Source organism: Rhizobium sp. R634 (genome assembly GCF_002211305.1).
Lineage (GTDB): Bacteria > Pseudomonadota > Alphaproteobacteria > Rhizobiales > Rhizobiaceae > Rhizobium.
Genome location: NZ_LOKW01000003.1, coordinates 1 through 111,484 on the forward strand (window position 1 = coordinate 1; position 111,484 = coordinate 111,484).

General features: G+C 61.7%; 113 protein-coding genes and 1 tRNA gene (1 of these 114 cut by a window edge). 70 read left to right on the forward strand and 44 right to left on the reverse strand.

From position 1 onward, the window contains the following. Positions 1-352: 352 nt before the first annotated feature. The 3 genes from ATY77_RS05645 to ATY77_RS05655 are packed head-to-tail and all read left to right on the forward strand — an operon-like array spanning position 353 to position 4,018. On the forward strand, positions 353-1,816 hold the full coding sequence (locus ATY77_RS05645) for a di-heme oxidoredictase family protein (protein ID WP_245314301.1): 1,464 nt from the start codon (positions 353-355) through the stop codon (positions 1,814-1,816). Then, positions 1,816-2,916, forward strand: a complete 1,101-nt coding sequence (locus ATY77_RS05650; RefSeq protein WP_088686487.1) for an imelysin family protein — start codon at positions 1,816-1,818, stop codon at positions 2,914-2,916. The genes ATY77_RS05645 and ATY77_RS05650 overlap by 1 nt, the downstream gene beginning before the upstream one ends. Before the next feature lie 4 nt (positions 2,917-2,920). After that, a complete protein-coding gene (locus ATY77_RS05655; RefSeq protein ID WP_088686488.1) occupies positions 2,921-4,018 on the forward strand; it encodes a DUF1513 domain-containing protein in 1,098 nt (365 codons plus the stop codon). Here the strand turns inward: ATY77_RS05655 and ATY77_RS05660 are convergent. Further along, positions 4,000-5,076, reverse strand: coding sequence for a DUF2252 family protein (locus ATY77_RS05660; RefSeq protein ID WP_088686489.1), 1,077 nt, complete (start codon positions 5,074-5,076; stop codon positions 4,000-4,002). The genes ATY77_RS05655 and ATY77_RS05660 overlap by 19 nt on opposite strands. A 241-nt stretch (positions 5,077-5,317) precedes the next feature. On the opposite strand from ATY77_RS05660, the gene ATY77_RS05665 reads away from it, so the two are divergent. From ATY77_RS05665 to guaA, 3 genes are all read left to right on the forward strand, one after another. Then, on the forward strand, positions 5,318-5,767 hold the full coding sequence (locus ATY77_RS05665) for a PaaI family thioesterase (protein WP_088676547.1): 450 nt from the start codon (positions 5,318-5,320) through the stop codon (positions 5,765-5,767). Further along, positions 5,764-6,402, forward strand: a complete 639-nt coding sequence (locus ATY77_RS05670) for a 5'-methylthioadenosine/S-adenosylhomocysteine nucleosidase (RefSeq protein WP_088686490.1) — start codon at positions 5,764-5,766, stop codon at positions 6,400-6,402. Before ATY77_RS05665 ends, ATY77_RS05670 begins: the two co-directional genes overlap by 4 nt. 112 nt (positions 6,403-6,514) lie before the next feature. Next, complete coding sequence (gene guaA, locus ATY77_RS05675) at positions 6,515-8,077, forward strand: glutamine-hydrolyzing GMP synthase (protein WP_088686491.1); 1,563 nt, start codon at positions 6,515-6,517, stop codon at positions 8,075-8,077. Between the two features lie 80 nt (positions 8,078-8,157). Here the strand turns inward: guaA and ATY77_RS05680 are convergent, their stop codons facing one another. Further along, entirely contained in the window at positions 8,158-9,105 is a 948-nt protein-coding gene (locus ATY77_RS05680; protein ID WP_088686492.1) for a LysR family transcriptional regulator, read from the reverse strand. A 77-nt stretch (positions 9,106-9,182) separates the two neighbouring features. Between ATY77_RS05680 and ATY77_RS05685 the strand changes: the two genes are divergently transcribed. Continuing rightward, a complete protein-coding gene (locus ATY77_RS05685) occupies positions 9,183-9,725 on the forward strand; it encodes a hypothetical protein (protein WP_088686493.1) in 543 nt (180 codons plus the stop codon). A gap of 32 nt (positions 9,726-9,757) precedes the next feature. Here ATY77_RS05685 and ATY77_RS05690 read toward each other — a convergent pair whose 3' ends face one another. Next, entirely contained in the window at positions 9,758-10,657 is a 900-nt protein-coding gene (locus ATY77_RS05690) for a LysR family transcriptional regulator (protein WP_088686494.1), read from the reverse strand. Between the two features lie 126 nt (positions 10,658-10,783). Here ATY77_RS05690 and ATY77_RS05695 point away from each other — a divergent pair, with 126 nt between their 5' ends. Both ATY77_RS05695 and ATY77_RS05700 read left to right on the forward strand, forming a co-directional pair. After that, a complete protein-coding gene (locus ATY77_RS05695; RefSeq protein ID WP_088686495.1) occupies positions 10,784-11,188 on the forward strand; it encodes an Atu4866 domain-containing protein in 405 nt (134 codons plus the stop codon). Positions 11,189-11,244: 56 nt separating this feature from the next. Further along, entirely contained in the window at positions 11,245-11,979 is a 735-nt protein-coding gene (locus ATY77_RS05700) for an SDR family oxidoreductase (RefSeq protein ID WP_088686496.1), read from the forward strand. Between the two features lie 32 nt (positions 11,980-12,011). Here ATY77_RS05700 and ATY77_RS05705 read toward each other — a convergent pair whose 3' ends face one another. Beyond that, positions 12,012-12,575 (reverse strand): methylated-DNA--[protein]-cysteine S-methyltransferase, encoded by a 564-nt coding sequence (locus ATY77_RS05705; RefSeq protein WP_088686686.1) that lies wholly within the window; start codon positions 12,573-12,575, stop codon positions 12,012-12,014. 167 nt (positions 12,576-12,742) lie between these two features. Between ATY77_RS05705 and ATY77_RS05710 the strand changes: the two genes are divergently transcribed. The 4 genes from ATY77_RS05710 (at position 12,743) to ybaK (ending at position 15,428) form a co-directional block, all read left to right on the forward strand. After that, positions 12,743-13,351 carry a 2'-5' RNA ligase family protein gene (locus ATY77_RS05710; RefSeq protein WP_088686497.1) on the forward strand — a complete coding sequence of 203 codons (609 nt, stop codon included), beginning with the start codon at positions 12,743-12,745 and terminating at the stop codon, positions 13,349-13,351. Positions 13,352-13,441: 90 nt separating this feature from the next. After that, the gene (locus ATY77_RS05715) at positions 13,442-14,500 is read left to right on the forward strand and encodes a succinylglutamate desuccinylase/aspartoacylase family protein (RefSeq protein ID WP_088686498.1); all 1,059 of its coding nucleotides are present in this window, start codon (positions 13,442-13,444) and stop codon (positions 14,498-14,500) included. Positions 14,501-14,600: 100 nt separating this feature from the next. After that, entirely contained in the window at positions 14,601-14,951 is a 351-nt protein-coding gene (locus ATY77_RS05720) for an ArsC family reductase (RefSeq protein WP_088686499.1), read from the forward strand. Between the two features lie 3 nt (positions 14,952-14,954). After that, positions 14,955-15,428 carry a Cys-tRNA(Pro) deacylase gene (gene ybaK / locus ATY77_RS05725; protein ID WP_088686500.1) on the forward strand — a complete coding sequence of 158 codons (474 nt, stop codon included), beginning with the start codon at positions 14,955-14,957 and terminating at the stop codon, positions 15,426-15,428. A gap of 45 nt (positions 15,429-15,473) precedes the next feature. Here the strand turns inward: ybaK and ATY77_RS05730 are convergent, their stop codons facing one another. Then, on the reverse strand, positions 15,474-15,917 hold the full coding sequence (locus ATY77_RS05730; protein WP_088686687.1) for a helix-turn-helix domain-containing protein: 444 nt from the start codon (positions 15,915-15,917) through the stop codon (positions 15,474-15,476). Positions 15,918-16,021: 104 nt separating this feature from the next. Here ATY77_RS05730 and ATY77_RS05735 point away from each other — a divergent pair, with 104 nt between their 5' ends. Both ATY77_RS05735 and ATY77_RS05740 read left to right on the forward strand, forming a co-directional pair. Next, positions 16,022-16,705 carry a glutathione S-transferase family protein gene (locus tag ATY77_RS05735; RefSeq protein ID WP_088686501.1) on the forward strand — a complete coding sequence of 228 codons (684 nt, stop codon included), beginning with the start codon at positions 16,022-16,024 and terminating at the stop codon, positions 16,703-16,705. Between the two features lie 121 nt (positions 16,706-16,826). Next, the gene (locus ATY77_RS05740; protein WP_088686502.1) at positions 16,827-18,080 is read left to right on the forward strand and encodes an aminopeptidase; all 1,254 of its coding nucleotides are present in this window, start codon (positions 16,827-16,829) and stop codon (positions 18,078-18,080) included. On the opposite strand, the gene ATY77_RS05745 is transcribed toward ATY77_RS05740, so the two are convergent. Further along, a complete protein-coding gene (locus tag ATY77_RS05745) occupies positions 18,028-18,939 on the reverse strand; it encodes an EamA family transporter (protein WP_088686503.1) in 912 nt (303 codons plus the stop codon). The two genes, ATY77_RS05740 and ATY77_RS05745, sit on opposite strands and share 53 nt — an antisense overlap. An 81-nt stretch (positions 18,940-19,020) precedes the next feature. On the opposite strand from ATY77_RS05745, the gene ATY77_RS05750 reads away from it, so the two are divergent. Further along, positions 19,021-19,518, forward strand: coding sequence for a MarR family transcriptional regulator (locus ATY77_RS05750; protein ID WP_088686504.1), 498 nt, complete (start codon positions 19,021-19,023; stop codon positions 19,516-19,518). Here ATY77_RS05750 and ATY77_RS05755 read toward each other — a convergent pair whose 3' ends face one another. Beyond that, positions 19,519-20,109: an NAD(P)H-dependent oxidoreductase gene (locus ATY77_RS05755; protein ID WP_088686505.1), complete on the reverse strand. Its 591-nt coding sequence runs from the start codon at positions 20,107-20,109 to the stop codon at positions 19,519-19,521. It lies immediately after the preceding gene. Positions 20,110-20,111: 2 nt separating this feature from the next. Next, positions 20,112-21,692 (reverse strand): exodeoxyribonuclease VII large subunit, encoded by a 1,581-nt coding sequence (gene xseA, locus ATY77_RS05760; RefSeq protein ID WP_088686506.1) that lies wholly within the window; start codon positions 21,690-21,692, stop codon positions 20,112-20,114. 309 nt (positions 21,693-22,001) lie between these two features. Here xseA and ATY77_RS05765 point away from each other — a divergent pair, with 309 nt between their 5' ends. Then, complete coding sequence (locus tag ATY77_RS05765; RefSeq protein WP_088686507.1) at positions 22,002-22,244, forward strand: hypothetical protein; 243 nt, start codon at positions 22,002-22,004, stop codon at positions 22,242-22,244. A 15-nt stretch (positions 22,245-22,259) separates the two neighbouring features. Here the strand turns inward: ATY77_RS05765 and ATY77_RS05770 are convergent, their stop codons facing one another. After that, the gene (locus ATY77_RS05770; protein ID WP_088686508.1) at positions 22,260-24,107 is read right to left on the reverse strand and encodes a hypothetical protein; all 1,848 of its coding nucleotides are present in this window, start codon (positions 24,105-24,107) and stop codon (positions 22,260-22,262) included. Between the two features lie 158 nt (positions 24,108-24,265). On the opposite strand from ATY77_RS05770, the gene ATY77_RS05775 reads away from it, so the two are divergent. Further along, entirely contained in the window at positions 24,266-25,273 is a 1,008-nt protein-coding gene (locus ATY77_RS05775; protein WP_088686509.1) for a glycosyltransferase, read from the forward strand. Continuing rightward, entirely contained in the window at positions 25,270-25,647 is a 378-nt protein-coding gene (locus ATY77_RS05780; RefSeq protein ID WP_088686510.1) for a GtrA family protein, read from the forward strand. The genes ATY77_RS05775 and ATY77_RS05780 overlap by 4 nt, the downstream gene beginning before the upstream one ends. Here the strand turns inward: ATY77_RS05780 and ATY77_RS05785 are convergent, their stop codons facing one another. Continuing rightward, the gene (locus tag ATY77_RS05785) at positions 25,648-26,631 is read right to left on the reverse strand and encodes a Gfo/Idh/MocA family oxidoreductase (protein ID WP_088686511.1); all 984 of its coding nucleotides are present in this window, start codon (positions 26,629-26,631) and stop codon (positions 25,648-25,650) included. It abuts the gene before it with no gap. 237 nt (positions 26,632-26,868) lie between these two features. On the opposite strand from ATY77_RS05785, the gene ATY77_RS05790 reads away from it, so the two are divergent. Together ATY77_RS05790 and ATY77_RS05795 are read left to right on the forward strand one after the other, a co-directional pair. Further along, the gene (locus ATY77_RS05790) at positions 26,869-27,816 is read left to right on the forward strand and encodes an aldo/keto reductase (protein WP_088686512.1); all 948 of its coding nucleotides are present in this window, start codon (positions 26,869-26,871) and stop codon (positions 27,814-27,816) included. Between the two features lie 13 nt (positions 27,817-27,829). After that, positions 27,830-28,273: a GNAT family N-acetyltransferase gene (locus ATY77_RS05795; RefSeq protein WP_088686513.1), complete on the forward strand. Its 444-nt coding sequence runs from the start codon at positions 27,830-27,832 to the stop codon at positions 28,271-28,273. On the opposite strand, the gene ATY77_RS05800 is transcribed toward ATY77_RS05795, so the two are convergent. Continuing rightward, on the reverse strand, positions 28,263-28,880 hold the full coding sequence (locus ATY77_RS05800) for a hypothetical protein (protein ID WP_088686514.1): 618 nt from the start codon (positions 28,878-28,880) through the stop codon (positions 28,263-28,265). The genes ATY77_RS05795 and ATY77_RS05800 overlap by 11 nt on opposite strands. A gap of 147 nt (positions 28,881-29,027) precedes the next feature. Here ATY77_RS05800 and ATY77_RS05805 point away from each other — a divergent pair, with 147 nt between their 5' ends. Next, complete coding sequence (locus tag ATY77_RS05805) at positions 29,028-29,525, forward strand: ferritin-like domain-containing protein (RefSeq protein ID WP_088676521.1); 498 nt, start codon at positions 29,028-29,030, stop codon at positions 29,523-29,525. A 31-nt stretch (positions 29,526-29,556) separates the two neighbouring features. Here ATY77_RS05805 and ATY77_RS05810 read toward each other — a convergent pair whose 3' ends face one another. Continuing rightward, positions 29,557-30,465, reverse strand: coding sequence for a LysR family transcriptional regulator (locus tag ATY77_RS05810; RefSeq protein WP_088686515.1), 909 nt, complete (start codon positions 30,463-30,465; stop codon positions 29,557-29,559). A 127-nt stretch (positions 30,466-30,592) separates the two neighbouring features. Here ATY77_RS05810 and ATY77_RS05815 point away from each other — a divergent pair, with 127 nt between their 5' ends. Together ATY77_RS05815 and ATY77_RS05820 are read left to right on the forward strand one after the other, a co-directional pair. Then, positions 30,593-31,588, forward strand: coding sequence for an aldo/keto reductase (locus ATY77_RS05815; protein ID WP_088686516.1), 996 nt, complete (start codon positions 30,593-30,595; stop codon positions 31,586-31,588). A 90-nt stretch (positions 31,589-31,678) separates the two neighbouring features. Continuing rightward, positions 31,679-32,038: a nuclear transport factor 2 family protein gene (locus ATY77_RS05820; protein ID WP_088676518.1), complete on the forward strand. Its 360-nt coding sequence runs from the start codon at positions 31,679-31,681 to the stop codon at positions 32,036-32,038. Positions 32,039-32,091: 53 nt separating this feature from the next. Here the strand turns inward: ATY77_RS05820 and pheT are convergent, their stop codons facing one another. The 5 genes from pheT to infC all read right to left on the reverse strand — a co-directional run bounded on the left by pheT (position 32,092) and on the right by infC (position 37,258). Next, positions 32,092-34,515, reverse strand: a complete 2,424-nt coding sequence (gene pheT, locus ATY77_RS05825; protein ID WP_088686517.1) for a phenylalanine--tRNA ligase subunit beta — start codon at positions 34,513-34,515, stop codon at positions 32,092-32,094. A 16-nt stretch (positions 34,516-34,531) separates the two neighbouring features. Further along, positions 34,532-35,614: a phenylalanine--tRNA ligase subunit alpha gene (pheS, locus tag ATY77_RS05830; RefSeq protein ID WP_088686518.1), complete on the reverse strand. Its 1,083-nt coding sequence runs from the start codon at positions 35,612-35,614 to the stop codon at positions 34,532-34,534. Positions 35,615-35,763: 149 nt separating this feature from the next. Further along, entirely contained in the window at positions 35,764-36,168 is a 405-nt protein-coding gene (gene rplT / locus ATY77_RS05835) for a 50S ribosomal protein L20 (protein WP_064693455.1), read from the reverse strand. Between the two features lie 39 nt (positions 36,169-36,207). After that, entirely contained in the window at positions 36,208-36,411 is a 204-nt protein-coding gene (gene rpmI, locus ATY77_RS05840; protein ID WP_004108077.1) for a 50S ribosomal protein L35, read from the reverse strand. Between the two features lie 310 nt (positions 36,412-36,721). After that, the gene (gene infC / locus ATY77_RS05845) at positions 36,722-37,258 is read right to left on the reverse strand and encodes a translation initiation factor IF-3 (protein ID WP_082928759.1); all 537 of its coding nucleotides are present in this window, start codon (positions 37,256-37,258) and stop codon (positions 36,722-36,724) included. Positions 37,259-37,434: 176 nt separating this feature from the next. On the opposite strand from infC, the gene ATY77_RS05850 reads away from it, so the two are divergent. After that, positions 37,435-38,259 (forward strand): alpha/beta hydrolase, encoded by an 825-nt coding sequence (locus tag ATY77_RS05850; RefSeq protein ID WP_088686519.1) that lies wholly within the window; start codon positions 37,435-37,437, stop codon positions 38,257-38,259. A gap of 159 nt (positions 38,260-38,418) precedes the next feature. Further along, the gene (locus ATY77_RS05855) at positions 38,419-39,018 is read left to right on the forward strand and encodes a transglutaminase-like cysteine peptidase (protein WP_088686520.1); all 600 of its coding nucleotides are present in this window, start codon (positions 38,419-38,421) and stop codon (positions 39,016-39,018) included. 227 nt (positions 39,019-39,245) lie between these two features. Here ATY77_RS05855 and mbfA read toward each other — a convergent pair whose 3' ends face one another. Further along, a complete protein-coding gene (gene mbfA, locus ATY77_RS05860; protein WP_088676512.1) occupies positions 39,246-40,229 on the reverse strand; it encodes an iron exporter MbfA in 984 nt (327 codons plus the stop codon). A gap of 170 nt (positions 40,230-40,399) precedes the next feature. On the opposite strand from mbfA, the gene ATY77_RS05865 reads away from it, so the two are divergent. Next, positions 40,400-40,867: a truncated hemoglobin gene (locus tag ATY77_RS05865; protein ID WP_088686688.1), complete on the forward strand. Its 468-nt coding sequence runs from the start codon at positions 40,400-40,402 to the stop codon at positions 40,865-40,867. Between the two features lie 4 nt (positions 40,868-40,871). On the opposite strand, the gene ATY77_RS05870 is transcribed toward ATY77_RS05865, so the two are convergent. The 3 genes from ATY77_RS05870 to ATY77_RS05880 all read right to left on the reverse strand — a co-directional run bounded on the left by ATY77_RS05870 (position 40,872) and on the right by ATY77_RS05880 (position 43,445). Then, positions 40,872-41,765 carry an EamA family transporter gene (locus tag ATY77_RS05870; RefSeq protein ID WP_088686521.1) on the reverse strand — a complete coding sequence of 298 codons (894 nt, stop codon included), beginning with the start codon at positions 41,763-41,765 and terminating at the stop codon, positions 40,872-40,874. A gap of 93 nt (positions 41,766-41,858) precedes the next feature. After that, entirely contained in the window at positions 41,859-42,410 is a 552-nt protein-coding gene (gene recX / locus ATY77_RS05875; RefSeq protein ID WP_088686689.1) for a recombination regulator RecX, read from the reverse strand. A 9-nt stretch (positions 42,411-42,419) separates the two neighbouring features. After that, entirely contained in the window at positions 42,420-43,445 is a 1,026-nt protein-coding gene (locus ATY77_RS05880; protein ID WP_088686522.1) for a histone deacetylase family protein, read from the reverse strand. A gap of 133 nt (positions 43,446-43,578) precedes the next feature. Between ATY77_RS05880 and ATY77_RS05885 the strand changes: the two genes are divergently transcribed. Further along, a complete protein-coding gene (locus ATY77_RS05885) occupies positions 43,579-44,190 on the forward strand; it encodes an HAD-IA family hydrolase (RefSeq protein WP_088686523.1) in 612 nt (203 codons plus the stop codon). Between the two features lie 15 nt (positions 44,191-44,205). Here ATY77_RS05885 and ATY77_RS05890 read toward each other — a convergent pair whose 3' ends face one another. Then, positions 44,206-44,724: a GNAT family N-acetyltransferase gene (locus ATY77_RS05890; protein WP_088686524.1), complete on the reverse strand. Its 519-nt coding sequence runs from the start codon at positions 44,722-44,724 to the stop codon at positions 44,206-44,208. A gap of 24 nt (positions 44,725-44,748) precedes the next feature. Continuing rightward, on the reverse strand, positions 44,749-45,318 hold the full coding sequence (locus ATY77_RS05895) for an XRE family transcriptional regulator (protein WP_088686525.1): 570 nt from the start codon (positions 45,316-45,318) through the stop codon (positions 44,749-44,751). 136 nt (positions 45,319-45,454) lie between these two features. Between ATY77_RS05895 and tenA the strand changes: the two genes are divergently transcribed. The 3 genes from tenA to ATY77_RS05920 all read left to right on the forward strand — a co-directional run bounded on the left by tenA (position 45,455) and on the right by ATY77_RS05920 (position 49,300). After that, on the forward strand, positions 45,455-46,153 hold the full coding sequence (gene tenA / locus ATY77_RS05900) for a thiaminase II (RefSeq protein WP_088686526.1): 699 nt from the start codon (positions 45,455-45,457) through the stop codon (positions 46,151-46,153). Positions 46,154-46,229: 76 nt separating this feature from the next. Continuing rightward, positions 46,230-48,062: a translation elongation factor 4 gene (gene lepA, locus ATY77_RS05905; RefSeq protein WP_088686527.1), complete on the forward strand. Its 1,833-nt coding sequence runs from the start codon at positions 46,230-46,232 to the stop codon at positions 48,060-48,062. Between the two features lie 1,007 nt (positions 48,063-49,069). Then, positions 49,070-49,300, forward strand: coding sequence for a type II toxin-antitoxin system CcdA family antitoxin (locus ATY77_RS05920; protein WP_088686530.1), 231 nt, complete (start codon positions 49,070-49,072; stop codon positions 49,298-49,300). A 1-nt stretch (position 49,301) separates the two neighbouring features. Here ATY77_RS05920 and ATY77_RS05925 read toward each other — a convergent pair whose 3' ends face one another. The 3 genes from ATY77_RS05925 to ATY77_RS05935 all read right to left on the reverse strand — a co-directional run bounded on the left by ATY77_RS05925 (position 49,302) and on the right by ATY77_RS05935 (position 51,134). Then, on the reverse strand, positions 49,302-49,754 hold the full coding sequence (locus tag ATY77_RS05925) for a GFA family protein (RefSeq protein ID WP_088686531.1): 453 nt from the start codon (positions 49,752-49,754) through the stop codon (positions 49,302-49,304). Between the two features lie 73 nt (positions 49,755-49,827). Continuing rightward, positions 49,828-50,385, reverse strand: coding sequence for a sugar O-acetyltransferase (locus tag ATY77_RS05930; protein ID WP_088686532.1), 558 nt, complete (start codon positions 50,383-50,385; stop codon positions 49,828-49,830). Positions 50,386-50,396: 11 nt separating this feature from the next. Beyond that, a complete protein-coding gene (locus tag ATY77_RS05935) occupies positions 50,397-51,134 on the reverse strand; it encodes a type 1 glutamine amidotransferase (RefSeq protein WP_088686533.1) in 738 nt (245 codons plus the stop codon). A gap of 129 nt (positions 51,135-51,263) precedes the next feature. On the opposite strand from ATY77_RS05935, the gene ATY77_RS05940 reads away from it, so the two are divergent. Further along, positions 51,264-51,557 (forward strand): SelT/SelW/SelH family protein, encoded by a 294-nt coding sequence (locus ATY77_RS05940; RefSeq protein ID WP_088686534.1) that lies wholly within the window; start codon positions 51,264-51,266, stop codon positions 51,555-51,557. 12 nt (positions 51,558-51,569) lie between these two features. On the opposite strand, the gene ATY77_RS05945 is transcribed toward ATY77_RS05940, so the two are convergent. Next, the gene (locus ATY77_RS05945; protein ID WP_088686535.1) at positions 51,570-51,983 is read right to left on the reverse strand and encodes a BA14K family protein; all 414 of its coding nucleotides are present in this window, start codon (positions 51,981-51,983) and stop codon (positions 51,570-51,572) included. A 168-nt stretch (positions 51,984-52,151) separates the two neighbouring features. Between ATY77_RS05945 and ATY77_RS05950 the strand changes: the two genes are divergently transcribed. The 10 genes from ATY77_RS05950 to ATY77_RS06000 all read left to right on the forward strand — a co-directional run bounded on the left by ATY77_RS05950 (position 52,152) and on the right by ATY77_RS06000 (position 65,422). Continuing rightward, positions 52,152-52,236, forward strand: a tRNA-Leu gene (locus ATY77_RS05950). 98 nt (positions 52,237-52,334) lie between these two features. Continuing rightward, entirely contained in the window at positions 52,335-54,122 is a 1,788-nt protein-coding gene (locus ATY77_RS05955) for a hypothetical protein (RefSeq protein ID WP_088686536.1), read from the forward strand. 177 nt (positions 54,123-54,299) lie between these two features. After that, positions 54,300-55,883 (forward strand): class I SAM-dependent DNA methyltransferase, encoded by a 1,584-nt coding sequence (locus tag ATY77_RS05960; RefSeq protein WP_088686537.1) that lies wholly within the window; start codon positions 54,300-54,302, stop codon positions 55,881-55,883. Next, on the forward strand, positions 55,876-57,069 hold the full coding sequence (locus ATY77_RS05965; RefSeq protein WP_088686538.1) for a restriction endonuclease subunit S: 1,194 nt from the start codon (positions 55,876-55,878) through the stop codon (positions 57,067-57,069). The genes ATY77_RS05960 and ATY77_RS05965 overlap by 8 nt, the downstream gene beginning before the upstream one ends. A gap of 3 nt (positions 57,070-57,072) precedes the next feature. Beyond that, positions 57,073-60,285: a type I restriction endonuclease subunit R gene (locus ATY77_RS05970; protein ID WP_088686539.1), complete on the forward strand. Its 3,213-nt coding sequence runs from the start codon at positions 57,073-57,075 to the stop codon at positions 60,283-60,285. 242 nt (positions 60,286-60,527) lie between these two features. Continuing rightward, positions 60,528-61,028, forward strand: coding sequence for a hypothetical protein (locus ATY77_RS05975; RefSeq protein ID WP_141103911.1), 501 nt, complete (start codon positions 60,528-60,530; stop codon positions 61,026-61,028). A gap of 531 nt (positions 61,029-61,559) precedes the next feature. Next, a complete protein-coding gene (locus ATY77_RS05985; protein ID WP_088686542.1) occupies positions 61,560-62,234 on the forward strand; it encodes a recombinase family protein in 675 nt (224 codons plus the stop codon). A gap of 916 nt (positions 62,235-63,150) precedes the next feature. Continuing rightward, on the forward strand, positions 63,151-63,720 hold the full coding sequence (locus tag ATY77_RS05990) for a hypothetical protein (RefSeq protein ID WP_141103912.1): 570 nt from the start codon (positions 63,151-63,153) through the stop codon (positions 63,718-63,720). After that, positions 63,717-65,018 (forward strand): hypothetical protein, encoded by a 1,302-nt coding sequence (locus ATY77_RS05995; protein WP_088686544.1) that lies wholly within the window; start codon positions 63,717-63,719, stop codon positions 65,016-65,018. The genes ATY77_RS05990 and ATY77_RS05995 overlap by 4 nt, the downstream gene beginning before the upstream one ends. A gap of 134 nt (positions 65,019-65,152) precedes the next feature. Then, positions 65,153-65,422 carry a hypothetical protein gene (locus tag ATY77_RS06000; RefSeq protein ID WP_088686545.1) on the forward strand — a complete coding sequence of 90 codons (270 nt, stop codon included), beginning with the start codon at positions 65,153-65,155 and terminating at the stop codon, positions 65,420-65,422. A 326-nt stretch (positions 65,423-65,748) separates the two neighbouring features. Here the strand turns inward: ATY77_RS06000 and ATY77_RS06005 are convergent, their stop codons facing one another. Next, a complete protein-coding gene (locus ATY77_RS06005) occupies positions 65,749-66,045 on the reverse strand; it encodes a DUF982 domain-containing protein (protein ID WP_088686546.1) in 297 nt (98 codons plus the stop codon). A gap of 346 nt (positions 66,046-66,391) precedes the next feature. Between ATY77_RS06005 and rfbF the strand changes: the two genes are divergently transcribed. The 8 genes from rfbF (at position 66,392) to ATY77_RS06045 (ending at position 73,962) form a co-directional block, all read left to right on the forward strand. Continuing rightward, positions 66,392-67,165: a glucose-1-phosphate cytidylyltransferase gene (rfbF, locus tag ATY77_RS06010; protein ID WP_088686547.1), complete on the forward strand. Its 774-nt coding sequence runs from the start codon at positions 66,392-66,394 to the stop codon at positions 67,163-67,165. Then, positions 67,156-68,220, forward strand: a complete 1,065-nt coding sequence (gene rfbG / locus ATY77_RS06015; RefSeq protein WP_088686548.1) for a CDP-glucose 4,6-dehydratase — start codon at positions 67,156-67,158, stop codon at positions 68,218-68,220. Before rfbF ends, rfbG begins: the two co-directional genes overlap by 10 nt. Beyond that, a complete protein-coding gene (locus ATY77_RS06020) occupies positions 68,217-69,452 on the forward strand; it encodes a class I SAM-dependent methyltransferase (RefSeq protein WP_088686549.1) in 1,236 nt (411 codons plus the stop codon). The genes rfbG and ATY77_RS06020 overlap by 4 nt, the downstream gene beginning before the upstream one ends. Beyond that, entirely contained in the window at positions 69,449-69,991 is a 543-nt protein-coding gene (rfbC, locus tag ATY77_RS06025; protein ID WP_088686550.1) for a dTDP-4-dehydrorhamnose 3,5-epimerase, read from the forward strand. The genes ATY77_RS06020 and rfbC overlap by 4 nt, the downstream gene beginning before the upstream one ends. Then, positions 69,988-71,226, forward strand: coding sequence for a glycosyltransferase family 2 protein (locus ATY77_RS06030; RefSeq protein ID WP_088686551.1), 1,239 nt, complete (start codon positions 69,988-69,990; stop codon positions 71,224-71,226). The genes rfbC and ATY77_RS06030 overlap by 4 nt, the downstream gene beginning before the upstream one ends. A 75-nt stretch (positions 71,227-71,301) precedes the next feature. Further along, positions 71,302-72,450, forward strand: a complete 1,149-nt coding sequence (locus ATY77_RS06035; RefSeq protein ID WP_088686552.1) for a DegT/DnrJ/EryC1/StrS family aminotransferase — start codon at positions 71,302-71,304, stop codon at positions 72,448-72,450. Between the two features lie 32 nt (positions 72,451-72,482). Further along, complete coding sequence (locus ATY77_RS06040; protein ID WP_088686553.1) at positions 72,483-73,241, forward strand: CmcI family methyltransferase; 759 nt, start codon at positions 72,483-72,485, stop codon at positions 73,239-73,241. Positions 73,242-73,266: 25 nt separating this feature from the next. Next, positions 73,267-73,962 carry a GNAT family protein gene (locus ATY77_RS06045; protein ID WP_088686554.1) on the forward strand — a complete coding sequence of 232 codons (696 nt, stop codon included), beginning with the start codon at positions 73,267-73,269 and terminating at the stop codon, positions 73,960-73,962. Here ATY77_RS06045 and ATY77_RS06050 read toward each other — a convergent pair. Both ATY77_RS06050 and ATY77_RS06055 read right to left on the reverse strand, forming a co-directional pair. After that, positions 73,947-74,279: a hypothetical protein gene (locus ATY77_RS06050; RefSeq protein ID WP_088686555.1), complete on the reverse strand. Its 333-nt coding sequence runs from the start codon at positions 74,277-74,279 to the stop codon at positions 73,947-73,949. The genes ATY77_RS06045 and ATY77_RS06050 overlap by 16 nt on opposite strands. Before the next feature lie 61 nt (positions 74,280-74,340). After that, on the reverse strand, positions 74,341-75,948 hold the full coding sequence (locus tag ATY77_RS06055) for a GumC family protein (RefSeq protein ID WP_088686556.1): 1,608 nt from the start codon (positions 75,946-75,948) through the stop codon (positions 74,341-74,343). A 136-nt stretch (positions 75,949-76,084) separates the two neighbouring features. Here ATY77_RS06055 and ATY77_RS06060 point away from each other — a divergent pair, with 136 nt between their 5' ends. The 12 genes from ATY77_RS06060 to ATY77_RS06115 all read left to right on the forward strand — a co-directional run bounded on the left by ATY77_RS06060 (position 76,085) and on the right by ATY77_RS06115 (position 91,509). After that, positions 76,085-77,140 carry a glycoside hydrolase family 5 protein gene (locus tag ATY77_RS06060; RefSeq protein WP_088686690.1) on the forward strand — a complete coding sequence of 352 codons (1,056 nt, stop codon included), beginning with the start codon at positions 76,085-76,087 and terminating at the stop codon, positions 77,138-77,140. A gap of 2 nt (positions 77,141-77,142) precedes the next feature. After that, entirely contained in the window at positions 77,143-78,423 is a 1,281-nt protein-coding gene (locus tag ATY77_RS06065; protein ID WP_088686557.1) for a hypothetical protein, read from the forward strand. 167 nt (positions 78,424-78,590) lie between these two features. Further along, positions 78,591-79,607 (forward strand): acyltransferase, encoded by a 1,017-nt coding sequence (locus ATY77_RS06070; RefSeq protein ID WP_088686558.1) that lies wholly within the window; start codon positions 78,591-78,593, stop codon positions 79,605-79,607. Between the two features lie 218 nt (positions 79,608-79,825). Then, complete coding sequence (purU, locus tag ATY77_RS06075) at positions 79,826-80,710, forward strand: formyltetrahydrofolate deformylase (RefSeq protein ID WP_088676492.1); 885 nt, start codon at positions 79,826-79,828, stop codon at positions 80,708-80,710. Positions 80,711-80,829: 119 nt separating this feature from the next. Continuing rightward, a complete protein-coding gene (locus tag ATY77_RS06080; RefSeq protein WP_088686559.1) occupies positions 80,830-83,757 on the forward strand; it encodes an aminotransferase in 2,928 nt (975 codons plus the stop codon). 519 nt (positions 83,758-84,276) lie between these two features. Next, on the forward strand, positions 84,277-84,471 hold the full coding sequence (locus ATY77_RS06085; protein ID WP_003544544.1) for a hypothetical protein: 195 nt from the start codon (positions 84,277-84,279) through the stop codon (positions 84,469-84,471). A gap of 126 nt (positions 84,472-84,597) precedes the next feature. After that, positions 84,598-85,593, forward strand: coding sequence for a P1 family peptidase (locus tag ATY77_RS06090; RefSeq protein ID WP_088686560.1), 996 nt, complete (start codon positions 84,598-84,600; stop codon positions 85,591-85,593). A gap of 51 nt (positions 85,594-85,644) precedes the next feature. Next, a complete protein-coding gene (locus ATY77_RS06095; protein WP_088686561.1) occupies positions 85,645-86,565 on the forward strand; it encodes a LysR family transcriptional regulator in 921 nt (306 codons plus the stop codon). A gap of 142 nt (positions 86,566-86,707) precedes the next feature. Then, positions 86,708-88,237 (forward strand): ABC transporter substrate-binding protein, encoded by a 1,530-nt coding sequence (locus ATY77_RS06100; RefSeq protein WP_190237590.1) that lies wholly within the window; start codon positions 86,708-86,710, stop codon positions 88,235-88,237. Positions 88,238-88,518: 281 nt separating this feature from the next. Further along, positions 88,519-89,457: an IS110 family transposase gene (locus tag ATY77_RS06105; protein WP_088686562.1), complete on the forward strand. Its 939-nt coding sequence runs from the start codon at positions 88,519-88,521 to the stop codon at positions 89,455-89,457. Positions 89,458-89,694: 237 nt separating this feature from the next. After that, positions 89,695-90,642, forward strand: coding sequence for an ABC transporter permease (locus ATY77_RS06110; RefSeq protein ID WP_088686563.1), 948 nt, complete (start codon positions 89,695-89,697; stop codon positions 90,640-90,642). Between the two features lie 3 nt (positions 90,643-90,645). Further along, positions 90,646-91,509 carry an ABC transporter permease gene (locus tag ATY77_RS06115; protein ID WP_088686564.1) on the forward strand — a complete coding sequence of 288 codons (864 nt, stop codon included), beginning with the start codon at positions 90,646-90,648 and terminating at the stop codon, positions 91,507-91,509. Here the strand turns inward: ATY77_RS06115 and ATY77_RS06120 are convergent, their stop codons facing one another. The 3 genes from ATY77_RS06120 to ATY77_RS06130 all read right to left on the reverse strand — a co-directional run bounded on the left by ATY77_RS06120 (position 91,510) and on the right by ATY77_RS06130 (position 94,337). Then, positions 91,510-92,367, reverse strand: coding sequence for an NlpC/P60 family protein (locus tag ATY77_RS06120; RefSeq protein WP_088686565.1), 858 nt, complete (start codon positions 92,365-92,367; stop codon positions 91,510-91,512). It abuts the gene before it with no gap. 10 nt (positions 92,368-92,377) lie between these two features. Beyond that, positions 92,378-92,728, reverse strand: coding sequence for a MarR family winged helix-turn-helix transcriptional regulator (locus ATY77_RS06125; protein WP_088676486.1), 351 nt, complete (start codon positions 92,726-92,728; stop codon positions 92,378-92,380). Between the two features lie 217 nt (positions 92,729-92,945). Beyond that, entirely contained in the window at positions 92,946-94,337 is a 1,392-nt protein-coding gene (locus ATY77_RS06130) for a M17 family metallopeptidase (RefSeq protein WP_088686566.1), read from the reverse strand. 143 nt (positions 94,338-94,480) lie between these two features. On the opposite strand from ATY77_RS06130, the gene ATY77_RS06135 reads away from it, so the two are divergent. Further along, entirely contained in the window at positions 94,481-95,317 is an 837-nt protein-coding gene (locus ATY77_RS06135; protein WP_088686567.1) for a tetratricopeptide repeat protein, read from the forward strand. 7 nt (positions 95,318-95,324) lie between these two features. Here ATY77_RS06135 and ATY77_RS06140 read toward each other — a convergent pair whose 3' ends face one another. The 10 genes from ATY77_RS06140 to ATY77_RS06185 form a co-directional block, all read right to left on the reverse strand. Beyond that, positions 95,325-95,957, reverse strand: coding sequence for a LysE family translocator (locus ATY77_RS06140; RefSeq protein ID WP_088686568.1), 633 nt, complete (start codon positions 95,955-95,957; stop codon positions 95,325-95,327). A gap of 132 nt (positions 95,958-96,089) precedes the next feature. Continuing rightward, entirely contained in the window at positions 96,090-97,076 is a 987-nt protein-coding gene (locus ATY77_RS06145; RefSeq protein WP_088686569.1) for a type II secretion system F family protein, read from the reverse strand. A gap of 15 nt (positions 97,077-97,091) precedes the next feature. Continuing rightward, positions 97,092-98,099 carry a type II secretion system F family protein gene (locus ATY77_RS06150; RefSeq protein WP_088686570.1) on the reverse strand — a complete coding sequence of 336 codons (1,008 nt, stop codon included), beginning with the start codon at positions 98,097-98,099 and terminating at the stop codon, positions 97,092-97,094. 4 nt (positions 98,100-98,103) lie between these two features. Beyond that, the gene (locus tag ATY77_RS06155; protein ID WP_088676480.1) at positions 98,104-99,579 is read right to left on the reverse strand and encodes a CpaF family protein; all 1,476 of its coding nucleotides are present in this window, start codon (positions 99,577-99,579) and stop codon (positions 98,104-98,106) included. 22 nt (positions 99,580-99,601) lie between these two features. Then, positions 99,602-100,879, reverse strand: a complete 1,278-nt coding sequence (locus ATY77_RS06160) for a CpaE family protein (RefSeq protein ID WP_088686571.1) — start codon at positions 100,877-100,879, stop codon at positions 99,602-99,604. A 14-nt stretch (positions 100,880-100,893) separates the two neighbouring features. After that, positions 100,894-101,652, reverse strand: a complete 759-nt coding sequence (locus tag ATY77_RS06165; RefSeq protein ID WP_088686572.1) for a CpaD family pilus assembly protein — start codon at positions 101,650-101,652, stop codon at positions 100,894-100,896. After that, a complete protein-coding gene (locus ATY77_RS06170) occupies positions 101,649-103,139 on the reverse strand; it encodes a type II and III secretion system protein family protein (protein WP_088686573.1) in 1,491 nt (496 codons plus the stop codon). The genes ATY77_RS06165 and ATY77_RS06170 overlap by 4 nt, the downstream gene beginning before the upstream one ends. A gap of 12 nt (positions 103,140-103,151) precedes the next feature. Then, positions 103,152-103,967 (reverse strand): Flp pilus assembly protein CpaB, encoded by an 816-nt coding sequence (gene cpaB, locus ATY77_RS06175; protein WP_088676476.1) that lies wholly within the window; start codon positions 103,965-103,967, stop codon positions 103,152-103,154. Positions 103,968-104,077: 110 nt separating this feature from the next. Next, positions 104,078-104,590 (reverse strand): prepilin peptidase, encoded by a 513-nt coding sequence (locus ATY77_RS06180; protein ID WP_088676475.1) that lies wholly within the window; start codon positions 104,588-104,590, stop codon positions 104,078-104,080. 124 nt (positions 104,591-104,714) lie between these two features. Continuing rightward, entirely contained in the window at positions 104,715-104,903 is a 189-nt protein-coding gene (locus ATY77_RS06185) for a Flp family type IVb pilin (RefSeq protein WP_088676474.1), read from the reverse strand. Positions 104,904-105,293: 390 nt separating this feature from the next. Here ATY77_RS06185 and ATY77_RS06190 point away from each other — a divergent pair, with 390 nt between their 5' ends. The 7 genes from ATY77_RS06190 to ATY77_RS06220 all read left to right on the forward strand — a co-directional run bounded on the left by ATY77_RS06190 (position 105,294) and on the right by ATY77_RS06220 (position 110,788). Next, complete coding sequence (locus tag ATY77_RS06190; protein ID WP_088686574.1) at positions 105,294-105,701, forward strand: pilus assembly protein N-terminal domain-containing protein; 408 nt, start codon at positions 105,294-105,296, stop codon at positions 105,699-105,701. Between the two features lie 115 nt (positions 105,702-105,816). Then, positions 105,817-106,452, forward strand: a complete 636-nt coding sequence (locus ATY77_RS06195) for a TadE/TadG family type IV pilus assembly protein (protein ID WP_088686575.1) — start codon at positions 105,817-105,819, stop codon at positions 106,450-106,452. Further along, entirely contained in the window at positions 106,452-107,033 is a 582-nt protein-coding gene (locus tag ATY77_RS06200; protein WP_088676471.1) for a TadE/TadG family type IV pilus assembly protein, read from the forward strand. Before ATY77_RS06195 ends, ATY77_RS06200 begins: the two co-directional genes overlap by 1 nt. Positions 107,034-107,146: 113 nt before the next feature. Continuing rightward, positions 107,147-108,367, forward strand: a complete 1,221-nt coding sequence (locus ATY77_RS06205; protein WP_088686576.1) for a phosphopentomutase — start codon at positions 107,147-107,149, stop codon at positions 108,365-108,367. Continuing rightward, entirely contained in the window at positions 108,364-109,332 is a 969-nt protein-coding gene (locus ATY77_RS06210; RefSeq protein ID WP_088686577.1) for an adenosine deaminase, read from the forward strand. The genes ATY77_RS06205 and ATY77_RS06210 overlap by 4 nt, the downstream gene beginning before the upstream one ends. A gap of 130 nt (positions 109,333-109,462) precedes the next feature. Further along, complete coding sequence (gene upp / locus ATY77_RS06215) at positions 109,463-110,092, forward strand: uracil phosphoribosyltransferase (RefSeq protein WP_004674949.1); 630 nt, start codon at positions 109,463-109,465, stop codon at positions 110,090-110,092. A 126-nt stretch (positions 110,093-110,218) separates the two neighbouring features. Beyond that, a complete protein-coding gene (locus tag ATY77_RS06220; protein WP_088686578.1) occupies positions 110,219-110,788 on the forward strand; it encodes a TIGR02281 family clan AA aspartic protease in 570 nt (189 codons plus the stop codon). A gap of 6 nt (positions 110,789-110,794) precedes the next feature. On the opposite strand, the gene deoA is transcribed toward ATY77_RS06220, so the two are convergent. Then, positions 110,795-111,484, reverse strand: partial view of a thymidine phosphorylase gene (gene deoA / locus ATY77_RS06225; RefSeq protein ID WP_088686579.1) — the 3' portion only. 618 nt of this gene lie beyond the right edge of the window; the window shows 690 of its 1,308 coding nt (coding positions 619-1,308); the start codon falls outside the window, past its right edge — the gene reads right to left on this strand; the stop codon is at positions 110,795-110,797.

Sequence of the window (111,484 nt, forward strand, 5' to 3'; positions counted from 1 at the left end):
GCCCAAAATGGTCATCCGCATCGCACTCGCCCGAAAACTCCTGGTCATTCTCAATGCAAAAGCACGAGATGCGCGAAGAGAATTCGAATATGCAACTTGACAACCCAGATAGTCGCTCATTCCTGTGCTCGTCACAGGAATCCAGCCACGGCGCGTCGGCGCCGTGAATGACTCGGTCAAAGGGGAGTCTTCCGCGCCCAAGGACTTGGGCGCACTGGATTCCTGTGACAAGCACAGGAATGAGGGAGCGGAAAGGGAAGCACGCTCCAGCACCGTCGAGTTTGTCGCTCGGAAAAATCGCCTCTACCTCCGCCGCGCCGTCTATGCCGCCCTTGCGGTAGCGCCCGCAACGATTGCCGCCGGTTTCGACCTACCGACGAAACGCATCGACCTCTCCGAGGCCGATCTCAAACGCGTCGCGGATGTCACGCGGCCGACCCAGGATTTTTCCAAGGCCGAACAATACGAAGCGATGCAGGCGGGGGCCGCGACCTCGGTCGATCCCGTCACCGAGGACAGCTTCTCGCATATTTCGGCCAATATCCCCTTCGAGGAAGAGCAGAATTTCAAGCTCGGCAATGCGCTCTTCCGCAAGCTTTGGGTCTCCTCTCCCTCTTCGACGCAGGCCTCCGATGGCCTTGGGCCGCTCTTCAACGCCCGCTCCTGCATGAGCTGCCATGTCAATGACGGCCGCGGCAAACCGCCGGAGGGAAGCGCGAGCGCCACCTCGATGTTCCTGCGGCTTTCGCGCGCGCCAAGGACGCCGGAGGAGGAAGGGGCGATCGCCGATGCTGAGGTCGTCAACTTCCCCGATCCGGTCTACGGCCGACAGCTGCAGGATCTCGCGGTTCCCGGGCTTGCCGCCGAAGGCAAGATGGCGATCCGCTATGACGAAGAGACGGTGACGCTCGGCGACCGCGAGACGGTGTCGCTGCGCCGGCCGCATTATGCGGCGACGAAGCTTGCCTACGGACCGCTCGACGCAGCGACGACCATTTCGGCGCGCGTTGCCCCCGCCATGATCGGCCTCGGCCTGATCGAGGCCATTCCAGAAGCCGATATTCTTGCCCATGCCGACCCCGACGACACAGACGGCGACGGCATCTCGGGCAAGGCGGCGGTCGTGCGCGACCATCGCAGCGGCGCGGTCACGCTCGGCCGCTTCGGCTGGAAGGCGCAGAACGCCACGGTGCGCGACCAGAGCGCCGACGCCTTCGCCAACGATATCGGCATCTCGACGCCCGACGAGCCGGACGCGCATGGCGACTGCACCAAGGCGGAAGAAAAGTGCCTTGATATGCCGACCGGCGTGCAGAAACGGCTGGGCGCGGAAGAGGCGCCGGGTCCGATCCTCGATCTCGTGACCTTCTATTCGGAAAACCTTGCCGTGCCGGCGCGGCGCAAGGCGAGCTTTGCCGAAACGCTGCGGGGCAAGCGGATCTTCTATGAAACCGGCTGCATTTCCTGCCATGTGCCGAAATTCGTCACCCGGCGGGATACGCCTGAGAAGGCGCAGTCCTTCCAGTTGATCTGGCCTTATTCCGATTTTCTCCTGCACGACATGGGCGACGGCCTTGCCGACGGGCAACAGGTCGGCCTTGCAAGCGGACGTGAATGGCGCACGCCGCCGCTATGGGGTATAGGACTGACCCGAACTGTCAGCGGACACAGCTTCTTCCTGCATGACGGCCGTGCGCGGGATCTCACCGAGGCGATCCTCTGGCATGGCGGTGAAGCGGAAAAGGCCCGCAACGCTTTCTCCGCCCTGACCAAAGACGACAGGGCGGCCCTGATTACATTCCTGGAGTCACTTTGATGCGCCTTTGGCACCCCCTGCTCTGCCTCACTCTGATCGGCCTCGCCACATCGGCCGCCGCCCAGACCGCCGCTCCTCCGGCAGGGCTGAACGAGGATGCCGTCCCTGCCGTCATGCAGCGCGCCGTCGACGAGGTGATCCGTCCCGGCTACCGCAACATGCAGCAATCGGCCGCACGGCTGACGACGGCGATGAAGGATCTCTGCGACGGCGGCACGCAGCAGACGCTCGACAAGGCGAAGTCCGCCTTCGACGATACGGTCCGCTACTGGTCGATCATCGAGATCGTCCAGACCGGCCCCGTCATTCAGGACAATCTCTTCGAGCACATCCTGTTCTATCCCGACCGCAAGGGCGTCGGCCTCAAGCAGGTGCAGGCGCTGATCGCCAAGGCCGACCCGAAGGATGCGACGGTCGATGCGATCGCCGGCAAGAGCGTGGCGCTGCAGGGCCTGACGGCGCTGGAGTATGTGCTTTACGGCAACGGCTCCGACGATCTCATCAAGCAGAAGGGCGGCTTCCGCTGCCTTTACGGCGCCGCCGTCGCCGGCAATATCCAGCGCGAGGCCGGTGAAGTCATCGCCGCCTGGGAAAAGCCGGACGGCGTACAGGCGAGCTGGAAACATCCCGGTCCGCAGAGCGACGACTTCATGGACAACAAGGAAGCCGTCACCGCCCTGCTCGGCATTCTCGTCCACGGCGCGGAGAATGTCCGCGATCAGCGGCTGGAGCAGTTCTACAAGGGCAAGGATACTGCACCGCGCCCGCGCATGGCGATCTACTGGCGCTCCAAGAACACCTGGAAGTCGATGGCCGCCAACCTGGAGGGCCTGCGCACGCTCTGGCAGAAGGCCGGCATGGCCGAGCTTCTGCCGGCGGACAAACAGGCGGTCGCCGCCTCGATCGACGAGAATTTCAAATCGTTGCTCGAGACCGTCCCGAAGCTCAATCCCGACATCGAGGCCGCAACCAGCGATGCGGAGAAAGCCAAGCTCGATGCGCTGCTGGCCGACAGCCGCAATTTGATCACCAAGATCAGCGACGAGTACGGCGCGGCCATCGGACTTTCGGCCGGCTTTTCCTTTTCCGACGGAGATTGATGCGATGTGGAGAAGTGCCGCGATCGACCGACGCAGCTTCGTCAAGGCGGCAGGTCTCGGTTTCCTCGCGAGCTTGACGCCGAGAGCGCTGATGGCTCTCGAACGGGCCGACGCGGTCTATGCCTCGGGCATTCGCGCCGCCGACGGCTCGTTTGCCGTCGCGACGGTGGCCGAGAACGGCGAAATCATCGATCAGGTGGCGCTTCCGGCACGGGCTCACGGCATGGCCTTCAGCACCGCCACCGGCAAGACCGTCGCCTTCGCGCGCCGGCCCGGCACCTATGCAATGATCTTCGACCCGAGGAACAAGGGCGAGCCGATCGTCATCAGCTCCCGGGAGGACCGGCATTTCTACGGTCACGGCGCCTTCTCTCCCGACGGCCGTTTGCTTTACGCCAGCGAGAATGATTTCGACGGCAATCGCGGCATGATCGGCATCTACGACACGACCGATCGCTTCTCCCGCATCGGCGAATTCGAGACATACGGCATCGGCCCGCACGACATGACGGTGTCCGATGACGGGCGCCTCCTCATCGTCGCCAATGGCGGCATCGAGACCCATCCGGACTTCGGCCGTACCAAGCTCAATCTCGGGGCGATGCAGCCGTCGCTGGCGCTGATCGATGCGGCGACCGGCGCCCTGGTCGAAAAACACGTGCTGCCGGCGCAGTGGTCGGCGCTCTCCACCCGCCATGTCGATCTCTATGGCGAGGGACGCATCTGGTTCGCATGCCAGTATGAAGGCCATCGCAACGATCTGCCGCCGCTCGTCGGCCATTTCGCCAAAGGCGAGGATCTTTCCTTCGTCGACCTGCCGGAGGAGACGACGCGCAGGCTTGCCAATTATGTCGGCGCCATCGCCGTCAATCGCCGCGAGGGTCTCGTCGGCGTCACCTCGCCGAAGGGCGGCGCCTCGGTGACGATCGATGCGAAGACCGGCAAGGTATTGGCCGAAACCACAGTTCCCGATGCGGCCGGCATCGCGCCGGCAAAAGAAGGCTTTGCCGTCTCCTCCTATGACGGCGACTTCCGCTCGACCCGCAGCGACGTCGCCTGGGATCAGCACATCGTGCGGATCTCTCAGCCGGCGCGGACATAGGCCTTCTGCTCGGCACTGACCGCCGAGGCGGCGGTCCTCGCCGCTTCCTGCAGCCATTCGGGACCGCGCGCCTGCAAGTCGTGCAGGATCGCCGCGGCGGCGGCCGCATCGTCGGCATGGCAATTGCCGATCTCGAAACCCATCAAATCGAGCATCGTGGGGGAGAGCAGGATCTCCGGATGCTCGTCGATCTCGATCTTGCGGCTGTTCGGCGAAAGCCGGCGCACGAGGATACGCCCGGAGATCCGATAATGAGGATCGGCCGAGCGCATCCGCCCGCCGGCAATCTCGCCTGCATGGATCGCCGTGTCCTGCGGCCTGTGGCGAAGCGACCAGGCCGACGGCACCAGCGCCTTCGCTTCCCGCAGCACCGGGCCGCCCAGCCATTCGGCATAAGCGACGAAACGCGGCCGTCCAAGGCTGCCGGTACCGCCGCTGCGCGGCTTTGCCACGAAGGAACCCGCGCCGGGCGGCAGCGCGTCTGCGAGCACCCAGATATAGGGGCCTGGCGCCGGCTTTTTTCCCTCAGGCAAGGCTTCATATCTCTCCCAAAATTCGCGCCGTTCGGAATTCGGCAGCATCAGCGCCTTGCGCAGCCATTTGTGATCGCGCTCGAGGATGACAGGCTGCGGATTTTCAAGGCCCCGTCGATAGCCGCGCAGGATCAGCTCGCCGATCATGCGGACGGAAGGACCATCACCGCTGCGCGCCAGGACGGCGCTTGCCGCAAGGCGAACGAGATCCAACGCATAGGGCATTATCGCTGCATCGTCGAAATCGTTGACACCCCAGACGAGGCGGCCTTCGGCATCACGCCAGGTGCCGAAATTCTCCAGATGCGTATCGCCGATCGCAAGCACCTCCGGCGCGCCCGCCAGCTCCGGGCAGATATCCAGGATGATCTCGCACCAGCGCCAGTAGGTGGCGCGCAGGAACACGAAATCGTCGCTGCGCATCTTCTGGTGCTTCTCGCGCAGATCCTTCCTGACGAGATCGTCGCCGAGTTCGCCGGCCAGCCAGTCCTCGAAATTCCGGACCGATTGCGATATCGTCGTCATGCCGCCGGTGCTCCATCATTTCGAGGTTCGGCGTGAGAATACGCGGTCGGCGCGAAGCTGCAATGGCATTACACGAAGCCGGCAGCTTTAGAGATGCGGGCTTGCACCGTTGCGGAAGGGGGAAAGGTGGCCCGGGCGACACGGCCTGATGTTTCCAGCGCCGCCAAGATCGATTTCGGCGATGTCCAGCTTGTCGAATCCGGCGCGTCATGCCACTTTCGCGGCTTCGAGAGGGGTAGCCATGAGCGAGACTGACAGGGGCGATTTCCGCGCGCGAATCCGCCGCAACTTTGCGCGCCAGGCAGCGATGCAGACGATCGGCGCGGAGCTGACGCGCGTCGAGCACGGCGTCGTCGAGATCGAGCTTCCCTTCGACGTCAAACTGACGCAGCAGCACGGCATCCTGCATGCTGGCATCATTTCCGCGGCGCTCGATTCCGCCTGCGGCTTTGCCGCCTACAGCGTCATCGACCCCGAAGCCTCGATCCTGACGATCGAGTTCAAGGTCAATCTCATGTCGCCGGGGCGCGGCGATCGTTTCCTCTTTCGCGGGGAAATCACCAAGCCCGGCTCCACCATCATCGTCGCCGACGGGCGGGGCTATGCGATCGGCGATGGACCGGCCAAGCTCATCGCCTCGATGACCGGGACGATGATGGTCATCCGCGGTAGAGAGGGAATTACTGGATGAAGTTCGAACTGAAGTCGGTCGCGGGAAAATCCATCCTTTTCGTGATGGCGGCAGAGGCGGAGTACGGCCCTTTCCTGCGTTCGCGCATCGAACCCTTGATGACCGGCGTCGGCCCGGTGGAAGCGGCGATCGCGCTGACCAAGGCCTTGGCGCGGCTCGATGCCGCCGACGACCTTCCGGATCTCGTCGTCTCGCTCGGCTCGGCAGGCTCGGCCAAGCTCGAACAGACCGAGATCTACCAGGTGAACTCGGTTTCCTATCGCGACATGGACGCCTCGCCGCTCGGCTTCGAAAAAGGCCAGACGCCCTTCCTCGACCTGCCTGTGACGCTGGAGCTGCCGCTGCGCATCCCCGGGATTCCGGAAGCCAGCCTTTCCACCGGCGGCAACGTCATCTCGGGGGCGGCCTACACCGGCATCGACGCCGACATGGTCGACATGGAGACCTATGCGGTGCTGCGCGCCTGCCAGGGCTACAAGCTGCCGCTGATCGGGCTGCGCGGCATTTCCGACGGCGTCGTCGAGCTGCAGCACATCTCGGGCTGGACCGAATATCTGCACATCGTCGACCGCAAGCTCTCCTACGGCGTCGACAGCCTGTTCACGGCGCTGGAAGACGGAGTTTTCTGGTTCTAAACCCCTGAAAGCGCCGTGCGCCCAACGCGCGGGGGACAATCGGAACAATAAAAACCTGATGCCGCCGATTTCCCGGATTGCAAGGCGAAGCGCTTTTCTTTAAAGCCTCGCCATGACCCACACAGCACATCCCGACTCCGTTCTCATCGTCGATTTCGGCAGCCAGGTGACCCAGCTCATCGCACGACGCGTGCGCGAGGCCGGCGTCTATTGCGAGATCGTTCCCTTCCAATCGGCCGAAGAGGGCTTCAAGCGCCTTCAGCCGAAGGCCGTGATCCTGTCCGGCAGCCCGGCCTCCACGGTCGACGAGGGATCGCCGCGAGCGCCGCAGATCATCTTCGACAGCGGCCTGCCAGTCTTCGGCATCTGCTACGGCCAGCAGACGATGTGCATGCAGCTCGGCGGCAAGGTCGAGAGCGGTCATCACCGCGAATTCGGCCGTGCCTTCCTGGAGGTCGACAAGGACTGCCAGCTGTTCGAGGGCCTCTGGTCCTCCGGCTCGCGTCATCAGGTGTGGATGAGCCATGGCGACCGCGTGACCGCGCTGCCTGAAGGGTTCGAGGTGGTCGCCACCTCCTCAAACGCGCCCTTCGCCTTCATTGCCGACGAGAAGCGCAAATATTACGGCGTGCAGTTCCATCCCGAAGTCGTGCACACGCCCGACGGCGCCAAGCTGATCGGCAACTTCATCCACAACGTCGCCGGCATCAAGGGCGACTGGTCGATGTCGGCCTACCGCCAGAAGGCGGTCGACGAAATCCGCAAACAGGTGGGCGACAAGCGCGTCATCTGCGCGCTTTCGGGCGGCGTGGACAGTTCCGTCGCGGCCCTGTTGATCCACGAGGCGGTCGGCGACCAGCTGACCTGCATCCTCGTCGACCACGGCCTGATGCGCAAGGACGAGGCGGCAAACGTCGTCGCCATGTTCCGCGAGCACTACAATCTGCATCTGCTGCACGTCGACGCGTCCGACCGCTTCATCGGCGAGCTCGAAGGCGTCAGCGACCCGGAAACCAAGCGCAAGATCATCGGCCGCCTCTTCATCGAAACCTTCGAGGAAGAGGCAAAGAAACTCGGCGGCGCCGATTTCCTCGGCCAGGGCACGCTCTATCCCGACGTGATCGAGAGTGTTTCCTTCACCGGCGGCCCGTCGGTGACGATCAAGTCGCACCACAATGTCGGCGGCCTGCCGGAGCGCATGAAGATGCAGCTCGTCGAGCCGCTGCGCGAACTCTTCAAGGACGAAGTGCGCGCGCTTGGCCGCGAACTCGGCCTGCCCGACAGCTTCATCGGCCGCCACCCCTTCCCCGGCCCGGGGCTTGCGATCCGCTGCCCCGGCGGCATCACCCGCGAGAAGCTGGAAATCCTGCGCGAAGCCGATGCGATCTATCTCGACGAGATCCGCAAGGCCGGCCTCTACGACGCCATCTGGCAGGCCTTCGCCGTGCTGCTCCCCGTCCAGACCGTCGGCGTCATGGGCGATGGGCGCACCTACGAATTCGTCTGCGCACTGCGCGCCGTCACCTCCGTCGACGGCATGACGGCCGACTTCTACCACTACGACATGGAATTCCTCGGCCGCGTCGCAACGCGCATCATCAACGAGGTCCGCGGCATTAACCGCGTGGTTTATGACGTGACGTCGAAGCCGCCCGGCACGATCGAGTGGGAGTGAGGCGCACGTAAATGTGTAGAGCGAGCGGCGACGTGACAATCTCCGCACGGCGGTTCGCATTTCAGCATGCCGTTCCCGCATCAGCGCATCTTTGCCGCTGATCGGCTGTTCTCGGTCACGTCCGTTCGACTTTTCACGTGGTCGATGAAGGCCCGCAGCTTCGGCATCACCTGATGGCGGCTGGGATAATAGAGGAACACACCCGGTGCCAGCGGTGCGAATGCCTCGAGAACGCGGACGAGCTTTCCCGCTTTCACCAACCCACTGGCCATCGGCTCCGGCACTTGCGCAAGCCCCATATGTTCGACGGCAGCTCCGAGCATAGTCGGAAAATCGTGGGCGATCAGCGGCCCGGAAACGACCGCCTCGATCGGCTTTTGGGCGCTCAGAAACGACCACGGCGCGATCGATCCGTCCGAGCGACGAATACGTATGCAGGCATGTTGACGCAGATCATCGATACGCTCGGGCCGCCCTCTCCGGTGCAGATATTCGGGACTGCCGACAACCACCAGCGGGAACGGCGGTGTCAGCCGAACCGCGACCATATCGGCTGCGATGAACTGGCCGAGGCGAATGCCGGCATCGAATCCTTCGGTCGCGATATCGACCAACTCTTCATTCGCGGCGACCTCCACCTCAATCTCGGGAAAGGCCTGGCAGAAGGATGCAATCAGTGACTCCAGCAGGATCGGCACCACTGCCGGCGGCACTGTCAGCCGTAATAATCCGGCTGGCCGCTGCCCAAGGTCCCGAGCAACCTCGCTTGCGGCGACCAGTTCCTCGAAGGCGGGTTTTGCGCGCGAAAGAAATCGCTCGCCGGCTTCGGTCAGGCCGACGCTCCGTGTCGTGCGGATGAAAAGCACCGCGCCGACACGCTCCTCGAGAGCGCGTACAGCCTGGCTCATCGCCGATGGGGTCACGCCGAGTTCCGCGGCTGCTTTCCGAAAACTACGGTGCTGGGCAACGCTCAGAAATGCCTCGACGCCGTCCAGCGCTCCCTGCCTGACTGTGAAGTTCTGCTTCATACCGCATCGATATTATCGCGAATAGTCGATCACGAGAAGCGGTCGTACATCTGGACCTGCCAATCAGGAGTGCTCCAATGTCGACGAAATCCCTCTTCCAAATCCATCTTTTCCTCGGCTATGTCGCGTGGCTGCTTTGCTTCGGCGCGTATATTCTGCCTTGGCTCAAGTCGATGGACCGGATCAAAGCGCACCGCGCCATCGCCACTCTACATAGCTTCCGCTTCTTCGGGCTCGTCTTCATTCTCCCGGGCGTCGTCGGGGCCCATCTGCCAGCCAGTTTCGCCACCTTCGCGGCCTATGGCGACCTCGCGACCGGGCTGCTCGCCATGCTGGCGCTCATGACGATCAGGATAGCTCGGGTCTTCTGGCTGTTCGTCGTCATCTTCAACCTTACGGGAATGGCCGACCTCATCCTCGACTACTATCACGCCATTCAGGCCGGTCTTCCGGCGCAGGCTGAGGAATTGGGCGCTGCATATGCGATCCCGATCATTTACGTGCCCTTGCTGATGATCACCCACGTCTTCGCACTATATCTGCTGGCGCGTCCTCAGCGTAACGAAGCTCAAGCCATTGCCGGCCAGCCGAGAACATCTCCGAACTCGCCGTCGTCCTGAAGCCGGCGCTGCTGAGCTCAAGGGCTACGGACCTATCTCGCGCCTCTCAATTTCCGCACAAAATCCACCAAAGCGCGCAGTTTCAGCGGCTGCCTCTGGCGCCTGGGATAATAGAGATAGAAGCCGGGAAAGGGCGGGCAGAAATCTTCGAGCAGCGGCACGAGTTCGCCACGATCGAAATAAGGCTGGAAGGTCTCCAACATGCCGAAGGTGATGCCGGCTCCGGCGCAGGCCATGCGGATCATCATTCCCATGTCGTTCGTCGTCACGGCCGGATCGACGGCAACGTCGAAGTCGCGGTCGTTTTCGGTGAACTCCCAGCGATAGGGCGCCGTATCGGGGCGCGGCCGCCAGCCGATACAGGCATGGTTCTGCAGATCTCGGGGATGGTGGGGCCGGCCGCGGCGCTCGAGATAGGCGGGTGACGCGGCCGGACATTGCCGCTGCTCCCTGGAGACGGGCACTACGATCATGTCCTGCTCTATCACCTCGCCGAGCCGGACGCCGGCGTCGAACCCGGCCTCGACGATATCGAATTCGTCATCGGTGATGGTGATGTCGAGCTTGATATCGGGGTAGGCTTCGATGAAGCCGGCCAGCAATGTGCCGGAGAGGAAGCTCTCGGCGATCGAGGAAACTGTGATCCTCAACAAGCCGCTCGGACGCGCCTGCATTTCCCGCACGGTCTGCACCGCATCTCTGACCTGCCGCGCCGATGGGCGCACGGCCTCCAAGAAGACCTCGCCGGCTTCGGTGAGGTGAACGCTGCGGGTGGTGCGCTGGACGAGCGCCACGCCGACCCGATCCTCCAGGCGCTGCAGCGCCTGGCTGACGGCGGATCGGGTGACGCCGAGCCGCTCTCCGGCAAGGCGAAAGTTTCGCGCCTCGGCCACAGCCAGAAAAACTGAAATGCCTTCGAGATCATCGATCATTGGTTAGTAGAATTAATCAAGCTATCCCGGATTGGCAACTTAATCACTTCAGTGGCGATCGCTATCTTCCCTTCATGGGTCAAGCGCGGCCGACGGCGGTGCGCAGGCCTGCTCTGGAGAAGAACGATGCGAAGCATATCCAAGAACGCTGTTCTGCATCTTTTGGCCGTGACGGCGCTTGCCGGCGCGGCTGCGCCGGCATCCCCGGCAGATGCCGCAAACGACCGAAATCCTGCCCATCAACAATCAAGCGAGAACACGATGCAGCAACATCCCTATGTCGGCATGTGGGTGACGGCCGATGGCCGCGTCCGCCACGAGCTTCTGTTCCGTTACGACGAGGCCCGCGGCAGTAGGGAGAGCGCCTATCAGGGGCGCTACGAAGTCACCGGAACCCACATCGAATATTGGGACGACACCGGATTCACCGCAGACGGCGATTTCGTTGACGACAACACGCTGCATCACGGCGGCATGGTGCTGCGGCGCAAGTGGGCTGAGACGACGCTCAGCGCCGATTTTCCCACCTGATCCAACGACTGTCCACCCGGCGCGCGGCGTCGGGCAGCCCAGAAAAGGAGATTAAAATGTCTGATATCGAAGGAAAAGTCATCGCCATCACTGGCGCGAGTAGCGGCATTGGAGAAGCCGCGGCAAAAGTGCTGGCCGCCGCAAGCGCCCGTCTCGTCATCGGCGCGCGCCGCACCGACCGCCTGGAGGCGCTCGCCGGCGAAATCGAAGCCGCAGGCGGCAGCGTGCGCTTCCGAAAACTTGACGTTACCGAGCGTTCCGAGGTGGAAGCTTTCGCTGACTTCGCCAGATCCGAGTTCGGCCGGCTCGATGTCATCGTCAACAATGCCGGCGTCATGCCGCTCTCTCCGCTCGACGCTCTGAAAGTCGACGAGTGGGACCGCATGGTCGATGTCAACATCAAGGGCGTTCTCTACGGCATCGCCGCAGCCCTTCCGATCATGAAGGCGCAGGGTTCGGGGCAGATCATCAACCTGTCTTCGATCGGCGGCCACTACGTCTCTCCGACGGCCGCCGTCTATTGCGCGACGAAATTCGCCGTCCGCGCCATCTCCGACGGACTGCGGCAGGAGACCGACCGTATCCGCGTCACCGTCATCTCGCCCGGCACGACGACATCGGAACTGGCCGACACGATCACCGACCCGACCGCCCGGGACGCCATGAAGGCTTTCAGGGCGGTTACGATCAGCCCCGAGGCCGTCGCCAAGTCGATCCTCTACGCTGTCAGCCAGCCTGACGATGTCGATGTCAGCGAAATCATCATCCGGCCGACGGCCAGCCCGCATTGATCGACCGACTCTTTCTACGAGGCTTCCGCCGCCTAGAAACCCAGCGACTGCTGGGCGGGCGGCGGCGGGCCGAGCTGGACGCCTTCGAGCTCCAGCATGCGGGCCTTCGACGACGAACCGCCGGGGGCCGAGAAGCCTCCGATCTTGCCGCCGGCGGCCAACACGCGATGGCAGGGGATGATCAGCGCCACGGGGTTCTTCGCCATCGCCTGACCGACATCGCGGGCGGCCTCCGGCCCCACGCCGAGCTCCTTCGCCAGCGCGCCGTAAGTCGTCGTATGGCCCCAGCCGACGCGCCGTGCCGCCGCATAGATATCCCTGAAGAAGGCGTCCTGGCCGGCAAGATCGAGCTCGACGCCGGAAAAATCGGTCTCCTCGCCCTGGAAGTAACGCTTCACGGCCGCGACCGTTTCGAGCACGGCAGCCGTCGGTGTGCCGGGTTCCGCATCCGGCAGACGTCGCAGCAGCAGCCGTTCGGTCGCCTCCGCGGTTTTCGTCGGCAGCTGGAAGCGGGAAATGCCGGCGTCGCTCCAGGCGATGCCGCAGAATCCGCCGGCGGTTTCGAAGATGAGATAGTGGTGCATTGACTGGGGCATGACGCAGCCTCCGTGTTTGCGATTGCCACCAAAATCGTACGGAGCGGGCGCTGTTTCAACCCGTTTCTTGCGCATAATGTTCTTTTTTTGTTCTTGCCATTCCATCTTGCGGGCGTATTTTCGATCGCGTTGGAACGACGAGGCGGGTCATGACGGCCTGACAGATCATGAACCAGATTTCTTTCGATTTCGGCCATGGGCAAAATCGGCGCGGCGGGCCGGATGAAAGCCACATCGGCTGGCATCGGCTTTTCTTCGCGCTCTGCCCTCCTCCAATCGTCGAACCGCAAGCGGCTTCGATCGCCCATGACTATGGCAAAGCTTTCTCCCTTTCTGCAAAGCCGCGCCTGACGACGCTGCATGTGACCGTCATCGGCATCGGCGACTATGAAAGGTTCCCGGAGGACGTAGCCTTTGCGGCATGCCAGGCCGGCGCCACAGTCGAGGGCGCGCCGATCTCGGTAAACTTCGACAGGATCATGAGCTTCAAGAGGGAAGGCAAGGCTCGGCCTCTGGTGCTCTGCAGTCAAGGCGGGCTGCTGGCGCTCATGCGTCTGCATATCCAGCTGGGCGTCGGCATGCACAATACTGGATTGCCTCACAATATCGACCGCCATTTCACGCCGCATATGACGCTGCGCTATGACCGCAAGGGCGTGCCGCCGACACGCCTCGATCAACCGGTTTCCTGGACTGCGCATGAATTCCTGCTCATTCACAGCGTACTCGGAAACACCGAGCACCATATCATCGATCGCTGGCCACTGCTCAACTGAGCGCAGGATATTAAGAGCAAGGCTTGTGCTTCCTCGCTTTCCGAGCATAAAGCTCGGGAAGCCTGATCCGAGCAGGGAGCCAAAAATAGCATGGACATTTCAGAGATCATCATCCCGGGAGACACGCCGGGAGCGGAATGGCGGCTGCCGGTGCTGCGCTTTGCGGGCAACGATCCGAAGGCGCCGAAAACCTATATCCAGGCCGCTCTTCATGCCGGCGAACTGCCGGGAACGGTGCTCCTGCATTTCCTCTGCGAGAAGCTGCGGCAGGCGGAAAGCGAAGGCCGGATCGCCGGCGACATCACCATCGTGCCGCAGGCCAATCCGATCGGTGCGGCGCAATCGCATTTCGGTGAACTGCAGGGCCGTTTCGACCTCGGCTCCCGCACCAATTTCAACCGGGATTTCCCGCTGATCTCCATTGCCGATCGCGCCGAGCTGGTCGAATATCTCGATGATTATCCGGCTACCGATAGATTGAAGCGGCAGCTCCTGCACATGGCGCTCGGCGCCGATCTGGTCCTCGACCTGCATTGCGACGACGAATCCCTGCAATATGCTTATATCGACGAGGCCTTCTGGCCCGAGGCGGCCGACCTCGCCGCCGCGCTCGATATGGAGGCCGTGCTGCTTTCGGACGGCGAAAGCTCCGCCTTCGAGGAGGCTGTCGGTTTTGCGTGGAAATATGAAATTCCCGGCGAACGCCGGTCGCGGCTGCCCGGCAAACTCTCCGTCACCGTCGAGCTGCGCGGCAAGCGCGATGTCGATCCGGTGCTGGCGAGAAAGGATGCGGACGGGCTCTGGCATTTTCTCGCGGCACGGGGAATCGTCCGGAGCGGGACGGCGGCCGCAGCATTTTCCGGTCCGGCCGTGCCGCTCGACAATATCGAGATCATTCGCGCGCCCGAAGGCGGGGCCGTGCTTTTCCATCGCGATATCGGCGAGCGCATTGCGGAAGGCGAACTTCTGGCGACGATCGTCACCCGGCCGGGCCAGCCGGGCGGCAGCCTTGACCTGCATGCGCCGCAGGACGGGGTGGTCCTGACCCGCACCTCCGACCGGCTGGTGCGGCGGCGCGGCGACCTGATGAAGATCGCCTGCGGCAGCCCCAGCAAGGCTTCACGCAGAGCCGGCGCGCTGGAGCACTGAGCCCGGGGGGATCGACGCGCGGGGGATAAAACGCTGCACGGCGTTTGCGGCGGCCTTCGCGCATGTTATCCCGCTGTCATCACAGGGAGATCGATCCGGCATGGCCGTCACCATCTATGGCATCAAGAATTGCGACACGATGAAGAAGGCCCGCAGCTGGCTGGAAGCGCATGATGTCGCCTATGCGTTTCACGACTACAAGGCATTGGGCATCGACCGCGCCCATCTGGAAGCGTGGATCGACGAAGCCGGCCTCGATACCGTGCTCAACCGCGCCGGCACCACCTTCCGGAAACTGCCCGATGCCGAACGCGAGAACCTGACGCGGGAAAAGGCGATCACGCTGATGCTCGACCAGCCGTCGATGATCAAACGGCCGGTGCTGGAGGCGAAGGGCAAGCTGCTCGTCGGCTTCAAGCCGGAGATTTACGCCGGTGCTTTCGAGCGCTGAGCCATGTCCAAGACCACCCGCGCGACACAGGTTCTTTCCCAGGCGAGCGTCGCTTTCTCCGTCCACGCCTACGACTACGACCCCGGCGCCGAACGCGTCGGCCTGCAGGCGGCGGAGGCTTTGGGCGAGGCACCGCAGCGGGTGCTGAAAACGCTGATGGCGGAGGTGGACTGCAAGCCGGTCTGCGTGGTCGTGCCGTCGGATCGCGAAGTGAGCATGAAGAAGCTTGCGAGCGCCTTCCGCGGCAAGTCGGCCAATATGATGAAGCCCGCCGATGCCGAGCGGCTGACGGGCTATCATGTCGGCGGCATCAGCCCCTTCGGCCAGAAGAAGATGGTGCCGACGGCGATCGAGGAGGCCGCCCTGGCCGAACCGCTCGTCTATATCAACGGCGGGCAGCGCGGGCTTCAGGTGCGGCTCGATCCGAAGGAGGCGTTGAAGGTGCTCAACGCCGTCGCCGCGCCGCTGATCGCCTGACCGGAGCATGCTGCCGAACCCGCCGCATATTCCCGATGACAGGCACTACAGAAAGCGGTCGAGCAGGCCGGCGATCGACCGCGCCTCGCTTTCGGCAAGCTTGCCGCCGATATGGGTCTCGATCGATCTGCCGTAGACTACCCACATGCGCTCGCGGAGCTGACGTCCAGCTTCGATGATGACGATCCAGCGGCCGCGCCCGTCTTCGGCGAAGACCTCGCGCCGGACCAGGCCCTCTCTTTCCAGCCGGTCGAGCAGGCGGGAGAGATTATACTGCGTCAGCAATGTCCGCTCCTCGATCTCATAGGGGCGCAGCCGGCCGGATTGCGAGCGCGCCAGTTCCCACAGCACGTCGTACCAGGCAAGCGGCGGCATGCCGGCCGCCTTCAGATCGGCCTCGATCGCGCCGAGCAGGCGCTCACGGGCGCGCATGATATGCGTCCAGGCTGAGATGACGGCTTCGCTGGGTTTGGGCATTTTCTCGGACATAAATGCAATTACATCTATCTTGAATTTCGCCGCAAGCGATATTAGATGCATATGCATGTAATCATGGCAGCCAATTCTTTCCGCAAACCGCCAGGAGATTTTTCATGAGCAGGCTTACCCTCATCAGCCATCACCTCTGCCCCTATGTGCAGCGTGCCGCGATCGCGCTTCTCGAAAAGGGCGTGCCCTTCGAACGCATCAACATCGATCTCGCCGACAAGCCCGACTGGTTCCTGAAGATCTCGCCGCTCGGCAAAGTGCCGCTGCTCAGAATCGAGGAGGAAGACGGCCGCGGCGCCGTGCTGTTCGAAAGCAGCGTCATCTGCGAATATCTGGAGGAAACGCTGGCAGGCGCCGCCCTGCATCCGGTCGATCCGCTGACCCGCGCCCGCCACCGCGGCTGGATGGAATTCGGCTCGTCCGTGCTCTCCGATCTCTGGAGCTATGAAACGGCAGAGGATGCGGTGCAGCTGGAGGCCAAGCGCAAGACACTGACCGCCAAATTCGCGACGATCGAGGCCGCGTTGGCGGACGGACCCTATTTCGCCGGCGGCAGCTTCAGCCTCGTCGACGCCGTCTTTGCGCCGGTCTTCCGCTATTTCGATCTCTTCGACACGCTCGGCGACAGCGGCATCTTTGACGGGCTCGATCGGGTCAAGCGCTGGCGCAAGGCGCTGTCGGCGCGGGCAAGCGTTCGGGACGCGGTCGGCGAGGACTATCCGCAGCGGCTGACCGAGTTCCTGGAGAAACATAACTCGATCCTGCTCAGGCTGCCCGCCGCCGCTTGAAGCACCTAAGCGGCCGGACAAGATCCGGCCGCGGGCAATTCGGATGCGGCACGCTTCAATTTCGCCGCAAACGGGTCTAAGTCTTCCAGCCTCCCACCGTCGACAAGAGGCAGGTTGCACCATGAATTTCATGCCCCAGACCCAGAACACCGTTGATCCCGCCAAGCTGGAAAGGCTTGCCGAGGTCGCCGTCAAGGTCGGCCTTCAGCTGCAGAAGGGCCAGGATCTGGTGATCACCGCGCCTGTGGTGGCGCTGCCGCTCGTGCGACTGATTACCAAGCACGCCTATCAGGCCGGCGCCGGATTGGTAAACGCCTTCTATACCGACGAGGAAACGACGCTGGCGCGCTATCAGTACGGCAGCGACGAGAGTTTCGACCGCGCTTCCGGCTGGCTCTACGAGGGCATGGCCAAGGCCTATGCCAACGGTGCGGCCCGTCTTGCAATCGCCGGCGACAATCCAATGCTGCTGTCCGATCAGGATGCCGGCAAGGTCGGCCGCGCCAATCGCGCCACCTCCACCGCCTATAAGCCGGCGCTGGAAAAGATCTCGAATTTCGACATCAACTGGAACATCGTCTCCTATCCCAACCCTTCCTGGGCCAAAGTGGTCTTCCCCGACGATCCTGAACCGATCGCGATCGCCAAGCTCGCCAAGGCGATCTTTGCCGCCTCGCGCGTCGATGTCAGCGACCCCGTCGCCGCCTGGGCCGAGCACAATGCCAACCTCGCCAAACGCTCCGCCTGGCTGAACGGCGAGCGCTTCGCCGCGCTGCATTTCACGGGACCGGGCACGGACCTGACGGTCGGCCTCGCCGACGGGCACGAGTGGCATGGCGGCGCTTCCACCGCCAAGAACGGCATCACCTGCAATCCGAATATCCCGACCGAGGAAGTCTTCACGACGCCGCATGCGCTGCGCGTCGAAGGTCATGTCTCAAGCACCAAGCCGCTGTCGCATCAGGGCACGCTGATCGACAACATCCAGGTGCGCTTCGAAGGCGGCCGCATCGTCGAGGCCAAGGCGTCGCGCGGCGAAGTGGTGCTGAACAAGGTGCTTGATACCGACGAAGGCGCGCGCCGGCTCGGCGAAGTGGCGCTCGTACCGCATTCCTCCCCGATCTCGGCGAGCGGCATCCTGTTCTACAACACGCTGTTCGACGAAAACGCCTCCTGCCACATCGCGCTCGGCCAGTGCTATTCCAAGTGCTTCCTCGACGGGGCGACCTTGAGCCAGGAGCAGATCAAGGCGCAGGGCGGCAATTCCAGCCTCATCCATATCGACTGGATGATCGGCTCCGACAAGGTCGATATCGACGGCGTCAAGCCTGACGGATCGCGGGTTGCGGTGATGCGCCAGGGCGAGTGGGCCTGACCGGCATCATCGTCCGCTGACTGAGCCAGACGCTGGCGAGCACCATGGCAAAGCCGGCGATCTGCGCCGGCGTCAGGCTCTGGCCGAGCGCCAGCCAGCCGAGCAGAGTCGCGACGACGGGGCTGAGGAAGCCGAGCGATGCTGCGGCCGAGGGCTCGATGCGCGACAGGCCGCGGAACCAGAGCAGATAGGTGAAGGCTGCGCCGATCAGACCGAGATAGGCGATGCCGAGAATATTTTCTGTCGTCGGCGTGAGAAGCGCCGGCTCCAGCAGCAAGGCGACGGGCACGAGCAGAATACCGCCGGCGGTCAACTGCCATGACGTGAAGGTCAGGCTGGAAACGGGCGGCTGCCAATGGCGGCTCAGCACCGTGCCGAAGGCCATCGACACCGCGCCGGCGAGACCGGCGGCGACGCCGACCGGATCGAGCGCCGCATTCGGCGTCAGTACCAGCAGCGCCACCCCCGAGATGCCGATCAGACCGGCGACGACGGCGAGGAAGCGGATCGGCTTGCCGAGGAAAAGGCGCGACAAGGCGATGACGATCAGCGGCTGTACGGCGCCGACGGTGGCCGCCACGCCGCCCGGCAGCCGATAGGCCGAAACGAAGAGCATCGCCCAGAAGAACGAGAAGTTGAGCGCGCCGAGAACGAAGGCCCGGCCCCACCAGACACCGGTCGGCAGCTTGCGGACGATGAGCAGCAGAAGCAGACCCGCCGGCAGGGCGCGCAGCATCGCAACCGTCAGCGGGTAGCCTTCCGGCAGGTAGGATGTCGTGACGAAATAGGTGCTGCCCCAGATGGCCGGCGCGACGGCGGTGATCAGCACATCGGCGAGATATCGCGAATTTGTCTTCATATCAAGAATCTCTACATCAAGATAAATTCAACATAGCGCAATTTATCTTGACGTCAAGATATCTGCTGATATCGATGTGACATGAGTGAAGAGAAGCAAGATCACGTCGACAGGATCCTGGCGCAATGGCGGCGCGAGCGGCCGGATCTCGACGTCGAACCGATGGGCATCCTCGGACGGCTGAAGCGCCTCGGAACCCATCTCGGCCGTGAAGTCGAGACCGTGCTCATGAAGCACGGGCTTTCCACCTCGGCTTTCGACGTGCTGGCCACGCTTCGCCGCTCCGGCGCGCCGCACCGGCTCTCGCCGGGGGAGCTTCTGGAGATGACGATGGTCAGCTCCGGTACGATGACCAACCGGATCGACCAGCTGGAGAAAGCGGGCTTCGTCGAGCGCATCCTCAATCCGGAAGACAGGCGCAGCGTGCTGATCGCGCTGACCGAAAAGGGCCTTGCGACCGTCGAAGAGGCGGTCGGCGCCCATGTCGCCAACCAGCAGCGCTTGACGCGCAATCTGACAGCCGAGGACAAGGCCGAATTCGACCGGCTGCTCAAGAAATTCCTGTCGGATTTCGAATAGTCAGACGGCGGCAAGCGCCTTGCGGACACGCTCCAGATGCGCCTTGCGCCTGGCCTCGGTCGCCCGGTCCATGTCGTGCAGGCTCAGCATGCGGAAGACGAGCTTCTTCGAGCAGAAATTGGCGATGCCGCGCTTCAGCAGGCGGCGAACGGGATTGCCCATGTAGAGATGCACGAGCCACCAGGGCGAGCCCGTCGTCGTCAGCGCATAGAGCAGCCTGATATTGGTAAGCTGAGGCACGATGCGGCCGCCGGCGGCATCGTGGGTGAAGGCCACGCCCGGCGCGAAGACGCGATCGAAGAAGCCTTTCAGGATGGCCGGAAAATTGAACCACCATTGCGGAAAGACAAGGACGAGCCCATCGGCCGACCGCAGCCGGGCCACGGCATCGGCGACGGCCGAGGTATCGTAGGGCATGTCGAAATAAGCGCGGCGTTCCGCCTCGGACAGACGCGGATCGAAATCCTCGGCATAGAGATCGAGCAGATCGACGACATGGCCGGAGGTTTCCAAGGCCTCGCGGGCCGTGCGCGCCACTGAAGCGGCAAAGCTTTCCGGCAGCGGATGGGCAAGCACGAGCAGGATCCGCATCGTCAGAATAGGCTTCCCTGTTTCGTCGGATCCGCAGGTTTTGCACTGCGCTTCTTGGCGCCGGCGGGCGGAGTTCCGCCTTCCGTCGTCAGCGCGCCGACGCGGCCGTCGGCGAATTCGATGGCGATGCCCATGCCGACGGAGAGAGCCGCGGCCTGGGAGACCGGCCTGTCATCCTCATCGCGGATGACGGCGTAGCCGCGCTTCAGCACGTTCTTATAGGAGAGCGACTGCAGCACGCGATCCTGTGCGGAAAGCTCGGCGCGGGCGCGCGTCAGCTGGTGGCGGATCGCCGTATCGGCATGGCGCGTGAGATTGCCGAGACGTTCGCGGCCGCGATCGGTCTGCGTCTTCAGCCGGGTGGGCAACGATGCGAGGATGGCCTCGGCGCGGTCGATGCGGGACGTCGAACGGTCGAGCAGGCGTTCGACGGTGCGTTCGGCCCGCGCCATGCGCTCGTTCAGAAGCTGGCGGCGCTCGGCGATGCGGTTGGAGAGCACATCAGGGCGCAGATGCGAGGCGACACGCTCGAAGCCGCGGCGCTTGTTGATGGTGTTGAGTTCCAGCCCGCGGCCGAGGCCGGCGGCTGCCTCGTCGAAGCGACGCCGCGGCAAAGCGAGAAGCTGATCGAGCGACGGCAAAGCCCGCATCAGGGCGCGGACGGACTGGCGGCGCTGATCCATCTGCCGGTTCATGCAGCCCTGCAGGCGCGCGGCCAGAGCGGCGGCCTGCGCCTCCAACTCCGCCTTGACGGGCACGGCCATTTCCGCAGCACCGGTCGGCGTCGGGGCGCGGACATCGGCGGCATAATCGATCAGCGTCCAGTCGGTCTCGTGACCGACCGCCGAGATCAGCGGTATCCGGCTTTCGGCCGCGGCGCGCACGACAGTTTCGTCGTTGAAGCTCCAGAGGTCTTCCAGGCTGCCGCCGCCGCGTGCGACGATCAGCACGTCGGGACGGGCAATCGCGCCTCCCGGCTCCAGCGCATTGAAGCCACGGATGGCGTTCGCCACCTCCTCGCCGGACCCCTCCCCCTGCACCTTGACCGGCCAGACGAGGACATGCACGGGGAACCGATCGGAGATGCGGTGCAGGATATCGCGGATCACGGCGCCGGTCGGCGAGGTGACGACGCCAATCACCTTGGGCATGAAAGGCAGCCGCTTCTTGCGGGCGGCATCGAAGAGGCCTTCGGCGCCAAGCCTGCGCTTGCGCTCCTCGATCAGCGCCATCAGCGCACCGGCGCCGGCGGGTTCCAGCGTCTCGATGACGATCTGGTACTTCGAGGAGCCCGGGAAGGTGGTGACCTTGCCGGTGGCGATGACTTCCATACCCTCTTCCGGACGGAACTTCAGGCGCGAGAAGGTACCCTTCCAGATGACGGCATCGATGCGGGCGCGGTCATCCTTCAGGGAGAAATAGGCGTGGCCCGAAGAGTGCGGACCGCGATAGCCCGATATTTCGCCGCGCACGCGAACCTGGTCGAAAGCCGTTTCGACGGTGCGCTTGATGGAGCCGGAAAGCTCCGAAACCGAATATTCGGCAAGGTTGGTCGGCGAATCGCTGTCGAAGACGTTGCTCATGCCTTCTTTCTATGACCATCCGCGGGAAACGGGAAGGTCGCGATGCCGACCGAGACCTGTTTTCCCGGCTGTGGGAATGCGGCCGTCGGGCGGAGTATTCAATACATGTCATCGTTGCAGTTTAATCGACAACAACAAAATCGGGAAAAATTTTGCTTCCGCGCGGAACGCATCGTTAGACTTTGCGTTTTACCCGAAAGGGATTGCTAACCACCGCAAAGCAAAGGCTTTTCGGCGAACTTGGCCGGTAAATCTTTGTTAGTTGGCGCTTCCTATGCTTCCCCTCGTTCTCTCTGGGAAGGTGCTGAAATGATTATTCTCACAGCAGCAGCATTGGGCATCAGCGCCGGGCAAATGCGCTCGGCCGCCGCGATCGCGTTGGTCGCCGCGCTGATCGGGATGACCTTCGCGCTGGCGGCGATATTTTCGCCCGGGCCGGTTTCGCTTCTGGCGCTCCTCTATGCCATCCTCGGCTATAATGGCGGCCTGATCCTGTTCGTGCTCGGCCTCTATGCCAGCGCACGTCTTCGTGCACTGCGCGTCTTTCAGTAAAGACCGCTGCCGGCGTCAATTCGCCGCCGGCCGATAGCGAAAGAACTGCACGCCTGCATCCGCCGCCTTCGGGAGCGGCTCGAGATAGGGCGGAATATTGCCCTCGCCGAGTTCGGCATAGAGCCCATCCGGCTTCAATTTGGCGAGCTGGCGTGTCTGCGGATCGTCAGGGCAGAAAGCGAGCGCGGTCACGCCCGCTCCCTTCAGAAAAGATTCCGCCTCCTGCGGTTTGGCCATGCCGATATGCAGCTCCGTCAGCATCCCACCCTGATCGCGATGATAGGGCGCCGCGAGAACCCGGTTCTGTGTGAAACGAAGAATGGAAACACCCATTTCCGCCGGGGCGGAGACGAGGCCGGCGGGAAGCCCGGCAAGCGGCGCCAGCGCCTGGCTTGAGTTGCAGGAGTGCTCCTTGGTCGGTTCGGCCGCCTTTTTCTGGCCGTCATTTCCCAGCTGCATCGATAAAAGCCCGCCACCGACCGCCCAGGCGGCCGGGACGCTCGCAAACACCGTCATTATATAAACGAAGGCGGCGGCGACATTCTCGCTGTCGCCGTTGGAGATGCGCCTGATATCGATGATCAGCAGGCTAAGCGGAAGGATCGAGAGCAGGTTGGAGAAGGGCGAGCCGCGCACCTGCACCAGCGCGATCCCCCAGCAGATGGCGAGCAGGAAAAGCAGGATCAGATGGATCTGGGCCCGGTCCCGCTGGACGATGCGGAAGATGCAGACGGCGATGCCGAAGAGGCCGGCCGCGTAGAAGGCGCCGACATCGAAGGGCTCGGTGCGTGCCAGCGCGAAGACCGACTTTGCTTCGGAAACATTCCTCAGCCAGAGCTCGACCAGCATCGGATCGAGGCCAGCCAGCGGATCGCTCAGGCATTGCGGCGCGATCACGATTGCCGAGCCGAGAACGCCGGCGCCGATGACGGTCAGCGCCAGAAAGCGCATGGGGCGGGCAAGGCGGCTCGCAAAAACCGCGCAGAACAGCAGAAGACCGCCGCCGATCGCCGCAAGGCTGTAATAGCCGAGCGAGAGATTGTCGCAGGTGACCATGGAATAGAGCCGAGGCGGCACCGTGGCGAAGAAGAGGATGCTGATCGCAATCGCCAGCGCCAGGCCGAAGGACTGGGCGGCGACAGCGAAATCCCGGCCCTCCCATGCCCAGAGCAGGGCGACGGCCAAGCAGACGGCGGCGACGAAGGGCGTCGTCTCGGCGCCGATGGCAATGGCGACAGCCGCGGCGATGCCGGCAACCGCATAGCTCCAGCCGCGACGCTGCGGATCCAGCAGCATCGCCGTCATCGTCGCGACCAGCGCCAGCTGCGCATTGTGATGATCGAGGGCACCGGGCGCGAAACGATTGCCGGTGTAGATCACGAAGCAGGTCATGCCGAGGCTGATATGCATGCCGGCGGCACCGCCAATGCGCCGGCCGGCAACGGCCATGGCAAGCATTGCCGGCAGAATGAGCGACACCGGCCAGACGGCGAGCGCCAGCGCCTCGGCCGTCTCGCGCGGCGCGAACAGACCGAAGAACCAGATCAGCGAGGCGATCGGCAGATCGATCAGCCGTGACCAGTGCATCAGTGTACCGCCGCCGAGACCGAGGCGGTATTGCATCAGATCGAACCAGCCCTGGCCGGCGAGAAAATCGCGAACCTCGACGAGACGCATGCCGTCGTCATTGTCGGGACCGACATAATCGGTGGCGCCGGAAAGCCTGGTGACGACGATAATGGCGGCAAGAATGACGCTGTAGGCGGTGACGGCCGGCCACAGCCGCGTCAGCAGGCCGCGCATTCCACTGCGATGGACTTCGGTCGCGGATGATGCATTGGCGATCGGCTGCACGGCATTCATGTGGTTAGCAGTTCGTTTCCAGATGGCTGACCTTAGCCCCCGCCGATCAAGAAAGTGTAAAGCCGCCTCCGGTTGCCGGCGATTTCGCCTGCGTCATAGCGTCTTATTAACACCGAGTGGTTTAGGCTCGGCACGGCTTCTGTGTAACGAGTAAAGTCATGGCCCGATCGCGTACCGGTAATCTTGATATCGCCGTCCTGCTTCCCTGCTATAACGAGGCGGCAACGATCGGCCCTGTGGTGCAAGGCTTCCGGGCGATGCTGCCGGATGCAGCGATCCATGTCTATGACAACAATTCCACCGACGGGACCGCGCTGCAGGCGATGCTGGCCGGCGCGCATGTTGTGCGCGAGCGGCGGCAGGGCAAGGGTCACGTCGTGCGCCGCATGTTCGCCGACATCGATGCCGACATCTACATCATGGCCGACGGCGACGGAACCTATGCGCCCGATGACGCCGAAGAACTGGTGCGGACGCTGCTGACGGAGCGCGCCGACATGGTTGTAGGAACGCGCCGCGGCGTGCATGCCGACGCTGGCCGTCACGGCCATGCACTCGGCAATCGGCTTTTCAACGTGCTCTACCGGACGATCTTCGGCCCTGATTTCACCGATATCTTCTCCGGCTACCGCGCCTTCTCGCGCCGTTTCGTCAAGAGCTTCCCGGCTGTGTCGGGCGGCTTCGAGATCGAGACCGAAATGTCGGTGCATGCCTCCCGGCTGAAGCTGCCGGTCAGCGAACTGGAGCTCGACTATGGCCGCCGCCCGGAGGGATCGCATTCCAAGCTTTCGACCTTCCGCGACGGCGGCAAGATCCTCTGGATGTTTGCGATGCTGATGAAGGAGACGCGGCCCTTCGCCTTCTTCAGTGCGATCAGCGCCGCCTTCATGCTGGCAAGCCTCGGCTTCATGACGCCGGTGCTGGCGGAATATTTCGAGACGGGCCTCGTCAGCCGCATGCCGACCTGGGTGCTGTCGATGGCACTGATGATGATTTCCTTCATGCTGTTCACCGCCGGCGTCATTCTCGATTCCGTCGCACGCGCCCGCGCCGAACAGCTGCGCATCCATTATATGAGCCTGGAAACGCCAGGCGCGGCCAAGCTGCCGGATAGCGATGCAGCGTCTGCGCCCCGCGCCGGCCGCGGCAAGGCGGACGCGGCGTGAAGAAGCTCATCCGTTTTGCGATTGCCGGCGGCATCGGCTTTCTCGTCGATGCGGGCGTGCTGTCGGCGCTGCTGGCGCTGACACCGCTCGGGCCTTTCCTGGCGCGGCTCATCGCGATCGCCCTCGCCATGGCGTCAACCTGGGTCTTCAACCGGAACTTCACCTTCGATCGCTCCGGCCGCTCGCTCGCCGCCGAAGGCTTCCGTTACGGCTCGGTCGGCGTCACGGCGGCGCTCGTCAATTATGGACTTTATTCCGCGCTTCTGCTTTCGCTGCCGGCGCTGCAGCCGCTTGCGGCGATGGTGGTTGCCAGCATCGCCGCCATGGTCTTCAGCTTCTTCGGCTATTCGCGCTTCGTCTTCCGCGCGGAATAATCAGACGGCTTCCCAGCCGTCCTTCTCGCTGGCGCGGTAGATCGCATCGATCACCTTCTGGTTCAGCTTCGAATTTTCCAGTGTGACGATCTCTTCCTTGCCCTTCACCGCTCTGGCAAAGGCCTCGACCTCGCGCTTGTACTGGCGGCTGTCCTGGAAGCGGAAGATGCGCGATTCATTGTGGCTGCGGTCGGCAAGCTCGATTTCCTCCGGCCCCCAGCGATTGGCATTGAACGGCGACTTGACCTCGATGTAGCCGTCGGTGCCGTGAAAGACCATGACCTGGCGGTTGGCCATCTGCGTCGAGACATAGAAGCTCAGCTCGAAGTCGCCGAAATCGGCCTTGACGCTCGAATAGATGTCCGTGCCGAAATCGGGATCGCGCTCGGTGATCGCCTGAATCCAGAGCGGCTCCTTGCCGGTGGAAAAACGCGTGCTCATAACCGGATAGACGCCGATATCGGGAAGGCCGCCGCCGCCGAGTTCGGGGATGTTGCGCATGTTGGCCGCGTCGCGGTTGAAATAGGTGAAGGCACCCTGCACATGCTTGAGCGAGCCGATCGCGCCCTCATCGATCAGCGAACGCACCTTCTGCCAGACCGGGGAATAGGTGATCATATAGGCTTCGGTGACGACCACCCGGTTGCGGTCGCGGGCAGCGATCACTTCGTCGATATCGGCTGCCTTCAACGCCAGCGGCTTTTCGCAGAGCACGTGCTTGCCGGCATCGGCAGCCTTGATCGACCATTCGATGTGCTGCGAGGTCGGCAGCGGGATATAGACGGCGTCGATCACGTCGGAGGCAAGCATCTCCTCGTAGGAGCCGAAGGCATGCGGCACCGAGAAGCGGTCCGCCATCTCCCTTGCACGCGCGAGATCGCGGCTCGCAATCGCCGTGACGACGCAGTTCTCCGCATCCTGGATCGCAGGAACGACATTGTCGCGGCCGATCTTGGCGGTTGAAATGATACCGAAACGCAACATGATCCCAATCTCCCAAGCTGATTTCCGCGAACCATATTCAGGCGCCCGCTGCGGCGCAATGGCGCGGGACGAAATCACGGAAGTTTGGCTTCCCTGATGCGGAAAGCGCGCTAGGTTATGCCGGGCAGTCAGAGTGTGGTGCCGGCCGAAAAGCGCCGACACTTTCGGCACCATGTTCCGGGGCGGCGTTCTGCCGTATCCGCAATTTCAAATCATTTCATTCATTTGGAGAGCGTCATGGAAATGCGCCGGCTTGGAAAAACAGGTCTTTCGATTTCGCCGATCGTGTTCGGCGGCAATGTCTTCGGCTGGACGGCCGACGAGAAAACGTCCTTCGCCATTCTCGACGCCTTCTTCGATGCGGGCCTGAACACGATCGATACGGCGGATGTCTATTCCTCCTGGGTTCCCGGCAACAAGGGCGGCGATTCCGAGGAGATCGTCGGGCGCTGGCTGAAGCAATCACGGATTTCCCGCGACAAGGCCGTCATCATCACCAAGGTCGGCTCGGACATGGGTCAGGGAAAAACGCTCAAGGAAGCCTACATCCTGAAGGCGGTCGAGGATTCGCTGCGCCGGCTGCAAACCGACCACATCGACCTCTATCTCTCGCACTGGCCGGATGCCGATACGCCGCACGAGGAAACGCTCGGCGCCTTCGCCAAGCTGAAACAGCAGGGCAAGATCCGCGCCATCGGCTGCTCGAACTATGATGCGGCGCTGCTTCAGGCCTCTTTCGACGCCGCCGAGAAGGCCGGCCTGCCGCGATACGACGTGCTGCAGCCGGAATATAATCTTTATGAGCGCGCCAATTTCGAGGGGCCGCTCGCCGAACTCTGCGTCAGGCAGGATATCGGCGTTATCACCTATTTCAGCCTCGCCGCCGGCTTCCTCACCGGCAAATACCGCAGCAAGGCCGACACGCAGGGCCGCGCCCGCGAAGGCCGCGTTTCGCAATATCTCGACGCCAAAGGCCTGCGCATCCTGGCAGCACTCGACAAGGTTTCGACCGAGACCGGCGCCAAGCCCGCGGAAATTGCGCTCGCCTGGCTGCTGCGCAAGAAGGGCGTGACGGCGCCGATCGCCAGTGCGACCAGTCTTTCGCAGCTTGAAAGCCTGGTGAAATCGGCGACACTTTCGCTCTCCAAGGAAGCGATGGCGCTGCTCGACGAAGCCGGCGCCTGAAGAAGGAACGCCCATGACTGTGACGATACGCGATGCCCGCCCTGAGGATGAGGTCCGCTGGCGCGAACTCTGGGCGGCTTATCTCGCCTTTTATGAAGTGACGGTCGATGCCGATATCACCGACCAGACATGGCGCCGGGTTTTCGATCCGGCGTCGGCGATCGCGATGCGCGTTGCCGAAGTGGATGGCCGGCTGATGGGATTTGCACTTTACCTCACGCATGAGGGCACGTGGATCCGCACCCGGGACTGCTATCTCGAAGATCTTTTTGTCGATCCCGATGCGCGCGGCAAGGGCGTCGGGCGGGCGCTGATGGACGATCTTATCGCGCTCAGCAAGACGAAGGGCTGGTCGCGGCTTTACTGGCATACGAGCGAAAACAACAAGACGGCCCGCGCGCTCTATGACAGCTATGTCGAAAGCGACGGCCACATCCGCTATCGCATCAGTTTCTGAGCGTGGGAAATCCCTCGTACCATTCGGAATGATCGCCTTCCCAATTGGCCATGCCCGGTTTGGTGAGGATGCCGCGCGGGTTGATATAGCTTTGGATGACCCGCTTCGGCCGTTCGTGCCACTGGATATTGAAGGCCCAGAGCTTCGGGAAGAAGCAGAGCGAGGCGTAAGGCAGGTGGTCGTGAATCCACCAGGCGAGCCGCCGCCAGTCGCCGTCATCGCTGTAGTGGTCGAGCATCCACGGCACGGCAATGCAGACGGCCGCGCCCATGCAGCTGTCAAAATCCCTGATATCCCAGATGTGATGCGCCGCGGTGGCGGCATTGGTCGAACAATTCAGATTGTTCTCGTTGCCGAAGCGATTGACGGCGGGCGACCGGTAGCCAGAGCGGATATGCAAGCGACCAAAGGTCGCTTCCAGCGGCTCCAGCAATTCCTGGCAAAGCCGCCTGCCCGCCTCGATCGCGAGATCGGGATCCTCTGGGATGTTGGGAATGCGGTAGAAATCGGCAATTTCGGAATGCAGGAAATCGCGGAAAAAGAAGTTTTGCGACAGCCGCACGCGCCCGAGATCCTCGAGACCTTTCATCGAACCCGGTTTTCGCATCGGCTATAGCCCTCTTCGAATGACGGAGAACCATCGCAAGGAGCCTATTTCCAGTCCACCCGAAATCGATCCGGAACAATTTGCGCGATCTTTTCTTCTTAATGTGTCGCCGCATTCGCGGCCTTTCCCAGAACAAGGATCGAGAAAATGGCCAAGGAAAAGACGTTGGAAGATCTCTTCTACGACACGCTTAAGGACATCTATTTCGCCGAGCGGCAGATTCTGCGCGCGCTGCCGAAGATGGCGCGCGCCGCCCAGTCCCCCGAACTGAAGAAGGGCTTCGAGAAGCACCGCGAAGAGACCGAGGGTCAGGTCGAGCGCCTGCAGCAGGTTTTCGAGAAGATCGGCAAGCGCGCCCAGGGCAAGACCTGCGAGGCAATCCAGGGCATTATCGCCGAAGGCGAAGAGATCATGGAAGAATTCAAGGGCACGGCGGCGCTCGACGCAGGCCTGATCTCGGCAGCGCAAGCCGTCGAGCATTATGAAATCGCCCGCTACGGCACGCTGAAGACTTGGGCCGCGACGCTCGGCCTCAAGGATGTCGTCGCTTTGCTCGACCAGACGCTGCAGGAAGAGACGGCGACCGACAAGACCCTCTCGCAGCTTGCGACAACGGCGGCAAACCAGAAGGCGAAGGCTGCCTGACGCAATGACGGGAATGGGCGGCCGATAAGCCTTACCGGCCGCCCGCATCCCTCTCCACATACCGGAAGAAATCGATGAAGGCGCGCAGTGCCGGCCGCATCTGACGCCGGCTCGGATAATAGACGAACGGCCCCGGATAGGGGGCGCACCAATCCTCCAGCACCCGCACGAGCCTGCCCGCCGCCAGTTCGGAATGCACTCGCGTGTCGAAGAGATAGGCAAGACCGGCGCCATTCAGCGCCGCAAGGAGAGCCAACCGGTCCTCGCTGACAATAAGCGGCCCATCGACCGCAACGATCAGTTCCTGTCCGTCCTTCTCGAATTCCCAGCGATAGATGGAGCCGTTGGTGAAGCGCCGTTTGATGCAGCGGTGGCGGATGAGATCGCGTGGATGCTCCGGCTTCGGGTAGCGCTCGAAATATTCCGGCGAAGCGGCGATGACGGTCGTCAGATTGGGCGAGATCCTGACCGCGATCATATCGGCCTCCAGGCTCTCCTCCAGCCGGATGCCGGCGTCGAAACCCTCCTTGACGATATCGATGAAGCCATCCTCGTTGGCGATCTCCAGCGTGATATCGGGATAGAGATTGAGAAAATCGCCGAGGCGCGGGGCAAGCAGGATATCGGAAGCGAAGCGCGGCGCGGTGATGCGCAGGTTTCCGGCCGGCTTGCCGCGCGCATCATTGACGGCTTCCAGCGCGATGCCGATCTCCTCGAGCGCCGGACGCAGCCTTTCGAGAAGCAGGCGGCCTTCCTCGGTCGGCGCCACACTGCGGGTGGTGCGTGCCAGAAGCCGCACACCGAGACTCTCCTCCAGGCTCGATATGGCATGGCTGACCGCCGAGGGCGCGACGAGCAGTTCCTTGGCCGCGGCCCGGAAGCTGCGGTGCTCCGCGACGGCGGCGAGAACGGCAAGTTGCGCGAGCTGGGTCCTGTTCATTGATCGAAATTATAGAACGGCTTGTTATAAACTGCATGTGTTTTCTGACTGATGCTGCGCCGATATGGTTTGTCCGTACCGCTTTGATCCCTTCACAGGTTCAATCAGCTCAGAAAAGGAGCGCATCATGAAAACCCGAAAACTCGGAAACGATCTGACCGTCTCTGCCGTCGGCCTCGGCTGCATGGGCATGAGCTTCGCCTATGGCGCCAGCGACGAAGCGGAATCGGTGAGGACGCTCAATCGCGCCGTCGATCTCGGCGTCACCTTCTTCGACACTGCCGAGGTCTATGGTCCTTTCACCAACGAGGTTCTTCTCGGAAAAGCGCTGAAGCCGGTTCGCGACCGCATCGTGATCGCCACCAAATTCGGCTTCAAGATCGATACCAGTAAGGCGGGCGCTGCCGCCATCGCCGGCGTCGACAGCCGCCCCGAGCATGTGCGGGCCGTGGCCGAAGCCTCGCTGAAACGCCTTGGGATCGAGACCATCGATCTCTTCTACCAGCATCGGGTCGATCCCAACGTGCCGATCGAGGAGACGGTCGGTGTCATGGCCGAGCTGGTGAGGGAGGGAAAGGTGCGCGCGCTCGGTCTATCGGAAGCCGGCAGCGCCACCATCCGCCGCGCGCATGCCGTCCATCCGATCGCGGCACTGCAGAGCGAGTATTCTCTGTGGACACGCGATCCCGAAGAGGACGTGCTTGCCACCTGCCGCGAACTCGGCATCGGCTTCGTGCCCTACAGCCCGCTTGGCCGCGGTTTTCTCACCGGAGCGATCCGCAAAGTCGAGGATCTCGCCGCCGACGATTTCCGCCGGCAGGTGCCGCGTTTCCAGGCGGAGAATTTCGATGCGAATGCGGCTCTTGTCGCAACGCTGGAAGAGCTTGCCGCCGAGAAGGACGTGACGGCGGCACAGTTGGCACTGGCTTGGGTGCTGAACCAGGGAGACGACATCGTGCCGATCCCCGGCGCGCGCAAGATCCATCACCTGGAACAGAACGTCGCCGCCGCCGATATCACGCTCAGCGTCGAGGAACTTGAGAAGCTGGACAAGGCAATCCCTGCCGGGCACGTAGCCGGCAAGCGCTATTCGGATGCCTCGCTTGCCATGACGAATCTGTGAACCGTGGAGCCTGGCCGGTTTACACCGGCCGGGCTTGCCTTCGCGGCCGGCAAAACTATCTAACTTCATCTCGGAGAACGGGATGACAAGATGTCGGACAGGCAGGCAGTCGAACAGACGGTTCATCTCTATGTCGAAGGCATGGCCTTCGCCAACGCGGCCGCTTTGAAAAAGGCCTTTCACCCGCAAAGCTCGATTATCGGCTATTACCAGAATGCCGTCGAATGGCTGACGCGGGACGAATTCATCGCCGCGATCCTGGCGGAGGAGCCCGCCCCGCCCGGCACACAACCCTTTATGGACATCCAGAACGTCGATGTCGAAGGCGACGCGGCAAGCGTCAAGGTCACCGACGATTTCGCCGGCATGCGCTTTACCGACTATCTCTCCTTGCTGAAGATCGATGGCCGCTGGGTGATCGTCAGCAAGCTCTATCATCTGCACAGATGAAAAGACCGGCTGCCTCGGCAACCGGTCCCTTGCTTTCATCAGGATCCGAAAGATCAGCTTCTGAGGACACCGCCGGTGAATTTCATGACGCTCGCGACGATTTTCTGCGTCAGGGCTTCGAAATCCTCGTCCGTCAGCGTGCGCTCGACCGGCTGGATCTGAACTTCGATCGCCACCGACTTCTTGCCCTCGCCGACCGATGCGCCTTCGAAGATGTCGAAGACGTTGACGCCGGTGATAAGCTTGCGGTCGGCGCCGGTCGCAGCCTTCATGACGGCGCCTGCTTCGATCGTCTTGTCGACGACGAAGGCGAAGTCGCGCTTGACCGCCTGGAAGGGCGAAAGATCGAGCGCCTGCTTGGTGCGCGTCGCCTTCTTCTTCGGTTCGGCCATAGCATCGAGGTAGACTTCGAAGCCGCAGAGAGCACCGGAGACATCGAGGGCTTCCAGCGTCAGCGGGTGGAATTCGCCGAAATAACCGAGCACGACTTTCGGCCCCATCTTGATCGTGCCGGAGCGGCCCGGGTGATACCATTCCGGACCACCCTGCTCGATCTGGATGTTGCCCATCGGCAGGCCAGAGGCTTCGATGACGGCAAGGGCATCGGCCTTGGCGTCGAAGACGTCGACCGGCTTGCCGCCGCCCTTCACCGTATTCGACCACATGCGGCCCGCGCCGGCGAGCGAGGCCGTGCCGCGGCGGATGCCGCCGGCGACGCGACGCTGGCCTTCCGGCCGGTCGTTCTCATAAGTGCCCGAGACTTCGAAGATCGCCACGTCGCCATAGCCCTTGTCGGCATTGCGCTGCGCAGCCGTCAGCAGGCCCGGCAGCAGCGAGGGGCGCATATCCGACATTTCGGCGGCGATCGGATTGGCGAGCTTCAGGGCGGCGGAACCGCCGCCGAAGAGCTTTGCCTGATCTTCCGGAATGAAGGACCAGGTGACGGCCTCCAGCATGCCGCGCGAGGCAAGGGCGCGCTTGGCCGCGCGGGTGCGGATCTGCAGCGTCGTCAGGATCCTGCCGTTGACGGCGGCATGGCTTTCGAGCGGCGCCGGCTTGATATTGTCGACGCCGTGGATGCGCATGACTTCCTCAACGAGATCGGCCTTGCCGTCGACATCGGGGCGCCATGAGGGAACCGAGACCGAAACGCGTTCGCCGGAGCCGGAAACCGTGAAGCCGAGGCGCGCGAGGATGGCGTTGCTTTCCTCCGTCGAGACCTCCAGGCCCGTCAGGCGCTTGACCTCGGAATAGGGGAAATCGACGACCTTCGGCTCATAGCCCTTATAGCCGACGACCTCGGCCCTCGCGGCCGTGCCGCCGCAGAGCTCAAGCACCAGTTCCGTCGTGCGTTCGAGGCCCGGAACCATATATTCCGGATCGACGCCGCGTTCGAAACGGTAGCGGGCATCGGTGATGATGCCGAGGCTGCGGCCAGATTTGGCGATGTTCATCGGGTCCCAGAGGGCCGACTCGATCAGCACGTCGACGGTGTTCTCGTCGCAGCCGGAATGTTCGCCGCCCATGATGCCGCCGATCGATTCGATCCCGTCTTCATCTGATATGACGACGTTGTTCGGACCAAGCTTGTATTCGCGCTGGTCGAGCGCCAGCACGGTCTCGCCTTCCCTGGCGCGGCGGACGGTAAGGTTGCCAGTGACCTTGGCGGCGTCGAAGACATGCATCGGCCGGCCCTGATCGAAGGTCATGTAATTGGTGATATCGACCAGCGCATTGATGGGGCGCAGGCCGATGGCGAGGAGCCGCTGCTGCATCCAGCGCGGGCTCGGGCCGTTCCTGACACCGCGCACGAGGCGGAGCGAAAAGCCGGGGCAGAGCTTCGGATCGTCAAGATCGAGCGTCAGCTTGACCGGTGTATCGCCTTCGACGGCGAAGCTCGGCACGGCCCGTGTCTTCAGCGTGCCGAGACCTGAAGCGGCGAGATCGCGGGCGATGCCGCGGATCGACGTGCAGTCCGGCCGATTCGGCGTCAGATTGATTTCGATGACCGGGTCGTCGAGATGCGCATAGGCGGCATAGCTCTTTCCGACCGGCGCATCGTCCGGCAGATCGATGATGCCGTCGTGACTGTCGGAGATCTGCAGTTCCTTTTCGGAGCACATCATGCCGCGGCTTTCGACGCCGCGGATATTGCCGACGGCAAGGGTCACGTCGATGCCCGGAACATAGGTTCCGGGTGCTGCGAAGGCGCCGACGAGGCCGGCGCGCGCATTCGGGGCGCCGCAGACGACCTGGACCGGCGCACCGGCGCCGGTGTCGACCATCAGCACCTTGAGGCGGTCGGCCTGCGGATGTTTTTCCGCCGACAGGACCTTGGCGATAACGAAGGGCTTGAAGGCCGCCTTGTCGTCGACATCCTCCACCTCCAGACCGATCTCGGTCAGGCGGGTGCAGATTTCATCGAGCGTGGCATCCGTTTCCAGATGCTCTTTCAGCCAGGAGAGCGTGAATTTCATCGTTCCAATTCTCCGTTCAAGCGCTGAGGCCGCCGAACAGCGTCGGCATGTCGAGCGGGCGGAAGCCGTAATGCGTCATCCAGCGGACGTCGGCATTGAAGAAGTCGCGCAGGTCGGGCATGCCATATTTCAGCATGGCGATGCGATCGAGGCCCATGCCCCAGGCAAAACCCTGATATTCGTCCGGATCGAGGCCGCCGTAGCGCAGCACGTTCGGGTGGACCATGCCGCAGCCGAGGATCTCCATCCAGTCGGTGCCTTCGCCGAACTTGACGATCGGGCCGGAGCGGTCGCACTGGATATCGACCTCGAAGGAGGGCTCGGTGAAGGGGAAGAAGGACGGGCGGAAGCGCATCGTCACGCTGTCGACCTCGAAGAAGGTCTTGCAGAACTCCTCGAGCACCCAGCGGATATTGGCGACATTGGCCTTCTTGTCGATGACCAGGCCCTCGACCTGATGGAACATCGGCGAATGCGTGGCGTCCGAATCCTGGCGATAGGTCTTGCCGGGGATGATGATGCGGATCGGCGGCTTCTGCGTCTCCATGGTGCGCACCTGCACGGGCGAGGTGTGCGTGCGCAGCACCTTGCGCTCACCGTTTTCGTCCGGATTGAAGAAGAAGGTGTCGTGCATCTCGCGGGCCGGATGGCCTTCGGGGAAATTCAGCGCGGTGAAATTGTAGTAGTCGGTCTCGATATCGGGACCTTCGGCGATCGAGAAACCCATGTCGGCGAAGATCGCGGTGATCTCATCGACGATCTGGCTGATCGGATGGATGCGGCCGCGCTCGGCGGGCGAGGAGCGCACCGGCAGGCTGACGTCGATCGTCTCGGCCTTCAGCCGCGCATTGACAGCCGCAACTTTCAGTACCGACTTGCGCTCGGCAATGGCGTCCGTCACCGCATTCTTCAGGGCGTTGATCGCCGCACCCCGGGTCTGGCGTTCCTCCGTCGTCATGGCGCCGAGCGTCTTCAGGAGCTCCGAGATGGAACCCTTCTTGCCGAGAGCGGACACGCGCACGGCTTCCAGGGCTGCCTCGTCATTGGCAGCAGCGATTTCCGCGAGCAGCGATGAGTTGAGCTGGTCGATATCTGACATTGTCACTTCTTTCCGTCCAGTATCAGGCGGGGGATCGGGAGGCAGGTGGCGCCGACCGGCGCAAGGAATATAAAGAAAGAAAAACCCGCACTAGCCCAAACCAGCGCGGGTTTCCCAAAATCATAACTTCAAAGCTTGGGAAGCGCTGGTTAACGAACCGCGCCCTCAAACTCGTTAGCCGTGCCGGTTTCCTTGAGGTATTCAAGGGCCTTCTTGGCGGCAGCAACCAGCGCACCGAATGCTTCCGGCTCATGGATCGCCATGTCGGAGAGAACCTTGCGGTCGACTTCGATACCAGCCTTGTTCAGGCCGTCGATGAAGCGGCCATAGGTCAGGCCGAATTCGCGGACGGCAGCGTTGATACGCTGGATCCAGAGGGCGCGGAAGTTGCGCTTGTTGACCTTGCGGTCGCGGTATGCGTACTGCTTGGCGCGATCGACGGCAGCCTTGGCGGTACGGATGGTGTTCTTGCGGCGGCCGTAGAAGCCCTTGGCCTGCTTCAGAACCTTCTTGTGCTTGGCGTGGGCAGCGACGCCTCTTTTTACACGTGCCATTTCATGATCTCCTTAATCTAACGCGTTACCGGAATAGTCTCAGAGACCGTTCGGCAGATAGTTCTTCACGACCTTGCGGCCATCGGGTTCTGCCAGAACCATGGTACCGCGTGCATCGCGAATGAACTTGTTCGTGCGCTTGATCATGCCATGGCGCTTGCCGGCGGCAGCCGCCTTGACCTTGCCGGTAGCGGTGATCTTGAACCGCTTCTTGGCAGAGGACTTCGTCTTCATCTTGGGCATTTTGCTACTCCGTTTCTGTCCTCCCTGCGCGCTTCATCAAAAAGCCCTCCTCGCGAAGTCCGGTTCTCCGGCCGTCGCAACAAGGTGCGGGAGCGTTTGTTGTTGATCTGCGGCATCGGCGACGAACCGTTCCGCAAGCATTCGAAACTGCCACGGCATGCCCTGCCGGTCAGTTCGGACGCGCGCTTATAACCGCAGCGTCATGAAAGTGCAACGGGGGCCGAGAGGAATCTTCGCCGACCCAATGCACATTACCGAAAGCACAAAAGCCGCCCTTGCGGACGGCCTTGGGCAAAAGGGTATCTGGCGCTTACTTCGGCGCCAGCACCATCATCATCTGGCGGCCTTCGAGCTTGGGCTCGGCTTCCACCTTGGCGATCTCAAGCGTATCGGCCTTGACCTGCTGCAGAAGCTTCATGCCGAGTTCCTGGTGGGCCATTTCGCGGCCGCGGAACTTCAGCGTCACCTTGACCTTATCGCCTTCATCGAAGAAGCGGCCCATCGCCTTCATCTTCACCTCATAATCATGGGTGTCGATGTTCGGGCGCATCTTGATTTCTTTGACTTCGACGATCTTCTGCTTCTTACGCGCTTCGGCAGCCTTCTTCTGGTTGGCATATTTCAGCTTGCCCAGATCGAGGATCTTGCACACCGGCGGTTCGGCGTTGGGGGAAATTTCGACGAGATCGAGGCCGGCTTCCTCAGCCATTCTCAAGGCCTGGTCGGTGGGCACGATGCCCATATTCTGTCCGTCAGCCGCGATCAGCTGAACTTTGGGAATGCGGATTTCACGGTTCGAGCGCGGGCCGTCCTTCACGGGCGCATCGGTCTTAAAAGGTCTGCGAATGGTCGTATTCTCCTCGCGTTGTTTCGGAACGTTGCAGCCGCGCGCTCCCGGTGAGGGTGCACCAACGTGTCTCGTTATCGCTGCAACGGAGTCAATATCATCCTTTAGCGGAAAAATCACCTGCTGTCAGCCTGCCAAGAATCTGTTTTATAGGCCAAAACAACAGGAGTTGACCGATGTCCGATCAGAAGCCCAATCCCGCGCCGCAATTCCTGACGGTCGGCGAAGGCGAAGCGGCGCGTGAAATCGCTCTCCTCGTCCGCCCGGCGCAAGCCGGCGAAGACACGCCGGCGCTCGTCTGGCTGTCCGGCTATCGTTCCGACATGAGCGGCACCAAGGCGGTGGAACTCGACGGCTTGGCCGCCGAGCTCGGCCTCGCTTGCATTCGTTTCGACTATTCCGGCCACGGACTGTCCGGCGGCAGCTTCCGCGACGGAACGATCTCCCGCTGGCTGGAAGAGGCCATTGCCGTGCTGCGTCATGCCGCGCCTGAACGCGTGCTCCTCGTCGGCTCCTCGATGGGCGGCTGGATCGCGCTCAGGCTGGCGCAGGAGCTTGCGCGGCAGGGCGGAACAAAACTCCAAGGCATGGCGTTGATCGCGCCTGCGCCGGATTTCACCTCCGAACTGATCGAGCCGCACCTGACGGCCAAGGAGCAGAAGTCGCTTGCAGAGCGCGGCTATTTCGAAGAGCGCTCGCAATACAGCCCGGAACCGAACATCTATACCAGGGCGCTGATCGAGGACGGCCGCGAAAACCGGGTGCTGGACGGCATCATCGAGACCGGCTGCCCGGTGCATATCCTCCAGGGCATGAAGGACCCCGACGTGCCGCATCAGCATGCAATGAAACTCGTCGAGCATCTTCCGGCCGACGACGTTGTGCTGACCCTCATTCGCGACGGCGACCACCGCCTTTCCCGTCCCGGCGACATCGCGCTTCTCGTCAGCGCCGTCAAAGGCATCCTCCGCTCATCGGCAAATAGAGAAAAGCCCGCTTGAGGGCGGAGGCGATCACCCCGAAGCAAGTTCCCGGTTCCGTTGCATTTTAACCATGTCGGCGAGTTGCCAGGTCCTCCTAAGAAGTAACGATTGACTCTTCTCGGCCCTCTCCATTAACACTTTGTTAATAATTAAGGGGCGATGCGAGGAAGAGCGGGCGTGCGGATCAAGGGTATCTTCGTGGCCATGATGGCCGTGTTTGCGATGGCGACTGCCGCCATCCCGGCACCAAGCAGAAATGCTTCCATGGTAACAGGCAATGCCACTTCCCAACCGATCGGCCACTACGATTTCTGTCAGATTCACCGCAACGAATGCGGCGCAAACCGCAATTCCGGCCCGATCGAGATGGACCCGGCGAAATGGTCGCTCGTCCGTTCGGTCAATGCCATGGTCAATCGCACGATCACCCCGATGACCGACAAGGAAATCTACGGCAAGGACGAGGTCTGGGCTTATCCGACCACCGCCGGCGACTGCGAGGACTTCGCGCTCCTGAAGCGCCGCATCCTGATACAGCGCGGCGTTCCGGCCGCCGACCTGCTGATGACCGTCGTTCGCAAGCCCGATGGCGAAGGCCATGCCGTGCTGACGCTGCGCACCGCCGAAGGCGATTTCGTGCTCGACAATCTCGCTTCCGACGTGAAGCCGTGGTTCGGGACGCCCTATACCTTCGTCAAGCGCCAGTCGAGCTACAATGCCGGCCGCTGGGTCACCATCGAAAACGGCCGCGACGTTCTGGTCGGCGCTCTGCGCTGAGGATTTCCGGGGGGATGTGGGGAAAAGGGCCGGCGAAAGCCGGCCTTTTTGTTTTTGGGGTGCTGCAGGGTGTGCCCCTAATGGGAGCTGATCGCTGAACCGCAACCTTGTACGCGAGATAAGGAATTGGTTTGCCGCACCGTCTCTCGGCCCTTCGCATGGCTCCGGGCGTTCGCTGCCGCAATCGATTCGCTGGATCGATTGCTCGAGCTTTGCCCGACCGCAGCTCACCCATTCCCAATCAGAATACCGGCGGCGAGAACCAGGCTGCCGCCAAGGACGACCTGGAAGGCGGCGCGAAGGAAGGGCGTTTCCATATAACGGTTCTGGATGAAGGCAATCGCCCAGAGTTCGAAGAAGACGATGACGGCGGCGGTGATCGTCGCGGTCCAGAAATGCGGGATCAGGTAAGGCAGGGCATGTCCGAGACCGCCGAGCGTCGTCATGATGCCGCAGGCAAGGCCGCGTTTGACGGGCGAACCCCGGCCGGAGATCTTGCCGTCGTCATGGGCGGCCTCGGTGAAACCCATCGAGATGCCGGCGCCGACGGAGGCGGAAAGACCGACGAGGAAAGTCTGCCAGGTATCCTGCGTGGCAAAGGCGGCGGCGAAGATCGGCGCCAGCGTCGAGACCGAACCATCCATCAAGCCGGCAAGACCCGGCTGCACATAGGTCAGCACGAATTGCCGGTGCGCCGTCTCGTCTTCGTCGCGCTTGACGTCTTCGGGCGTGTGTTTGTCGCCGAGCATGCGGGCAATATCCTCATGCCCCTGTTCGGCGAGCGCGAGATCGCCGAGAAGCTCTCGCGTCGAGGCATCCGAGGTCTGCTTGGCCGCCTCGATATAGAAACGGTATGCCTGATCCTCCATCGCTTCGGTTTCCTGCCGTATTGCATCGAGCGAAAGATTTGCCCTCAGCCAGTCGGGCTTGCGTTCGTAGAAGCCCTGCACATGTTCGCGCCGAATCAGCGGGATGCGCTCGCCAAAACGCTGGCGATGGATCTCGATCAGGGATTTGCGATGCGTATCCTCGACCTCGGCCATATCTTCGAAAACCTTGGCCGAGGCCGGGAATTCGTTCCGGAGCCTGTCGGCATAGGCAAGATAGATGCGAGCATCGTCTTCCTCGGAGGCGATTGCGAGGGCGAGGATCTCCTGCTCGGACAGCGACTCGAAAGACCGTTTCGGTGATCTGAAAAATCGCGCCAGCATAACTATTCTCCATAATTTAGAATTATTCTAAATCTAAAGAAGCAGCCAATGGCGGTCAAGTGCACAGACGGGCCGGCTGACAGATTGCCGCAAGCTGCAAGCATGGCTTTGGCGCGCTGGCACAAACACCTATATGAAGAGCGCCGCATCATGCGGCGCCGGGGTTTATGATGGACAAAGAAATTCAGGGCCGCCCTGCCCATGTCGCGGCGATCCGCGAAAAGGCGGAGGCCGAAATGCGGGCGATGGGCGTCGACGAAGCCTTCATCGACAGGCTGGTCGAGGCTTTTTACGGACGAGTGCTGGAGCATCCCGATCTCGGCCCAGTGTTCGACGCCCGGCTTTCCGGCCGCTGGCCGGAGCATATGCAGAAGATGAAGAGCTTCTGGTCGGCCGTCGCCTTTCGCAGCGGCGCCTATGGCGGCAAGCCGGTGCAGGCGCATACGGGCGTTCAGAACCTGACGCCCGATCTTTTTCCGAAATGGCTGTCGCTGTTTGCCGCGACGCTCGACGATGTCGCCCCCTCGCCGGAGGCCAAGGCCTGGTTCATGGCGACCGCAGAGCGGATCGCCAAAAGCCTGACGCTGTCGCTGTTCTACAATCCCGCGCTCGACGATCCGGCGAAAAAAGCGGGCTGATCGTTCACTGCTTCGCCGAAAAGGTCGCGCCGGCGCTTGCCGCGACGACCAGAGCCGTTCCGGCCATCTGCAGCAGCGTCATCGGCTGAGTCAGGATGAGAAAGCCCGCAAGTGCGGCAATCGCCGGTTCGAGGCTCATGAGAATGCCGAAGGAGGCTGTCGGCATGCGCCGCAGAGCGATCAGTTCCAGCGTGTAGGGCAGCAGCGGCACGAGAATGGCAAGGCCCACCATTTCAATCAGGCCGGAACCATCGAGCTTGGGCAACGCGCCGGCGAAGCCGAAGGGTGTCGCGACCAGCGCGGCGACCATCAGCGACATGGAAAGCCCTTCCAGCCCCTTGAAGCTCGCACCGATCTTTTTCGTCAGGATGATATAGATCGCCCAGCCGGTTCCTGCGCCGAGCGCGAAGAGAATACCCTCGATGTCGCCGACCCAGCCTTCCCCATCATGGGCGAGAGCCAGCACGCCGAGCGCGGCAAGCAGGGGCCAGACGAGACGCCGGCCGAGACCGTAACCGATGGTCGCCACCGACAGCGGGCCGAGAAAATCGATCGCCACGGCAAGCCCGAGCGGAATGCGCTCGATCGCCGCGAAGAAGCTCATGGTCATCAGCGCCGTCGTGGTGCCGAGAACCAGAGCGCTCGTCCATTGCGCCCTGTTGTAGCTTGAGATGCGCGGCCGCACGACGATGGCCAGGATGAGGGCCGCAAACGCAAGCCGCAGCCAGCTGGCGCCGGCCGGTCCATAGGTGGCGATGGCGGAGGAGGAAAGCGCTGCGCCGAACTGGATTGACGACATGGACAGCAGGCACATCAGCCCGCCGGCCGCCACGCCGCCGAATGCCGTCGATGCCTCTGCGCTCAGCGTGCCTGCGCCGGCATTCGCTTTTTCTTCCATGCTCATCTCCCGATCGCGCCTCTTCTTACGAAGGCGATGGGCGAGCGACAAATTCAAACTTCTTATCCAGCCAGAAAGAGGTTTGATGCGATATCAGAGACGGCCGGCCAGAATGACCTCTTCGGCGTCCTCGAAGCTCATTTCGAACACCTTCCTGCCGATGTCGAAGCTGAAGCCGTTGCGGGCGAAAGCCGAAAGCTCCTTCGCCTTGCGTTTTTCGTCAAGCTCGACCCGGCGGAAGGGGCCGAAGGCGCGTTTGCGGGCAAATATCGCGGCAGCATAGAGATCGTCAGCCTCCCCGAGCGCAGCCTTGACCTTGTCGCTGGAGACGCCCTTGGCGGCAAGCTTCTGGGCGATGGCACGCTTCGATTTGCCGCCGCGCACGGCAGAGCGCGTGCTGATCTCCGCATAGGCGCTATCGTCGAGCACCTTATTGTCATAGGCAAATTTGACCGCGAAATCGGCAACGGCCTTGAGTTGTGCCGCGCTGATGCCCTCGAACTTTTCCCTGGCCTTGCGGGTGATGGCGTCGAAGAGCTGCTTTTCCGTCATCATCCGCCGCTCCAAGCGATAGATGGCGGAGTTGCGCGCCCAGCTCAGCATGCGCGGTGTCGGGATATCGGATGGAAGGGTCTCCTCGGTCATCTCAAGCAATCAGGCTTCCAGGCCCTTGAGGACATTGGCGACGTTGAGGCCGATTTCCGGCACCCCGTACCCGCCCTCCATGCAGGTGACGACGGGCAGGCCGGTGGCCGAGATCATCTCTCCCATGCGGATGAAGTCTTCCGATTTCAGCTGGAAAAACGAGATCGGATCTCGCTCGAACGTATCGACGCCGAGCGCCAGGACGATCGCCTCCGCGCCGAAGGCCTTGATGCGGGCGAGCGCATCGGCAAGGGTGGAAGACCAGATCTCCCAGGGCGTATGGGGCGGCATCGGATAGTTGCGGTTGGCGCCGGCGCCCTCCCCTTCGCCCTCTTCATCGGCATGGCCGAGGAAGTAAGGAAAGGCAAACATCGGATCGCCATGCAGCGACGCGGTGAAGACATCGCCGCGCTGGTAGAAGAGATCCTGCGTGCCGTTGCCGTGATGAAAATCGACATCGAGCACGGCGGCCTTCTTGGCGCCGTGATCGAGCAGACGCTGGGCTGCGACGCCGGAATTGTTGATGAAGCAATAGCCGCCGAAGAGATCGATGCCGGCATGGTGACCGGGCGGACGGCAGAGCGCGAAGGCGAAACGGTGGCCGGCATTCAGCCAATCCGCGCCCGTCATCGCGCATCGCATCGCGGCAAGCGCCGCCTCGTAGGAGCCCTGGGTGATGGAGGTATCGGCGGCATTGGCGTAATGGCCGATCGCGCCGACGATATTGTCGGGCACGCGGCTGCTGGTGCGGCGCACCGGAAATGAATTGGCGATCGCTTCGCCCTCGAAGCCCGCCGCCACCCAGCGGTCCCAGACTGTGGCAAGAAAATCGAGATAGGCGGGATCATGCACCTTTCCAGCCGTTTCCAGGCCGTGCGCATCCGGCGCCACGACATCGGCAAAGCCTGCTTCCTTCACCGCCGCGAGGATCCATTCGGCGCGGAACGGCGCCTCGAAAGGCGTCACCAGCCGGCCGGCATAGAGCTCGGTTCTGGCATCGCGCAGCTTGTGGTCTTCGGAATAGATGACGCGCATTTCAGATCCTGTCGCTAATTGAGAGTCGAGGTTTACATGGGTCGGCCGCGACAAAAAAGCCGGCGCGGCACTCTTGATCGCCAAGGAGGATGACTGCACCTTCTCCATGTTTCGAGACCGAAGGAAATTCCGCATGAAAGTGCTGATGGTCGATGTCGACGGCGTGCTCATTCATGGCCGCCCGGCCGATGGGCTGCCCCACTTCACTTATCTCGAACGCGACCTCGGACTGCGGCCTGATTTGCTGCAACGGGAATTCTTCCAGACCCACTGGGGCGACATCATCATCGGCCGCGACGAGCTGGAGCCACGGCTCGCCAGCGTACTGGCAAGGATTGCGCCCCATCTCCGCGCTGCGACGCTGATCGACTACTGGTTCGAAAACGATTCGCGCCTTAACCGCAATCTGCTGACAGATCTCGCCTTGCTCAGGAAAAGCGGTGTTAGGCTCTTCCTGGCGACGAATCAGGAGCACCGGCGGGCGCACTACCTGATGAAGGAACTGGGCCTCAGCGCCCATTTCGACGACATCCTCTATTCCGCAGCGCTCGGCCACAGCAAGCCTTCGCCCGGCTTCTTCCGGCTGGCGACCGAGCGGGCCGGGGCCATGCCCAACGAGATCGCCTTCATCGACGACATGGCGATGAATATCGAAGCGGCGCGGCAGTTCGGCTGGAACGCGGCGCAATGGACAGCAGGCGCGACGCTGGCCGGCGCTCTTTCCGAATTCGTCAGAGCAGCATGAGCGAGACGAGTGCAATCAGCCGAGCCGCTTGTAAAACAGGGTGGTGTCGCAGAAGCCGCCTTCCGGCCACAGCGCATAATCGGGAATGACGCCGACGCGCTGCCAGCCCAGGCGCGGATAGATAGCCTCGGCATCGCTGCCGGTTGCCGTGTCGAGCACGAGCAGGGTTTTGCCGCGGGTGGCCGCCTCGCGTTCGGCGGCTTCCATCAGCAGGCGGGCGAGGCCTTTGCCGCGGGCGGAGCGATGCACCAGGAGCTTCTTCAGATCGCCGCGATGCGGCTGGTTCGGCATTTGCGCGGCGCCGACCTGCACCGTGCCGACGATCCGACCATCGAGTTCGGCGACCAGCAACAGGCTGCCGCCGCCGGCGACCGCCTCGGCGACTTCTAGCCAGTAGGGCTCGGCATCCTCGGGCGTATAGGGCTGCATGAAGCCGACGGAAGCTCCGCCGGCGACGCAATCGGCAAGCACCTCCGCAAGATCAGGGATGGCGGCGCGGGCTTCCTCGGCCGAAAGGGTGCGAATGTCGGGCATGTTCTTCTCCTGAAATGAAAATCGTTAGCGGCCGCCGCGGTCGAGCACGACGCAGTAGCGCGCCGGCGCGTTGCCGGGATTATGAAAGGAATGACCCTCGCCGACGGGCATGAAGAGGCAATCGCCGGGACGCAGCCGATAGACCGTCTCACCCGCCGTCATCTCCAATTCGCCATCGAAGAGCCAAACATGCTGCGTCATGCCATGCGATGCGGCATGCGGCGGGAAGCTGACGCGGGCGCCGGCGGGAAATTCCACCTCGACGATGTCGACGGTGGAAGCCGTGCCGGGCGCCGACACCGCCCGCCTGAGATAACCGGTCTCCGGATCGCGCCAGACCTGCTGCTCCTGCCGGCGGGCGAGCGGCGAGGCCTGCTGTCCCTCCTCCGCGAAGAAGGCCGAGAGCGACAGGCCGAGGGCGGCGCAGACCCTTGCCAGCAGCGAGGCGGTGGGGCTCGCCTCCGCCCGCTCGATGCGCGAGATCATCGCCCGGCTGACACCGGAGACTTCGGCCAGATCATCCAGCGTCAGACCTTTTTCCAGCCGCAGCTTGCGGATGCGGATGCCGATCGCCTGTTCGAGTTCCTGTTCCATCGTGCATTCCTGATTCCACTATAAGAGAAATACATTATCTCATAATGGAATCAAGTGCGCCTCACGCTGCTCCCCGCTTGCCTTCACGGCAGCGCCGCCGATATATGGCGGCGGCGCTCGATACACGGAGGACATCATGGACGGCAGCATGCAGAATGCGGAAATCACCGGGAGCTTCACTGCTGATGCCTGGGACCGGATCAAACCTGTCATGGCCGAGATCGAAGCGCTGCCGCTGCTGCAGCGGCTTTCGGATGGCACGCTGCCGCCGGAGGTTTTCCGCCACTACATCCTGCAGGATGCGATCTACCTGAAACATTATGCCCGGTGCCTCGCCATCGTCGCCGCCAAAGCGCCTGATAATGCGCAGGTGCTGCGCTTTCTCGGCTCGGCGCAGAAAGCGATCACCGTCGAGCAGGGCCTGCATGCCGGCTTCCTCTCGCAGTTCGGCATTTCGAGCGCCGATGTGACGGCAGCCGAGCCTTCGCCCTCCTGCTTCGCCTATACGAATTTCCTTCTGGCGACCGCCTATCACAGCTCCTATGCCGTCGCGCTTTCGGCCATTCTGCCGTGCTTCTGGATCTATTGGCATGTCGGCGAAGGCATCAAGAACAGGCCTGTTATCGAGGGCAATGTTTTCCAGGCATGGATCAACACCTATGGCGATCCGCAGTTCGCAGCCGGCGCACGCGAGGTGATCGCGCTGACCGATATCGCCGCCCGCGCCGCATCACCGACGGAACGTGCCGCAATGATGGATGTCTTCGTGCGCGCCTCCCAATATGAATGGATGTTCTGGGATTCGGCATGGCGGCTGGAGACCTGGCCGGTTTGACGTGCCTGCAGCAGGCGGCAAAATAGCGTAAATTCCGGGATAATTACCGCTTTGCGGCACGGGGCGGCGCTGCTATATGGCGCGCATGAGCACCAATTCCACCACTCCGCTGTCCCATATCCGCAACTTCTCGATCGTGGCCCATATCGACCACGGCAAATCGACGCTGGCCGACCGTCTGATCCAGACGACAGGCGGCCTTGCCGAGCGCGAAATGTCCGAGCAGGTGCTCGACAATATGGATATCGAGCGCGAGCGCGGCATCACCATCAAGGCCCAGACGGTGCGCCTGCACTACCAGGCGAACAATGGCGAAAAGTACATCCTCAACCTGATCGACACGCCCGGCCACGTCGACTTCGCCTATGAAGTCTCGCGGTCGCTGTCGGCCTGCGAGGGTTCTCTACTCGTCGTCGACGCCTCGCAGGGCGTGGAAGCGCAGACGCTCGCTAACGTCTATCAGGCGATCGACAACAATCACGAGCTCGTCACCGTTCTCAACAAGATCGACCTGCCGGCGGCCGAACCCGACCGCATCAAGGAACAGATCGAGGAAGTGATCGGCATCGACGCTTCCGAGGCGGTGCTGATCTCGGCCAAAACAGGCCTCGGCATTCCCGACGTGCTGGAAGCGATCGTCCACAAGCTGCCGGCGCCGAAGAGCCCGGGCGGCGAAAAGGCGCCGCTGAAGGCACTGCTCGTCGACAGCTGGTACGACACCTATCTCGGCGTCATGGTTCTGGTGCGCATCATCGACGGCGTGCTGACGAAGGGCCAGACGATCCGGATGATGGGCACCGATGCCAAATATCAGGTGGAACGCGTCGGCGTGCTGACGCCGAAGATGGTCAATGTCGAAAGCCTCGGCCCCGGCGAGATCGGCTTCATCACTGCCTCGATCAAGGAAGTGGCCGATACCCGCGTCGGCGACACGATCACCGAGGACAAGCGGCCGACGGCCCAGGCGCTGCCGGGCTTCAAGCCGGCGCAGCCGGTGGTGTTCTGCGGGCTGTTCCCGGTCGATGCCGCCGATTTCGAAGATCTGCGCGCCGCCATGGGCAAACTTCGCCTCAACGACGCCTCCTTCTCCTTCGAGATGGAATCGTCTGCTGCTCTGGGTTTCGGCTTCCGCTGCGGCTTCCTCGGCCTCTTACATCTCGAAATCATCCAGGAACGGCTGGAGCGCGAGTTCGACCTCGACCTCATCGCCACCGCCCCTTCCGTCGTCTACAAGATGTTCATGACCGACGGCACGGAGCGCGAGCTGCACAATCCGGCCGACATGCCCGACGTCGTCAAGATCTCGGAAATCCACGAGCCGTGGATCCGCGCGACGATCCTGACGCCCGACGATTATCTCGGCGGCATCCTGAAGCTCTGCCAGGACCGGCGCGGCATCCAGATCGAGCTGACCTATGTCGGCACGCGCGCGATGCTGACCTACGACCTGCCGCTCAACGAAGTCGTCTTCGATTTCTACGACCGGCTGAAATCGATCTCGAAGGGCTATGCCTCCTTCGACTATACGCTCACCGACCACCGCGAGGGCAACCTCGTGAAGATGTCGATCCTCGTCAACGGCGAGCCGGTCGATGCGCTGTCGATGATGGTGCACCGCACCGCCGCCGAAAAGCGCGGCCGCGACATGTGCGAGAAGCTCAAAGAACTGATCCCGAAGCACATGTTCAAGATCCCGATCCAGGCCGCGATCGGCGGCAACGTCATCGCCCGCGAGACGATCTCAGCGCTGCGCAAGGACGTGACGGCGAAATGCTACGGCGGCGACGCCACGCGCAAGCGCAAGCTGCTCGACAAGCAAAAGGCCGGCAAGAAGCGCATGCGCCAGTTCGGCAAGGTGGAGATTCCGCAGGAAGCCTTCATCGCCGCACTGAAAATGGGCGACGAATAACGCTTCGGCAAAGCTTCTTTCCAGGAGGAGACATAAGTCTCCTCTTTTTTTGCGCAACTTGGGACAAAACGAGATCAGAAATGGTTAACGAATCCTTGCAAAGGGGATTCGGATTCCGTATAGTCGTTCAAGAATTACGGAAATGCACAGGCTTACATGGTTAACGGGCGTACATCGGAGAAGGACCTGATCGATCCAGCAATCGCATTAATTGCTAAGTATGGGGATGAGCAGAATGGTCTGGAGATTGCTGTTTTAGCCAGGAAGCTCCGTGAAATCATACGACCAACGACTGCTGATTTGATGCCTCTCAAGGGCAGGAGTGACGACAGACTGAGTCAAGTGATACGCAATCTAGTCAGCCATAGAGCGTTGGAAAAAAGAGGGCTCGCCACCTACCGCAGGGGTGAAGCTCTCACCAGAGGAAGCTACGTGCTCACCGACCTTGGTAAAGCGTCTGTAAAAGCGTCGTGGGCGCGCAAGCTGAGATGAAGGAAGAATGATATGAGCGCATTTTTTAGAAGAGACGTAGCCGGCCGCACCAATGAGCACCGTTGCGGTTGGCTATAACGAAAAGGGCCACACAACATACCGAGTACCAGTCGGCATGAAATGTGACCCGTGGTGTCAGCGGACAAGCCCGAATCCGTTGGACGGATGAACTGGGAATGCCGATCTCTGAACCTTGACTAATTCAGAATCGCATTTCCTGGTCTCCGTTTCAAGAGGGCATCATCTACGAAAGGATCGTTCAATGAACGATACCGAGAGGCCGAGTTATGTACTCACTTTCAGCGATGCAGTCGAAATATGGCTCCGCAGTTGGAATGGGGAATATCAAAATCGGATAGCTGCGAGCTATGATGTTAATCCCGGCCGTGTGAACGACGTTCTCAAGGAACGAAAGCACATTGGTAGCCGGGAGGTCGCTCTTGAGAGGGGTGCCACTTGAAGATCGCGAGTATGATGCCAGCGCTAGCGCGCTGGCATATCCGGCGGAGATTGCAATGAAGAATGAAAGTCGAACAACTGGATCGGTGTCGGGCGCCACTACCGATTCCGCGATCGAAGAGAGCAGCAAAGCCCAACCTCTCGATCAAAAAACGAGCGATGACGAAACGCTGCCTCGTGAAGAACGCGAAAGACTTTGGCGAGTTGAGAACGCCGAGGCGATCGCGGAGCAAAATGAGTATGTCGCAAAGCATGGCTTGCCATTTGCGAAATACAGGCAGTTTTGACTCATCCCTTGCTCATATACTCCTTCACCAACCCCTCATAGGCCGCCATTTCAGGCAGCGCCGCGTAGCTGTAAACCGCTCCCGTCTCGGCAAATGCCAGCTTCTCGCTGGTCCATGTCTCGATGAAGGGCGTGAACCAGCTCGGATCATCGAGCATGGTGACGCGCAGGTTGACGAACCAGTCCATGCCTTCCGGCCGGGTGAACATCCAGCTCATGCAGTGTGGGCAGAAATAATGCTTCGTCGTGCCGTGCAGGCCGCCGATGACGGGCTCGCCTTTCGTGACCTCGAAACCTTCGCTCGGGATGGCGGCGCTCAGTGAATAGGCGCTTGCCGTCATCTTTTGGCAGCCCGTGCAATGGCAGGCCATGGTGAGCAGCGGCGGCGCGCTGATCTTCAACCGCACCCGGCCGCAGCGGCAGCCACCTTCCATGGGTAAGTTCCGTGCTGTCATGATATCTCTCCCCTTCCGCCATCTGATCTAGCGGAGCCGGCGCCGTTGTCGAGGGAGCCTGCGGGCAGGAATCTCAGAAGCGGCTTATCTGGCGCGCGGGATTGCCGACGACGGTTGCACCTGCCGGTACGTCCTTCGTCACGACGGCACCGGCGCCGACGATCGCGCCATCGCCGATCGCCACCCCACCGAGGATGATGGCGCCGCCGCCGATCCAGACGTCGCTGCCGATCTCGACGGGCCGGGCGATCTCGATGCCCGCGCGGCGAAGGGCGAGATCCTTGTGATGTTCGGCACAATAGATCTGCACGCCCGGCCCGAACATGGTGCGATCGCCGATGATGACGCTGCCGGAGTCAAGGATGGTGCAGCCGGCATTGAAATAGACGCGCTCGCCGAGAACGATATTGATGCCGTAGGAGCAGTGGAACGGCACTTCGATGAAGATATTGGGCGCGGCCTCGGCAAAGAGCGCCCTCAGGGCAGGTGCTGCGGCGCCGCGCTCGTCGGGCGGCAAGGTGTTGTGGGCGTGGACGGCCAGGCGCGCCTGCCGGCGCAGCAGATCGAGCTCGTCGTCGAGGCAGCAATACCATTCACCGGCCACCATCTTTTCGCGTTCGCTTGCCGGCATCGCCTCGCCCCTCACGCAATCGCCCGCGACAGTGGCCGAGCCTCCTGCCGCTCGATGAGGCTGACCCAGGCGCGCGCGATGGCAAGGCCTGCGGCATCGGCGGCGGCACCATGGCGCGTCGCCAATTCACTATAATTCTCCAGCCAGCCGGGAGCGATGCGCTCGATCGTGCCGGGGAATTCGGCCTTCCACTGCCCGACGACCGCAGTATCGGCCTCGAAGTGAAACTGGGTGCCGTAGACGGCGCGGCCGATACGGAAGGCCTGGTTCTCCGCGATGGGGCTCGACGCGAGGCGAACCGCGCCTTCCGGCAAGGAAAACGTATCGGCGTGCCACTGAAAGATGGTGAATTCGCCGCCCACATCGGACAGCAGCGGATCGGCCCGGCCTTCACTGGTGACGCCGATGCTGTGCCAGCCGAACTCGTGGGCGGCGCCCAGCAGATTGTCGGCGCCATAGGCTCTGGCAAGGATCTGGCTGCCGAGGCAGATGCCGAGCACGGCCCTGCCGGCATCGCCGAAGCGGCGCGCCAGCCGCACGAGTGCCGGCAGGTACGGGTGCGTATCGTCATCCAGCGCGCTCTGCTCGCCGCCGAGAACGACGAGTGCATCATGGCCGGATACATCTTGCGGCAGGGTACCGTCCTGCCACACCCGGAACCACTCGATCTCCGCTCCCGCCTCGTCGAGCGCCCTGGCAAGCGCGCCAAGACCGGTGTTCCTCATGTTTTCGACGACTGCGACTCGCATAGGCTTTTTCCGATATGGCCGACGGCGGGAGAAAACCATGCCCGCAAGCAGCAGGCAAGACGGTTGTGCGAGGCCGATTGCGTGAGCAGCCCGCACGGCTTAAACCAGCCTGAACGAAAGGAAACCGCTATGACCGACAAAGCCCGCGTCTCGATCCTCTACTGCACTCAATGTAACTGGCTGCTGCGCGCCGCCTGGATGGCGCAGGAACTGCTTCACACCTTTTCCGACAGCCTCGCCGAAGTGACGCTGATCCCCGCCACCGGCGGCAATTTCGAGATCCGCGTCAATGGCGACCTCATCTGGGAACGCAAGCGCGACGGCGGCTTTCCCGGGCCGAAGGAGCTGAAGCAGCGGGTCCGCGACATCGTCGAGCCCGGCCGCGATCTCGGCCATGTCGACCGCGCTTCGCTCGAAAGCTGACTGCGGCATCCCTCAGCGATAGGGCGAGCGGCAGACCCGGTAGACGCCCTCATAGGTGAGGAAATGATCCGTCCTCGGATTGTAGGAGCGGTATTCATTGGTGCACCAGGCGATGTGCTTGTTCGGATCCTTCGGCTGCACGCGGCGCACCGGCGGCGGATCATAGGTGAGCTGCGGCCGCCCGGCCGCCCCCGGCAGGTAATAGGTCGGCCCCGCGCCCCTTGGACGGTAATTCGGCTGGACATAGGCCGGGCGATGCCATTGCTGCGGTCCGAAGCCGAAGCAGCCGCGAAAATCGCAAAGCGTCGATCCCGTATTGACCGGCCCGAGCCCCGGCCTACCCACCTTCAGCGAATCGGCGGCTGCCATTGCGGGCGACAGGACGGCCAAAAGGCCGGCGAGCAGAAGCGTGCGGGGAGCGGGCATGATCCAATTCCTTTTGATCCTTCCCTTATATAGGGCGCGCAGGCACCGGCGCTATGCCTATCCGGCCGCACTTCTCCCGATGCGAATTGCAGTTTTTTGCCAACTGTCAGGAAAACTTCAAAAACCCAGTTGACAGTCGCAGGCCACCCCCTTACATCGCTCTCCGTCGCCCAGATGGCGGAATTGGTAGACGCGCAGGTTTCAGGTACCTGTGCCGCGAGGCGTGGAGGTTCGAGTCCTCTTCTGGGCACCATTCCCATTATAAGTCCTTGTTAGGACATGTGTTTCAGCAAGATCAAAGACTTGCGAACTGCGCTTGGTACAAACTTCTGGTACAAAGGCAGTTTCACAATGGGTGTCGTGGTGCGCAATCTTTACAACGTAAATGGTCGGTGGAAATACCGAAAGGTAATCCCCGTTACGCTTAGGCCGCACGTCGCTGGCAACCTCACAGAATTTGTACGATGGCTTGGCTCAGGCAGCCAAAACAGCGCTGAGATCACCGCCCGTTATTCGGCGGCGGCCAAGGAGTGTGAAGGCCTACTGGAGGTGGCGAAGAAGCGCTCACTTGGTTCCTATGATGAACTCAGCGCTGAGATGATTACTCATATCATTGGAACCGAGCGCAGTAATTTGCTCTGGGAAGATGATGAGGACCGATTCGACCAAGAAGCGGACATCCTGTTCGAGCATGTTCGTCAGCAGCTTGCTGCTTCAGGCGCCTGCGCAATCGCAAATGACGATTCCGACCGTCGATGGAATAGTCGACAAGAAACGCTTGAGGCGTACCTAGCAAACCTCAGACACGACTATGCTCGCGGAACGGTCGACGCCTTCCACATCGGTGAGCTCACAGATGTGTGTGCCTCTCATGGGCTTTTCGTCGATCCGCAAAGCTTGAGCTTCCGGCGGCTCGCCAAGGCTTATCTTGGGATGCTGATCGAAGTCAGCGAAGCAAGGCTACAGAGGCAGTCAGGGGTGATCGTACCGACGCCAGAGCCTCCAAAGACCTCGACGGTGCAGCAGGTGATCTCCGGCGGCCTAACGCTGCGGGAGCTAGCCAAGAAGAAGCTCACGATGAAGAATAAGAGCGAGGCGACCGCTCAGGCTACCGAGACAGCGCTTCGGTTGTTTGAGAGCATCTATGGAACTCGCGAAATGGAAACTATTACACGCCGGGAAGTCGCCGACTGGATATTCCTCCTTCAGAAAAAGCCGGCCACTCCGGGCAAGGAGCACCGCGCTCTTGGTCTACGAGAGATGGTGGCCGCCTATGAAACGCGCCAGGATGTTCCCCGGCTCACCGGCAAGAGCGTGAACGGCCACGTCAGCCATCTCAACTCAATCTGGGCTTGGGCCAGACAACGCGGCTTTGTGGATCGTTCGCTCGACAATCCATTCGGTGAGCAGCGGGTCGATGAACGTCCGCCTGAGGCAAATGAAGGCTTTTCGCCGACCCAGCTCCAAGCTCTTTTCAATCTTCCGGTCTTTACGAAGGGAGAGCGTCCCAAAGGTGGCCGGGGTGAGGCAGCATTCTGGCTTCCTCTTCTCCTTCTAACCTATGGTACTCGCCCGGAGGAAATGTGCCAGCTTCTCGTGAGTGATATCACTTACGATGACGAGGAAGCCCTTTGGTGCCTCAGAATTACAGACGAAGGGCTTCATCCCGTAAAGGGTCCTAGACACATCAAAGCTGACGGCAACGCTCTAGTACGGCGTAGCCTTCCCATCACCGAGAAACTCATTGAGCTTGGCTTTGTCGACTATGTGGAGGGGCTCCGCCAAGCCGGAGAACTGGCAGTATTCCCGCTGCTGACCACTAAGGGCAAGCTCGGCTATCTCCATTCCAGCTTCGCAATATGGTGGGGCAAATATGCACGGGAGCACAAAGCCATTCCAGAAAGCGGCAACAAACCGCTGCGCGGCTTCAGGGATACCTGGACAACTGCGGCTGCACGTTCGGGCATAACGGAAGAGGAGCGCGAGTGGATACAGGGGCACTACGTCGGGAAAGGGAAGACCGCCAATCGGAACTACGGGACCCGCGATTTCGGGAAGAAAGTTGAGCAAATCAACTTCCGGGGGCTAGATCTCTCCAAACTACTGCCTCCCAAGCTGCTTAGAGAACATGGGGATTGATTTCCGCCCCCACCTGTCTTTCTTTGAAGCTGTGAAGTGAAGATGCATCGCCACCGGCGATAAGCCGCCAAATCACTATCTCCGCAGCGTCGTATTGACGCCCCACACGAGGTCTTGCACAGTCCTCTGCGTCCTCCAGTCGCTCCGGCTAACCTTCACAAATACAGAATTGAAATTATGGCAGCAGACCTCAAGACGATCTCCGACAAACTGTGGACCACCGCAGACAAGCTCCGGGCCAATTCTGGCATTCTGCCGGCTGAGTATGCCCGACCCGTACTCGGCCTCCTGTTCCTACGCCATGCCGACGAGCGGTTTACCGAGGTTGAAGCAAGGCTTGCGCCACGTGAAGGCTCCCGTATCAAGCCCGGCCCGGAAGCCTATAAAGCCGAAGGGGCGATCTTCCTGCCGCCGGAGGCCCGGTTCTCGTTCCTGCTTGCCCTTCCTGAAGGATCGAACCTTGGCCGTGCGCTAACGACCGCCATGCGGGAGATCGAAGCTAAGAACCCGGAACTGGTCGATGTCCTGCCGAAGACCTACCAGTCGATCCCCGACGACGTTCTGGTCGAACTGCTCCGCGAACTCCAGCCGCTCAAGATCAGCGGCGACGCGTTCGGCCATGTCTACGAATACTTCATGGGGAATTTCGCCAAGGACACCATGCAGAAAGGTGGCGAGTTCTACACGCCGTCGTCCATCGTCCGGTTGATCGTCGAAATCATCGAGCCCTATCACGGGCGCATTTTGGACCCGGCCTGTGGCTCGGGAGGCATGTTCGTGCATTCGGCGGATTTCGTGAAGCGCCATCAGCGGGAGCCTGACAAGGAACTGTCGATCTATGGTGTCGAGCGCACCCGGGAGACTTGGCGCTTGGCCCAGATGAATCTTGCTGTGCACGGCCTCTCCGGTAAGATCCTCGACGCCGACACGTATCGCGACCCGGTCTTCGAAGAGGTGATGCCAAACAAGAACGACAAGGGTCGTTACGAGGGGCGGGGTGGCTTCGATTTCGTCATGGCCAATCCTCCCTTCAACGTGAAGGAACTTGATAAGAGCAAGCTGCTTGACGTCGCCAACCGCTTTCCACACGGTGTCCCGAGTGCCGACAATGCCAACTATCTTTGGATCCAGTTCTTCTGGTCGCGGCTGAACGAGACGGGCCGCGCCGGTTTCGTCATGGCCAATTCCGCAGCCGATGCGCGAGGCACCGAACAGGAGATCCGCAAGAAGCTGATCGAAAGCGGCAGCGTCGATGTGATCGTCTCGGTGGGGCCTAACTTCTTCCTAACGGTAACGCTTCCCTGCACCTTGTGGTTCTTCGACAAGGGCAAGAGGAATGGTCCAAGGGTCGACGAGGTGCTGTTCCTCGATGCCCGACACATCTTCCGCCAGATCGACCGCGCCCATCGCGACTTCACCGAAGAACAGGTCGAGGCTCTGGCCAACATCGTGCGGCTCTGGCGCGGCGAGGAGCCGGAGTTCTTCACACAGTCCAAGGCCTGGCTGGAGGAGCGTTTCCCGGGTCTAGCCTATGGTGATGTCGCCGGTCTATGCCGCAGCGCCACTCGCGCCGAGATCGAAGGCCAAGGATGGTCGCTTAACCCGGGGCGCTATGTCGGGGCGGCAGTTGGGGAGGCAGATGACGAGGATTTCCGGGAGAAGCTGGAGGAGCTGCACGAGGAGCTGGAGGCACTGAACGTCGAGGCGGCACGGCTGCAGTCAGTCATTGCCCAAAATCTCGCCGAGGCCCTCAATGGATGACGCGGAACGGAATGATTGCCTTCTCGGTGATTTGATCACGCTTCAGCGTGGATATGACATCACCAAGAAAGAGCAAAGCGAGGGGCCTTATCCCGTCGTATCGTCGTCTGGACCGATCTCTACCCACATTGCCTACACAGACGTTGGGCCCGGTGTTGTTATTGGTCGAAAAGGAACTCTTGGAAAGGCCTTCTATATCAAGGGCCCTTATTGGGCGCACGATACCACACTGTGGGTCAAGGACTTCAAAGGCAACGATAGGAAGTTTGTGTTCTACCTTTTGAAGTCGATGAATTTGGCTGTCTACGATGTCGGTTCTTCGAACCCAACTCTAAACCGCAATCACCTTCATCTACTTCCGGTGAGGGCACCTGATGTCGACAAGCAGCAACGCATCGCTCACATTCTTTCGGCCTACGATGATCTGATCGAGGTCAACCTGCGGCGCAGCGCGATCCTTGAGGACATGGCTCGGCGGCTGTTCGATGAATGGTTCGTCCGCTTCCGCTATCCGCACCATGAGGCCGTGCCGTTGGTCGAGACGGAGCTCGGGATGATCCCGGATGGTTGGCAGATAGAGACCGCCCGACAGGCGCTCGTTTATACAGGCGGCGGCACGCCTTCCAAGTCTGAGCCGAGCTATTGGCTTGATGGCGACGTACAATGGTTCACGCCAACTGATTTGACCAAATCGGGACAAACGTTCCTCCGTCGGTCGTCGCTCATGATCACCAAGGAGGGCCTAGCCAAAAGCTCCGCTCGGTGGTTCCCGGCACTCTCTATCATGATGACGAGCCGTGCCACCCTTGGGGTGTTTGCGATCAACACAGAACCGGCGACGACGAACCAAGGCTTCATCACCTTCATTCCTAGCAGCCGAACACCTGTCTATTTCCTCTTACATATGTTGAAACGAGAGTTCCCGCGCATGGAGGCCGTGGCTAGTGGCGCCACCTTCAAGGAAATTACAAAGGGCGCGTTGGGCGAGCTGGTATTTGCCTTTCCGCCCGAACATCTGGCTCACCGGTTTGAGCAACTTGTTACGCCAATGATGGAACAGATAGCGATCGTTTCACGTCAGAATGACAGCCTTCGCGCCGCTCGCGACCTTCTGCTCCCCAAACTGATCTCTGGCGAAATCGACGTCTCCACCGCCGAAGAGACCTTTGCCGAGGCGGCGGAATAGCCCATGGCGAACACCCCAAAGGACGTCCAGTACGGCATTCCCGAGGGCACCCGCGCCACGCTGACCGGCTTCTCCGAAGATGGGCTGGTCGAGAAACCGGCAATCGAGCTTCTGGAGCGCCTCGGCTGGAGCCACTTCAATCTTTACGAGGAGAACTTCGGTCCTGACGGCTCGCCGTTTCGCGACACGCTGCGCGACCCCTATCTGACCAAGACGCTACGGACAGCGCTTTCAAGCCTGAACCCTGACCTGCCACAAGACGCACTTGACCTTGCCTTCGACACCCTAACGCAGGACCGCGCATCGATGGTTCCGATGGCCGCGAACCGGGAAGTTCTGGAACTGGTGCGGGACGGGGTAGATGTCGAATTCCGCGACGATGACGGCGAGATGGCCAAGGAAAGGGTCCGTGTTATCGACTGGCGAGATCTCGCGGCCAATGACTTCACCCTGATCTCTCAGGTCTGGATTTCGGGCGAACTTCACCGCCGACGCACGGATCTGATCGGCTTTGTCAACGGAGTGCCGCTGCTCTTCGTCGAGCTGAAGGCCGGACACAGGCGGATCGAGGATGCCTATCGCGACAATGTCCGCGACTACCGCGACAGCATTCCGCAACTCTTCCGGCCCAATGGCTTTGTTCTGGTTTCCAATGGGCTCGACACCCGGATCGGCGCATCGGCTTACTCGCCCTGGGACACTTACAAAGAATGGAAGCGGATCGACGACGAGACCGAGCCGGGCCGCGTGTCGCTTGAAACCGCCATTCGGGCCGCCGCCACGCCAGAACGCTTGATCGACCTTGTCGAGAACTTCCTCATCTTTGAGGAAACCAAGGACGGGCTCGTCAAGAAGATTGCCCAGAACCATCAGTTCCTCGGAGTGAACAAGGCGGTTCAGGCTGTGGTCAACCTCGGGGAGAACCGGGGCAAGCTCGGGGTCTTCTGGCACACGCAAGGGTCCGGCAAGAGCCTTTCCATGCTGACCTTCACGCGAAAGGTGCTGCGGACGATCCCCGGAGCTTGGACCTTCGTCATCGTCACCGACCGCGAGGAATTGGACAAACAGGTTTCCGACGTCTTCGCCGCCTGTGGAGCGGTGACCAAGGATGTGCGGGAAGTTCGCGCCGGATCGAAGGAGCATCTGAAGACGCTGCTCAGGGGGAACGAGCGCTACGTCTTCACCCTGATCCACAAGTTCGGTACCGCCAAGGGCGAGACCTTTCCTGTCCTCTCAGAACGGTCGAATATCATCGTCATCGCAGACGAGGCCCATCGGTCGCAATATGACACGCTAGCTGCCAACATGCGCCGGGCTCTGCCGAACGCCGCATTCATCGGCTTCACTGGGACACCGCTGATGGCTGGGGAAGAGAAGACCCGCGACGTCTTCGGCGATTATGTCTCGACCTACACCTACCAGCAGTCGACCGAGGACGGAGCCACGGTTCCGCTCTACTACGAGAACCGCATCCCAGAGCTGGAGTTTGCCAACGAGAGCTTCGCCGAGGATCTGGAGGCCGTTATCGAAGAGGGCGACCTCAACGAGGAACAGGAGCGCGAACTCGAGAAACGCCTCGGCACCCAATACCACCTGATCACCCGCGAGGACCGTCTGCACCGGATTGCCGAGGACCTCGTTCGCCACTTCGTCAGTCGCGGTTATCGCGGCAAGGCCATGTTCGTGGCCATCGACAAGGCGACGGCGGTGCGGATGTACGACAAGGTTCGCCGCGCTTGGAATGCTGAGATTGCACGGCGCGAGGCAGCCCTTGTTTCAGCCGCCGTCGACCAGCGTGAGGCCTTGGCCGCAGTCATCGCCTTCATGCGCGAGACGGACATGGCCGTCGTGGTCAGCCAAGGCCAGAACGAAATCGCCGACATGGAGGCTAAGGGTCTCGACATTCGTGCACACCGCAGACGCATGATCGAAGGGGATCTGGACGAACGGTTCAAGAAGGGCAGCGACCCGCTTCGGCTAGTATTCGTCTGCGCCATGTGGATCACCGGCTTCGATGTGCCGACTTGCTCGACCATTTATCTCGACAAGCCGATGAAGAACCACACGCTAATGCAGACTATCGCCCGGGCCAACCGCAATGCGCCGGGCAAGAAGGCCGGTCTGATCGTCGACTATGTCGGCATCTTCCGTAATCTGGAGAAGGCGCTCGCCATCTATGCCGTGGGCGGCGCGACGAATGCCAAGCCCATCGAAGACAAGTCTGCACTTGTCGATGACCTTGTCCAAGCCATTGACGAGGCTCTTGCCTTCTGCCGAGCGCGGGACGTAGATCCGGGCGCGATACTTGAGGTATCTGGCTTTGACCGGCTGAGGAGGCTCGGCGATGCCGTGGAGGCGCTGAACGGAACCGACCCCGAGCGCCGTACCTTCCTCGCGCTGGCTTCCAATGTCTGGAACACGTTCAAGGCCGTCCTTCCCGACGCCCGAGCCGAACGCTATCGCAAGATTTCGGCAGCCATCGAGGTCATCGCTGAGCGTATCCGCTCTCTCACTGAAAGGCCGGACATTTCCGAGGTCTCCAGCAAAATCGAAGCCTTGCTCGACAACTCGATTGCAAGTGTGGAGATTACGGCACCTATTCGCGAAGATGGTGACACGACCGGCTTGTTCGACCTCTCCCGGATCGACATCGAGCGCCTGAGGGCTATGTTTGACACGGGCAACCGCCAGCGCACCGAGACACAGCGTCTTCGTCGGGCCGTCGAGGATAGGCTGGAGGAAATGGCCGCTCGCAATCCGACGCGCCGTGGCCTCGTCGAGCGCTTCGAGGCTCTGGTCGCGCAATACAATGCCGGAAGCCTGACCGCCGCCGACTTCTTCAATCAGCTCCTGGCACTGGTCGGCGATATGAACACCGAGGACCAGCGAGCGATCCGTCAGGGTCTGACCGAGGAAGAACTGGCAATCTTCGACATCCTGACCCAGCCGGAACCGAAGCTCGGACCCGAGGATGAGGACCTCGTCAAACGCGTGGCTAAATCACTGTTGGAGAAGCTTAAGGCCGAGAAGCTAGTTCTGGACTGGCGGCTCAAGGAACGAGCCAAGGCGGCAGTCAAGGCGACGATCCAGCAACTCTATGACGACGGCCTGCCTCAGGCGTATGGACAAGGCGTATTCGATGAGAAGGTCGAGCGGACATATCAGTGGGTGTTCGAGAAATACGCCGGTAACGCGGGGAGAAGCGCGGTCGAGTGATGTTTAGATTGAGCATCTGATCATTGAGCCAGACCTTTTTGGCGCAAAAATTTCAGGTGGCATGATAGAGACAGACCACGCGACGATCCCCCCTCGCCCCCCCCTCGAACTTCAATAGGACACCCGGGCGAACGGATCGCGGGCGGTGTTGCTGTCGGGAAATCGGAGGAATATCCGGGTTGGCATCGGCTGTCTTGTGGTGCACCCCGGTAGATAGCGCGGCAATGATCGAGGTAGAGACTATGACGACCACGCACATTCTGACGCTGCCCGGCGCGATGCTAAAGCGGGGATTCTGGTTGTATGTTTGGCGCGTATCTGCGCCCAACGGGCAAGAGTTGCTCTATGTCGGAAGGACTGGCGACAACTCCAGCCCATATGCCACCGCACCGTACACCAGAATGGGGCAGCACCTCGGCTTCTCCCCGAACCAGAACGCCCTCAGACGCCACCTTCTTAACCGGGGTATTGTCGCCGAAGATTGTCGTGGGTTCGAACTGATCGCCTACGGTCCTCTATATGATGAGGTGCGCAAGGGCGACGGGTTGACCCGGGCAGATCTAATGGCAGCACATATGCCGCTACGTGATTTGGTTGGGGCACTTGAGAAGGTCCTAGCGGAACAGTTGAAGGCCTCGGGGTACCATGTGCTGAACACCGTTAAGTGGAAGCATCCACACGAGGCACGGGGTTGGGAGAGCGCTCGACAGGCTTTCGCTGAGCACTTCCCTAATCTTCGATGACGGGCTCGATTGGCCGATGCCTCGGGCAAGCACCATGTAGGCGGCTAAGACACCTTCTTGCCGTCGACGTAGAGGTTGAGACGAACTAGCGATGGGCGTGTGCTAGTCTCTACCCTAACGGAGTGGCCCCTAAGAATTAGGTCAATCATCTCTTGCTCCGTCCCAACTAACACCCTGTTCGCCACCGTATGCTTCTTTCGCCCGTGCTTTGGATCACCAAGCACAAATTGACCGGCTTCCCTGATGGGGAACTGCTTTAGACCTGTGACCGGATCCAATCTAAAAACTCTCATGTCCATCTCCCACAACCGCTCAGGCGAGCTACCACGAATGGCAGACCGGGAACAGAGCGCGTCGTTATTGATTTCGGCCGCACTAGCGGTCTACCGCGTTTGCATCCACGTCCGTCCATAAGGGTATACGGCAGTGTACATCCGTCTGGCGGGTTGGCAGCATGTCCACAAGGGTTGACATTGCCTTATGGACATCGCATGTCTGTGTACACAGCCACAATGGACAGGATGCACGACAATGACGAAGACAGTTCTGTATGCCCGCGTTTCGACCGCTGATCAGACCGTAGACCACCAGAAGACAGCAGCAGAGGCCAAGGGATACGTCTTCGATGAGGTGGTCACCGATGATGGCGTCTCGGGCAGTGTATCGCTGAAGGACAGACCACAGGGCAAACGCCTGCTTGATCTGCTACGCCGAGGTGACACCTTGGTTGTCCGGTGGGTCGATCGTCTTGGCCGCGATTACAACGACGTGACGGACACCATCCGCGATTTCATGCGCAGGGGCGTGATCATCAAGACCATCATCAACGACATGGAGTTCGACGGGTCGCGCACTGACCCCATGGGGATGGCCCTCAGAGACGCTATGATGACATTCATGGCTGGCATGGCACAGGCGCAGCTTGAGGCTACCAAGGACGCCCAGAGGATTGGGATTGCTCATGCGCAGACCAAGGAGCCTGAGAAGTTCCTCGGGCGCAAGCCGACCTTCGATGGCGACCAGCTTGTCGAGGTTATGCGCCTGCTTGGCCTCGGCACCAGCAACAGTGAGATTGCCAGAAAGACTGGACTGGTGCGGCAGACCATCATTCGAATCAAAGCCGACCCTGCCAAGGCCGCTCAGCAGGTGGCATCTTGGGAGCAAGCCGAGGAGTTGCGGAAGTCACCAAAGAAGCGAAGAGGATAGCTCACGCGTCGCCAGGCCCTGCGAACATTGTGAGTGAGTCAGACTTGGAGGAGCGTATAAATCGGATTGATACCCGAAAATTGGCCGGGGTAACCGGTGCGTCTCTCCGGCTCCTCGGAGCGGAACATTGTTCAAGAGGCAACAGGCACGGGTTGCAGGGTCGCGGCAGAGGTGGCCGCTTGGGTGCTGCGGGGGTCAGGTGGTTTGATTTGACTTCATTCTCCGCTCTAATATTTTCCCAATTTGAGGCCACATATTCTCCCACGCCAACCTCAGACACCCTGAATTCCCTCGTTCCCACACCAGATCCGCGTCTACTCAAGTCATTGTTATTGCTATCTTTATCGTTTTTCCCTTGACGGGTACGATTGATAGCGTCATATGTATGCCGCCTAACGGTCTGGGGACACCACCTCGGCGCAGGGGAAGCGGAAGCGGCCCCGTATAGCGGAACCAAAGCACCAAATCGGGAGCGGTCATTGGCCGCAAGCAGTGGCAAGGCGGGAAGGCAGTGGCCCGAACGTTGAACCGAGCGGTGAGGGATTGGCCGGGAAGGAAACCCGCGTCCCCTGACGACACCACAGAACTACAGCTCATCATTCCGACACCGAGCGGCACAGCCGCCACCTTCGTGACGAGACGACACCAAGCCTACGGGCGACACATCATATCATCAAGACTGCTCAACTAAGTCTTGCTCCCGTGCCTCAGGGTCCCGGTACAGTAAGCCATGCAGCGGGTACTGCATGAACAAGGGTTTATCCCTTGCCCGACCCATTTCCAAAGATTGAGATCACACGCACATATGAGAACTTGCAAGGCTGGCGGATGCTCCGCTCAGGTCAACGGCTACAGTGCACTCTGCGAACAACATAAGCGGACGAAAGTTCGCCACGGTCACCCTCTCCAGACCGGCGTGAAGAAATCCGACCTAAAACCCTACATCAAAGAAATCGACAGCTATTTGAACACCGTCTCGGCGACCAATGCCTACGAGTCGATGAACGACATCTGGGCTCGCACCGTCGCTGCGGCGAAGGCCCACATCAGGACTACAGAACGTGGCGTTGCAGCCAACGTGCACGAGCTTCAGGCATCCAAGGCAATCGTCTCTCTGTCCGAAGAGACCGACAGCATCACCATAGCCAAGCTCCTCATGGCAATGGGCTACTGGCACGAGGATGACCAGAGGCGCTGGAAGTACGACAACGGGTTCCGTTTCCAGACCGTACGCATGCTGCTTCGCCTGAACCCTCGTGAGGCCGCGTACAACTGGTCCATGAACGGGATGACACGCAGCGTCTACCGAGAGGTGCCACCGAGGACGATAGCGGCTCTATGGTCGATTATCGAGGCCACGAAGCTCGTTGGTTACGGCGTCGAGATCGCCAAGCGGAAGGCAAAAGCCATGGAGGCCGCTCGCCAGAAGGTCAGGACCGAGCGGGACGCGATCCTTGGACCAGAGCTGACCGGAGGCGTTGTTTGAACGAACCTGCCACCACAGACACCAGCAAGGCCGTGGACACGCCATTCAGCCCGTGGCGCTTCGCTAGGACCGAGGCGTCAAAGGCGCTCATCACCGAGGGCATCGCTGACGTTGAACGCTACGAGGAGCACGGTAAGCTCCGCACCCGAAGGCGAAAGGGACACGACCAAGAAACCTTCGAGCTTACAGTCGAGTCCATCCTATGTGACCTGATGCATCACGCGCTCTACAGGCGTCCAGATGCGATCTACGTGACCCGGTCACATTCCGTGCTTGGAGGCCGGAACCGATACCGTCCACGGGTATACGGTAAGACCTTCCCCGATGTTCTTGACAGGCTGGCCGCTCCAGAACTGGGGTGGATAGTCCAAGAGATTGGCGACAGCGATTGGCGGCAAGATGCGCGGCGCACGTCCATCCGTCCTGGTCCGAAGCTATTTGCACGTCTGGACACCGGGGGGATCACCTTCGCCGACCTCGGGCTAGCTTGCGTGGCAGAACCGATCATCCTGAAGAGCGAGAAGGCGGACTTCTGGGACGAAGCACAGGTTATCGACTACCACGATACGGAGGAGACGAGACTCTTTCGGCGGGAGATGCGGGACATCAACGATTGGCTGCGATCTGCCGAAATCGACTACGGAACCTACAAGACTGACGGCAGCCCCGTTCCCGACACCAGCGACCGAGACTTGCGCCGCATCTTCACTCGGGGACGGTTCGAGAGCGGCGGTCGTCTCTTTGGTGGCTTCTGGCAGGGGATGAGCAAGGAAAGCCGGTTTGACCGCCTTGTCATCGACGGCGAGGCAATAGTCGAGCTGGACTACGCTCAGATGGGACCAAGGCAGCTCTACGGCATGGCGGGTGCCGTTCCGGCTGCATCCGACCTCTACGCCATCCCCGGCTTTGAGGAGCATCGAAAGGGTATCAAGGTCGTCTTCAGTTCGATGGTCTTCCGCGAAACGCCCATGAGGAAGATGCTGCGGGGGTCTGTGGGGAACTTTCCTAAAGGCACTCACATATCCGAAATCACCGAAGCCATCATCCGCCACCATCCCGCGATAGCACACCTCTTCTTCACCGGAGTTGGGCATCATGTTCAACGTCAAGAGAGCCAGATCATGGTCGACATCCTGCTGAGCTTGAAATCTCATGGGATCGTTGCCCTGCCCGTACACGACGCGATCCTTGTGGCATCTTCCAATGCGATCGTGGCCAAGCAGGTGATGGGTGATGTCTTCTCTCACCATGTCGGCTTACCTGGACTGGTCGATGTGTCTTCAACGTACGTAGGTTGACCTCGGTCTACCATGGTTGGGGGCCTCCTGATGGGGCTGGCCCTTACACCTTCGACACCCATGGCTACCAATGCCTACCTACGTAACCCTTATATCAACCATGGTACTACTCATAGGAGGACCCGTAAGAGGACATGACCGAACGCGACACCCCTTACCCTCACATCATAATCGACCCGAAACGCCAGCGCTACCTCAAGTGGAAGCTCTCTAGGGAGCGAGCAACCGTCGAAGGGATAGCCAGCTCAATCGCCCTCCTCAAAACCGGTAAGTTCAAGACTATCGAACAGCTTGCGGTCGCGATGAAGCTAACAGTCCCACAGGTGAGATGGAGGCTAGGCAAGGCTCGGGAAGGTGGTTTCATTAGCAACGGGTTCTACCAGTCTTTCGCAGAGTTCGCGTGATTTGCACAAGAAGCATCTCAAGATGCCTCGCTTATGCAGGACGCAAGACTGTTGACGATGGTACAAAATGCCAATACAAACGGGGGATCAGTGCAGACCTAAGTCATTGATTTATAGCTGCAAACACGGTGCTAATGGCCAGTCCTCTTCTGGGCACCATTCCAATCTTGATCGCTACCAAGATCAGATAATCAAATCTTCCAGAAATCGTACAGTGGCACCTTCCAACGAAGGCTATTGACGATGCTTTGTCTACAAACCTGGTTCGATGACGCCGATTCCGGAGGTCGAACCAGCGCAGGCTACGGAAGCGTGGCTCCCGGTCTTCACGCAGCCATATGCGGCGCCATCTTCCTGTTGTCTGCTATCACCGACAAAACCGCGATGCCGGCCTCTCTGGCGGCGCTCAAAAGCAATTCTCTGAGTTCATGCATCCCGGCTTGCCCGGTGACGGCATCGGCGCAGGCCTTCACGGCCGCGACGTATTCCTCTCCGTCGTCAAGGGGCCAGTCGATCATCAGAACCTCGGCTGCGTCCTGGAGCGTCCTGACGATCTTGTGCTTTCGCCGGCCTCCAACAAAAAGAACAAGAGGCGCAAAATCCGCCGATGTGTTCCATTGCATGGCACTTTCTCCCCAAGAATTAGAATATTAGTAATACTGCAAGAAGCGTGCCGTGCAAGGTGGAAAGCGGTGTCGTTGCCCGACGGAATCGTTTCTGTTGATCATCTCGGCCGCGAGGTGCGCAGCCACTGCGACCGAGGACAGCCGTTCAAGGCACCGCCTTGCGGAAAGCGCCGCTTCCTCCTCCTCAGCCCTCGCAAGCCTCGCACAAGAACGAAATCGCATACCGGGACCAGGATGACCATAGGGCCGTTTCGCCCGAAGAGAGTCATCCCGCCTGTCGGGATCTCGGCGAGAACCTGCGGGAAGCCGTGACAATTGCTGGACACTTTGGAGTTCGCTTGGGATGAAAGTCGTAATTCTCGCCGGTGGCCTTGGCTCGCGTCTTGCCGAAGAGACCAGCGTGCGGCCCAAGCCCCTGGTCGAGATCGGCGGCATGCCGATCCTCTGGCACATCATGAGCATCTACGCCCATCACGGCCTGAATGATTTTATCATCTGCGCCGGCTACAAGGGCTACATGATCAAGGAATACTTCGTAAACCTTGTTCTGCACCACAGCGACATCACCGTCGACCTTGGCGCCAACAGCATCAACTATCACGGCGGCAAACGACCGGATTGGCGCGTGACCGTGGTCGATACCGGCATGCATTCGATGACCGGCGGTCGTCTGGGGCGCATTCGCGAGCATCTGACACCAGGCGAACCCTTCTGCATGACCTATGGCGACGGCGTCGGCGACATCGACATCGCTGCCGAGGTCGCCTTCCATCGCGATCATGGCCTGAAGGCGACGATGTGTGCGGTAACCCCACCCGGACGTTACGGCGCTACGAATATCGAAGGTCAGTTCATCACCTCCTTCGTGGAGAAACCGAGGGGCGACGGCCAGCGCATCAATGGCGGCTTCTTCGTGCTCGACCCTTCGGTGGTCGATCTCATCCCGAGCGACGACACGATCTGGGAAGCCGGACCATTGGAGTGGCTTGCCGCCAACAATCAGCTTGCCGCCTTCAAGCATGACGGCTTCTGGCAGCCGATGGACACGCTTCGCGAGCGCACTCACCTGGAAGAACTCTGGAATTCCGGAAAGGCACCTTGGAAGCTATGGGCCTGACGAATTTCTGGAAAGGGCGGCGGATTTTCCTGACCGGGCATACCGGCTTCAAGGGATCCTGGCTCTCCCTGTGGCTGGAGCGGCTCGGCGCCGAGGTGACGGCGGTTTCGCTGGCGCCCGAGACCGAACCGTCGCTCTACCGGAAACTTGCGCCCTGGGACGATCGCGGCCACCATATCGTCGATATCCGCGACGCTGCGGCGCTTCTCGACCTCTTCAAAGGCTTTGAGCCGGAGATCGTCATCCATATGGCCGCGCAAGCGCTGGTGCGGCGCTCCTATGAGAACCCGGCAGAAACCTTCTCAACCAACGTGATGGGAACGGCGAACGTTCTCGACGCGATCCGGCACACGCCATCCGTCAAGACGGTGCTGGTCGTCACCTCGGACAAGGTCTACGCCAATAATGGCAGCGGCATACCGTTCATCGAAACCGATACACTCGGCGGCAAAGACCCCTACAGCAACTCCAAGGCCTGCACCGAACTCGTCTGCCAGAGCTACCGCGACAGTTTCTTCAAGGGGCGCGATCTCAGGCTCGCGACCGTGCGCGCCGGCAATGTCATTGGCGGCGGCGACTGGTCACAGGACCGGCTGATTCCGGATTTCATTCGTGCCTTCGAAGGCGGCGAGCCGATCATGCTGCGCTATCCCGAGGCCATCCGCCCCTGGCAACATGTGCTGGAGCCGCTCGGCGGTTATCTCAGCTTCGCCGAAGCGATGACAGTAGAGCGCCGCAAGGATCTGCCGGATGCGCTGAATTTCGGCCCGCATCCCGAAAGTTTCGCCACGGTTTCCGAACTCGCCGAGGCGCTCGGGCGCGCCCATAGCGTCGAAGACGTGTGGCGGCTTGCGCCGGGCGAACATCTGCCGGAAGCGCCGGCGCTGACGCTGAGTTCCGCGCTCGCGCTCGACACCATTGGCTGGCGGCCGCGCCTCAGCCTGCAACAGACCATCGACTGGACTGCCGCCTGGTACAAGGCCAACCGCGAGGGCGAAGACATGCGCGCCTTCTCGCTCGACCAGATCGCGGCATATGAGGAAACACTATTATGACAGCGCATAATTGCCGGTTTTGCGACGCACCGCTGAAGCATCGATTCGTCGACCTCGGCTCGACCCCGCTCGCCAATGCCTATCTGACGGCAGAGCAGCTCACGCAGCCGGAGCCATCCTATCCGCTGCGCGCCTTCGTCTGCTCGGAATGCTGGCTGGTGCAGGCCGACGCCTTCGTTCCGCCGGAGGACATCTTCAGCCATTATGCCTATTTCTCCTCCTACAGCGACAGCTGGGTGGAGCATGCGCGCCGGTTCACCATCATGGCCCGCGAGCGCTTCGGCCTTGGCGCGACATCACAAGTCATCGAGGTGGCGAGCAATGACGGCTACCTGCTGAAGCATTTCGTCGAGGCCGGCGTGCCGGTGCTGGGCATCGAGCCAGCGGAAAACGTCGCCGAGGTCGCTCGCGGCATCGGTGTGCCGACGGAAGCGCGCTTCTTCGGCAAGGCAACCGCCGCCGATCTCGTATCGCGCGGTCACGCCGCCGACATCGTCATCGGCAACAATGTGCTTGCTCATGTGCCCGACATCAACGACTTCGTCGGCGGGCTTTCGGCCGTGCTGAAGCCGGATGGGGTCGTCAGCGTCGAATTTCCGCATCTCCTGCGGCTGATAGAAAGTATTCAGTTCGACACGGTCTATCACGAGCATTTCTACTATCTCTCGCTGCTCGCCGTCGAAAAGGTCTTTGCCACCCACGGCCTGAAGGTGTTCGACGTCGAGGAACTGCCGACGCATGGCGGCAGCCTGCGCATCCTCGCCTGCCGGGCGGAATCGGCCGCCCACGCGATCGGTCCTGGCCTTGCCAAGGTGCGGGCCGATGAAAAAGCGGCCGGCTTCGACAGGACGGAAACCTACGAAGCCTTCCAGAGCCGTGTCGCGCCGATCAAGGAAGGGCTGCTCGCCTTCCTCAACGAAGCCAAGCGGACCGGCAAGAGCGTCGCAGCCTACGGCGCCGCTGCCAAGGGCAATACGCTGCTCAACTTCTGCGGCGTCGGCACCGATCTCATCGACTATGTCGTCGATCGTAATCCGCATAAGCAGGGACATTATCTGCCGGGCAGCAAGCTGCCGATCTATGCGCCCGAAAAAATGGAAGAGACCAAGCCCGACTACGTGCTGATCCTGCCCTGGAACATCAAGAACGAGGTGGTGGCCGGCAACAGCAAGGTCGGCAGTTGGGGCGGCCGTTTCGCCGTCGCCGTGCCTGAGTTGACGGTGCTCGGATGAGATTTGTGCCGACCGCGGTTTCGGGCGCCTTTGCAGTGGAAGTCGAGGAACGCGCCGACGACCGCGGGATGTTTGCGCGGACCTTTTGCGCGGAAAGCTTCGCCGCTCACGGGCTCGCCTCGGTCTATCCGCAGTGCAACGTCTCGCAGAACCATAGGCGCGGAACGCTGCGCGGCATGCATTATCAGGCCGATCCGAAGCCGGAGGCGAAACTGGTGAGGGCCGTACGCGGCCGGGTCTTCGATGTCGCGCTCGATCTGAGACGGGAGTCGCCGAGCTCTCTTAAATGGGCGGCCGTCGAGCTCGATAGCGAAAAGCGCAATGCCTTCTACATTCCGGCCGGCTGCGCCCACGGCTTCCTCACCCTCGAGGACGATTGCGAACTCTTCTACCAGATGTCGGCAACCTATGTACCGGAACTTGCCCGCGGTGTCCGCTGGGACGATTCCGCGTTTTCTATCGCCTGGCCTTTTGCGCCGAGCGTCATCAGCGAGCGCGACGCCGCGTTTGAAAGCTACAGCCAAGAGATCAGCCTTTGAGCCGCATCAAACTCAGCGTTTGCATCCCGACGTACAATCGCGAAGCCTATCTCAGAAACGCGCTGACCTATTGCCGGAACGACTATAAGTTCGACTTTCCCTTCGAGATCGTCGTCTGCGACAACGCCTCCACCGATGGCACCCAGCAGGTCGTCGAAGAGTTCATTGGCCACGGATTACCGATCCGCTATTACAAGCGTGAAATCAATGCGGGTGCCAACGCCAACGTCACGAGCGCCCTTCGCCTCGGCAGGGGCGAATACCTCATTTATCTCGCGGATGACGACATACTGATTGCTGATGCAGTGGCCGAAACCGTCAAATATCTCGATGAGAACCGGGACGTAAGCTGCGCCCATGCGCCTTGGTTCCTCTATGACGAAGTTGCCAAAACCGACATCACAAAATTCTACAATGTCGAGAAGGACCGGAAGTTTGCGCAAGGCAACTTTACCGAAGTCTTCCACTATATATTCGAACGCCACATCTTTCCGGAAATCGCGATCTACCGCGCCTCGGCTCTGCGATCGGCCTGGATTCCGCGCGACATCTGCTTCTATCCGTTCCCGTTCCTTGCGCATTTCCTCGATCAAGGCGCAATCGCCTTCCTGCAGCGACCGTTCTATCGCTCCATCGGCAATTCGGCGATCGTTCGCGACCGCCCGCAGGAAGGTACCAATGACGTTATGACGAGCTGGGATCGGTATCGCGGAGGACTTGAGTATTTTCTCTACACGGGGGTAAGACGCGGCGCACTGAACCTGACGCCCGAGACACGCCTCAAATATGAGGACATGTGCAGGATCTTCGCGCTCAACCGCATGGCAGTCGCCTTTCGCTTCTGGGCCGAGCGTAAGAACTTCATCAAGGCGTATGAACTCTATACGCGCGTGATGTGGGGCGGGATGCTTGACCATCCGGAGATCCGGCCCTTCCGCGAAAGGCTGCCCCTGTTGGTGGCGATCCAGACGCTGGTCAGCGAGGTGAATTCGGCAATCGGAATCGATACGTTGCTTGTTGCGGGCTTCGCAGAGATCATCGCGCTCGAAAATCTGATGCGGGAACTTGGCCTCAGCGAAAAGGTGAAGGTAACGAAGGAACTCAGCGACAGCCCGCTGGAAAGCACGGCCGTCTTCGTCAGCGTCGAAAGGGAGCGGGAATATTTCGTGGCTCTCGGCTACCTGCCTAATCTCGTGTTCCACGAGCACGACATTGCTCGGCACGTTCTCATGTGAGCCTGGCACCAGTTTCAAAAACTAGTGTCGTGGCAAACGCCTGCGTCTTGACTTCAATTCAACAGAAATAGCGGCATGACAAACAGGATCTTCTACACCAAGCCCTCCATCACCCAGCTTGAAACCGATTATGCCACGGACGCGGCAGCAACCGGCTGGGGCGCGCGCTGTTACGACTACATCAACCGCTTCGAACGCGACTTCAAAACCTATCTCGGCAGCGACTTCGCCATTGCGACATCGAGCTGCACCGGCGCCATGCACATGGGTCTGGCCGCACTCGGCGTCAGCAAAGGCGACGAAGTGATCCTTGCCGACACCAACTGGGTCGCCACCGTCTCGCCGATCTTCCATCTCGGCGCCAAGCCGGTCTTCGTCGACGTGCTGCCGGATTCCTGGTGCATCGATCCGCGCGAGGTCGAGCGGCACATCACGCCGAAAACCAAGGCAATCATCGCGACCCACATATACGGCAATCTCTGCGACATGGATGCTCTGCTCGAGATCGGCAAGCGCACCGGCATTCCGGTCATCGAGGATGCAGCAGAGGCGATCGGCTCCGTCTATCACGGGCGCCGGGCGGGCTCGATGGGCGCCTTCGGCACCTTCTCCTTCCACGGGACCAAGACACTGACGACAGGCGAAGGCGGCATATTCGTTACCAGCGACGTCGCGCTCTACGAGCGCGTGCTGACGCTCAGCAATCACGGCCGCGCGCGCGGCCAGACCAAGCAGTTCTGGCCCGACGAGATCGGCTTCAAGTACAAGATGTCCAACATGCAGGCGGCCATCGGCTGCGCGCAGCTTGAGCGCATCGAAGCGCTTGTCGCCCGCAAGCGGGAAATCCTCGCCGCCTACATGGTCCGGCTTTCCAGCCTGCCCGGCATCTCGATGAACCCGGAATACAGCGGCACGATCAACGGCGCGTGGATGCCGACCGCAGTTTTTCATCCGTCTACGGGCATTACCCGCGAGATGATGCAGCAGGCCTTCGAGGCCGCTAATATCGACGCGCGCGTCTTCTTCTATCCCCTTTCCAGCCTCTCCATGTTCGAGGACCGGCCCGAGAACGTGAACGCCTGGAACATTCCCGGGCGCGCGATCAACCTGCCGAGCTATCACGACATGAGCGAAGCCGATATCGACCGGGTGGCGGCAACACTGATCGATCTGGCTGCCGGGCGAACCTACCACAACAGCACGGCGTTGCAGCAGCCGGCCTAAGACAGCTATAGAGTGAAGGACAAAGAATAGTCATGACCACGAAGGACGATCGTCTCGAATTCGAAGCCCACAAGCGGGAAATGTCACTGGCGCTCGGCAGGGACGAAGCGAGCTTCCAGCAATCGCTCAACACGCTGATCGGGCTCGACAAGTTCGATTATTTCTATCTCTGGTCATGGATGGGCGTCCCGATTATCCAACTGCCGGCCGATATCCTCGCGACCCAGGAAGTCATCTGGGCGACGAAGCCGGATGTCATCATCGAAACCGGCGTCGCGCGCGGCGGCTCGTTGATCTTCATGGCGTCGATTCTCGCCGCCATCGGCAACGACAAGGCCAAGGTCATCGGCGTCGACATCGACATCCGCGCCCACAATCGCGAATCGATCGAATCTCATCCTATGTCGAACCGGATCAAGATGATTCAGGGCGGTTCCGTCGACGACGACGTACTCGCCGCCGTCAAGGCCGAGATCCCGCCGGGCGCGCGCGTGATGGTGGTGCTCGACAGCGACCATTCCTACGAGCATGTCCTGGCGGAATGCCGTGCTTACGGCCCGCTCGTGACTGAAGGCTGCTACCTCGTCGTCGCCGACACCCTCATCGGCCACCTCACCGAAGAGCAGGCATTCACCAAGCGTTCCAAGGTCTGGCTGCGCGGCAACGAGCCGCTGCAGGCGGTTACGGACTATCTGACCGAAACTGACCGCTTCGAAGTCGATCCGGTTCTCAACGGCAAGCTCGTTCTATCTTCTTCGCCAGGCGGCTATTGCGTCTGCCGCAAGGCGTAACCGGAAGAACAGGTGTGGATCGCCCATGACGCGGACCGATATCGTCGGCCTGAAGGAAAATAGGGATCCGAGCAAACGGCTCCGCTTGCCTATCAGAAACGATACCGGCCAGCATGTGGGCGACCTGCGATGCATCGACAGGTCGATGCTCGACGAACCCGGGCTGATCGAGGACCTGACGACGTGGCGAAACCAGTCGATGGCGTTCTTCCTCACGCAGTTTACCGCCACTGAGGAGCGCACACGGAGCTGGCTCGAAAACATTTCCCTGCCCGCCGCCGACCGAATCCTGTTCGTCATTTGCGATCCCCGAGGAAACCGGTTCGGCAATTTCGGTGTCTGCAACATCCGGCCCGGCGCGGCCGAATTTGACAATGTCATTCGCGGCCGGGCGAGCGACACCCGCAACCTGATGTTCCATTGCGGCATGACTTTGCTGGAATGGATGTTTTCCGGACTTGAGATCGAAACCGCCGAGTTGCAGGTCTTCTCCCATAATGAGAAGGCGATCGGCCTTTACAGGCGGCTGGGCTTTGCAGCCGCCGAAAGCCTGCCGTTGCGGCGCACCGAAGAAATGGACATGGTCAAATATTCGGTCGTCGATCGATCGCAAGCAAATGCGGGCTTCGACTATCTCAAGATGGAGCTTCCGGCGGAACGTTTCCGGCAGTCGCATCTAGGGGCTTTGCCAACCAGCTCAAGCGCCTACCGCACCGGCTGATAATGGCCGCGCAGCGGAACCTTGCCGCCCATGGAGATGAAGCCGTTGCGCTCGCAGACGTACATCAGGGTCGGCATGCCGCCGGAGCGGAAGATCTCGTCGTAGCGGCGGCGGATCTGGACGGTTTCAGTGCGGCAATTGTAGGATTCCTCTTCCTTCTTGTCCGGCTGCGCCTTGACGCCGGGAAGGCCCTTATAAGGGTAGAGGGGTTGAACGTCTGAGGTGACGGATTTCGTCCAGTCGACGGCAAAGGCGGATGCCGGGGAGAGGCTGGACACGACGCCGAGCGATATCAGAAACATCATCAACAGCCGCATGGGACGCTCTCCTGCCGGCGATAAGCCGCTTTTGCGGATGTAGGAGGATCGGCGCCCGCGATCAAGCCGACGCGGCCGGCGATTTCCTGAAATAACTTCTGATGACGGGATGGGCGAAGAGGCCGGCGAGAATGGCAAAGCCCGCGCCGAGGAAAAAACCGGCCAGCAGACCGCCGATGATGCCTGCGATGAGCAGGATCGTCTTGCCCGGGCCGTCGGCCTTGACGGGCGGCTCGGCCGGCGAGATGACGCGGATGTTGCTTTGGCTGAGGCTCTGTTCCTCGCTCGTCTGGCTGGAGCGCTTCAGCACCGTCTCGTAGATATCGCGCGCCGCGGTCGCCTTGCGCTGCAATTCGTTCAATTCCACCTGCTTGTCCGACGTCGTCGCCTGCAGCGCCTTCTGAACGGCAAGCTCTTTGGCGACGCTGTCTTCGGCGGCCTTGGCCTGCTCGTATTCGCCCCTTGCCGACGTGGCGAGGCGCTGCAATTCACCCTTGATTTCGCCCGATATGCTTTGGAGCGAAGACCGGGCCGCCTGCAGACGCGGATGGCGCGTGCCCATCTGGCTTTCGAGGCTGCCGACGGCAGCGGCCTGGGTGGCATATTGCTGACGCAGGCTGACGAGCGGCGATGTCACGCCGCCCTCCGCCTGGTTGCCGGCGACGATATCCTCGACGCGGAGATCGGCGACGGCATCGGCACGGGCTTTGGCCTGGATGGTCTTTTCCTGGGCCGTCACCAGCAGCGTGTTCAAAGAGGCGAGCCGCTGATCGGAGATCAGGTTACCCTCGGTCGCGGCCATGTCATTGTCGGCGCGGAAGGTTTCGACAGCCTGCTCGGCCTCCAGCACTTTCTGGCGCAGATCGTTGAGGCGGCCATCGAGCGTCGAGGAGGTATTTTCGTAGAGGCCGTTCGAGGCGCTGTTCTCCTCCTCGGTGAAGGAGGTGACGACCTGGTTGGCGAGCCTTGCCGATTTCTCCGGGTCGTTCGTCGTCGCGGCAAGCGAGACGACATAGGTGCTGGCCTCGCGGGTGATGACAAGCGCCTTCTGCAGCGTGCCGATCACGGCGGCGCCATCCGACCTGCCGCCGGTGAATTCGGGATCCTGGTCGAGTCTCAGCGCGTAGACGACGCGGCGCAGGACGTTGCCCGAAGTCAGGATCTGCACCTGGCTGTCGATCAGCGCCGAGATCATTTCCGGCGAAGGGCCCGAGGATTGCGCGCCGGCATCGGCAAGGCCGATCTGGCGCGGGTCGAAATAGAGGCTGCTGACGGCAGTATATTTCTGCGCGATGCGCGGCGCCACCACCGCGCCGCCAACGGCTCCGAGAAGCGCCAGGCCGAGCACCACCAGCCGCCGGCTCCAGATCGCGGCGATGCTGGAGCGGAGATCGATGAGCGGGCCGGCAGCCACGGGCGCCGCGTTCGACGGCGCATCGGGGATGGGCTGTCTGGCAGGCTGAGGCGCGGAACGCTCGTATTGGCGGCTTTCCGCAATGGTTGCCGGCGGCACGACAGGGGCCATGGCGGGCTCAGGTGCGGGACGGGCGAAATCATCCGGGCGCACGACAGGGCTGCGCATGCGCAGGCCTTCCGGCGCAGTCTGAGACGACTCATAACTGCGCCAGCCTGGAAGCCGGCTTACCCTGTTCCTGTCATACTGGTTCATACGCGCACTCGTGTCCCGCCCAGCGTGAAAGACTGAAGCCGAGGTGGCCGAGACTTTAGAAATTCTTAGCTAACGGACCGTTAAAATATCGGCCGCGACGCTGATGTTGCATTTGCTGCTGCTGCGAGGGACGGCCATGAGGACGATACGACATCTGATGGCGCTGCTGCTTGCGGCCGCTCTCGGCCCCGCCCCGGCGCTTGCGGCCGGCGGCCCCTGTTATCGCGGCATCAATCTTTCCGGCGGCGAATATGGCGAACGCGGCGGTATTTACGGCACGAACTATACCTATCCCACCGAAGACACGATCGCCTATTTCGCCAGGCAGGGCATGACGATCATCCGCCTGCCCTTTCGCTGGGAGCGGCTGCAGCCCGCGCTCGGCGGGCGGCTCGACGATGACGAACTCAAGCGGCTGAAGGATACCGTCGGACTGGTCCGCAAGCACGGCATGGCCGTTCTGCTCGACCCGCACAATTTCGGCTACTACGACAAGACGCAGGTCGGCACGGCGCCGGCGACGAATGCGGCATTTGCGAATTTCTGGGCGAGGCTCGCCGTCGAATTTGCCAGCCAGGAAGGCATCCTCTTCGGCCTGATGAACGAGCCGCACGATATCAAGGCGACGGATTGGCTTGATGCCGCCAATGCAGCGATCCGGAGCATCCGTGCGGTGGGCGCGCGCAACCTCATCCTCGTGCCGGGCACCGCATGGAGCGGGGCTCACAGCTGGGAAAAGGATGTGATTGGCGGCGCCAACGGCAGTGTCATGCTCGGCGTGCGCGATCCGCTCGACTTCTACGCTTACGAGGTCCACCAATATCTCGACGTCGATTCCTCCGGAACGCATCCGACCTGTGAAGGTAGGGATGGCGCGGTCGAAGCAATCGCCGGGGTCACCGCCTGGCTGAAGCGGAACCACAAGCGCGGCTTTCTCGGAGAATTCGGCGCCTCCACCGACAAGGACTGCATGAGCGGGCTGAAGGAAATCTATGCCACCATGTCAGGCAACAGCGACGTGTGGCTCGGCTGGTCCTATTGGGCGGCGGGCGAATGGTGGCCGGCAAACGAACCTTTCAACGTCCAGCCGCGCAAGGGCGAGGCCGAACGGCCGCAGATGCGGCTTCTCGCCGAAGCGGCGAAGGCCAAAGCCGGCTCCGCGTGTACCGCCGTCAAGGCAGTGGGGAACTGAGCATGGCCGTCAGCGACCACAAGGCTGCGGCCTTCACTATAACAGGCAGCCGGCTCGAGGCAGCCGGCGAAGCGGCGCGCGTCGATCATATGGTGCTCTGGCTCGGCCTGCTCTCCATGCTCTACAACGGCATTCTCGCCTTCATCAACCACAACATCATGCCGCTGTCGATGACGCATGTCGCCGCCAGCGAAGGGCTGATCCTGGCAAGCGCCATCATCTATATCCTTCACAAGGGGATCTATGAGACGGATCTGCCGGCCTTTCTGTTCCTGCTGTTCACGCTCGTGGTGACCCTCTATGTCAGCGTGCTCAACCGCGTGCCCTTCGTCGATCATTTCCGCAATGTGCTGATCATCTTCTGCTTTTCCGGCCTCGGTGGCTGGAGCAACGAGAAAACGATGAAGCTTGCCTTCCGTTGGGCAAGCCTCGTCGTGCTGATCTTCCTGATCTTCGAGATCGTCAGTGTGCCCTTCTATGTCAGCATCGTGCATCCGTCCGATTATTTCGCCAATACGCGCGGATTGCTGCCGCTGAGCTACAACACGACAGGCCTGTTCCAGAACGCGCTCGGTTTTCCCGAGCGCTTCTCCTTCGGCATCATCGACCACCGCTCGTCATCGATCTTCCTCGAGCAGGTGTCGCTCGCCAACTTCTGCGGCGTGATCGCAATCTATCTGATCTCCATGTGGGAAAGAATAAGCCGCTGGGATCGGCTGCTGTTCATAACTACGGCGGTGCTGATCCTGGTGACGAACGATACGCGCACGATGCTGATCTTCTGTTTTGCCTGCATTGTCGGCTATTTCGTCTTTCCGAAAATACCGAGAAATTTCAATCTGGCGCTGATGCCGCTGATCGTCGCGGCGGGATTCCTCGTCTACACCATGAAACCCAATGCGACGGGCGACAATTTCACCGGCCGCATCAACCTGACGATGAAGAAGATCATGGAGCTCGATCCGCTCGCCGTACTCGGCCTTTCTGTCGACCGGGTCGCCGAATTCGCCGACAGCGGCTACGTCTACCTGATCTACGCAGCGACGATCTTCGGCGTCATCGCCTTGTGGCTGTTCGTTTGCCTGTTTCCCGCCGGCCGCACGGCGGCGCAGCGGCGTTGCGCCCATTCACTTTCTCTTTTCATTTTTCTGAATATGATGATCGGGGGGACCGCTGTTTTCTCGATGAAGATTGCTGGCCTCCTCTGGTTCGTCGTCGGATATATGCGCTTCCACGACAGCCCGCGCATCCGGCAGGGTCGTGCGGCAGATGTAGAGAGTTGACCGCAGCAGCACGGTAGGGACCGGCGGCCGCGAGCCCTAGAACAGGATGATTTTAGGCCAGATCGGCCTAAAATCTGAATCTTGTTCTAAATCAAAGAAATAGAGCATGATATCGTCCGAAAACCGCCCACACTTTTCGGCATCATGCTCTGGGAGCAAGACGCTCGATGCTTGTCCAGCTTCAGTATCTGCGCGCCATTGCAGCGCTGATGGTCGTCTATTTCCATGCGATATTGCAGCTTGCCAAAGTCAATCCCGCCGTCGATGCCACGGCCTTTCTCTATGGTGAAACCGGCGTCGACATCTTCTTCGTCCTCAGCGGTTTCGTGATGTGGCTGACGACGAGCGGGCGCGCCATGAGCCCCGTCGATTTCGCCCGCCGCCGCATCAGACGGATCGTGCCCCTCTATTGGCTGGCGACATTGTTTTCGGCTGTTGTGGCGCTGGTGGCGCCGTCACTCCTGAAGTCGACGGTGTTCGATCTTCCGCATCTCGTCGCCTCGCTGTTCTTCCTGCCCTGGGCCAATGCCGCCGATCCCGGCACGATCACACCGGTCGTCGTGCCGGGCTGGACGCTGAATTACGAGATGTTCTTCTATTTCGTGTTTGCGCTCTTGCTGCCGCTTTCGGAAGCACGCCGGATTCCGGCGATGTTTGCCATCTTTGCCGTGATTCTGATTGCCTGCCGGCTGCTGCCGGAAACGACGGCCACGCGGTTCTACGGCGAGCCGATCATGCTGGAATTTCTCGCCGGTGTCGTGCTCGGCCGGCTTTACGGGCAGAAGATCCTCCTGCCGAACCGCTGGGCGTGGGCCGCACTCGCCACCGGCTTTGCGTTCCTCTTCGTCAACGAAGCGCTGATGCCGCCGGAGAGCCGGTTCTACGCCTGGGGGATCCCGGCGATCTTCATCATCTACGGCGCGGTTTCCATCGACTTTTCCCGGCTGCCGATTCTGGGATGGCTGAATTATCTCGGCGACTGCTCCTACAGCATCTATATCACCCACGCCTTCACGCTGGCTTTCCTGAGGGTCGTCGCCGACCGCCTGCCGATCGGCATCCTGCAGCAGCCGGTGCTCTTCGTGATCTTCTCGCTCGTGCTTTCATCGATCGGCGGCGCCATCATCCACGAAATCACCACGCCCCGCCGGAAAGTGGCCGTGGCGGGCCGTCCACCCGCCTGACTTTCGCATCGAAGGCGAGAATACGCATGCAGGCGGCGCTGGCGGCACAGTTTTTCGCGCAAGTTCTTCTAAGCTGCAGGCCTGGCAATGAGAGAACTTGCAGAAACGTGATGGTTTCTCTTGCAATTTGTCGCATGAATGAAAGTGCGCCGACCTATTCGCGGCCGGGGCTTTGATCTAAGCACGGCGGCGGCCTTCAAGAGGGAAGAGGGAGAGACATGACAAACTATGTATTGACGGTATCCTGCAAATCGACGCGCGGCATCGTGGCAGCGATTTCGAGCTATCTGGCCGAGAAGGGCTGCAACATCATCGACAGCTCGCAATTCGACGATCTCGACACCGGCAAGTTTTTCATGCGCGTCAGCTTCATTTCGGAAGAGGGCCTGTCCGGCTCTGCGATCAGCGCCGATTTTGCCGCAGTCGCCGCGCCCTTCGAGATGGACTACGAATTCCACGACAGCGAGACGCGCATGAAGGTGCTCCTGATGGTGTCGCGCTTCGGCCATTGTCTCAACGACCTGCTCTATCGCTGGAAGATCGGCGCGCTGCCGATTGACATCGTCGGCGTCGTCTCAAACCATTTCGACTACCAGAAGGTCGTGGTCAATCACGACATTCCCTTCCACCACATCAAGGTGACCAAGGAGAACAAGCCGCAGGCCGAAGCCCAGCTCGTCGATCTCGTCAACCAGACGGGCACCGAGCTCATCGTGCTCGCCCGCTACATGCAGGTTCTCTCCGATCAGCTCTGCAAGCAGATGTCGGGCAAGATCATCAACATCCACCACTCCTTCCTGCCGTCCTTCAAGGGCGCCAACCCCTACAAGCAGGCCTATCAGCGCGGCGTCAAGCTGATCGGCGCCACCGCCCATTACGTCACCGCCGATCTCGACGAAGGCCCGATCATCGAGCAGGATACGGCGCGCATCACCCATGCGCAGTCGCCCGACGATTATGTCTCGATCGGCCGCGATGTCGAAAGCCAGGTGCTGGCCCGGGCCATCCACGCCCATATCCACCACCGCACCTTCATCAACGGCAACCGCACCGTCGTCTTCCCGGCCAGCCCCGGAAGCTATGCCTCCGAACGCATGGGTTGAGTGAAGGCAGGGACCTGCATCTCTTTTGTTCGTGGACGGCGATCTGCCGTTGCCTCCCAGCAGTAAGTATTTGATTATCTCGCCAACAGATCATCGAATCATGCTGCGGGAGGGGTGCCATGACCGACGAGGTGCTTGTTGATCGCATGGCGCTGCCGCGTCCCGACGTTAGCGTCGCGGACGCGGAAGAGATCCTCCTTACCCATTACGGCCTCTCCGGCGTGGCTGCCGAGCTCGGCAGCCAGCAGGATCGGAACTACCGCGTCGATACCGCGAGCGGCCGCTACGTCCTGAAAATCTGCCACGCCGCCTACGAGGCCCGCGAACTCGAAGCGCAGAATGCCGCGATCCATCACCTCAGGAGCAAGGAAAACGCGCCGCGCGTTCCCGATGTGATCCCTGCCAGTGACGGGCAGGAGATCGTTGCCATCACGCTGCGCGAGCGGGATTATCAGGTCCGGCTGCTGGAATATCTGGAAGGCCAGGGCCTGACGGGACTGACATATGTGGCCCCGGCTTCCGTTGCGGCATTGGGCGCGCTCTGCGCGCGGCTGGCGCAGGCGCTTGCCGATTTCAGCCATCCCGGCCTCGATCGCAGCCTGCAATGGGATCTCCGGCGTGCCGGGCCGGTCGCCGTGCAGCTGCTTTCAGCCATCACCGACAGCGCCGCGCGCGACCGGATCGCCAAGACCATGGTGATGGCCGTTCGCCGCATCCAGCCCTTGGCGCCGTCGCTTCGGCTGCAGGCCGTGCATCACGACGTCACCGGCGACAATGTCGTCGGCCATCGCAACGCCCGCGGCCACACGATTCCCGACGGGGTGATCGATTTCGGCGACATCATCCGCGGCTGGCTGGTCGGCGATCTCGCCGTCACCTGCGCTTCGCTGCTGCATCAGGCGGACGGCGACCCTTTTCATATCCTGCCCGCCGTCACCGCCTATCAGGCGATCTATCCGCTGAGCGAGGACGAACTGAAGGCGCTGTGGCCGCTGGTCGTCGCCCGCGCGGTCATTCTGGTCGCAAGCAGCGAGCAGCAGATTTCGCTCGATCCCGACAATGATTATGTCCGCGGCAACCTCGACCATGAGCGGGCGATCTTCGATACGGCAATGTCGGTTCCCTTCGAACTGATGGAAGCGGCGATCCTCAAGGCGGCGGGCGCCGAGACCGCCGCTCCGCAAGCGTCGGAATGGCAGCCTCTGCTGCCCGATATCGATCCCGACGGCATCGCCTATGTCGACCTCGGGGTGCAGAGCCCGCATTTTTCGGCCGGCAACTGGCTGAACGCCGATATGGACTGGCGGCTGCTCGCCCGCGCCGCGACCGAGAACGGCGCAGCCGCAACCCGCTACGGCGAATACCGGCTGTCCCGCGCCGGTTTGAGAAGCACGAAGGCGGAGGCGACCTGCGCCCTGCATGTCGATATATGCCTTGCCGCCGGAAGCGCGGTTGCCGCCCCCTTTGCCGGCCGTATCGGCTGGAAGGAGCAGCACCTGACCTTGACCAGCGAAAATATGACGCTGCATCTCGACGGGCTCGACGCTGCGGTCGAGGATGGGGCGGAGGTCGCCGCCGGCGATGCGCTCGGCGCGGTTTTCGGGGAATCTCCATCGCTCGGCGGGCTGCGTGTCCAGCTCAGCAGCATCGCGGGGCTCGAACCACCGCTCTTTGCCACACCGCGTGAAGCTGCGGCCTGGTCGGGGCTCTGCCCTTCGCCTTCGCTGCTTCTCGGCAGGGACGCCGATGCGCCGCAGCCGGAAACCGATAAGCTGCTGGCCAGGCGCCAGGCGCACCTCGCGGGCGCGCAGAAAAACTATTACGCAACACCGCCGCAGATCGAGCGCGGCTGGAAAGAATATCTGTTCGATGTCGAGGGCCGCGCCTATCTCGACATGGTCAACAACGTCACCATCCTCGGCCATGGCCACCCCAGGCTCTCGGCGGCGATCAATTCCCAGTGGCTGCGGCTGAACACCAATTCACGCTTTCACTATGCCGCGATCACGGAATTTTCCGAACGTCTCGCCGCCCTTGCGCCGGACGGACTCGACACGGTCTTCCTCGTCAACAGCGGCTCGGAGGCGAACGATCTGGCGATCCGGCTGGCGCAGGCCCATAGCGGCGCCCGGGACATGCTCTGCCTGCTCGAAGCCTATCACGGCTGGTCGGCGGCGAGCGATGCCGTCTCCACCTCGATCGCAGACAATCCGCAAGCTCTGACCACCCGGCCCGACTGGGTGCATGCCGTCGTTTCGCCGAACACCTATCGCGGCGCGTTCCGTGGTCCCGATACGGCGGCGAGCTATCTGCATGCGATAACGCCGGTGCTGGAGGCGATCGACGCCGGCGGCGAGGGCCTGGCGGGTTTCATCTGCGAATCGGTCTATGGCAATGCCGGTGGCATCCCGCTGCCGGACGGTTACCTCAGGGATGTCTATGCGCAGGTGCGCGGCCGCGGCGGGCTTTGCATCGCCGACGAAGTGCAAGTCGGTTGCGCCAGGCTCGGCCATTATTTCTGGGGCTTCGAGCAGCAGGGGGTGGTGCCCGACATCATCACCATCGCCAAGGGCATCGGCAACGGCCATCCGCTCGGCGCCGTCATCACCACGCGCGAGATTGCGGAGTCGCTGGAGAAAGAGGGCTCTTTCTTTTCCTCGACCGGCGGCAGCCCGGTCAGCTGCATTGCCGGCATGACGGTGCTCGACATCATGGCCGAGGAAAAGCTGCAGGAAAACGCCCGAACGGTCGGCGATCATCTGAAGGCGCGGCTTGCCGCGCTGATCGACCGCCATCCGATCGCCGGCGCCGTCCATGGCATGGGACTTTATCTCGGCCTTGAATTCGTGCGCGACAGAACGACGCTGGAGCCGGCGACGGAAGAAACCGCAGCGATCTGCGACCGGCTTCTCGAACTCGGCGTGATCATGCAGCCGACGGGCGATCACCAAAATGTGCTGAAGATCAAACCGCCGCTCTGCCTCAGCATCGAAAACGCGGATTTCTTCGCCGACATGCTGGAAAAGGTGCTCGAAGAAGGCTGGTGACACAGGGTTTTCAGCGTTAACCAAATCGGTCATTTCGCGGCACTTCGATTTTTAATGATGCGGCCCATTGCCTGAATCGGACGGGCTTCCTATGTCTGCTGCGATGATCGATCGATTGCGATTCTGTCACGCGAATTTTACGAAGAGCTGATATGTTTCTTTCCGTAAGTTCAGATAGTGCGGAATTAATTTTTTCGGATCGTCGATATTTTGACACGTTTCGGAATATGTTTCCGACAGGCTATCGGGTAATCTCTACTAAGTTAGTAGATATTGAAGACAGCCTTCACCGGTCCCGGGTCATGCCGGGGCCTAGCAAGCGCAACGCCAACACAAGGAACGAGACATGATAGACATCGATATTCTCGCCACTGTCCTTGGGCGATCCGTGCTTGGCAATGACCGTCCGGGCGCCCTCTCCCGCCCGAACTGTCGAATGTGACGTTCGTCCTCCTTTCAACGGTACCAGACAAGTCAATTCGCCATGGCTGCGCATTTCGCGCGGCAGGAGTTCTATCTATGAAGAAGCAAGTTATCGAATATGCAGGCGTCCCCGTCGGGATCGTCATTCCGGATGAAGACCGGCTGAAGTTCATCGCCGTGAAATTCCACGTGCACGACCTCGACGAACAGCGGTTCGGCTCGCCCGATGAGGTGCGGCTGGCGATTCACGACCTGATGACCCGCCGTCATCCGAAGCCGCTTCATGCCTGACGGCATGCGGCCGCCGCCGACTGTCGCGGCTTTTCCGATGTGACCGGTCCTGCCACAGGGGCCGGTCTTGTTTTTTGAGGGCAATTGCAGTCCTATCGGCCGGATCAGCGCCACTAGGATCAGCCCTTGCCCGATCTTCTCAATCTGCTCACGGACATCGAAGGTGTTTCCGTCGGCCATGCGACCGACCTTGCGCTCGGTTCCGGCGTCACGGTTATCGTCTTCGACGAACCGGCCGTCGCATCCGGCACGGTGCTCGGGGGCGCGCCCGGCGGGCGCGACACGAGCCTGCTCGACCCATCCATGACCGTCAGCGCCGTCGATGCCTTCGTGCTTTCGGGCGGCTCCGCCTTCGGGCTGGATGCCGCAGGCGGCGTGCAATCCGGCTTGCGCGAAGCCGGCCGCGGTTTTGCAGTCGGGCCGGTCAGGATCCCGATCGTGCCGCAGGCGATCCTGATGGACCTGCTGAACGGCAGCAATAAGGATTGGGGCCTTCACGCCCCCTATCGCGACATGGGCTATGCGGCATTGAAGGCGGCCGCCAAGGGCGCATTCGCGCTCGGCACCGCCGGCGCCGGCACCGGGGCCACGACGGCAACCTTCAAGGGCGGGCTCGGCTCGGCAAGCGCCGTCAGCAGCGCCGGGCATCGTGTGGCAGCGATCGTCGCCGTCAATGCGCTCGGTTCGGCAACGATCGGCGACGGACCGCATTTCTGGGCGGCGCCCTTCGAAAAGAACGGCGAATTCGGCGGCCTCGGCATGCCTGCAGCAGTCGACCATCGGATGCGGCTCAAAGGGATGAGTGCGCCCGCGACGACGATCGGCGCGGTGGTGACCGACGCACAGCTGACCAAGGCCGAAGCGCATCGGCTTTCGCTCGCCGGCCATGACGGCCTTGCCCGGGCGCTGCTGCCAGCGCACCTGCCGCTTGACGGCGACACGGTCTTTGCCGCGTCGACGGCCAGGCACCGGAGAGACGATATGGCAAGTCTGATGGAGCTTTGTCATCTTGCCGCTGTCGTCATGGCGCGGGCGGTCGCCCGCGGCGTCTATGAGGCAGTCGCCCTTGCCGCCGAAGGCGCGCAAAAGGCATGGCGCGACCGCTACCCGAACGCCGGTTGATTGGATAGGGTCGCACCTGGAACAAAAAGGCCGAATGGCGGAGAGACGTGAATGCAGATCCGGGCGCTGATGTATTTCGACGAGTTGGTCAGGACCAATTCGATGCGCCAGGCCGCCGAGAACCTCAACGTCGCGCCGACGGCGATCAGCCGGCAGATCGAAAATCTGGAATCTCATTTCGGCGCGCCGCTCGTCGAGCGCAGCTCGCGCGGCGTCAAGCTGACGGCCGCCGGTGAGCTGCTTGCCGCACGGGCCGGGCGGACGCTGCGCGAACTCGATCACGTCCAGCAGCTGATCGAAGATCTGAAGGGGCTGCAACACGGCCATGTCAGCATCTATGCCAATGGCGCCACCGTCACCAATCTGCTGGCGCCGGCGCTTGCCGAATTCAGCCTGCAATATCCAAAGCTGCGCTTCAAGGTGACGATCACCAGCGCACGGCAGGCGGTCGACGCCGTCAGCAGCGCCGAGGCGGATATCGCCGTGACGCTGTTTGCGCCCGTCATGTCGGGCACCAAGATCCGGCTGCGTTCCGAGATCGCCTATGATCTGATCGTCACGCCACAGCATCCGGCCGCCGCGCAAGTCGATATCAGCCTGAGAAAGCTTGCAGACTACCCGTTGGCGCTGCCCGAGCATTCCTTCGGCTTCCGCCAGGCCTTCGATGCGCTGGTCGAAAAGGAGGGGCTGGACCTCGATCCCGTCTTCGTCACGAGCTCGATCGAGATGCTAAAGGAGCTCGTGCTCAGCGGCGCCGCCGTCACGTTGCTGCCGGCGCTTGCCGTTCGCCGCGAAATCGAAGCCGGCCAGCTGCGTGCCATCCCGCTTGCCGGCAAGACCGGCATCCGCACCCATGTCGATCTCTGCGTCGCGCCGGACCGGCAACTGTCTTTCGCGGTGGCAACACTGGTCGATTTCATCGAAGATTTCATGCGCGACCGTACGGGCCGCCGGTTGCAGACCAAAGCCTAGCGCCTGCCCTTGCATTTTCGGCGGATTTGCGGTGTAGCTTTTTTAGCTACACGGAGCGCAGAAAATTATCATAATGTGTGCACGTCGTAGCCGCAGCCTATTGATGAAGGCCTTCGCCCGTGCGCGGCCAGACAGGAATATGATGATCAAGCTTTCCTTCGTGCCTTCGGCGCGCTTCGCCCGGCAGCTTTCCCTCAGTGCCGTGCTTTCGGCGGGACTCGTGATGGCGGCGATGGCGCCGGCCGAAGCGGCGAAGACCACTCTCAATCTCGGCATGAGCGTCGAGCCGACCGGACTCGATCCGACGATCGCGGCACCGGTCGCGATCGGCCAGGTGACCTGGCAGAACGTGTTCGAGGGCCTCGTGAGGATCGACCAGGCCGGCAAGGTTCAGCCGCAGCTGGCGAAAAGCTGGGAGATTTCACCGGACGGGCTGACCTATACGTTCAAGCTGCAGAGCGGCGTCAGATTCCATGACGGCGAAGCCTTCGATGCCGCCGTCGCCAAATTTTCGCTCGACCGCGCTCGCGGACCGGATTCGGTCAATCCGCAGAAACGCTTCTTCGCCTCGATCGCCTCCATCGACACGCGCGACGCCGAAACGCTGGTGCTGCACCTCTCGGCGCCGACCGGCAGCCTGATTTACTGGCTCGGCTGGCCGGCCTCGGTGATGGTCGGGCCGAAGACGGCGGCTGAGGATAAGGTGACGCCGATCGGCACCGGCCCGTTCAAATTCGCGGGCTGGGCGAAGGGCGACAAGGTCGAACTCGAAAGAAATGCCGATTACTGGAACAAGGACGCGGCCGCCAAGCTCGACAAGGTGACCTTCCGCTTCATCGCCGATCCGCAGGCGCAGGCCGCAGCCCTGAAAGCCGGCGATCTCGATGCGTTTCCGGAATTTGCGGCACCCGAGCTGATGAGTTCCTTCGACAGCGATGCCAGGCTCGTCACCAGAATCGGCAATACCGAACTCAAGGTCGTTGCCGGCATGAACAACGCCAAGAAGCCTTTCGACGACAAGCGCGTTCGCCAGGCGCTGATGATGGCGATCGACCGCAAGACGGTGATCGACGGCGCCTGGTCCGGCCTCGGCACGCCGATCGGCAGCCACTACACGCCGAACGATCCGGGCTATCAGGATATGACCGGCGTGCTTCCCTACAACGTCGAGAAGGCCAAGGCGCTGCTTGCCGAGGCCGGCTATCCCAACGGCTTCACCTTCACCATCAAGACGCCGCAGATGGCTTATGCGCCACGCAGTGCCGAGGTGATGCAGGCGATGCTGGCCGAGATCGGCGTGACGATGAATATCGAGCCAACGGAATTTCCGGCGAAATGGGTCCAGGACATCATGAAGGACCGCAACTTCGACATGACCATCGTGGCCCATGCCGAGCCGCTCGACATCGATATCTACGCGCGCGATCCCTATTACTTCAACTACAAGAACCCTGATTTCAACGCGCTGATGAAGAAAGTCCAGGAGACCACGGATCCGGCTGCGCAGAATGCGATCTACGGGCAAGCGCAGAAGATCCTCGCCGAGGACGTGCCGGCGCTCTACCTTTTCGTCATGCCGAAGCTCGGCGTCTGGGACAGGAAGCTGAAGGGGCTGTGGGAGAACGAACCGATTCCGTCCAATGTGCTGTCTGGGGTTTCTTGGGAAGAGTAGGCATCGTTGAATGCGTGAGGCGCAGAGATGAGCGAAGGAAAGCCGCGCGGCGAACCGTTCAATGCCGGTCACTGCCCTCTCCATCCCTTGTATCTGCACGTTAGAGATTTTGTGCGATGGAAGCGATTGCGCCTCTGGCCGGGTGGCCACCCGGCCAGAGGCGTGACGAAGTCGCCCGCCCTCCCTCCGGTTACAACCGTGAATGAGCCTGGGATCTTCGTCATCGTCACGTACGACCGAATAGTCGCTTGGCTCCAATCGCACGCACAAGGCAGGTTACCGTGAACAGAGTTATATGTGGAGTGGATGTTTCGAAGGACTGGCTGGATGCGCATATCCGCCCGTCCGGGACGTTTGAACGTTTCCGCAATGACGCCACCGGCATCGGCGCGCTGGCCGATCTTTGCCGGGCCGGGAATGTCGAGCTCGTCGTCATGGAGGCTTCCGGCGGCTATGAGCGGACGGCCTTCCTGTTGTTGTGGGAGATGGGGATCGCCTGCGCGCTTGCCAATCCGCGCCATGTTCGCCGCTTTGCCGAGGCCATGGGCTTTCTGGAAAAGACCGACCGCATCGATGCGGCGATGATTGCCCACTACGCCGAAGCCAGGCGGCTGTCGGCCCTTCCGCCGCCGAAAGCCGCGCAGTTGCGGCTGTCGGCGCTGATGACGCGGCTGTCCCAGGTCACGCGTGACCTGACCGTTCAAAAGCAGCGCCGCAGCGCGGCCGCCGATAGGGCGATCGTGGAAAGCCTCGACGAGGTGATCGCGCTTTTGATGCGCCAGAGCCGTACCCTCGAAGGGGAGATCGCCTCGATGATCGACGACGATCCGCTCTGGGCCTGCCTCGGCCAGGCCTTCCGCTCGGTCAAGGGCGTGGCCGATCGCACGGTCGCCCGGCTGATGGCCGAGCTTCCCGAGATCGGCCGGATCTCCAACAAGGCGATCGCCAAGCTGGCCGGCCTGGCGCCGATTGCCAACGACAGCGGCAAGCGCAGCGGACACCGGCCGGTGCGCGGCGGACGCTCCGGACCGCGAGGCATCCTGTTCGTCGTTGCCGCCACTGCGGCCAGACACGATCCGCACCTGGCTGCTTTCAGGCAGAGGTTGCAAAGCGCCGGCAAACCGAAAATGGTCATCCGCATCGCACTCGCCCGAAAACTCCTGGTCATTCTCAATGCAAAAGCACGAGATGCGCGAAGAGAATTCGAATATGCAACTTGACAGCCCAGATAGTCGCTCATTCCTGTGCTCGTCACAGGAATCCAGTGCGCCCAAGTCCTTGGGCGCGAAAGACTCTTTCGACCGGATGAGAGTCACTCACGGCGCGGACGCGCCGTGGCTGGATTCCTGTGACAAGCACAGGAATGAGGATGGGTGGGGTGGCGGTCGCATCACTTCGAAAGCTTGGCGAGGGGGCTACCACGCGGTCCCAAAAGCCAGTCCGGCAGCGTGGCTCACATGATCGCACTGCTCGCCCGCCGTCTCGCCGGTCTTCTCCTCACCCTTTTCATCGTCTCGCTGCTGATCTTCACCGTCATGGATCTCCTGCCCGGCGATCCCGCCTCGATCATGCTCGGCACCTCGGCAAGCCCGGAGACGCTGGCGGCGCTGCGGCATGATCTCGGGCTCGATCAGCCGCTCATCCTCCGTTACGGACAATGGCTGGCCGGCGTATTTTCCGGCGATCTCGGGCAGTCTTATACTTACGGCGTCCCGGTCGCGGGGCTGATCGTCGAGCGGCTGGCGGTGACGCTGCCGCTGGCGCTGATGGCGATCGTGCTTTCGGTGGCGATCGCCTTGCCGCTCGGCGCGCTGGCCGCCGCCCGGCGCGGCGGCTTCCTCGCCGTCCTCGCAACAGTCTTTTCGCAAATCAGCATCGCCGTGCCCGGCTTCTGGGTCGGTTTGCTACTCATCATCCTGTTTTCCACGACGCTCGGGCTGATGCCGGCAGGCGGCTTTCCAGGCTGGAGCGCCGGCCTTCTGCCGGCATTGCAGGCGCTTGTTATGCCGGCCGTCGCACTGGCAATGCCGCAGGCCGGCGTGTTGACGCGCGTCGCGCGCTCCGCGGTGCTGGAGACGATGCATGAGGATTTTGCCCGCACCGCAGTGGCCAAGGGGCTTTCCCGCAACGTGGTGCTGTGGCGGCATGTCGTGCCGAATGCGCTGATCCCGATCCTCACGGTGATCGGGCTGCAATTCACCTTCCTCGTCGCCGGCGCCGTGCTGGTGGAAAACGTCTTCAACCTGCCCGGCCTCGGACGGTTGGCGCTTCAGGCGCTTGCCCAACGCGATATCATCGTGATGCAGGATGTCGTGCTGCTCTTCGCGGCTCTGGTCATCGTGATGAATTTCATCGTCGATCTCTCCTATCTGGCGATCGATCCCCGGATGAGAAAGGCGGCCTGAGGCATGGCGCCGATCTTCTCCTCCGCTCCCCCCTCTCGCCGCCGGGTCCTGAAATTTAGCCGGCGAATGAACCTGATTTCGGGAGCCATCATCATCGGCATGCTGATCGCCGTCGCGTTGCTGTCGCTTATCTGGACGCCACTGCCGCCAGCGAAAATGCAGATCGCGCACAAGCTCCAGCCGCCGCTTGCCTTCGGCCTGCTCGGCACGGATCAGTTGGGCCGCGACGTGCTGTCGATGCTGATGGCGGGGTGCTGGAACTCGCTCTCCATCGCCATCACCGCGGTTGCCATCGGCGGCACGCTCGGCTCGATCGCGGGAATTTCGGCAGCCGCGATCCGAGGCCCATTCGAAGCACTGCTGATGCGGATCTGCGACGTCATCTTCGCATTGCCGCCGATCCTCTCCGCCATGATGCTCGGCGCCTTTCTCGGTCCGGGGCGGTTCACCGCGACCACCGCGATCGCGGTTTTCATGATTCCGGTCTTTGCCCGGGTGACGCTTGCGGCCTCGCTGCAGGCCTGGAGCCGCGATTATGTCACGGCGGCGCGCGCCATCGGCAATACGCGGCTTTCCATTTCGCTGCGGCACGTGCTGCCAAACATCTTGAGCGCGATCATCGTGCATGGGGCGATCCAGCTGGGGCTCGCGATCCTGACCGAAGCGGGTCTGAGTTTTCTCGGGCTCGGCATGGCGCCGCCGGCACCGAGCTGGGGCCGCATGCTTGCCGATGCGCAGACCTATCTGGGAGCGGCCCCTTGGCTCGCCATCCTGCCCGGCCTTGCCATCGCGCTTGCCGTCTTCGGCTTCAACATGCTCGGCGACGGGCTGCGCGATCTCCTCGATCCGCGTGAGGCCAACCGCTGATCAGGCGATCGGGCGGCGATAGCCGGTCGGCTGCTCGTAGAGCGAGCCGATGCGCCTGACGGCGGCCTCGAAATTCTCGCGCGCCACCGTCATGCTGTAGCCGTTGGCGTGGATGATCGTTTCCCGATCCTCGAACACGGCGACATGGCCCTTCCAGAACACAAGATCGCCGCGGCGGATTTCGGAGCGATCGATCGGCTCGCCGAGGCCTGCCGCCTGCATGTCGGTATCGCGCGGCGCAGGTCTGCCCGTCATCAGCATCGCAAGCTGGACGAGGCCGGAGCAATCGATGCCGAGGCCGGACCGTCCGCCCCAGAGATAGGGTGTTTCGAGAAAACGGGCGACGATATCGACATAGTCAGATCCGTCGAGCGCGCCGATCGGCTGGACATGCCGGGAAAAGAGCGCCGTTCCATTCTCCAGCACGACATAGTGATTGCCGCGCGCCTCCGCCTCGCCTGCCGCATGAATGCGGCTTCCCATCGAAAGAACGGCCTGATGAGGTTTACGCAGTTCCGGTTCCGGATAGACGAAACTGCGCTGCACGGTGACGATATGGGTCGGCGCCGGCTTGCCTTCTAAGAGCGCCTCTGCCGGGAGATAGCCGACGTAACCGTCGGAAGCCGCTTTCACCCAGCACCAGCCGCCGGCGCGATCGAAAACGGTCACCTCTTCGCCCAGCAGCAGTTCCGTATCGATGCCGCGCGAAAGATCCGGTGCAGGCCGCAAGGCCACGACGGGAACGGCGACCCGCGCCGGGACGCCTTCCACGAAGCGCGATGCCTCGACCTTGCCTTCGAGCCCCGCTTCCGCGAGATCCGGCCGATAGGCATGCAGGCGGCGGTCGAGTATCGTCATTGGTGTCCTTTCAGATCGGCAGCCTGCGACCCTGATCGCGGACGAGATCGCCGAGCTTTTCCAGATAAAGCGCGCCGCCGACGGTGCGCTTGATGATCACGTTGCGCCGGTCGGCATCGTCGCGCACGCGATCGACCAGGCCCATCTCGCCCATCGTATCGAGTGCGCGGGTAATGACCGGCTTGGTGACACCGAGCGTGGCGGCAAGCCCGCGTACCGTGTGCGGCGGCGGCACCAGATAAATATGCAGCAGGATCGCCATCTGGCGCAACGTCAAATCGCGGTCATCGTGGCGCACCTGATCGAGCGCCACGCCATGCCAGAGCCCCAGGGCCTGCGAGGCGGTCAGTTCGATCGGCACGGCCCCTCCGGAAAATCGTTACGCTAGCGTTCCATTTTCCAGCAGTTGTCATAAACATGCAAGGGGCGGCAGAAACTGCCGCCCCTCAGGGTGAATAAAATTTTAACGATCGGCCTGAAGCGCACCGCGATCTCTCAGATTCGCTCCTGGCGCTTCAGGTCCTTTTCTTTGAGCGTGTCATTGCCGCAAAACCGCTGCACACTTTTGCGCGACATGCTCATCTTGCCGTCTGGCGAATATGGTGGAAAAGCGCGCGTATTGCCTGCGCCTCGCCGCCGCCCGGTGAATGCGGCCGCTCGGACTGGGCCCAGCCGTAAATATCGAAATGCGCCCAGCTCTTCGTCTTGCTGACGAAACGCTTGAGGAAGAGCGCTGCCGTAATCGCCCCCGCCATGCCGCCGGCCGGGGCGTTTGTCAGGTCGGCGAATTTGGTGCGGATATCCTTTTCGTAGCCGGCATAAAGCGGCAGGCGCCAGATCGGATCGTCGGTTTCGAGGCTGGCCTCGATCAGGTCATGCGCCAGATTGGCGTCGTCGGTGAAGAAGGGCGGCAGATCCGGGCCGAGCGCGACGCGGGCAGCCCCCGTCAGCGTCGCCATGTCGATCAGCAGGTCGGGCTCCTCCTCGTCGGCATAGGCGAGCGCGTCGGCAAGGATCAGCCGGCCTTCCGCGTCGGTATTGTCGATCTGGACGGTCAGCCCCTTGCGGCTGCGATAGATGTCGCCGGGACGGAAGGCATTGGACGAGATCGCATTTTCGACGACCGGGACGATGACGCGCAGATCGACCTTCAGCTTGGCGTCCATGATCATCAGGGCAAGGCCCATGACATTGGCCGCGCCGCCCATGTCCTTCTTCATCAGCAGCATGGAGGCGGCTGGCTTGATGTCGAGACCGCCGGTATCGAAGCAGACGCCCTTGCCGACGAGCGTCACCTTGCGATGGCCCTTCTTGCCCCAGCGCAGCTCGAGGAGGCGCGGCGCATCGGCGCTGGCGCGGCCGACGGTGTGGACCAGCGGGAAATTCTGCTTGAGCAGCTCGTCCCCCGATATGACCGACATCTCCGCCTTGTAATGCTGGGCCAGCCCACGGAACGCGGCTTCGAGCTGTTCCGGCCCCATATCGTTGGTCGGGGTGTTGATGAGGTCACGGGCGAGAAAGACGCCGGCGAGCTGGCGCTTGATATCAGCTGCGTCGGCATCCCGGGGGATCATCAGCGTCGCCGCCGTGGATTTCTCGGATTTATAGCGGTCGAAACGATAGCTGCCGAGGCCGAAGCCGAGGGCCAGGCGATTTGCCGTCAGCGGCGCGGTCTCGATGTGCCAGTCGCCGGCCGGCAGCGCGCGCGCAAGCCTGCCGGTGATGTAAGGCAGTTCGGACGGATTGGTGCCGAGACCGTAAAGCGCGCCGCCAAGATGGCCTTCGGCCGTCGGGATCAGCAGCAGCGATCCGCTTTCGGCCTTGAACCCTGCCTTTTTCGCCCAGTCGAGCGCGATCGGATCGATCGTGCCGGTTTCGATATGGGCGGGGGTGACGGCAAAGATCGGCAGCGTCGAACCGCCCTTCGTGTTGAAGGGGGTCGGTCTCTCGATAAACTGATAGGGGGCCATGATTGTCCTTCGGCGGTCGTCAGGAATCACTCCTTAACGGTCTGTTAGGGTTAACAGACTATTGCTGGAGTGAAGATTGCGTCAAACCTTTCCCTGTTCCGCGTTCGAGGTCAGGCGCCGATTTTGGAATCCGGGAACGCGTCATGCCTGCCTCGCTCACCACCACATTCACCAATCGTATCCTGCAGTGTGCCGCGGCATCGCTGGTCGTCCTGGCGCTTGCCGGCTGCTCGACCACCAAGGACCGGATGACGACGGGTTCGGTGCCGAAGATCACAAAGCCGGTCGAAGAGATGGACGCGACCGAGCTGCGCTCGGCGACGGACCGGATCGGCCAGGCCTATGAGAAGAACCCGCGCGATCCGGTCAACGGCGTCAACTATGCCAATCTCTTACGTATGAACGGGCGCGATGCCCAGGCGCTCGCCGTCATGCAGCAGGTGGCGATCGCCAATCCCGGCGACCGCAACGTGCTGGCCGCCTACGGCAAGGCGCAGGCCGCCGCCGGCCAGTTCGAGCAGGCGCTCAACACGATCGGCCGCGCCCAGACGCCCGACCGCCCGGACTGGCGGCTGATCTCGGCCGAAGGCGCGATCCTCGACCAGATGGGCAAGGCAACGGACGCCAGGAAACGCTACCGCGACGCGCTCGACATCCAGCCGAACGAACCTTCGATTCTTTCCAATCTCGGCATGTCCTATGTGCTGACCGGCGACCTGCGCACGGCCGAAACCTATCTGCGGTCCGCCGCCAGCCAGCCGACAGCCGACAGCCGCGTCAGGCAGAACCTCGCCCTCGTCGTCGGCCTGCAGGGACGCTTCCCTGAGGCCGAGCAGATCGCGCGGCGCGAACTTTCGCCGCAGCAGGCCGATGCCAATGTCGCCTATCTCAGAAGCATGCTCTCGCAGCAAAACTCCTGGCAGAATCTCGCCGCCAAGGACAAAACTCCGGGCGCGGCGGATGGCGGCAATACCAACTAAACAATGTTTAGCGGACGCTGAGGCCTGAAAGAATGAGACGCAGGCCAAGGCCGCCCATCACGGCGCCGGCGGCCCGGTCGATCCAGCCCTTGGCCGCCAGATAGAGCCGCCGCGGGTGGCGGGCCGAAAAAGCGAGCGCCACGATCGAATACCACCCCGCCTCCACCGCAAAGACGCCGAGCGGCAGCGCGACGACCAGATCGAGCGGCACGTCCCTCGGCAGCAGTGCCGCAAAAAGGCTGGCATAGACGATGATGGTCTTCGGGTTGCTGAGCTGCGTCAGCAATGCGGTCGTGAAGCTGCGCAGAGGGGCGCGGCGGCCATTGACGGCGTCGGAAACCTCCAGCGGTTCGCCCGCACCCTTCCAGATATTGACCGCGATATAGACAAGATAGGCGCCGCCCGCGACCTTGAGCAGCACATAGAGCCATTCGAACTGCGACAGCAGCGCCGTCAGACCGGCGAGCGCCAGCGCGGCAAAAACGACGCCGCCGGCGCCCATGCCCAATGCGGCCGCAAGCCCATCCAGCCTTGAACGGGAGATGGCAATCCGGGAGACGACGACAAAGCTTGGGCCGGGGCTCATCGCGCCGACGACCAAGGCTGCCATGATGCTGATGAAAATACCTGCGGAAGACATCGAAACCTCTCTTTCGAGACCGGAGGAAGCCGGGCGCCGACATACATTCCCTGTTTATCAGCTATGCCGGCGCCGGTCACGCAGTCTGGGTCTTCGATATCGCGGTGCCCGCTTGCGGCGCCGGAACAACCGTCAGAACCTGTCGGCCACCTGAATGCCAGCCGGGCCGAGAATGACGGCGATCAGCACCGGCAGGAAGAACAGGATCATCGGCACCGTCAGTTTCGGCGGCAGCGCGGCCGCCTTCTTTTCCGCTTCGTTCATGCGTTCGTCGCGGCCTTCCTGAGCGAGAACGCGCAGAGCTTGCGCGATTGGGGTGCCGTAACGGTCCGCCTGGATCAGCGCCTGGGTCACCGACCGCACCAGCTCGAGCTGCGTGCGCGTGGCGAGATTTTCGAGCGCCACGCGGCGATCGGGCAGGAAAGAGAGCTCGGCCGTGGTCAGTACCATCTCCTCGGCGAGCGGCGGCGACTGCTCCCCGAGTTCTTCGGACACGCGGCGCATCGCCGCCTCGATCGAGATGCCGGATTCGACGCAGATCAGCATCAGGTCCAGCGCATCCGGCCAGGCGCGCTTGATCGAGTGCTGGCGCTTGGTCACGCTGTTCGAAACATAGATATTCGGCGCGTAGAAGCCGAGATATCCGATACCGATGACGGCCAGTAAGCGCATGGGCATGCCGCGATCGGCAAGCCCGCCGAGACCGAAGACCCAGAAGGCGGCAAGCGCCAGGAAAAGGAAAGGCAGCAGGAAACGCGCCGCAAGGAAGGTATTCAGAGCATTTTCCGAACGGAAGCCGGCGGACTTGAGCCTGTTGACCGTATTTTCGTCGACGAGTGCCTTGCGCAGGTTGAAGCGCTCGACGATCTGGCGGACCGGGCGGCTGTTCTGTGTCCTCAACGACGCCTTGCCGGCGCCGGGTTCCGCGTTCATGCGGGCACGTTCGCGGGCACGGATCTGTTCGCGCTCGGTCGACACGGCCTTCATGCGCTTGTTGAGATCGCCGCGCTCGAAGAATGGAATGGCGATCGTATAAAATGTGGCGAAAACGGCGATCGCGACGAAGACGGCAATCAGCATGCTCGGATTGGTCAACGTTGCGGCAAGGTCCTGCGACATGGTGCTTCCTTCCCGCTAAATGTCAAAATTGACCATGTTGCGCATGACGAAAATGCCGATCGACATCCAGATCGCGGAGACGCCCATGATGAAATGGCCGCGCGGATCGGTGAAAAGAACCATCATGTAATTCGGCGAGGTGAGGTAGACGAGGGTCGCGACGATGAAAGGCAGAGCGCCGATGATAACGGCCGATGCCTTGGCTTCCATGGAGAGCGCCGAAACCTTGGCCTTCATCTTCCTGCGATCACGCAAAACCTTCGAGAGATTGCCGATGGCTTCCGAGAGATTACCGCCGGCCTGCGACTGAATGGCGATGACGATGGCGAAGAAGTTGACTTCCTGGAGCGGCATCTGGTTCGTCATACGGGCGCAGGCGTCAGGAATGCTCAATCCCACCTGCTGCGCCTCGATGACGCGGCGGAACTCGCTCTTGACCGGCTCTACGCCTTCGGTCGCGATGAGACGGATCGCATCGTTGAGGGGCAGGCCCGATTTGATCGAACGGGTGATGACGTCGAGCGCGTTGGGGAATTCGTTGAGGAACTTGTTCTGGCGGCGCTTGATGAGGAAACCGACGATCCAGCGCGGCAGACCGAGCCCGGCGACGACGGCGATGCCGACCAAGACCATCCACGACGCACCAACGATGAAAGCCATGAGCAGCAGCACCGAGGCGAAGACGGCGCTGAAGAGATAGAACTGCATTAGCGTGATCGACAAGCCGGCCTGCACCAGCCGGGATTTCAGCGACAGCGTCTTCTTGGTCTTTTCGTTCTGGCGCTTTTCCAGATCTTTCAGATTGTCCTGCACCGACTTGCGGCGCTTCGACAATTCCTGCACGCGGTCGCGGGCAGCCTTGACCTTGACCCGGTCGACCTCAGCCGATTTGACGCGATTGATACGGCTTGCCGATTTCTTGTCGGCCTCGATCCGGGAAAACATCAGGGCATAGGCGACCGCCGCCGCGGAAACTGCGGCGAGCACGACGATTGCCAGGACTATCGGATCGAAGCCGAACATCACCCTAATCCTTGGTTTTCGCTTCCATTGCGTCGAGGGCGGCGGCAAGGCGCTTTTCTTCGTTGAAGTAGCGCGCCCGATCCCAGAAATGCGGCTTGCCGACGCCGGTGGACATGTGCCGGCCGATCAGCCGGCCGCCCGCATCCTCGCCTTCGATCTCGTAGCGCATCAGATCCTGGGTGATGATGACGTCGCCTTCCATGCCGATCACCTCGGTGATCTGGGTGATGCGGCGCGAGCCGTCACGAAGGCGCGCCGCCTGAATGATGACGTCGACCGAGGTGGAGATGATCTCGCGCACCGTCTTTGCCGGCAGCGTGAAGCCTCCCATGGCGATCATGGATTCGATACGGCTCAGGCATTCGCGCGGGGTGTTGGCGTGGATGGTGCCCATCGAGCCGTCGTGGCCGGTGTTCATCGCCTGCAGCAGATCGAAGACCTCGGGTCCGCGGACTTCGCCGACGATGATACGTTCGGGACGCATACGCAGGCAGTTCTTGACGAGATCGCGCATGGTGATCTCGCCCTCGCCTTCGATGTTCGGCGGGCGCGTTTCGAGACGTACGACATGCGGCTGCTGCAGCTGCAGTTCGGCCGTGTCCTCGCAGGTGATGACGCGCTCGTCCCTGTCGATGTAATTGGTGAGGCAGTTCAGCAGCGTCGTCTTGCCAGAGCCCGTGCCGCCCGAGATGATGACGTTGCAGCGCACGCGCCCGATGATCTGCAGCACGGTCGCGCCTTCCGGGGTGATCGCGCCGAAGCGGACGAGCTGATCGAGCGTCAGCTTGTCCTTCTTGAATTTACGGATCGTCAGCGCCGGCCCGTCGATCGACAGCGGCGGCGCGATGACGTTGACGCGCGAACCATCGGGCAGGCGGGCGTCGCAGATCGGGCTCGATTCGTCGACACGGCGGCCGACCTGGCTGACGATGCGCTGGCAGATGGAGAGAAGCTGCGCATTGTCGCGGAAACGGATTTCCGATTCGATCGTCTTGCCGCCGACTTCGATGAAGGTCTGGCCGGCGCCGTTGACCATGATGTCGGCGATATCGTCGCGCGCCAGCAAGGGCTCCAGCGGGCCGTAACCCAGGACGTCGTTGCAGATATCCTCGAGCAGCTCTTCCTGCTCGGAGATCGACATCGCAAAATTCTTGATGGTGATGATGTCGTTGACGATGTCGCGGATTTCCTCGCGCGCGCTTTCGCCGTCGAGCTTGGAAAGCTGCGAGAGATCGATCGTGTCGATCAGCGCGGAAAAGACCTGCGCCTTGGTATCGTAATATTCGTCGGTGCGAACCGGGCGCTTGCGCTGCGGCGCCTGCATCGGCGGCGGCGTCACCTGCTGGCGCGCGGGTTCGCGCGACGGTTCGACGAGGACGGCAGGAGAGGAAGCCGCGGGAGCGGCGGCCGGAGCCGGCGGCGGAGGAGCGATCGTGCCTCCGGCCTTTCCGAAACCTTCGTTTCCGCGTTTTCCAAACATGCCGCTTCTTCTTTCTATCCGTCTACTTGCGCTTCAGGAGGCCAAGCAGGCCGCCCTTCTTCGCCTTCCTGATCGCGACGCGGCCGGTGACGATATGCGATATCTGCGAAAAGGTTTCCGCCGTCGGCGACTTGGGATCGACCTCGGAAATCATCCGGCCGCTGTTGGCGGCATTGCCGAAGAGGTTGATGTCGAAGGGAATGATGGCGATCGGGTCGATCTCCAGCGGCTCGCAGAAGTCCGACGGCGAAATCTCCGGACGCTTCGGCATGCCGACCTGATTGAGGACGAGATGCGGCGGCTTATCGTTCGGCCGCATCTTGCGCAGCGCATCCAGCATGTTTTTGGCGTTACGCAGGTTGGCGAGGTCGGGCACCGCGCAGAGAACCACCTCGTCGACGCTCGACAGCACCGAACGGGTCCATTCCGACCACGCATGCGGAACGTCGAGCACGGTGACGGGCGCGCTGCGCTGCAGGACGTCGAGCACCGGCTGGAAGGCCTGGCCGTCGAAATCATAGGCGCGGTCGAGCAGCGAGGGCGCCGCGAGCAGGGACAGATGCTCGGAGCACTTCGTCAGCAGGCGATCGAGGAAGACTTCGTCGAGACGATCGGGCGCGTAGACCGCTTCGGCGATACCCTGCGCCGGATCCTGGTCGAAGTCGATGTTCGCCGTGCCGTAAGGCAGGTCTAGATCGGCGAGGATCGTCTCGGTGGAGAAGAGATTGGAAATGCCGAAGGCGCAATTATGCGCCACGGTCGAGGCGCCGGTGCCGCCCTTCGAGCCGATAAAGGCGATGCTGCGGCCGAGCGGCTCGGCCTCCGGATCGACGAAGATCGACGCCATTGCCGTCAGGACGTCGGGCATGGCGACCGGCTGGACCATATATTCGGAAATGCCGTTGCGGATGAGTTCGCGATAGAGGCCGATATCATTGTAATAGCCGACGATGACCACCTTGGTGGTGGGGTCGCAGACGGCGGCGAGCGGCGCGAGTTCGCCGAGCAGGCTTCCGGAATTGGCCTTGGTCTCCAGGATGATCAGGTTCGGCGTTGGGGCGCCTGAAAACATGTTGGCGGCAGCGGCGATGCCGCCGCTGGTGATGCGCAAGCTGACCTTCGCCATACGCCGGTCATTGGCGCAGCGCTCCATGACATGCTGCAGCGCTTCGCTCTCGCAGAAAGCATGGACGGAGATACGCGGCAGCGGCCGCATGTTTTCCAGATCCGCCATGCGCACAGCCTCCTCGGCGTGGCGAAGCTCGCTCGGGTTCCTGATTTCGTATTCGATCGCGCTCATCGTCCCGTTCCGCCTCAGAATCCGCTGCTGCTGTCGCCGACGTCTTCGATCGTCGATGTCGTCGTCCGATATTCCTGGATGGCGTTGTTGCGCCGCTGCGCATCGATCGGCGTCATGCCGCGAGGCGCAATCAGATCTTCCGGATTGGCAATCTGGGCAGCGAGATTGTTCTGCGAGGCGCAGCCGAAATTATAATAATTCTGGTTGGTGAAATCGTCGGAGATATCCTTGGGCCACTGGCCGCATTGCGTGGTGACCGCAGTCGTGCCGGTAAAGCTCAGACGGATCGGCGCCGCATCGCCGGCACCGGCGGCGGTATAGGAGGTATTGACGATCTTCGAGCTTGCGACCCCCCTCGCCGCCAGCTCGGCGCGGACCTGATTGCGCAGTTGGTAGGCGGCTGCCGAATTGGGCGAGCCTTGTGGCGACATGACGTAAACCGGGCCTGACGCACGCGAGATATAGTTTGCGGCAAAGCCGCGGATGAGATCGCGCTGGGCGATGGTCAGCCGGCGGTCGGTCGATGCGACGGGAATATCCACCGTCTGCTCCGCTTCCGTGACGATGATCGGATGGCGGGCGCGATAGTCGTCAGGGATACCGCCGGTCGTCAGCTGATCGTGCGGGCCGGCGCATCCGGAAAGGACGGCCGCCGAAACGAGGGCCGTGGCAAGAAGCGCCTTGGAGATTCCGAGGCGGAGTGTCGTCGCATTCTTATGGGCCATCGCCTGATCTCTGTTCTGTGCCATTGCTGCCGATCGCACTCCGCTCATTTGTAGATGAACCCGATCGAGCCGTGGAACTGCGCGTCGGCGACAGGCGCCTCGCGGCGGCCATAGACCTTGTTCACACGGTTGAGGAAGAAGGTTGCACCGTCGTTCTCGGGGCTGAAATTATCGTCCGGCCGGTTGAGCTGGTTGCGCGCCACCGGGCGCACCAGATAGGGCGTCGCGATGATGACGAGCTCGGTTTCCTGACGCTCGAAGCCCTTCTGGCGGAAGAGCGTGCCAAGCAGCGGGATCTTCGAGACGCCGGGCGTGCCGCCCATGGTCTGGGAAACGTTGTCGCGGATGAGACCGGCGAGCGCGATCGAGCCGCCCGAGGGCAGTTCCACCGAGGTCTCCGCCGAACGGCGCTGATAGGTGGCGTTGCCGCTGCCGGCCACGGGTTCGGAAACATTGGTCTTGATTTCAAGAGCAATGCGTCCCGACGACAGGACGACCGGCTTGAAGGCGAGGTTGATGCCGTAGTTGAAGGGAACAACGGTGACATTGCCGTCGCTGTCGGTCGTCGAATAGAGCTGCTGGCCGCCGGAATTGAAGGTCGCGGCCTGGCCCGATATCGCCGTCAGCGTCGGTTCGGCGAGCGTCTTGACGACTTTCGCCTGCTCGAGTGCGTTGAGGTAGGTAGAGATGTCATATTTGCCGATCGAACTCTTGAAGAGGGCCGCCAGGCCGCCACCGACCGTCGCCGTCGCGCTGTCGGCGGAAGGCGTGCCGAGCTGCGCGACCGTCATGCCGGAGGAATTGGAGACGAGATTGTCGAAGCCGAGCTGCTTCAGGACCTCGCGGCGGACTTCGGCGATCGTCACCTTCAGGGTGACCTGGTCCTCGCCCTGGATCTGCAGCAGGTTGACGACCTGCGAGGACTGGCGGCCTTCGGCAAAGAGCGCCACCGAGCTGTCGCCGCCGGTGCCTGATGCCGTCTCGGTTCTCGTCGTCGCTTCGCCGCCCTTCAGGAAGACCTGGGCCAGATCGGCCGCCTGCGTCGCATCCTGCGGCGTGCGTACCGTGCCGGTGAGCACGATGTTGTCGGAGACGATTTCGACATTGATGTTGGAGTCTGGAATGAAGCGGCGGAGGTTGACTTCGAGGCCGGAAACGTCGCGCTCGATCTCGATGTCGAGATTGACGATCTCCTGCCCGTCGCTGCCGAAGACGAAGATATTCGTCTGACCGACCTTTTTGCCGAACAGATAAATGCGCCGCGAGGTGCGGGTCACCGCGTCAGCCATGGTCGGATCGGAGACGAGGATGTCGTGCGCATCCTCCGGCAGATCGACGACGACAGCCTTGTTCAGCCCGAGCTTCAGCCGGCGATGGGCATTGGGGCCGGTCTGCGAGATGCGGACCAGGCTATCGGAATCGGCCAACGCCCCGCCGATACCGAGAAGCGGCACCGGCGCCACGCCTGAGACGCCGATTGCCAGCGAGATGCAGCCTGTCAGGAGAAGCTTGGCGCGCCGTGTTGAATTGCCCATTTGCACGTCCTCTTACTCCGCCTTCGGCGCGCTGCCGGCATCCGTGACGATGGTGCCCGACTTGATGACCTGGATGATCGCACTGCCGTTATCGCCGCTCAGCAGATAATCCGCCGCACTGGTATCCTGCTCCTGCGCATCGGCGACCGAGCGCAGCGCAAGCGACAGCCGGTCCGCCATCTGCTGGGCGACGGCGAGCACCTTCGTTTGATCCGGGGTCAGTTCCAGCGTCGCGGTCGTGCCGACCACCGCCTTCGAGCCATCCTCATTTTCCTGGATCTGCTGGTCGATGGCGAGGACCCGGACATTGCTCAGCACGGTTTCGGTGATGAGCTTGTTGGCCTCAGCGCCCTTGCGGACCATGATGACGTCGACGCGGTCGTTCGGCAGGATGAAACCGCCGGCGCCCGTCGCCACCGATATCTCGGTCGCCACCGCGCGCTTGCCGGCCGGCAGCAGCGAGGACAGGATGCGGCTGTTGGAATCTGCGACCTTTTCCGGCCGGATCGGTTCGCCTTCGAAGATCGGAAGACGCACGACGGCGCCCTGCAGATCCTTGATCGCATCCGGCTTTTCGGCTTCCGTGATCAGCCCCTGGACGACGCCGTCCTGCGGCCAAGCCATCCAATGGACCGCCTTCTCGTCCAGCCTCGCGCCGACCGGCAGGGTGCGGCTCGAGACGAGGACGTTGACGGTCGGTTCCTTCTCGACGACCGACTGCACCTGGGTGACGACGTCAGGGTTACCCGCCATTTGCATCGCCAGGAAACCGGCAAGACCGGCTGCCACCACGGCAACACCTAGAATTATAACGCGGGCCGGTTTCATCGGTCATTCCTCAGGGCACGATATGTTCGCCCTGCAGAATGCTCAGGAATTGGTATAATTATGGTTAATGGAACACTTACATTTTAAGTTAACGGGCATTTAAAACGCCGTTATTTCAGGCTTTCGAGCGCGGCCAGGAAAAGCGGCGAGGACGGGAAGGCCATGAAACCGCCGATCGCAATGGCGATACCGTAGGGGATCTTCTTGGCGAGCAGGACCGAGTTCGGCACCGGCAGGCCGATGGCAAGGATGGTGTCCGACTGCGCTCTGACCGCCAGGATGAGCAAGGTGACGAGGCCACCGACCGCGGCGACATCGGTCATGAAGAAAAGCAGGGATTCGTTCAGCCCGAACCAGAGCGCGGTGGCACTCAACAGCTTGGCGTCTCCGCCGCCCATCACATTGAAGGCAAAAAGAGCAAAGCAGGCGGTAAAGACGATGGCGCCTCCGGCAAGATGCATGCCGATCGCCTGCAGGCCAAGACCGGACAGCGGCGCGAGAACGATAAAGGAGGCGATGAGGATCAGGGAAATGCGGTTCGGGATCGTCATGGTGAACAGATCCGAAAACGCCGCCATGGCGAGGCAGAGTGGCAGTATCACGAAAACTGAAGCTGCGATCATGCGTATACCCCGATCATAGCAAGACACGAAAAGGCTCACGGCCGTTCAGCCTGTGAGCCCGCTCGAAGTTCGGCCGAAGCAAATCCGGCCGGTATCATCCGTACGCCGCGTGGCGGTAACCAGATCAGCCGCCGCTTGCGGTTTCAGCGGTCGTCATTTTGGTGCTCAGACCGTTGAACGTGTTGCCGATCTTGCCGCCGAGGGTCGTGGCGCCAGCAATGAGGGCGACAGAAATGAGAGCTGCGATCAGGCCGTATTCGATTGCGGTCGCGCCGGATTCGTCCTTCAGAAAACGGCTAAAAAGCTTGGTCATGGTTACTCCTAACTCCAGTTGATGTTCAGCACGTCCGCCAACTGTTGCCGTTGATCGGATGACTGCAACCTAGCGAATGGGCGTTTCCATCCGCTTAAAGAAGAGCGTTAACAACCTGTGAATGAGACAACAGGCCCTTGTAGGGTAAGCGTTTTCTTACTCGATTCTCTAAATATCTACTTATATTCCAAAGGATGCTGCACGGCTGAGGCTGCGATCATCCCGGAATAGAACGAGCAGCGTGTCTCGTTATGACAACTGGCGATTGCGTCCGTTTCAAAGCGAGCCACTGCGCTTCATTCCAGAACATAGAATAAATGGCTTAAGGCTTCGTTCACCATTTTTTCCCATTCTATGCGTCATTGCGCTGTGATCGTGAAAGAGGACCAGATGTCATCGAGCGGCAAAATTATATTCTTTGCCGGCATGGCCGCCGTTTTCGGTATTTCCGGCATTTGTGCGGCCGCGGACGATGACATGCTGCATGTCTATATGGATCACGCGCGCGTCTTGAAGCTCGATCGCCCGGTCAGCAAGGTGATCGTCGGCAACGCCAAAGTCGCCGATGCGACCGTGGCCGACGCCAAGACCATCGTGCTGACGGGACGCAGCTTCGGCACCACCAATCTGGTCCTGCTCGATGCCGACGGCAATGCCATCCTCGACGAGCGCATTCTGGTATCGATCGACGAGGGCAATACGGTGCGCGTCTACCGGCAGACGGAGCGCTCGGTGCTTTCCTGCACGCCGAACTGCGAGCAGCACGCCCAGCAGGCCACGACCACCACCTCGCCCTGATCGGCTAGCCCCGGCTTCTTCGGCCATTCGTTAAAATCGTCGTATCAGGCTGAAACGGAAAATCAACGAACGGCCCTTAGTGTGACGGCTGGAAAATCTCGCACGGGTCCAGGCAATGACGGTCATTGATCAGAAGACGGATAAGCAGCGCGCCTTCGCGCCGTTCCGTCTTTCACGATTGCGCTCGCTTGTCCGCTCGCGCGACGGCGCGGCGGCAATCGAATTCGCGCTGCTCGCCATTCCCTATTTCATGGTGATCTTCGCGATCCTCGAAACCTTCGTCGCCTTCGCCGCCGAGGAACTCGTCTCCAACGCCGTCGACACGATGGGCCGGCGGATGCGAACCGGGCAGATCACCTACAATCTCGGCCGCACGACGGATATGAGCCAGACGCAGTTCCGTCAGGCTTTCTGCAACGAGATCTCGATCCTGATCAGATGCTCGGCGACCGAGGTCGCTACACCGAGCAAACTGTACCTGGATGTGCAGACGTTCAGCACGTTTTCGGCTATCCCGACGACGGTCCCTAAGCTCTCCACCGACAAATATGCAGACATCAACACGGCGGCTTTCAAATATACGCCGGGCGGCGCCGGCACCATCAATATGCTGCGCGCCTACTATCGCTGGGAAATCATCACGGATCTGGTGCGGCCTTACATCACGACGATACGGCCGTCCAACGGCTCGATGCCGACGCAGTATCTGATCGTCGCGACTACGGCCTTCCAGAACGAGCAGTATCCATAATGGCGTTGCGCAACCCGTTCACCAGGCTTGTATCGACGGCGCGGCGGCTGGCACGGGAGCGCAAGGGCGCCGGCGCGATCGAATTCGCGATCCTGTTTCCCGTGCTCATCATGCTTTATATCGGCGCTTTCGAGATTACGATCGGCCTCAGCGTCAGCAAGCGCGTGACCCGCGCCGCAGGAACGATCGCCGATATCGTCACCCAGCAGCAATCCGTCACGAAGAGCACGCTGGCGCAGATGCCGTCGGTCGCTACCGCAATGTTCGTCCCCTACAACACCACGTCGCTGAAGCTGAAGATCACCGGAATTACCATCGACGCCGGCGCCAACGCCAAAGTGCTGTGGTCCTGGGCGCAGGACGGGACGGTGCCCTATGCCAAGAACGCCACCGTGGCCGATGTGCCGGCGGACATGAAGACGGCGAACAGCTTCCTGGTGCGCACCGAACTCAGCATCCCCTACACTATGTTCCTATTCGCGCCGAACTTCATGCCAGACGGCATAAGGACGATCACCATCAGCCGGAGTTATTTCTATCGCCAGCGGCAGGGCGACTCGATCCCCTGCGGCGACTGCTGACCGACTTTCACCTCTTTCACGAATTTGCCAAGCCGATCGCGGCATTATATGCCTGAGCCTGTGCCGCCTCCTGAAGTCTTAAGGGCCGGCGATCGGTTTTTCGGGTTTTAAAAATGGCGCGTGCCTTTCTTTTCGTTCTGGATTCCTTCGGCGTCGGCGGCGCGCCGGATGCGGCAGCCTATGGCGACGAGGGCGCCGATACACTCGGCCATATCGCCGAGTTCTGCGCAGCCGGAGCCGGGGATCGCGCCGGTCTGCGCAGCGGGCCGCTTTGCCTGCCGAATATGTCCGAGCTCGGGCTGATGCATATCGCACGGGCCGCGTCCGGCCAGTTTCCGGCCGGCATGCCTCTGCCGGACAAGGTCTACGGCGTTTACGGGGCCGCCACCGAAATCTCCCGCGGCAAGGACACGCCCTCAGGCCATTGGGAGATCGCGGGAACCCCGGTCAATTTCGACTGGGGTTATTTCCCGACGGAAGGCGATGCCTTTCCGCCGGAGCTTATCGAGGCATTGTGCAGGGACGCGGATGTGCCCGGCATTCTCGGCAACTGCCATGCCTCGGGAACCGAGATCATCGCCCGTCTCGGCGAGGAGCATATCCGCACCGGCAAGCCGATCTGCTACACTTCCTCGGACTCGGTCTTCCAAGTCGCGGCGCATGAGGGACATTTCGGCCTCGATCGGCTGCTCGCCTTCTGCCGCGTCGCCCGCGGGTTGCTCGATCCCTACAATATCGGCCGCGTCATCGCCCGGCCCTTCATCGGCCAATTTGCTTCGACCTTCCAGCGCACCGGAAACCGGCGCGACTTCTCCGTGCTGCCGCCGGAGCCGACGCTGCTCGACCGGCTTGTCGAGCACAACAGGCGCGTGCATGCCGTGGGAAAGATCGGCGATATCTTCGCCCATCAGGGCATATCGAGGGTCATCAAGGCCACTGGCAACGAGGCGCTGATGGATGCGTCGCTGTCGGCGATCGACGAGGCCGAGGACGGCGATCTCGTTTTCACCAATTTCGTCGATTTCGACATGAATTACGGCCATCGCCGTGATGTGCCGGGTTATGCCGCGGCCCTCGAAGCCTTCGATGCCCGCCTGCCCGAAGTCCATAAGAGGTTGAAGCCGGGCGATCTCGTCGTGCTCACCGCCGATCATGGCTGCGATCCGACCTGGCGCGGCACGGACCATACGCGCGAGCGCGTGCCTGTTATCGCCTATGGCCCCGGCATAAGGTCGCGTTCGATCGGCGTGCGCCGCACCTATGCCGACATCGGCGAAAGCATTGCGCGGCATCTCGGCATTCCCGCCGGGCCGCATGGAAGGGGTTTTCTGTGACATCACATTTGAAGAAGGTCGAGCTGCACTGCCATCTGGAGGGTGCGGCACCGCCAGCTTTGACCGAGGCGCAGGCGCGGAAATACGGCATCGACATTAGCGGGCAGCTTCGCGACGGCGCCTATGTCTGGCATGATTTCGCAAGTTTCCTCGAATGCTACGACAAGGTTTCGGAGGTCTACAAGACCGAGGAGGACTATGCGCTCCTGACCGAAACCTATCTCGACGAACTGGCCGCCATCAACACGATTTACAGCGAGCTCATCGTGTCACCCGATCACGGCAAGCGCATCGGGCTCGGCGCCGATGCCTATATAGCGGGTGTCTGCGAAGGCATCCGGCGCGCTCGGGAAAAGAGCGGCATCGAGGCCCGGCTGATCGTCACCGGCGAGCGGCATTTCGGCCCGGAGAGCGTGATAGGCGCCGCCGAATATGCTGCCAAGGCCGGCAATCCCTTGATCACAGGCTTCAACCTTGCCGGCGAAGAGCGCATGGGCCGCGTCGCTGACTATATCAGGGCCTTCGATATCGCCCGCGATGCCGGCCTGGGGCTTACCATCCACGCTGGCGAGGTCTGCGGCGCGTTCAGCGTCGCAGACGCGCTCGATGCCGTGCGTCCCGCGCGCATCGGCCATGGCGTGCGTGCCATCGAGGATCTCGATCTGGTGAAGCGGCTTGCCGATCTCGGCACCGTGCTCGAGGTCTGCCCCGGCTCAAATATCGCGCTGCGGGTCTTTCCCGATTTCGCTTCGCATCCGCTGCGCCGGCTGAAGGAAGAGGGGGTGCAGGTGACAATCAGCTCGGATGATCCGCCTTTCTTCCATACGTCGCTCGAACGGGAATATGCGCTTGCCGCCGAAGCTTTCGGCTTCGCCGATGCGGAGATCGACGCCATGACGCGCACCGCAATCGAGGCGGCTTTCGTCGACGACGAGACGCGGAAGGCTTTGCTTTCCCGCCTTTGAGGGCGAGAGCTTCCCTGACTGGGAAAGGTTCCGGAGGTTGGGGAAGATTGGCGCAAATTCGGCTCCGCTCTTGCGGTTGAGCCAATTTCCGTGAAAGAAACATTCGATAGAAAGAATGAAAGGCTTCCCCATGGACGGCGTCACGGTCATCGATCACCCGCTTGTGCAGCACAAGCTCACCATCATGCGGCGCAAGGAGACATCGACGGGAAGTTTCCGGCGCCTGCTGCGCGAAATCTCCACGCTGCTCTGTTACGAGGTGACCCGCGATCTCGAGCTGACGATGGAAACGATCGAGACGCCGCTGCAGACGATCGAGTCTCCGATCCTGGAAGGCAAGAAGCTGGTCTTCGCCTCGATCCTGCGCGCCGGCAACGGGCTGCTTGAAGGCATGCTCGATCTCGTGCCTTCCGCCCGCGTTTCCCATATCGGTGTCTACCGCGACCACGAGACGCTGCAGCCGGTCGAATATTATTTCAAGGCGCCAGAAGATGTGGCCGAGCGCCTGATCATCGTGGTCGATCCGATGCTTGCGACCGGCAACTCCTCGATCGCGGCGATCGACAAGCTCAAGGAGCGCGGCGCTCACAACATCCGCTTCCTCTGCCTGCTTGCCGCCCCGGAAGGCATCCGCAATTTCCGCGCGGCGCATCCCGACGTGCCCGTCTTCACCGCGGCGATCGACAGCCACCTCAACGAGAAGGGCTATATCGTGCCCGGCCTCGGCGATGCCGGCGACCGCATGTACGGCACCAAGTAATTTCAGCCTTCCTTTACCAAATCGAAAGACTTTTAAGGCCCGGCGGTTCGCCCGGGCCTTTTTCCTGTCGATATTAGCAACTTGTCAGCACTTCAGGCTTAGCAGTCTGGAAGCATGAGGCCCCGCATGAAGCGGGGTTTATACAGGAAGGATTTCTGTTTCATGCTCGTGCGTACCGTCATATTCGCCAGCATCGCCGCAGTGCTCGCCACACAGGTGCCGTCCTTCTTCACAGGCACCAGCCAGTCGCCCGCCGACACTCTTTCCGCCAATTACATCTCGACCGGAAGCGACAAGCCCGCAGCCTCCGCACCCGTCTCCGGCAGCAATGTGATCCGCATGCGAGCGGATGCGCAGGGTCACTATACCGGCAGCTTCAAGATCAACGGCAAGCCGGTGCAAGGCCTGATCGATACCGGCGCGACCTATGTCGCGCTCAACGAGACGCTCGCGCGCCGGCTGGGCTTCACAGCCAACCAGCTCGATTTCCGCTATGGCGTGAACACCGCGAACGGCCAGACCAAGGCTGCGCATGTGACGCTCGACCGGATCGAAATCGGCGGCATCCGCGTCCGCGATGTCGAAGCCTTCGTCCTCAAGGATGAAGCGCTGACGACGACGCTGGTCGGCATGAGCTTCCTGCAGAAGCTCGCCTCCTATTCCGTCGCCGACGGCTCGCTCAGCCTCAAGCAATAAACTGCGTCAGATAAAGCCCGCAATGACCGGGCTCAGTGCCGGCTCGTCCTCGGCAATGCTGTAGTGCGCGGCAAGCGCTGCGGCTGCCCTCCCCGCCGCGGCTTCGTCGGCGGCGTGAACGAGAGCGATCGGCTCGCCGGCAGTCACGCGGGTGCCGAGGGGCAGAAGTTCGGAGAAGCCGACGCGGTGATCGATCCGGTCTGCGGGATGGCGCCTTCCGCCGCCAAGATCGATGACGCTGACACCGATGCCGCGGGCGTCGCAGGCGGCAAGCCAGCCGGACCGGGCGGCCATGACAGGCTTTTCCACCGGCGCTCGGGCCAGGTATTTGCCAGGATTCTCGACAAGATCGGCCGGGCCGCCGAGCATGGATACCATACGCGCAAAAACCTCCGCCGCCTTTCCCGACGACAGCGCCTGGCGCGCCATCGCCTCGCCTTCCTCAGGCAAAGCGGCAATGCCCGATTTCACCAGCATCTCGACGGCGAAGGCGAGAACGACGGCTTCGAGCCGCGTGTTTCCTTTCCTGCCCGCCAGGAAATCCAGGCAATTGCGCAGCTCGACGGCGTTGCCGGCGCTGTCGGCGAGCGGCTCGTTCATGTCGGTGATCAGCGCCGAGGTTTTCACGCCTGCGCCATTCGCCACTTCGACCAACGAACGCGCCAGGTCCTCCGCCTGATCGCGCTCAGCCATGAA

Bases quoted from the DNA above. Each gene is read 5' to 3' on its own strand.
- pheS (WP_088686518.1), bottom strand. From the start codon at position 35,614: ATGTCAGATATCGACCAGCTCAACTCATCGCTGCTCGCGGAAATCGCT.
- purU (WP_088676492.1), top strand. From the start codon at position 79,826: ATGACAAACTATGTATTGACGGTATCCTGCAAATCGACGCGCGGCATC.
- ATY77_RS05660 (WP_088686489.1), bottom strand. From the start codon at position 5,076: ATGACGACGATATCGCAATCGGTCCGGAATTTCGAGGACTGGCTGGCC.
- ATY77_RS06205 (WP_088686576.1), top strand. From the start codon at position 107,147: ATGGCGCGTGCCTTTCTTTTCGTTCTGGATTCCTTCGGCGTCGGCGGC.
- recX (WP_088686689.1), bottom strand. From the start codon at position 42,410: ATGACCGAGGAGACCCTTCCATCCGATATCCCGACACCGCGCATGCTG.
- tenA (WP_088686526.1), top strand. From the start codon at position 45,455: ATGGACGGCAGCATGCAGAATGCGGAAATCACCGGGAGCTTCACTGCT.
- ATY77_RS05745 (WP_088686503.1), bottom strand. From the start codon at position 18,939: ATGAAGACAAATTCGCGATATCTCGCCGATGTGCTGATCACCGCCGTC.
- ATY77_RS06115 (WP_088686564.1), top strand. From the start codon at position 90,646: ATGGCGCCGATCTTCTCCTCCGCTCCCCCCTCTCGCCGCCGGGTCCTG.
- ATY77_RS06000 (WP_088686545.1), top strand. From the start codon at position 65,153: ATGACCGAACGCGACACCCCTTACCCTCACATCATAATCGACCCGAAA.
- ATY77_RS06180 (WP_088676475.1), bottom strand. From the start codon at position 104,590: ATGATCGCAGCTTCAGTTTTCGTGATACTGCCACTCTGCCTCGCCATG.
- ATY77_RS05665 (WP_088676547.1), top strand. From the start codon at position 5,318: ATGAGCGAGACTGACAGGGGCGATTTCCGCGCGCGAATCCGCCGCAAC.
- ATY77_RS05750 (WP_088686504.1), top strand. From the start codon at position 19,021: ATGAGTGAAGAGAAGCAAGATCACGTCGACAGGATCCTGGCGCAATGG.
- ATY77_RS06085 (WP_003544544.1), top strand. From the start codon at position 84,277: ATGAAGAAGCAAGTTATCGAATATGCAGGCGTCCCCGTCGGGATCGTC.
- ATY77_RS06135 (WP_088686567.1), top strand. From the start codon at position 94,481: ATGCCTGCCTCGCTCACCACCACATTCACCAATCGTATCCTGCAGTGT.
- ATY77_RS05945 (WP_088686535.1), bottom strand. From the start codon at position 51,983: ATGCCCGCTCCCCGCACGCTTCTGCTCGCCGGCCTTTTGGCCGTCCTG.
- ATY77_RS05695 (WP_088686495.1), top strand. From the start codon at position 10,784: ATGCGAAGCATATCCAAGAACGCTGTTCTGCATCTTTTGGCCGTGACG.
- ATY77_RS06080 (WP_088686559.1), top strand. From the start codon at position 80,830: ATGACCGACGAGGTGCTTGTTGATCGCATGGCGCTGCCGCGTCCCGAC.
- ATY77_RS06100 (WP_190237590.1), top strand. From the start codon at position 86,708: ATGATCAAGCTTTCCTTCGTGCCTTCGGCGCGCTTCGCCCGGCAGCTT.
- ATY77_RS05765 (WP_088686507.1), top strand. From the start codon at position 22,002: ATGATTATTCTCACAGCAGCAGCATTGGGCATCAGCGCCGGGCAAATG.
- ATY77_RS05895 (WP_088686525.1), bottom strand. From the start codon at position 45,318: ATGGAACAGGAACTCGAACAGGCGATCGGCATCCGCATCCGCAAGCTG.
- ATY77_RS06170 (WP_088686573.1), bottom strand. From the start codon at position 103,139: ATGGGCAATTCAACACGGCGCGCCAAGCTTCTCCTGACAGGCTGCATC.
- ATY77_RS05705 (WP_088686686.1), bottom strand. From the start codon at position 12,575: ATGCCCCAGTCAATGCACCACTATCTCATCTTCGAAACCGCCGGCGGA.
- xseA (WP_088686506.1), bottom strand. From the start codon at position 21,692: ATGAGCAACGTCTTCGACAGCGATTCGCCGACCAACCTTGCCGAATAT.
- ATY77_RS05720 (WP_088686499.1), top strand. From the start codon at position 14,601: ATGGCCGTCACCATCTATGGCATCAAGAATTGCGACACGATGAAGAAG.
- ATY77_RS05935 (WP_088686533.1), bottom strand. From the start codon at position 51,134: ATGCGAGTCGCAGTCGTCGAAAACATGAGGAACACCGGTCTTGGCGCG.
- ATY77_RS06020 (WP_088686549.1), top strand. From the start codon at position 68,217: ATGACAGCGCATAATTGCCGGTTTTGCGACGCACCGCTGAAGCATCGA.
- ATY77_RS05870 (WP_088686521.1), bottom strand. From the start codon at position 41,765: ATGGAAGAAAAAGCGAATGCCGGCGCAGGCACGCTGAGCGCAGAGGCA.
- ATY77_RS05755 (WP_088686505.1), bottom strand. From the start codon at position 20,109: ATGCGGATCCTGCTCGTGCTTGCCCATCCGCTGCCGGAAAGCTTTGCC.
- ATY77_RS06060 (WP_088686690.1), top strand. From the start codon at position 76,085: ATGAGGACGATACGACATCTGATGGCGCTGCTGCTTGCGGCCGCTCTC.
- ATY77_RS05670 (WP_088686490.1), top strand. From the start codon at position 5,764: ATGAAGTTCGAACTGAAGTCGGTCGCGGGAAAATCCATCCTTTTCGTG.
- ATY77_RS06140 (WP_088686568.1), bottom strand. From the start codon at position 95,957: ATGTCTTCCGCAGGTATTTTCATCAGCATCATGGCAGCCTTGGTCGTC.
- ATY77_RS06045 (WP_088686554.1), top strand. From the start codon at position 73,267: ATGACGCGGACCGATATCGTCGGCCTGAAGGAAAATAGGGATCCGAGC.
- ATY77_RS06190 (WP_088686574.1), top strand. From the start codon at position 105,294: ATGTCATCGAGCGGCAAAATTATATTCTTTGCCGGCATGGCCGCCGTT.
- ATY77_RS05730 (WP_088686687.1), bottom strand. From the start codon at position 15,917: ATGTCCGAGAAAATGCCCAAACCCAGCGAAGCCGTCATCTCAGCCTGG.
- ATY77_RS06040 (WP_088686553.1), top strand. From the start codon at position 72,483: ATGACCACGAAGGACGATCGTCTCGAATTCGAAGCCCACAAGCGGGAA.
- ATY77_RS05810 (WP_088686515.1), bottom strand. From the start codon at position 30,465: ATGAACAGGACCCAGCTCGCGCAACTTGCCGTTCTCGCCGCCGTCGCG.
- ATY77_RS06065 (WP_088686557.1), top strand. From the start codon at position 77,143: ATGGCCGTCAGCGACCACAAGGCTGCGGCCTTCACTATAACAGGCAGC.
- ATY77_RS05850 (WP_088686519.1), top strand. From the start codon at position 37,435: ATGTCCGATCAGAAGCCCAATCCCGCGCCGCAATTCCTGACGGTCGGC.
- ATY77_RS05785 (WP_088686511.1), bottom strand. From the start codon at position 26,631: ATGTTGCGTTTCGGTATCATTTCAACCGCCAAGATCGGCCGCGACAAT.
- ATY77_RS06185 (WP_088676474.1), bottom strand. From the start codon at position 104,903: ATGACCAAGCTTTTTAGCCGTTTTCTGAAGGACGAATCCGGCGCGACC.
- ATY77_RS05820 (WP_088676518.1), top strand. From the start codon at position 31,679: ATGTCGGACAGGCAGGCAGTCGAACAGACGGTTCATCTCTATGTCGAA.
- ATY77_RS06145 (WP_088686569.1), bottom strand. From the start codon at position 97,076: ATGTCGCAGGACCTTGCCGCAACGTTGACCAATCCGAGCATGCTGATT.
- ATY77_RS05920 (WP_088686530.1), top strand. From the start codon at position 49,070: ATGAAGAATGAAAGTCGAACAACTGGATCGGTGTCGGGCGCCACTACC.
- ATY77_RS06005 (WP_088686546.1), bottom strand. From the start codon at position 66,045: ATGCAATGGAACACATCGGCGGATTTTGCGCCTCTTGTTCTTTTTGTT.
- lepA (WP_088686527.1), top strand. From the start codon at position 46,230: ATGGCGCGCATGAGCACCAATTCCACCACTCCGCTGTCCCATATCCGC.
- ATY77_RS06070 (WP_088686558.1), top strand. From the start codon at position 78,591: ATGCTTGTCCAGCTTCAGTATCTGCGCGCCATTGCAGCGCTGATGGTC.
- ATY77_RS05805 (WP_088676521.1), top strand. From the start codon at position 29,028: ATGGCCAAGGAAAAGACGTTGGAAGATCTCTTCTACGACACGCTTAAG.
- guaA (WP_088686491.1), top strand. From the start codon at position 6,515: ATGACCCACACAGCACATCCCGACTCCGTTCTCATCGTCGATTTCGGC.
- mbfA (WP_088676512.1), bottom strand. From the start codon at position 40,229: ATGCTGGCGCGATTTTTCAGATCACCGAAACGGTCTTTCGAGTCGCTG.
- pheT (WP_088686517.1), bottom strand. From the start codon at position 34,515: ATGAAATTCACGCTCTCCTGGCTGAAAGAGCATCTGGAAACGGATGCC.
- ATY77_RS06155 (WP_088676480.1), bottom strand. From the start codon at position 99,579: ATGTTTGGAAAACGCGGAAACGAAGGTTTCGGAAAGGCCGGAGGCACG.
- ATY77_RS05940 (WP_088686534.1), top strand. From the start codon at position 51,264: ATGACCGACAAAGCCCGCGTCTCGATCCTCTACTGCACTCAATGTAAC.
- ATY77_RS05885 (WP_088686523.1), top strand. From the start codon at position 43,579: ATGAAAGTGCTGATGGTCGATGTCGACGGCGTGCTCATTCATGGCCGC.
- ATY77_RS05880 (WP_088686522.1), bottom strand. From the start codon at position 43,445: ATGCGCGTCATCTATTCCGAAGACCACAAGCTGCGCGATGCCAGAACC.
- ATY77_RS05925 (WP_088686531.1), bottom strand. From the start codon at position 49,754: ATGACAGCACGGAACTTACCCATGGAAGGTGGCTGCCGCTGCGGCCGG.
- ATY77_RS06120 (WP_088686565.1), bottom strand. From the start codon at position 92,367: ATGACGATACTCGACCGCCGCCTGCATGCCTATCGGCCGGATCTCGCG.
- ATY77_RS06160 (WP_088686571.1), bottom strand. From the start codon at position 100,879: ATGAGCGCGATCGAATACGAAATCAGGAACCCGAGCGAGCTTCGCCAC.
- ATY77_RS06165 (WP_088686572.1), bottom strand. From the start codon at position 101,652: ATGAGCGGAGTGCGATCGGCAGCAATGGCACAGAACAGAGATCAGGCG.
- rpmI (WP_004108077.1), bottom strand. From the start codon at position 36,411: ATGCCCAAGATGAAGACGAAGTCCTCTGCCAAGAAGCGGTTCAAGATC.
- ATY77_RS05775 (WP_088686509.1), top strand. From the start codon at position 24,266: ATGGCCCGATCGCGTACCGGTAATCTTGATATCGCCGTCCTGCTTCCC.
- rfbF (WP_088686547.1), top strand. From the start codon at position 66,392: ATGAAAGTCGTAATTCTCGCCGGTGGCCTTGGCTCGCGTCTTGCCGAA.
- ATY77_RS06110 (WP_088686563.1), top strand. From the start codon at position 89,695: ATGATCGCACTGCTCGCCCGCCGTCTCGCCGGTCTTCTCCTCACCCTT.
- ATY77_RS05975 (WP_141103911.1), top strand. From the start codon at position 60,528: ATGACGACCACGCACATTCTGACGCTGCCCGGCGCGATGCTAAAGCGG.
- ATY77_RS05655 (WP_088686488.1), top strand. From the start codon at position 2,921: ATGTGGAGAAGTGCCGCGATCGACCGACGCAGCTTCGTCAAGGCGGCA.
- ATY77_RS05955 (WP_088686536.1), top strand. From the start codon at position 52,335: ATGGGTGTCGTGGTGCGCAATCTTTACAACGTAAATGGTCGGTGGAAA.
- ATY77_RS05930 (WP_088686532.1), bottom strand. From the start codon at position 50,385: ATGCCGGCAAGCGAACGCGAAAAGATGGTGGCCGGTGAATGGTATTGC.
- ATY77_RS06150 (WP_088686570.1), bottom strand. From the start codon at position 98,099: ATGTTCGGCTTCGATCCGATAGTCCTGGCAATCGTCGTGCTCGCCGCA.
- ATY77_RS05715 (WP_088686498.1), top strand. From the start codon at position 13,442: ATGGACATTTCAGAGATCATCATCCCGGGAGACACGCCGGGAGCGGAA.
- ATY77_RS05890 (WP_088686524.1), bottom strand. From the start codon at position 44,724: ATGCCCGACATTCGCACCCTTTCGGCCGAGGAAGCCCGCGCCGCCATC.
- ATY77_RS06035 (WP_088686552.1), top strand. From the start codon at position 71,302: ATGACAAACAGGATCTTCTACACCAAGCCCTCCATCACCCAGCTTGAA.
- ATY77_RS05960 (WP_088686537.1), top strand. From the start codon at position 54,300: ATGGCAGCAGACCTCAAGACGATCTCCGACAAACTGTGGACCACCGCA.
- ATY77_RS05740 (WP_088686502.1), top strand. From the start codon at position 16,827: ATGAATTTCATGCCCCAGACCCAGAACACCGTTGATCCCGCCAAGCTG.
- ATY77_RS05965 (WP_088686538.1), top strand. From the start codon at position 55,876: ATGGATGACGCGGAACGGAATGATTGCCTTCTCGGTGATTTGATCACG.
- rfbC (WP_088686550.1), top strand. From the start codon at position 69,449: ATGAGATTTGTGCCGACCGCGGTTTCGGGCGCCTTTGCAGTGGAAGTC.
- ATY77_RS05795 (WP_088686513.1), top strand. From the start codon at position 27,830: ATGACTGTGACGATACGCGATGCCCGCCCTGAGGATGAGGTCCGCTGG.
- ATY77_RS05865 (WP_088686688.1), top strand. From the start codon at position 40,400: ATGGACAAAGAAATTCAGGGCCGCCCTGCCCATGTCGCGGCGATCCGC.
- ATY77_RS05800 (WP_088686514.1), bottom strand. From the start codon at position 28,880: ATGCGAAAACCGGGTTCGATGAAAGGTCTCGAGGATCTCGGGCGCGTG.
- ATY77_RS05815 (WP_088686516.1), top strand. From the start codon at position 30,593: ATGAAAACCCGAAAACTCGGAAACGATCTGACCGTCTCTGCCGTCGGC.
- ATY77_RS05970 (WP_088686539.1), top strand. From the start codon at position 57,073: ATGGCGAACACCCCAAAGGACGTCCAGTACGGCATTCCCGAGGGCACC.
- ATY77_RS05650 (WP_088686487.1), top strand. From the start codon at position 1,816: ATGCGCCTTTGGCACCCCCTGCTCTGCCTCACTCTGATCGGCCTCGCC.
- ATY77_RS05710 (WP_088686497.1), top strand. From the start codon at position 12,743: ATGAACCAGATTTCTTTCGATTTCGGCCATGGGCAAAATCGGCGCGGC.
- ATY77_RS06195 (WP_088686575.1), top strand. From the start codon at position 105,817: ATGACGGTCATTGATCAGAAGACGGATAAGCAGCGCGCCTTCGCGCCG.
- ATY77_RS05700 (WP_088686496.1), top strand. From the start codon at position 11,245: ATGTCTGATATCGAAGGAAAAGTCATCGCCATCACTGGCGCGAGTAGC.
- ATY77_RS06050 (WP_088686555.1), bottom strand. From the start codon at position 74,279: ATGCGGCTGTTGATGATGTTTCTGATATCGCTCGGCGTCGTGTCCAGC.
- ATY77_RS05685 (WP_088686493.1), top strand. From the start codon at position 9,183: ATGTCGACGAAATCCCTCTTCCAAATCCATCTTTTCCTCGGCTATGTC.
- ATY77_RS06055 (WP_088686556.1), bottom strand. From the start codon at position 75,948: ATGAACCAGTATGACAGGAACAGGGTAAGCCGGCTTCCAGGCTGGCGC.
- ATY77_RS06220 (WP_088686578.1), top strand. From the start codon at position 110,219: ATGAAGCGGGGTTTATACAGGAAGGATTTCTGTTTCATGCTCGTGCGT.
- ATY77_RS05680 (WP_088686492.1), bottom strand. From the start codon at position 9,105: ATGAAGCAGAACTTCACAGTCAGGCAGGGAGCGCTGGACGGCGTCGAG.
- rplT (WP_064693455.1), bottom strand. From the start codon at position 36,168: ATGGCACGTGTAAAAAGAGGCGTCGCTGCCCACGCCAAGCACAAGAAG.
- ATY77_RS06130 (WP_088686566.1), bottom strand. From the start codon at position 94,337: ATGGCCCCCTATCAGTTTATCGAGAGACCGACCCCCTTCAACACGAAG.
- ybaK (WP_088686500.1), top strand. From the start codon at position 14,955: ATGTCCAAGACCACCCGCGCGACACAGGTTCTTTCCCAGGCGAGCGTC.
- ATY77_RS05735 (WP_088686501.1), top strand. From the start codon at position 16,022: ATGAGCAGGCTTACCCTCATCAGCCATCACCTCTGCCCCTATGTGCAG.
- ATY77_RS06200 (WP_088676471.1), top strand. From the start codon at position 106,452: ATGGCGTTGCGCAACCCGTTCACCAGGCTTGTATCGACGGCGCGGCGG.
- ATY77_RS06095 (WP_088686561.1), top strand. From the start codon at position 85,645: ATGCAGATCCGGGCGCTGATGTATTTCGACGAGTTGGTCAGGACCAAT.
- ATY77_RS05790 (WP_088686512.1), top strand. From the start codon at position 26,869: ATGGAAATGCGCCGGCTTGGAAAAACAGGTCTTTCGATTTCGCCGATC.
- ATY77_RS05690 (WP_088686494.1), bottom strand. From the start codon at position 10,657: ATGATCGATGATCTCGAAGGCATTTCAGTTTTTCTGGCTGTGGCCGAG.
- cpaB (WP_088676476.1), bottom strand. From the start codon at position 103,967: ATGAAACCGGCCCGCGTTATAATTCTAGGTGTTGCCGTGGTGGCAGCC.
- ATY77_RS05985 (WP_088686542.1), top strand. From the start codon at position 61,560: ATGACGAAGACAGTTCTGTATGCCCGCGTTTCGACCGCTGATCAGACC.
- upp (WP_004674949.1), top strand. From the start codon at position 109,463: ATGGACGGCGTCACGGTCATCGATCACCCGCTTGTGCAGCACAAGCTC.
- rfbG (WP_088686548.1), top strand. From the start codon at position 67,156: ATGGGCCTGACGAATTTCTGGAAAGGGCGGCGGATTTTCCTGACCGGG.
- ATY77_RS05770 (WP_088686508.1), bottom strand. From the start codon at position 24,107: ATGAATGCCGTGCAGCCGATCGCCAATGCATCATCCGCGACCGAAGTC.